This is a genomic window from Nocardia sp. NPDC051900 (assembly GCF_044452545.1).
Lineage (GTDB): Bacteria > Actinomycetota > Actinomycetes > Mycobacteriales > Mycobacteriaceae > Nocardia > Nocardia sichangensis.
In genome coordinates, this window is record NZ_JBITBU010000010.1 from 1 (window position 1) to 115,343 (window position 115,343).

The 115,343-nt window shown below is 67.3% G+C and carries 98 protein-coding genes, 4 tRNA genes and 2 pseudogenes (1 of these 104 running past the window's edge); 53 read left to right on the forward strand and 51 right to left on the reverse strand.

Going from position 1 to position 115,343, the window contains the following annotated elements:
- Positions 1-608 precede the first annotated feature (608 nt).
- Positions 609-2,489, forward strand: a complete 1,881-nt coding sequence (locus ACIA5H_RS18445; RefSeq protein ID WP_397076888.1) for an ABC transporter ATP-binding protein — start codon at positions 609-611, stop codon at positions 2,487-2,489.
- Positions 2,490-2,501: 12 nt separating this feature from the next.
- On the opposite strand, the gene ACIA5H_RS18450 is transcribed toward ACIA5H_RS18445, so the two are convergent.
- From ACIA5H_RS18450 to ACIA5H_RS18460, 3 genes are all read right to left on the reverse strand, one after another.
- Positions 2,502-4,022 (reverse strand): alpha/beta hydrolase, encoded by a 1,521-nt coding sequence (locus tag ACIA5H_RS18450; protein WP_397076889.1) that lies wholly within the window; start codon positions 4,020-4,022, stop codon positions 2,502-2,504.
- 270 nt (positions 4,023-4,292) lie between these two features.
- The gene (locus ACIA5H_RS18455; RefSeq protein ID WP_355078875.1) at positions 4,293-5,288 is read right to left on the reverse strand and encodes an oxidoreductase; all 996 of its coding nucleotides are present in this window, start codon (positions 5,286-5,288) and stop codon (positions 4,293-4,295) included.
- 37 nt (positions 5,289-5,325) lie between these two features.
- Entirely contained in the window at positions 5,326-6,396 is a 1,071-nt protein-coding gene (locus tag ACIA5H_RS18460) for a DNA polymerase IV (protein WP_379249555.1), read from the reverse strand.
- A gap of 188 nt (positions 6,397-6,584) precedes the next feature.
- Here ACIA5H_RS18460 and ACIA5H_RS18465 point away from each other — a divergent pair, with 188 nt between their 5' ends.
- Together ACIA5H_RS18465 and ACIA5H_RS18470 are read left to right on the forward strand one after the other, a co-directional pair.
- Positions 6,585-7,169, forward strand: coding sequence for a TetR/AcrR family transcriptional regulator (locus ACIA5H_RS18465; protein WP_397076890.1), 585 nt, complete (start codon positions 6,585-6,587; stop codon positions 7,167-7,169).
- Positions 7,166-7,618 carry a PaaI family thioesterase gene (locus tag ACIA5H_RS18470; protein WP_397076891.1) on the forward strand — a complete coding sequence of 151 codons (453 nt, stop codon included), beginning with the start codon at positions 7,166-7,168 and terminating at the stop codon, positions 7,616-7,618. Before ACIA5H_RS18465 ends, ACIA5H_RS18470 begins: the two co-directional genes overlap by 4 nt.
- A 226-nt stretch (positions 7,619-7,844) precedes the next feature.
- On the opposite strand, the gene lon is transcribed toward ACIA5H_RS18470, so the two are convergent.
- Positions 7,845-10,172, reverse strand: a complete 2,328-nt coding sequence (lon, locus tag ACIA5H_RS18475; RefSeq protein WP_355078977.1) for an endopeptidase La — start codon at positions 10,170-10,172, stop codon at positions 7,845-7,847.
- Between the two features lie 269 nt (positions 10,173-10,441).
- On the opposite strand from lon, the gene ACIA5H_RS18480 reads away from it, so the two are divergent.
- The 6 genes from ACIA5H_RS18480 to ACIA5H_RS18505 all read left to right on the forward strand — a co-directional run bounded on the left by ACIA5H_RS18480 (position 10,442) and on the right by ACIA5H_RS18505 (position 16,098).
- Entirely contained in the window at positions 10,442-11,797 is a 1,356-nt protein-coding gene (locus tag ACIA5H_RS18480; RefSeq protein WP_397076892.1) for a hypothetical protein, read from the forward strand.
- A gap of 112 nt (positions 11,798-11,909) precedes the next feature.
- Complete coding sequence (locus ACIA5H_RS18485) at positions 11,910-12,701, forward strand: TIGR03084 family metal-binding protein (protein WP_397076893.1); 792 nt, start codon at positions 11,910-11,912, stop codon at positions 12,699-12,701.
- A gap of 347 nt (positions 12,702-13,048) precedes the next feature.
- A complete protein-coding gene (locus ACIA5H_RS18490; protein ID WP_355078869.1) occupies positions 13,049-13,699 on the forward strand; it encodes a hypothetical protein in 651 nt (216 codons plus the stop codon).
- Between the two features lie 22 nt (positions 13,700-13,721).
- Positions 13,722-14,906: an L-2-hydroxyglutarate oxidase gene (gene lhgO, locus ACIA5H_RS18495; protein WP_397076894.1), complete on the forward strand. Its 1,185-nt coding sequence runs from the start codon at positions 13,722-13,724 to the stop codon at positions 14,904-14,906.
- A 138-nt stretch (positions 14,907-15,044) separates the two neighbouring features.
- The gene (locus ACIA5H_RS18500) at positions 15,045-15,515 is read left to right on the forward strand and encodes an SRPBCC family protein (RefSeq protein WP_355078867.1); all 471 of its coding nucleotides are present in this window, start codon (positions 15,045-15,047) and stop codon (positions 15,513-15,515) included.
- Between the two features lie 10 nt (positions 15,516-15,525).
- A complete protein-coding gene (locus tag ACIA5H_RS18505) occupies positions 15,526-16,098 on the forward strand; it encodes a ribonuclease H (RefSeq protein WP_355078866.1) in 573 nt (190 codons plus the stop codon).
- A gap of 77 nt (positions 16,099-16,175) precedes the next feature.
- On the opposite strand, the gene ACIA5H_RS18510 is transcribed toward ACIA5H_RS18505, so the two are convergent.
- The 9 genes from ACIA5H_RS18510 to ACIA5H_RS18550 form a co-directional block, all read right to left on the reverse strand.
- A complete protein-coding gene (locus tag ACIA5H_RS18510; protein ID WP_355078865.1) occupies positions 16,176-16,931 on the reverse strand; it encodes a hypothetical protein in 756 nt (251 codons plus the stop codon).
- Between the two features lie 132 nt (positions 16,932-17,063).
- Complete coding sequence (locus ACIA5H_RS18515) at positions 17,064-18,242, reverse strand: MlaD family protein (RefSeq protein ID WP_379249567.1); 1,179 nt, start codon at positions 18,240-18,242, stop codon at positions 17,064-17,066.
- Positions 18,239-19,330 (reverse strand): MCE family protein, encoded by a 1,092-nt coding sequence (locus ACIA5H_RS18520; RefSeq protein WP_379249569.1) that lies wholly within the window; start codon positions 19,328-19,330, stop codon positions 18,239-18,241. Before ACIA5H_RS18520 ends, ACIA5H_RS18515 begins: the two co-directional genes overlap by 4 nt.
- 8 nt (positions 19,331-19,338) lie before the next feature.
- Positions 19,339-20,448 carry an MCE family protein gene (locus ACIA5H_RS18525; protein ID WP_397076895.1) on the reverse strand — a complete coding sequence of 370 codons (1,110 nt, stop codon included), beginning with the start codon at positions 20,446-20,448 and terminating at the stop codon, positions 19,339-19,341.
- On the reverse strand, positions 20,445-21,446 hold the full coding sequence (locus ACIA5H_RS18530) for an MCE family protein (RefSeq protein WP_397076896.1): 1,002 nt from the start codon (positions 21,444-21,446) through the stop codon (positions 20,445-20,447). The genes ACIA5H_RS18525 and ACIA5H_RS18530 overlap by 4 nt, the downstream gene beginning before the upstream one ends.
- The gene (locus tag ACIA5H_RS18535; RefSeq protein ID WP_379249575.1) at positions 21,443-22,486 is read right to left on the reverse strand and encodes an MCE family protein; all 1,044 of its coding nucleotides are present in this window, start codon (positions 22,484-22,486) and stop codon (positions 21,443-21,445) included. The genes ACIA5H_RS18530 and ACIA5H_RS18535 overlap by 4 nt, the downstream gene beginning before the upstream one ends.
- Entirely contained in the window at positions 22,483-23,979 is a 1,497-nt protein-coding gene (locus ACIA5H_RS18540; protein WP_397076897.1) for an MlaD family protein, read from the reverse strand. The genes ACIA5H_RS18535 and ACIA5H_RS18540 overlap by 4 nt, the downstream gene beginning before the upstream one ends.
- Positions 23,980-23,986: 7 nt before the next feature.
- Complete coding sequence (locus ACIA5H_RS18545) at positions 23,987-24,850, reverse strand: ABC transporter permease (protein WP_355078859.1); 864 nt, start codon at positions 24,848-24,850, stop codon at positions 23,987-23,989.
- A gap of 4 nt (positions 24,851-24,854) precedes the next feature.
- Positions 24,855-25,709, reverse strand: coding sequence for an ABC transporter permease (locus ACIA5H_RS18550; RefSeq protein WP_355078858.1), 855 nt, complete (start codon positions 25,707-25,709; stop codon positions 24,855-24,857).
- Positions 25,710-26,234: 525 nt separating this feature from the next.
- Between ACIA5H_RS18550 and ACIA5H_RS18555 the strand changes: the two genes are divergently transcribed.
- Positions 26,235-26,909 (forward strand): S1 family peptidase, encoded by a 675-nt coding sequence (locus tag ACIA5H_RS18555; protein ID WP_397076898.1) that lies wholly within the window; start codon positions 26,235-26,237, stop codon positions 26,907-26,909.
- A 53-nt stretch (positions 26,910-26,962) separates the two neighbouring features.
- On the opposite strand, the gene ACIA5H_RS18560 is transcribed toward ACIA5H_RS18555, so the two are convergent.
- Together ACIA5H_RS18560 and ACIA5H_RS18565 are read right to left on the reverse strand one after the other, a co-directional pair.
- Positions 26,963-28,408 (reverse strand): MFS transporter, encoded by a 1,446-nt coding sequence (locus tag ACIA5H_RS18560; protein ID WP_355078856.1) that lies wholly within the window; start codon positions 28,406-28,408, stop codon positions 26,963-26,965.
- 41 nt (positions 28,409-28,449) lie between these two features.
- Positions 28,450-29,073, reverse strand: coding sequence for a hypothetical protein (locus ACIA5H_RS18565; protein ID WP_379249582.1), 624 nt, complete (start codon positions 29,071-29,073; stop codon positions 28,450-28,452).
- A 185-nt stretch (positions 29,074-29,258) separates the two neighbouring features.
- Between ACIA5H_RS18565 and ACIA5H_RS18570 the strand changes: the two genes are divergently transcribed.
- The 8 genes from ACIA5H_RS18570 to ACIA5H_RS18605 all read left to right on the forward strand — a co-directional run bounded on the left by ACIA5H_RS18570 (position 29,259) and on the right by ACIA5H_RS18605 (position 38,149).
- Positions 29,259-29,783: a DUF6764 family protein gene (locus tag ACIA5H_RS18570; RefSeq protein WP_379249584.1), complete on the forward strand. Its 525-nt coding sequence runs from the start codon at positions 29,259-29,261 to the stop codon at positions 29,781-29,783.
- A 109-nt stretch (positions 29,784-29,892) separates the two neighbouring features.
- Positions 29,893-31,107 carry a serine hydrolase domain-containing protein gene (locus ACIA5H_RS18575; RefSeq protein ID WP_355078973.1) on the forward strand — a complete coding sequence of 405 codons (1,215 nt, stop codon included), beginning with the start codon at positions 29,893-29,895 and terminating at the stop codon, positions 31,105-31,107.
- Positions 31,108-31,151: 44 nt separating this feature from the next.
- Positions 31,152-32,525 (forward strand): cytochrome P450, encoded by a 1,374-nt coding sequence (locus tag ACIA5H_RS18580; RefSeq protein WP_397076899.1) that lies wholly within the window; start codon positions 31,152-31,154, stop codon positions 32,523-32,525.
- 305 nt (positions 32,526-32,830) lie between these two features.
- On the forward strand, positions 32,831-33,733 hold the full coding sequence (locus tag ACIA5H_RS18585) for a L,D-transpeptidase (protein ID WP_379249588.1): 903 nt from the start codon (positions 32,831-32,833) through the stop codon (positions 33,731-33,733).
- 166 nt (positions 33,734-33,899) lie between these two features.
- Positions 33,900-34,829, forward strand: a complete 930-nt coding sequence (locus ACIA5H_RS18590; protein ID WP_356963207.1) for a sugar ABC transporter permease — start codon at positions 33,900-33,902, stop codon at positions 34,827-34,829.
- A 71-nt stretch (positions 34,830-34,900) separates the two neighbouring features.
- Positions 34,901-35,692, forward strand: a complete 792-nt coding sequence (locus tag ACIA5H_RS18595) for a carbohydrate ABC transporter permease (RefSeq protein ID WP_355078969.1) — start codon at positions 34,901-34,903, stop codon at positions 35,690-35,692.
- 19 nt (positions 35,693-35,711) lie between these two features.
- Positions 35,712-37,040 (forward strand): ABC transporter substrate-binding protein, encoded by a 1,329-nt coding sequence (locus ACIA5H_RS18600; RefSeq protein ID WP_397076900.1) that lies wholly within the window; start codon positions 35,712-35,714, stop codon positions 37,038-37,040.
- A gap of 26 nt (positions 37,041-37,066) precedes the next feature.
- On the forward strand, positions 37,067-38,149 hold the full coding sequence (locus ACIA5H_RS18605; protein ID WP_397076901.1) for an ABC transporter ATP-binding protein: 1,083 nt from the start codon (positions 37,067-37,069) through the stop codon (positions 38,147-38,149).
- Positions 38,150-38,198: 49 nt separating this feature from the next.
- Here the strand turns inward: ACIA5H_RS18605 and ACIA5H_RS18610 are convergent, their stop codons facing one another.
- The 3 genes from ACIA5H_RS18610 to ACIA5H_RS18620 form a co-directional block, all read right to left on the reverse strand.
- Positions 38,199-40,217: a M13 family metallopeptidase gene (locus ACIA5H_RS18610; RefSeq protein WP_397076902.1), complete on the reverse strand. Its 2,019-nt coding sequence runs from the start codon at positions 40,215-40,217 to the stop codon at positions 38,199-38,201.
- A 122-nt stretch (positions 40,218-40,339) separates the two neighbouring features.
- On the reverse strand, positions 40,340-40,714 hold the full coding sequence (locus ACIA5H_RS18615; RefSeq protein WP_397076903.1) for a DUF397 domain-containing protein: 375 nt from the start codon (positions 40,712-40,714) through the stop codon (positions 40,340-40,342).
- A gap of 10 nt (positions 40,715-40,724) precedes the next feature.
- Positions 40,725-41,576, reverse strand: a complete 852-nt coding sequence (locus ACIA5H_RS18620; protein WP_355078847.1) for a Scr1 family TA system antitoxin-like transcriptional regulator — start codon at positions 41,574-41,576, stop codon at positions 40,725-40,727.
- A gap of 134 nt (positions 41,577-41,710) precedes the next feature.
- Between ACIA5H_RS18620 and ACIA5H_RS18625 the strand changes: the two genes are divergently transcribed.
- Positions 41,711-42,235, forward strand: a complete 525-nt coding sequence (locus ACIA5H_RS18625) for a hypothetical protein (protein WP_397076904.1) — start codon at positions 41,711-41,713, stop codon at positions 42,233-42,235.
- Here ACIA5H_RS18625 and ACIA5H_RS18630 read toward each other — a convergent pair.
- Both ACIA5H_RS18630 and ACIA5H_RS18635 read right to left on the reverse strand, forming a co-directional pair.
- On the reverse strand, positions 42,204-42,707 hold the full coding sequence (locus ACIA5H_RS18630) for a DUF4190 domain-containing protein (RefSeq protein ID WP_356963215.1): 504 nt from the start codon (positions 42,705-42,707) through the stop codon (positions 42,204-42,206). The genes ACIA5H_RS18625 and ACIA5H_RS18630 overlap by 32 nt on opposite strands.
- Positions 42,708-42,820: 113 nt before the next feature.
- Positions 42,821-43,609, reverse strand: coding sequence for a pirin family protein (locus ACIA5H_RS18635; RefSeq protein ID WP_355078967.1), 789 nt, complete (start codon positions 43,607-43,609; stop codon positions 42,821-42,823).
- A 235-nt stretch (positions 43,610-43,844) separates the two neighbouring features.
- Between ACIA5H_RS18635 and ACIA5H_RS18640 the strand changes: the two genes are divergently transcribed.
- Together ACIA5H_RS18640 and ACIA5H_RS18645 are read left to right on the forward strand one after the other, a co-directional pair.
- Positions 43,845-44,309 carry an NUDIX domain-containing protein gene (locus ACIA5H_RS18640; protein WP_397076905.1) on the forward strand — a complete coding sequence of 155 codons (465 nt, stop codon included), beginning with the start codon at positions 43,845-43,847 and terminating at the stop codon, positions 44,307-44,309.
- 62 nt (positions 44,310-44,371) lie between these two features.
- Positions 44,372-45,721 (forward strand): MFS transporter, encoded by a 1,350-nt coding sequence (locus ACIA5H_RS18645; RefSeq protein ID WP_397076906.1) that lies wholly within the window; start codon positions 44,372-44,374, stop codon positions 45,719-45,721.
- On the opposite strand, the gene ACIA5H_RS18650 is transcribed toward ACIA5H_RS18645, so the two are convergent.
- Positions 45,714-46,184, reverse strand: coding sequence for a hypothetical protein (locus tag ACIA5H_RS18650; protein ID WP_397076907.1), 471 nt, complete (start codon positions 46,182-46,184; stop codon positions 45,714-45,716). The genes ACIA5H_RS18645 and ACIA5H_RS18650 overlap by 8 nt on opposite strands.
- A 243-nt stretch (positions 46,185-46,427) precedes the next feature.
- Here ACIA5H_RS18650 and ACIA5H_RS18655 point away from each other — a divergent pair, with 243 nt between their 5' ends.
- Complete coding sequence (locus ACIA5H_RS18655) at positions 46,428-48,113, forward strand: DUF4185 domain-containing protein (RefSeq protein ID WP_397076908.1); 1,686 nt, start codon at positions 46,428-46,430, stop codon at positions 48,111-48,113.
- Here ACIA5H_RS18655 and ACIA5H_RS18660 read toward each other — a convergent pair.
- From ACIA5H_RS18660 to ACIA5H_RS18670, 3 genes are read right to left on the reverse strand one after another with little or no spacing between them, the layout of a single operon-like run.
- Positions 48,083-48,940, reverse strand: coding sequence for a biotin-dependent carboxyltransferase family protein (locus ACIA5H_RS18660; protein ID WP_355078841.1), 858 nt, complete (start codon positions 48,938-48,940; stop codon positions 48,083-48,085). The genes ACIA5H_RS18655 and ACIA5H_RS18660 overlap by 31 nt on opposite strands.
- Positions 48,937-49,644: an allophanate hydrolase subunit 1 gene (locus ACIA5H_RS18665; protein ID WP_397076909.1), complete on the reverse strand. Its 708-nt coding sequence runs from the start codon at positions 49,642-49,644 to the stop codon at positions 48,937-48,939. Before ACIA5H_RS18665 ends, ACIA5H_RS18660 begins: the two co-directional genes overlap by 4 nt.
- A 9-nt stretch (positions 49,645-49,653) precedes the next feature.
- Positions 49,654-50,409, reverse strand: a complete 756-nt coding sequence (locus ACIA5H_RS18670; RefSeq protein ID WP_356963219.1) for a 5-oxoprolinase subunit PxpA — start codon at positions 50,407-50,409, stop codon at positions 49,654-49,656.
- 139 nt (positions 50,410-50,548) lie between these two features.
- On the opposite strand from ACIA5H_RS18670, the gene ACIA5H_RS18675 reads away from it, so the two are divergent.
- Positions 50,549-51,364: a hypothetical protein gene (locus tag ACIA5H_RS18675; RefSeq protein ID WP_379249613.1), complete on the forward strand. Its 816-nt coding sequence runs from the start codon at positions 50,549-50,551 to the stop codon at positions 51,362-51,364.
- Between the two features lie 5 nt (positions 51,365-51,369).
- On the opposite strand, the gene ACIA5H_RS18680 is transcribed toward ACIA5H_RS18675, so the two are convergent.
- Positions 51,370-52,830, reverse strand: a complete 1,461-nt coding sequence (locus ACIA5H_RS18680; RefSeq protein WP_397076910.1) for a CCA tRNA nucleotidyltransferase — start codon at positions 52,828-52,830, stop codon at positions 51,370-51,372.
- A 728-nt stretch (positions 52,831-53,558) separates the two neighbouring features.
- Between ACIA5H_RS18680 and ACIA5H_RS18685 the strand changes: the two genes are divergently transcribed.
- From ACIA5H_RS18685 to ACIA5H_RS18720, 8 genes are all read left to right on the forward strand, one after another.
- Positions 53,559-54,095 (forward strand): NUDIX hydrolase, encoded by a 537-nt coding sequence (locus ACIA5H_RS18685; protein ID WP_397076911.1) that lies wholly within the window; start codon positions 53,559-53,561, stop codon positions 54,093-54,095.
- Complete coding sequence (locus ACIA5H_RS18690) at positions 54,092-56,668, forward strand: DUF6049 family protein (RefSeq protein ID WP_397076912.1); 2,577 nt, start codon at positions 54,092-54,094, stop codon at positions 56,666-56,668. The genes ACIA5H_RS18685 and ACIA5H_RS18690 overlap by 4 nt, the downstream gene beginning before the upstream one ends.
- Positions 56,669-57,493: 825 nt before the next feature.
- The gene (locus ACIA5H_RS18695; RefSeq protein ID WP_379250113.1) at positions 57,494-61,360 is read left to right on the forward strand and encodes a murein biosynthesis integral membrane protein MurJ; all 3,867 of its coding nucleotides are present in this window, start codon (positions 57,494-57,496) and stop codon (positions 61,358-61,360) included.
- 291 nt (positions 61,361-61,651) lie between these two features.
- Positions 61,652-62,233 carry an RNA polymerase sigma factor SigM gene (gene sigM, locus ACIA5H_RS18700; protein WP_397077018.1) on the forward strand — a complete coding sequence of 194 codons (582 nt, stop codon included), beginning with the start codon at positions 61,652-61,654 and terminating at the stop codon, positions 62,231-62,233.
- Between the two features lie 102 nt (positions 62,234-62,335).
- A complete protein-coding gene (locus ACIA5H_RS18705) occupies positions 62,336-63,109 on the forward strand; it encodes a hypothetical protein (protein WP_379249619.1) in 774 nt (257 codons plus the stop codon).
- A 109-nt stretch (positions 63,110-63,218) separates the two neighbouring features.
- A complete protein-coding gene (gene trxB, locus ACIA5H_RS18710; RefSeq protein ID WP_397076913.1) occupies positions 63,219-64,229 on the forward strand; it encodes a thioredoxin-disulfide reductase in 1,011 nt (336 codons plus the stop codon).
- Between the two features lie 56 nt (positions 64,230-64,285).
- The gene (trxA, locus tag ACIA5H_RS18715; protein ID WP_039803419.1) at positions 64,286-64,618 is read left to right on the forward strand and encodes a thioredoxin; all 333 of its coding nucleotides are present in this window, start codon (positions 64,286-64,288) and stop codon (positions 64,616-64,618) included.
- Between the two features lie 147 nt (positions 64,619-64,765).
- A complete protein-coding gene (locus tag ACIA5H_RS18720) occupies positions 64,766-65,959 on the forward strand; it encodes a peptidoglycan-binding protein (RefSeq protein WP_379249624.1) in 1,194 nt (397 codons plus the stop codon).
- A 71-nt stretch (positions 65,960-66,030) separates the two neighbouring features.
- Here ACIA5H_RS18720 and ACIA5H_RS18725 read toward each other — a convergent pair whose 3' ends face one another.
- The 9 genes from ACIA5H_RS18725 to rpmH all read right to left on the reverse strand — a co-directional run bounded on the left by ACIA5H_RS18725 (position 66,031) and on the right by rpmH (position 74,003).
- The gene (locus tag ACIA5H_RS18725) at positions 66,031-66,759 is read right to left on the reverse strand and encodes a GNAT family N-acetyltransferase (RefSeq protein ID WP_397077019.1); all 729 of its coding nucleotides are present in this window, start codon (positions 66,757-66,759) and stop codon (positions 66,031-66,033) included.
- A 251-nt stretch (positions 66,760-67,010) separates the two neighbouring features.
- Positions 67,011-68,024, reverse strand: coding sequence for a ParB/RepB/Spo0J family partition protein (locus ACIA5H_RS18730; protein WP_356963227.1), 1,014 nt, complete (start codon positions 68,022-68,024; stop codon positions 67,011-67,013).
- A 70-nt stretch (positions 68,025-68,094) separates the two neighbouring features.
- A complete protein-coding gene (locus ACIA5H_RS18735) occupies positions 68,095-69,051 on the reverse strand; it encodes a ParA family protein (RefSeq protein WP_379250117.1) in 957 nt (318 codons plus the stop codon).
- Positions 69,052-70,320: 1,269 nt separating this feature from the next.
- The gene (gene rsmG, locus ACIA5H_RS18740; RefSeq protein WP_379249628.1) at positions 70,321-71,112 is read right to left on the reverse strand and encodes a 16S rRNA (guanine(527)-N(7))-methyltransferase RsmG; all 792 of its coding nucleotides are present in this window, start codon (positions 71,110-71,112) and stop codon (positions 70,321-70,323) included.
- 142 nt (positions 71,113-71,254) lie between these two features.
- Positions 71,255-71,806, reverse strand: a complete 552-nt coding sequence (locus ACIA5H_RS18745) for a protein jag (protein ID WP_355073440.1) — start codon at positions 71,804-71,806, stop codon at positions 71,255-71,257.
- Positions 71,807-71,921: 115 nt separating this feature from the next.
- Entirely contained in the window at positions 71,922-73,007 is a 1,086-nt protein-coding gene (gene yidC / locus ACIA5H_RS18750) for a membrane protein insertase YidC (protein WP_379249630.1), read from the reverse strand.
- Positions 73,008-73,011: 4 nt separating this feature from the next.
- Complete coding sequence (yidD, locus tag ACIA5H_RS18755; RefSeq protein ID WP_379249632.1) at positions 73,012-73,410, reverse strand: membrane protein insertion efficiency factor YidD; 399 nt, start codon at positions 73,408-73,410, stop codon at positions 73,012-73,014.
- A complete protein-coding gene (rnpA, locus tag ACIA5H_RS18760) occupies positions 73,407-73,838 on the reverse strand; it encodes a ribonuclease P protein component (RefSeq protein ID WP_379249634.1) in 432 nt (143 codons plus the stop codon). The genes yidD and rnpA overlap by 4 nt, the downstream gene beginning before the upstream one ends.
- A gap of 21 nt (positions 73,839-73,859) precedes the next feature.
- Positions 73,860-74,003, reverse strand: coding sequence for a 50S ribosomal protein L34 (rpmH, locus tag ACIA5H_RS18765; protein WP_006550910.1), 144 nt, complete (start codon positions 74,001-74,003; stop codon positions 73,860-73,862).
- Positions 74,004-74,637: 634 nt separating this feature from the next.
- On the opposite strand from rpmH, the gene dnaA reads away from it, so the two are divergent.
- The 9 genes and pseudogenes from dnaA (at position 74,638) to ACIA5H_RS18810 (ending at position 88,570) form a co-directional block, all read left to right on the forward strand.
- Positions 74,638-76,566, forward strand: coding sequence for a chromosomal replication initiator protein DnaA (dnaA, locus tag ACIA5H_RS18770; RefSeq protein WP_379249636.1), 1,929 nt, complete (start codon positions 74,638-74,640; stop codon positions 76,564-76,566).
- A gap of 886 nt (positions 76,567-77,452) precedes the next feature.
- Positions 77,453-78,628, forward strand: a complete 1,176-nt coding sequence (dnaN, locus tag ACIA5H_RS18775) for a DNA polymerase III subunit beta (protein ID WP_355073428.1) — start codon at positions 77,453-77,455, stop codon at positions 78,626-78,628.
- A 243-nt stretch (positions 78,629-78,871) separates the two neighbouring features.
- Positions 78,872-80,056: pseudogene (gene recF / locus ACIA5H_RS18780) on the forward strand (DNA replication/repair protein RecF); the annotation flags it as partial.
- Between the two features lie 448 nt (positions 80,057-80,504).
- A complete protein-coding gene (locus ACIA5H_RS18785; RefSeq protein ID WP_397076914.1) occupies positions 80,505-81,074 on the forward strand; it encodes a DUF721 family protein in 570 nt (189 codons plus the stop codon).
- 124 nt (positions 81,075-81,198) lie between these two features.
- Positions 81,199-82,110, forward strand: coding sequence for an alpha/beta fold hydrolase (locus ACIA5H_RS18790; RefSeq protein WP_397076915.1), 912 nt, complete (start codon positions 81,199-81,201; stop codon positions 82,108-82,110).
- Between the two features lie 311 nt (positions 82,111-82,421).
- Positions 82,422-84,467 carry a DNA topoisomerase (ATP-hydrolyzing) subunit B gene (gene gyrB, locus ACIA5H_RS18795; protein WP_379249645.1) on the forward strand — a complete coding sequence of 682 codons (2,046 nt, stop codon included), beginning with the start codon at positions 82,422-82,424 and terminating at the stop codon, positions 84,465-84,467.
- Between the two features lie 70 nt (positions 84,468-84,537).
- Positions 84,538-87,054: a DNA gyrase subunit A gene (gene gyrA / locus ACIA5H_RS18800; protein WP_379249647.1), complete on the forward strand. Its 2,517-nt coding sequence runs from the start codon at positions 84,538-84,540 to the stop codon at positions 87,052-87,054.
- A 39-nt stretch (positions 87,055-87,093) separates the two neighbouring features.
- Positions 87,094-88,275, forward strand: coding sequence for a DUF3566 domain-containing protein (locus ACIA5H_RS18805; protein WP_397076916.1), 1,182 nt, complete (start codon positions 87,094-87,096; stop codon positions 88,273-88,275).
- Positions 88,276-88,496: 221 nt separating this feature from the next.
- Positions 88,497-88,570: transfer RNA gene (locus ACIA5H_RS18810), tRNA-Ile, on the forward strand.
- Positions 88,571-88,979: 409 nt separating this feature from the next.
- Here ACIA5H_RS18810 and ACIA5H_RS18815 read toward each other — a convergent pair.
- The gene (locus tag ACIA5H_RS18815; protein ID WP_355073416.1) at positions 88,980-89,195 is read right to left on the reverse strand and encodes a hypothetical protein; all 216 of its coding nucleotides are present in this window, start codon (positions 89,193-89,195) and stop codon (positions 88,980-88,982) included.
- A gap of 899 nt (positions 89,196-90,094) precedes the next feature.
- Here ACIA5H_RS18815 and ACIA5H_RS18820 point away from each other — a divergent pair.
- Entirely contained in the window at positions 90,095-90,355 is a 261-nt protein-coding gene (locus tag ACIA5H_RS18820) for an LppP/LprE family lipoprotein (protein ID WP_355073414.1), read from the forward strand.
- 62 nt (positions 90,356-90,417) lie between these two features.
- Here the strand turns inward: ACIA5H_RS18820 and ACIA5H_RS18825 are convergent.
- Both ACIA5H_RS18825 and ACIA5H_RS18830 read right to left on the reverse strand, forming a co-directional pair.
- A tRNA-Ala gene (locus ACIA5H_RS18825) sits at positions 90,418-90,490 on the reverse strand.
- A 68-nt stretch (positions 90,491-90,558) separates the two neighbouring features.
- Positions 90,559-90,954 (reverse strand): annotated as a pseudogene (locus ACIA5H_RS18830) (hypothetical protein); the annotation flags it as partial.
- A 208-nt stretch (positions 90,955-91,162) separates the two neighbouring features.
- Between ACIA5H_RS18830 and ACIA5H_RS18835 the strand changes: the two are divergent.
- From ACIA5H_RS18835 to ACIA5H_RS18850, 4 genes are all read left to right on the forward strand, one after another.
- Positions 91,163-91,235, forward strand: a tRNA-Ala gene (locus ACIA5H_RS18835).
- 198 nt (positions 91,236-91,433) lie between these two features.
- Positions 91,434-92,279: a ParA family protein gene (locus ACIA5H_RS18840; RefSeq protein WP_355073412.1), complete on the forward strand. Its 846-nt coding sequence runs from the start codon at positions 91,434-91,436 to the stop codon at positions 92,277-92,279.
- Positions 92,279-93,070 (forward strand): hypothetical protein, encoded by a 792-nt coding sequence (locus tag ACIA5H_RS18845; protein ID WP_355073410.1) that lies wholly within the window; start codon positions 92,279-92,281, stop codon positions 93,068-93,070. Before ACIA5H_RS18840 ends, ACIA5H_RS18845 begins: the two co-directional genes overlap by 1 nt.
- Positions 93,071-93,692: 622 nt before the next feature.
- Entirely contained in the window at positions 93,693-94,214 is a 522-nt protein-coding gene (locus tag ACIA5H_RS18850) for a C40 family peptidase (protein WP_397077020.1), read from the forward strand.
- Between the two features lie 34 nt (positions 94,215-94,248).
- On the opposite strand, the gene ACIA5H_RS18855 is transcribed toward ACIA5H_RS18850, so the two are convergent.
- Positions 94,249-95,433: a hypothetical protein gene (locus ACIA5H_RS18855; RefSeq protein ID WP_397076917.1), complete on the reverse strand. Its 1,185-nt coding sequence runs from the start codon at positions 95,431-95,433 to the stop codon at positions 94,249-94,251.
- 44 nt (positions 95,434-95,477) lie between these two features.
- Positions 95,478-96,182, reverse strand: coding sequence for a YoaK family protein (locus tag ACIA5H_RS18860; protein WP_397076918.1), 705 nt, complete (start codon positions 96,180-96,182; stop codon positions 95,478-95,480).
- Between the two features lie 224 nt (positions 96,183-96,406).
- Between ACIA5H_RS18860 and ACIA5H_RS18865 the strand changes: the two genes are divergently transcribed.
- The 3 genes from ACIA5H_RS18865 to ACIA5H_RS18875 all read left to right on the forward strand — a co-directional run bounded on the left by ACIA5H_RS18865 (position 96,407) and on the right by ACIA5H_RS18875 (position 100,022).
- Positions 96,407-97,345: an acyl-CoA dehydrogenase family protein gene (locus ACIA5H_RS18865; RefSeq protein ID WP_397076919.1), complete on the forward strand. Its 939-nt coding sequence runs from the start codon at positions 96,407-96,409 to the stop codon at positions 97,343-97,345.
- Positions 97,346-98,175: 830 nt separating this feature from the next.
- Entirely contained in the window at positions 98,176-99,177 is a 1,002-nt protein-coding gene (locus ACIA5H_RS18870) for an ATP-binding cassette domain-containing protein (RefSeq protein WP_397076920.1), read from the forward strand.
- Positions 99,174-100,022, forward strand: a complete 849-nt coding sequence (locus ACIA5H_RS18875; RefSeq protein WP_355073401.1) for an ABC transporter permease — start codon at positions 99,174-99,176, stop codon at positions 100,020-100,022. The genes ACIA5H_RS18870 and ACIA5H_RS18875 overlap by 4 nt, the downstream gene beginning before the upstream one ends.
- Before the next feature lie 15 nt (positions 100,023-100,037).
- On the opposite strand, the gene ACIA5H_RS18880 is transcribed toward ACIA5H_RS18875, so the two are convergent.
- The gene (locus ACIA5H_RS18880; protein WP_355073399.1) at positions 100,038-100,250 is read right to left on the reverse strand and encodes a hypothetical protein; all 213 of its coding nucleotides are present in this window, start codon (positions 100,248-100,250) and stop codon (positions 100,038-100,040) included.
- A 106-nt stretch (positions 100,251-100,356) separates the two neighbouring features.
- Here ACIA5H_RS18880 and ACIA5H_RS18885 point away from each other — a divergent pair, with 106 nt between their 5' ends.
- Positions 100,357-100,884, forward strand: a complete 528-nt coding sequence (locus tag ACIA5H_RS18885) for a peptidylprolyl isomerase (protein ID WP_356963240.1) — start codon at positions 100,357-100,359, stop codon at positions 100,882-100,884.
- Positions 100,885-100,888: 4 nt separating this feature from the next.
- Positions 100,889-101,761 (forward strand): rhomboid family intramembrane serine protease, encoded by an 873-nt coding sequence (locus ACIA5H_RS18890; protein WP_397076921.1) that lies wholly within the window; start codon positions 100,889-100,891, stop codon positions 101,759-101,761.
- Positions 101,762-101,827: 66 nt separating this feature from the next.
- Here the strand turns inward: ACIA5H_RS18890 and ACIA5H_RS18895 are convergent, their stop codons facing one another.
- Both ACIA5H_RS18895 and crgA read right to left on the reverse strand, forming a co-directional pair.
- Positions 101,828-102,313 carry a PH domain-containing protein gene (locus tag ACIA5H_RS18895; RefSeq protein WP_379249668.1) on the reverse strand — a complete coding sequence of 162 codons (486 nt, stop codon included), beginning with the start codon at positions 102,311-102,313 and terminating at the stop codon, positions 101,828-101,830.
- A gap of 89 nt (positions 102,314-102,402) precedes the next feature.
- On the reverse strand, positions 102,403-102,666 hold the full coding sequence (gene crgA / locus ACIA5H_RS18900; RefSeq protein ID WP_039803465.1) for a cell division protein CrgA: 264 nt from the start codon (positions 102,664-102,666) through the stop codon (positions 102,403-102,405).
- 97 nt (positions 102,667-102,763) lie between these two features.
- On the opposite strand from crgA, the gene ACIA5H_RS18905 reads away from it, so the two are divergent.
- Both ACIA5H_RS18905 and ACIA5H_RS18910 read left to right on the forward strand, forming a co-directional pair.
- Complete coding sequence (locus ACIA5H_RS18905) at positions 102,764-103,408, forward strand: aminodeoxychorismate/anthranilate synthase component II (RefSeq protein ID WP_355073392.1); 645 nt, start codon at positions 102,764-102,766, stop codon at positions 103,406-103,408.
- Positions 103,405-104,085: a RibD family protein gene (locus tag ACIA5H_RS18910; protein ID WP_397076922.1), complete on the forward strand. Its 681-nt coding sequence runs from the start codon at positions 103,405-103,407 to the stop codon at positions 104,083-104,085. The genes ACIA5H_RS18905 and ACIA5H_RS18910 overlap by 4 nt, the downstream gene beginning before the upstream one ends.
- Before the next feature lie 210 nt (positions 104,086-104,295).
- On the opposite strand, the gene ACIA5H_RS18915 is transcribed toward ACIA5H_RS18910, so the two are convergent.
- From ACIA5H_RS18915 to ACIA5H_RS18950, 8 genes are all read right to left on the reverse strand, one after another.
- Positions 104,296-104,715, reverse strand: coding sequence for a CBS domain-containing protein (locus ACIA5H_RS18915; protein WP_355073389.1), 420 nt, complete (start codon positions 104,713-104,715; stop codon positions 104,296-104,298).
- 107 nt (positions 104,716-104,822) lie between these two features.
- On the reverse strand, positions 104,823-106,724 hold the full coding sequence (gene pknB, locus ACIA5H_RS18920; protein ID WP_355073387.1) for a Stk1 family PASTA domain-containing Ser/Thr kinase: 1,902 nt from the start codon (positions 106,722-106,724) through the stop codon (positions 104,823-104,825).
- Positions 106,721-108,241, reverse strand: a complete 1,521-nt coding sequence (locus ACIA5H_RS18925; protein WP_397076923.1) for a protein kinase — start codon at positions 108,239-108,241, stop codon at positions 106,721-106,723. Before ACIA5H_RS18925 ends, pknB begins: the two co-directional genes overlap by 4 nt.
- A gap of 37 nt (positions 108,242-108,278) precedes the next feature.
- The gene (locus ACIA5H_RS18930; RefSeq protein ID WP_355073384.1) at positions 108,279-109,745 is read right to left on the reverse strand and encodes a penicillin-binding protein 2; all 1,467 of its coding nucleotides are present in this window, start codon (positions 109,743-109,745) and stop codon (positions 108,279-108,281) included.
- Positions 109,742-111,226 (reverse strand): FtsW/RodA/SpoVE family cell cycle protein, encoded by a 1,485-nt coding sequence (locus ACIA5H_RS18935; RefSeq protein WP_379249675.1) that lies wholly within the window; start codon positions 111,224-111,226, stop codon positions 109,742-109,744. The genes ACIA5H_RS18930 and ACIA5H_RS18935 overlap by 4 nt, the downstream gene beginning before the upstream one ends.
- Complete coding sequence (locus ACIA5H_RS18940; RefSeq protein ID WP_397076924.1) at positions 111,226-112,752, reverse strand: PP2C family protein-serine/threonine phosphatase; 1,527 nt, start codon at positions 112,750-112,752, stop codon at positions 111,226-111,228. Before ACIA5H_RS18940 ends, ACIA5H_RS18935 begins: the two co-directional genes overlap by 1 nt.
- Complete coding sequence (locus tag ACIA5H_RS18945; RefSeq protein WP_014980860.1) at positions 112,749-113,216, reverse strand: FHA domain-containing protein; 468 nt, start codon at positions 113,214-113,216, stop codon at positions 112,749-112,751. Before ACIA5H_RS18945 ends, ACIA5H_RS18940 begins: the two co-directional genes overlap by 4 nt.
- 205 nt (positions 113,217-113,421) lie before the next feature.
- Complete coding sequence (locus tag ACIA5H_RS18950; protein ID WP_397076925.1) at positions 113,422-114,822, reverse strand: FhaA domain-containing protein; 1,401 nt, start codon at positions 114,820-114,822, stop codon at positions 113,422-113,424.
- A 225-nt stretch (positions 114,823-115,047) separates the two neighbouring features.
- Here ACIA5H_RS18950 and ACIA5H_RS18955 point away from each other — a divergent pair.
- A tRNA-Leu gene (locus ACIA5H_RS18955) sits at positions 115,048-115,130 on the forward strand.
- 95 nt (positions 115,131-115,225) lie between these two features.
- Here ACIA5H_RS18955 and ACIA5H_RS18960 read toward each other — a convergent pair.
- A protein-coding gene (locus ACIA5H_RS18960) for an ester cyclase (RefSeq protein ID WP_397076926.1) crosses the window boundary here: on the reverse strand, positions 115,226-115,343 show its end. The gene runs 311 nt beyond the window's last position; the window shows 118 of its 429 coding nt (coding positions 312-429); the start codon falls outside the window, past its right edge — the gene reads right to left on this strand; it ends in the stop codon at positions 115,226-115,228.

The window sequence follows — 115,343 nt, forward strand, 5'->3', positions numbered from 1 at the left end:
CCGCTGGCGACTTCGTCGCGGACGCGGCGGCCGCTCGGACGCGAGCCGGGCCGCGAACGGCGGATGCTCGGTCTCGCTTCGCTCGAAAGACGTGGCTGCGGTGCGCTGAGCGCGTTTGTATGTAAGCCCCGGATCCAGCGCGCGCGGGGTCGGGGCGGCCATTGGCAGGTTGTCGGCAGGCGTGGCTCGCCGGGGACGGGGTAGTCCTCTGGACCGACCGCTCGCAATAACGGCGATGTGGTCGCCACGAGATCACTTGTGGGCCCGACAAGAATCCTTCTCGAGTTCGACTTCAGCAGCTCGAAGTCCGTGCGGTCGTAGTCGCTGTTTCGCCGTATCGAGATCCGGACGGCGCACTCGAGGAACCGGTGCCTCCGTGTTCCGGCTGGGCCTATCCGCCCGTGCGGAACTGCTGCGTTTGTGTGCCCGATGCGTCAGTTGCGCGAACCTCAGCCCAGCCAGGGGTCGGTCAGAGGCTCGGGCGGCGGTCGGTTTCGCCGTGGGCGGAAACACCGCCTGCCCGGAATCGACTTGAACTCAACCATTGTTGAGGTCTTAGTGTCGGTGGCCAGGTCTTGGATGGGGCGGGGAGCGAGAGGGAGAACAACGTGAGCATCGAATCCGTGGCGTGGAGCCAGATGTACCGGCGGGCGAACGCGCCACAGGAACAGCGCCCGTTCCGCCGCGCCACCGCAGGGCGCATCGTCCGGTTCGCCGCGCCGCACCGGCGGCGGATCGGCGCGTTCCTGCTGTTCAGCGTGATATCGGCGGTACTCGCCGTGGCCACGCCGGTGCTGGCCGGCCGGGTCGTCGACCACATAGTCGGCGGCGCTGCGCCGCGGGTGGTGGTCGTCCTCGCGGTGGTGATCGGCGTGCTCGCGGTGTTCGACGCCGGACTCGGGGTGGCGACCCGGTGGATGTCGGCGCGAATCGGGGAAGGGCTCATCCTCGACCTGCGCACCGCCGTGTTCGACCACGTGCAGAAGATGCCCGTCGCCTTCTTCACCCGAACCAGGACCGGCGCGCTGGTCAGCCGGTTGAACAACGACGTCATCGGCGCCCAGCGCGCGTTCAGCGACACCCTGTCCGGCGTGGTGGCCAATCTGGTGACCCTCGCGTTGACCCTCGGGGTGATGATCAGCATCTCGTGGCAGATCACGTTGCTGGCGCTGGTGTTGCTTCCGGTATTCGTGCTGCCTGCGCGCCGGATGGGCAACCGCCTAGCCGATTTGCAGCGGGAAGCGGCCCGGCTGAACGCGGCGATGAGCACCCAGATGACCGAGCGGTTCTCCGCGCCGGGCGCGACGCTGGTCAAGCTGTTCGGCCGTCCGGAACAGGAGTCCGACGAGTTCGCGCTGCGGGCCCGCCGGGTGCGGAACATCGGCGTGCGCACCGCGATGCTGCAAACGGTCTTCGTCACCTCGCTCACGCTGGTGTCCGCGCTGGCGATCGCCTTGGTGTACGGGCTCGGCGGCTGGTACGCGCTGCGCGGGCAATTGGACGCGGGCGCGGTGGTGTCGCTGTCGCTGCTGCTGACCAGGCTCTACACGCCGCTCACCGCGCTGGCCAGCGCGCGGATGGAGATCATGGCCGCGCTGGTGAGCTTCGAGCGCGTCTTCGAAGTACTCGACCTGAAGCCGCTGATCGAGGACGCGCCGGATGCGAAAACGGTGCCAGCGGGCCCGGTCGCGGTGGAGCTGGACGCGGTGCGCTTCGGCTACCCGTCGGCCGACAAGGTGTCGCTGGCCTCGCTGGAGGACGTGGCGAATCTGGACACCCGCGGCGGGGTGGAGGTGCTGCACGACGTGTCGCTGCGCGCCGAGCCCGGTCAGCTGATCGCGCTGGTCGGCTCGTCGGGCGCGGGCAAGTCGACCATCGCGCAGCTGGTCTCCCGCCTCTACGACGTAGACGCGGGCGCGGTGCGGTTGAACGGCGTGGACGTGCGCGAGCTGACCACCGGATCGATCCGCGACACGGTCGGGCTCGTCACCCAGGACGGACACCTGTTCCACGACACCATTCGCGCCAATCTGCTGCTCGCGCGGCCGGAAGCCACCGAGGACGAACTCTGGGACGCACTCCAGCGCGCCCGGCTGCGCGACTTGGTCGCGTCGCTACCGGACGGGCTGGAGACCGTGGTCGGCGAGCGCGGCTACCGGCTCTCCGGCGGTGAACGCCAGCGCCTGACCATCGCGCGCCTGCTGCTCAAGCAGCCGCGCGTGGTGATCCTGGACGAGGCGACCGCTTCGCTGGACTCGACCTCGGAAGCCGCCGTGCAGGAGGCGCTGTCCGAAGCGCTGGAGGGCCGGACCGCGCTGGTGATCGCACACCGGCTGTCCACCATCCGCGCCGCCGACCAGATCCTGGTTCTGGAAGACGGCCGGATCGTGGAACGCGGCACGCACCCCGAGCTGCTGAACGCCGATGGCCGCTACGCGGAGCTGTACCGCACGCAGTTCGCCGAGGAACCCGTCACGGCCGCGGCGTGATCCGTCGTCCGGTCAGCTCGCCGTCTGGTCCGCGGTACAGGTCGTGTCGGCGTCCGGCAGGGTTCCCGCGCCGAAATAGGTGTTGATCGCGTTGTTCACGCAACTGCTCAGCTCCGGCCGGAACGTCATGTGGATACGGACGTCTTGCAAGGTGACCATCCGCGACTGCGACAGATACTGGTGCAGCCGGACGCCGTGCGCATAGGGAGTGCGCGGATCTCCCGTCGCCTGCACGATGAGCGCGGGCACCGCGTTCCGCACCACGGTCGCGGGTTCGACCGGTCGAGGCCAGAAGGCGCACGGCTGGATGTTGCCCGCCAGCGCGCCGAACACCGGTTGCGTGGCCCGGCTCTCCTCGATGTTGCGCCAGTACCAGAGGGGATCGATGGGCGCGCTGACATCGCCGCAGGCGACCTCCGCCAGGACGGAGTTCTCGTTGTCCCGCAGCGCCGCCACGATGGCGCGCAACCGCGGCGTCTGCGAGGTCGTGGGCGGACCGCCCGCGGCGTCGGCGAGTTCGCGCACCGTCGCGGCCAGCGGTTCGTTCAGCCGGAAGTTCCACAGCAAGGCGTGCAGGATGAACGGCAACCAATGGTCGTCGATCGCGAATCCGTCGATGACGATCGGCTGGCGGTGGACGATGCGGACCAGCTCCTCGATCTTCGCGCGCACTTGCTGCGGTGTCGCGCCGAGCCGGAACTCTTCGTCGTGGGCGGCGGCCCACACCGCCCAATCGTCCAGCGCGATCTCGTCGGCGGGTCCCCAATCCTGTACCAAGCCCGTCCAATACCGATCCGGGTCGATCGCGCTGTCGAGCACGACCCGATCGCTGCGCTCGGGGAACATCTGGGTGAACACCGCCCCGAGATACGTGCCGTAGGACAAGCCGTAGAAATTGATCTTCTCCTCGCCCAGGGCCGCCCGGACGACGTCCATGTCCCGCGCCGTATTGCGAGTGGTGAACTGCCGCACCAACTCCGGATCACGAACGACGCAGCTCGCGGCCATGCCTGCGGACTGAACGGTGTCGTGCGCGAAACCCAGCGGATCCAGGCCCGCCGACCGGACCATCTCGCCGACCGGCCACCCGCACCGCGGACTCGAGGTCGATTCGCCGACTCCGCGCGGGTCCATCCCGATCAGGTCGTAACTCGCCAGCACGTCGGTCGACAGCACGTCACCGAGCAGATCCACACTGTCCAGGCCCGGGCCGCCGGGACCGCCCGGATTCGACACCAGGATGCCCCGCCGCCGCGCCGGATCGCTCGCCTTCACCCGGGATATCGCCAAGGTGATCGTGCGACCGTCGGGACGCTCGTAGTCGAGCGGCACGAGGACATTCGCGCACTCGCCACCGGCTTTGTCCAAGTTCTCGACGCCGCACGGCTTCCACTCGAGCGTCTGGCGGTAGAAGCGGTCCGCGCCGCTCGGGTGCGAGTCGGCCACCGGCTCGGCCCGGCCGTACGCGGGCGCGGCCAGCAGTGCGGACACCGCCACTATCGACATCGAACGCCAGAACGGATTCGTGGACAACGAAATTCGCCTCTCGACCGGAGCGAGCACGTAGGTGGATGCGGAAGAACCGTATCGGATCGGTGCTCGCGACGGTGGCAACGGCTTCCCCCGCGCGGCGAGCTCCGATCGAGGCCGTCCGCGGAAGGGGAGCACGCTCGGGCGAACCGGCGAAGCCCGGCTCGAACGAATCGAGCCGGGCTTCGCTGATCGGTCTCATGCCCTGCGGTCTCGGTAGGTCCGGAACGCATCCGGCGTGGATGTCGTCCGAGTGCTACCGAGTACTTGCGGTCAGAATTCGCCCTTGACGCCGAGAACGGTGCGCCCCCGGTGGCTGCCGTTGCGGATGGAGTGCAGCACCCGCTCCACATCGGTGATCGGAGCGTAGTTCTCCAGGGTCGAAAGATGCTGCGGTCGTAGTTCTTTGCCGAGCTGGGCCCACACCTCCCTGCGGCGCTCGATCGGAAGGTTGACCGAATCGATGCCTTCCAGGGTGACGCCGCGCAGAATGAACGGCATCACCGTGGTGGGCAGTTCCGCTCCGCCGGTGAGCCCGCTGGCCGCGACCGCGCCGCCGTAGCCGATGGCGCTCAGCACGTAGGCCAGCGACGCGCCGCCGACGCTGTCCACGGCCGCGGCCCACCGCGCTTTGGTCAATGGCCGCGGCTTGGCGTTCGGGTCCTCCGGCAGCCTGCCGATCACCTCGTTCGCACCGATCTCGCTGAGCAGATCGTTCGCGTCGGTCTTGCCGGTGGAAGCGATGACTTCGAAGCCGAGCCCGGAGAGAATGTCGATGCTCACGCTGCCGACCCCGCCGGTCGCGCCGGTGACCAGCACCGGGCCCGCGTCCGGCATGAGGCCGCGATCGAGCAGGGCCTGCACGCTCAGGGCCGCGGTGAACCCGGCGGTGCCGAGCGCGGCCGCGTCGCGCAGGCTCAGGCCCTCCAGCTTGACCACCCATTCGGCGGGCACCCTGGCGTATTCGGCGAAGCCGCCGTTGTGCGCGACACCGATGTCGTATCCGTGCGCGATCACCTGGTCACCCGGGGCGAAATCGTCGTCGGCGGACTCGACCACCTCGCCGACGATGTCGATCCCGGGGACGATCGGGTAGTTGCGCACCACACCGCCGCCCTTGGTGATCGCCAGCCCGTCCTTGTAGTTCGCGCTCGAGTAGTGCACTTTGATCGTCACGTCACCCGGCCCGAGGAAATCCTCGCCGGCCTGCTGCCGGGTCAGGACGATCCCGCTATCCGATTCGTGTGCCACCATCGCCCAGAACTCCATGCGGACGAGCATACGAGCGTCCGGACGGGTCCGGGAGTTACCGCGGCAGGAGTTCCAGCCGCACGCCGAGCAGACGAACCGGGCGGTCGAGGTCGAACCGTTCGATGATGCGCAGCGCCGTCTCGGCGATTCGCGCGACGTCGATGGTCGGTTCGGGCAGTTTTTCCTGTTTGCTGCGTGTGTAGAAGGTGTTCGTGCGCACCGTCACCGAAACGCGGGTGCCGATCCGGCCCGCCGCGGCCATCTCCTCGGCGACCTCGGTGGCCAGCCGCGCGACCTGGGCGCGGATTTCGCCGGGATCGGTCAGATCGTGCGGGAAGGTCTCGGATTTGCTGCGGCCGATCGGGATTCGCGGTTCGGTGGTGACGTCCGTATCGCCCTTGCCGTGGCCGAGCACCCAGAGATACGGACCGGTGTTCGGCCCGAATTCGGCGGCGAGTCGATGCCGGTCCGCCGTCATCAGCTCGCCTACGGTCCCGATACCGAGCTCGGCGAGCCGGGCGGCGATGCGGTTGCCGATGCCCCAGAGCGCGTTGGTCGGGCGATGGGCCATCACCTCGGTCCAGTTCGCGGCGGTGAGCCGGAAGACGCCCGCGGCGGCGCCCGCATCGGCGGCGGGCTCGGCCGACGACTTGCCCGCCGACTTGGCGAAGCCGGTCGCGAGCTTGGCGGTGAGCTTGTTGTCCCCGATGCCGATCGAGCAGGTCAGTTCTAGTCCGGCGATCGCGTCGCGCACCTGCTGCGCGAGGGCTTCCGGGTCGTCGGTGTCGGCGGCGAGGAACGCCTCGTCCCAGCCCCACACCTCGACCCGCCCCGGAAACGTCCGCAACAGGGCCATGACCTCGTCGGAGGCGTCCTCGTAGGCGGCCATGTCCAAAGGAAGGAACACTCCGTCGGGGCACTTGCGCTGAGCGCTGCGCAGCGGCATTCCGGCCCGCACACCGAACCCGCGCGCCGGATAGGACGCGCAGGTCACCACCTTGCGCGGTTCGGCGGGATCGCCGTGGCCGCCAACGATGACCGGCAGCCCCCGCAGTTCCGGATGGCGGCGGAACTCCACCGCCGCCTGGAACTGATCGAGATCGACATGCAACAGCCATCTGGCCACATGCCGTTCTTACCGCAGGGGTGCGACACCCGGCCGCAATTCCGGCGCGAGCGCCCGCCGACCGGCATCGCCGCACCCGCCGCCGGTCGTGCCATCGTCCGCAGCACCGCGATGAGTCCCACTGCCTGATCCCCTCACACGGATGCCCTGACATTGCGCGGCCCGCAGAACAGAACTAAATTCTGGATATGAAGATTCGAGATCGGTTGCTACTGGCAGCCGAGCGCCAGTTCGCCGAGCACGGGGCGCTCGACGCGACGCTGACCCAGATCCGGGGCGCGGCGGGCGCCAGCGTCGGTGCGCTCTACCACCACTTCCCGGACAAGGCCGACCTGTACCGGCAGGTGTGGGCCAACGCGCTGGCGGACTATCAGAAGCATTTCTGGGCGGTGGTCGGCGACAGCGCCGACGCGCGGGAAGGCGTCACCGCCGGTGTGCGCGAACACTTGCGGTGGGTGAGCGAAAATCAATATCGCGCAACGGTACTCACCTCCGCGCGGCCGCCGGGAGTGCGCGAGAGCGAGAGCAATCGCCGCTTCATGTCCGACGTGACGCGGTGGTGGCGCACCCACGCGGGGTACGGGGTGGTGCGCGATGTGCCCATCGATCTGGTCTACGCGCTGTGGCTGGGTCCGGCGCAGGAATACACCCGGCAGTGGCTGGGCGGTGACATGCGCGTCGCCCCTGCCGAAGTCGCGGGCGAGCTGGCCGACGCCGCCTGGCTGGCGCTCGCCGCCGATCGCACCGCGGCCGCAGGGCAGCTGTCCGAGTGACCGCCACCAGCACCCTCGACCTGGACAGCGCCAAGAAGGTACTCGCCGCCCAGCCCTTCGCCACGCTGATCGGCACCGAGATCACCGCCTTCGGCGACGGCGCCGCGACCCTGATCATCCCGCTGCGCCGCGAACTGACCCAGCAATTCGGCTACGTGCACGGCGGCGTGCTCGCCTATGCCGCCGACAACGCCCTCACCTTCGCCGCGGGAACGGTTCTCGGCGCGAACGTACTCACGGGAGGTGTCACCATCACCTACCTGCGGCCCGCCGCCGGCGACCGGTTGCGCATCGAGGCATCCGTCACCGGGGCGACGCGCCGCCAGGCGGTTGCCCACTGCGCGATCTACGCGGAAAGCTCCGGGCGCGAAGCGGTCCTGTGCGCGGTGGGCCAAGGCACCACCCGGCTCGCGGAAACGGATCTGGCCGGCACGAACACCAGCCCCTGACGAGGTGAGGTGCATCGAGGGTCGCCCGGACCTGGCGAGCGATTCGCCGCTCCGGTGCTTCCCCACCGCCGCGCAACGTCCCTCCGGCGCTCCGCCGGTCGGCGGCATGCGAAAGGCCGGGCCCGGATAGCTCCGTGCCCGGCCCGTTCCGCCCAAGGTCAGGCGTGCCTCCGCCTTCGCTCCGGCCATGCGTGGGCTGAGGACGGACTACGTCCGCTCGCACCCATCAGGCGGTCGCCGCGAAGGCAGGCCCCAAGGCAGGCTCGGCGACCGGCTCGATCGCGTAGGCCAGGATGTCGGCCACGTCGGCGACCGGCCGGACGTCGAGCGCGGCCAGCACTTCCGCCGGAACATCGTCCAGATCCGGCTCGTTGCGCGCCGGGATGAACACCGTCTTCAATCCGGCCCGCTGGGCGGCGAGCAGCTTCTGCTTCACGCCGCCGATCGGCAGCACCCGGCCGTTCAGCGTGACCTCACCGGTCATGCCGACGTCCGATCGCACCTGACGACCCAGCGCCAGCGACACCAGGGCGGTGACCATCGTGACGCCCGCGGACGGCCCGTCCTTCGGCACCGCACCCGCCGGGAAGTGGATGTGGATATTGCGATCCAGCACCGACGGCTCGATGCCGATCTCCTCCAAGTGCGAGCGCACGTAGGTCAGCGCGATCTGTGCCGACTCCTTCATGACGTCGCCGAGCTGGCCGGTGAGGGTCAGCGAGCGCTCGCCCTCGGCGGCGTTCGCCTCGATGTAGAGGACGTCGCCGCCCGCGCCGGTCACGGCGAGGCCGGTGGCCACACCTGGGACGGCCGTGCGTTCCACCGAGTCGGGAGTGAAGCGCGGACGACCCAAGTAGTCCTTCAGGTCGTCCAGACCGATCGTCAGGGCTCCGGCGTCACGCTCGACGTCGTAACCCAGTTCGGGGTCGTAACCCGATCCGGTTTCGCGCTCCGACAGCCGCGTGGCCGCTTTGCGCAGCGCCTTGGCGATCAGCCGCTCCATCTGCCTGACCCCGGCCTCCCTGGTGTAGTCGGCGGCGATCTCGCGCAGCGCTTCCTCGCTGATCGACACCTCCTCGGCGGTCAGCGCGTTGCGCTCCAGCTGCCGCGGCACCAGGAAGTCGCGCGCGATGGCCACCTTGTCGTCCTCGGTGTAGCCGTCGACGGTGATCAGTTCCATCCGGTCCAGCAGCGGGCCGGGGATGGTCTCCATGACGTTCGCGGTCGCGATGAACAGCACGTCGGACAGGTCCAGGTCCAGATCCAGGTAGTGATCGCGGAACGTGTGGTTCTGCGCCGGGTCCAGCACCTCGAGCAACGCGGCCGCCGGGTCGCCGCGGAAGTCCGAGCCGACCTTGTCGATCTCGTCCAGCAGGACGACCGGGTTCATCGAACCGGCTTCCTTCATGGCCCGCACGATCCGGCCGGGCAGCGCGCCGACGTAGGTGCGGCGGTGACCGCGGATCTCGGCCTCGTCACGCACGCCGCCCAGGGCCACGCGGACGAACTTGCGGCCGAGGGCTCGCGCCACGGACTCTCCCAGCGAGGTCTTGCCCACGCCGGGCGGACCGACCAGCACCAGCACCGCGCCGGACCCGCGTCCGCCGACCACCTCCAGGCCGCGGGCGGCCCGGCGAGCGCGGACGGCCAGGTACTCGACCATGCGGTCCTTGACCTCGTCCAAGCCGTGGTGGTCGGCGTCCAGCACCGCGCGGGCGGCCGAGACGTCGGCGCTGTCGGTGGTCTTCACCGTCCACGGCAGCTCGAGCACGGTGTCCAGCCAGGTCCGGATCCAGCCGGATTCCGGGCTCTGATCGCTGGCACGCTCCAGCCTGCCGACTTCGCGCAGCGCCGCCTCACGCACGGTGTCGGGCAGGTCGGCCTGCTCGACGCGGGTGCGGTAGTCGTCGGCGCCGTCGGGCTCGTCCTCGCCGAGTTCCTTGCGGATCGCGTTGAGCTGCTGGCGCAGCAGGAATTCGCGCTGGCTCTTCTCCATGCCCTCGCGCACGTCTTCGCTGATCTTCTCGCTGATCTCGGCCTCGGCGATGTGCGCCTTGGTCCACTCGATCAGCGTGGTCAGCCGCTCGGCCGCGTCGGGGGTCTCGAGCAGTTCACGCTTCTGCTCGGAAGTCAGGTACGGGGCGTAACCCGCGGTGTCGGCGATGGCCGACGGGTCGGTCAGCTGATTGACCGCGTCGATGATCTGCCAGGCCTCGCGGCGTTGCAGCACCGAGACGACCAGCTTCTTGTATTCGGCGGCCAGTTCCTTCGTGCGACCGTCCGGAGCAGGCGTCTCGACCGGCTCGGCCTCGACCCACAGCGCGGCCCCCGGCCCGGTGACACCGTGTCCGATCTTGGCGCGCCGTTCGGCCTTGAGGACGGCCGCCGGGGCTCCGCCGCGCATCCGGCCGACCTGTTCGATGGTGGCGACCACGCCGTAGGTGGCGTAGCCCTCGTTCAGCCGCGGCGCGAGCAGCACGGCGTCGGTCTTTGCGGCGCGCGCGGCATCGATCGCGGCCTGCGCCGATTCGTCCAGTTCGATGGGCACGACCATGCCCGGCAGCACGATCGGATCGGTCAGGAACAGCACCGGCAGGTTCTGAGGTGTAGTCACGTCTTCGACCTTCCAAAAGTTGAGCGATGCCTACTCAACCCCGGGGTGTGTGGGTTTGTTCCGCCCCGACCGGTCCGTTCGCTGACGGCGAAGTGCAGACCGGTACGGCCCCCGCTTCGCGTTGACACCCCGTCCAAGGCAATGAGAACGTTGGGGCCTTGATATCTCATACCGGCGGTACCGCCGGATCGGCCTAGGGAGTCCCATCGATGTCGTCGCTCGCCGCTGGCGTGTTCATCGACTGGGAGAGCGTGACCGGGCAGCCGAAATTCGTAGTCGACCTGATCACGTTCCCGATCTTCAGCGCGCTGGCGGGGTGGCTGACGAACTGGACCGGCGTGCTGATGCTGTTCTGGCCGATCGTCTTTCGCGGCATCCGCATCCCGGGCCTGCACGTGCTCTATCCGTACTTCCCCCGCCGGGTGCAAGTGCTGCCGACCTTCTCCAGCGACGGCCGGCGCCTCGGATTCCAGGGCTTCATCCCGGCGCGGGCGGAGAAGATGGCCAGCATCTGCGTGGACAAGGCCCTGATGCGGATCGGCAGCCCCAAGGATTTCATCCACGAACTCGATCTCGACGGCATCGCCGACTACATCGCGGTGCTGGCGCGGCAGCAGGTGCGCCCGCTGGTGGACGAGCTGATGTACCGGGAGAACCCGGACCTGTGGCGTACGGTGCCGCGCGCCGCCAAGCAGCTGATCTACCAGCGAGTGGATCGGGAACTGCCCGCACTGTCGCGCCGCGCGTTCGCGTCGCTGGGCGACAACGTCGACCAATTGATCGGCATCAAGGGTTTCGTGATCCGCTACCTGCAGGACAACCCGGCCATTCTGAAGGACTTGACCACCACCATCGCGGCGCCGGAACTGCGCTTCATGGTGCGCATCGGCTTGCTCGGCGCGCCCTTCGGCGTGCTGCTGGCTCTGTACCTGCACGTGCACCAGCAGATTCCGGTGCTGGGCTTGGTCCCCGGCTGGGTGATCGTGCTGCTCGCCTCGGCGGCGATCGGCGTGATCGTGAACGTCATCGCGGTGAAGATGGTGTTCGAGCCGGGTGATCCGCAACCGAGGTACAAGTACCTGTGGAAGCAAGCACTGCTGGCCAAACGGCAGCCGCAAGCGGCGACCGATCTGGCGCACATCCTGGCCTACCAGGTGCTGACGCTGCCGAATCTGTCCAAGGAGCTGCTGGAAGGCCCGAACGGGGACAAGACCAGGCAGTTGCTGGAGCGCTTGATCGCCGACGAGATCCATCGTCAGCTCGGGCCGACCACCACACTCGTGCGGGCGGCGCTGGGGCGTCGCCAGTTCGACAACCTCACGGTGGGCGCGGCGGGCGCCGCGGTCGGCTTGGCGCCGACCCTGGTCGAGGACGAGGAATTCACCCGGGAGCAGGCCAAGACCATCGACGAGTTCGCCGCGCGTAAGCTGCGGCGGCTCACGCCAGGGGAGTTCATGGAGATGTTCTACGCCTCCGTCGAGCAGGACGCCTGGCTGCTGTATCTACACGGTGCGGTCCTCGGACTCGTCGTCGGAGCCGCCCACTTGATCCTTTTCGGCTGGTAGCAGGGCCGGAACCGGCAAATAAAACAAGCATGCTTGCCTTTTTTTGGGCTCGCTGCGATGCTGGACGACGGTGGCGCACGAGGCGGTGGGCCCGGAACCGGCAGGGGCACAGATGGCTGATCTAGAGGCGTTGCTCGGCGACTTCGCCGACGAATGCGCGGACCTGGAACGACTCGTCGCCCCGCTGGCGCCCGCGGAATGGGCGCGCGCCACACCCGCGCCCGGGTGGACCATCGCACACCAGATCGGGCATCTGGCCTGGACCGATGAGATCGCGGCGATCGCCACCGCGGACGCCGCCCGCTTCCAGCAGTTGCTGACCGAAGCCGGACCTCGCGCGCTCACGTTCGTCGACGAGGCCGCCGAGAAGGCCGCGACCGAACCGCCCGCCGAGTTGCTCGACCGCTGGCGGCGTGGGCGCGCGTCGCTCACCGCCGCACTGCGCGCCGTGCCCGCGGGCGCCAAACTGCCGTGGTTCGGCCCGCCCATGAGCGCCGCGTCGATGATCACCGCCCGCATCATGGAGACCTGGGCGCACGGGCAGGACGTGGCCGATGCCATCGGCGTACACCGCTCGCCCACGGCGCGGTTGCGCACCGTGGCCCATATCGGCGTGCGCACCAGGAATTTCGCCTACACCGTGCACGGAATGACCCCGCCCGCAGCGGAATTCCGGGTCGAACTCACCGCGCCGGATCGCACCGTCTGGTCGTGGGGCCCCGAGGACGCCGAACAGCGGGTGACCGGACCCGCACTCGACTTCTGTCTGCTGGTGACACAGCGCCGCCATCCGAACGATCTGGAAATCTTGGCGCACGGCGACGACGCTGCGGAATGGCTCACTATCGCACAAGCTTTCGCGGGACCGACGGGCGAAGGAAGGACAGCGGGCCAGTTCGCCTGACCCGCCCACACCCGGCCCGATCCATGCGGAATCGGGAGCGGGCGAGCGCCACACTTGGGTGCGCCGTGTTCATGTCGACGGCCGGACGCCGTTGGCCGGGTGTCTCGAGATGGCAGTCGAGAATGGCGCTCGCCAGCTACCCGGATATTTACCCGCCCGTGCGTTCACGGAAACATCGACGCCATGCACGCCAGGGCGCACCGGCTCGCACCGTGCCGCGCCTGTTGTGATTCCGCTCTCTTCGATGAGGTATGCCCCTCCACCGCACAGGTAATCTGGTCGGGCGTACAGCTTTCCATGGTGCTGATCGCCTGTGGGGAGCAGCGTCGCAGGGAAAGGAGCGCATCGTGACAGCACACCGACCTGCCCAGGTCGCACGGCATGCCGCCGTCGTGCTCGCCGGTGCGGCCAGTCTCAGCCTGACCGTCGCGGCCGGCGCCTATATCGTCCACCAGATCGCCGATACGCAGCGCCCCGATACTCCGATCGCCGCGCCGGTCACCCCAGCCGCCCCGGACGAGCCCGATCGCGGACGAGGCACGGGCTTCTATCCCGTGCTGACCGGCAACAGCTTCGTCTTGCCCGCAGCGGTTTCCGCTCCGCGTGCCCGCCAGCCGGAAATCGCCGAGCCGCAGGTCGATTCGCCTGCCACACCGCCTGGGCGCACGCCGCTGGGCGGGAAAGTTCGATTCGGTGACGCCTACGTCGGCGCGCAAGTCGCGGAGAGCGCGGCCGACACGGTCTCGGTCACCGTGGACACGAATGCCTTGACGGCGCTCACGGGTCTGTTCCGCTCCGGCTCCATGCCGGAGCAACCGGGCGCCGTGACCACCATGCGCACCGACCTCGATACCCAGCGCGGCGAGGTGCGAGTGGCATTCTCCGACCCGAGTCTGGGCGAGCACGACCTGCGCCTGGATCGGCACCCCGCTCCCGCGGCGAAAGGAACCGACGAACGCGCGTCCACGCACGGCGCAGCGGATTCCACCGTGGTGTGACACACCGTTTACCCTGCTCGGCATGAGCGCCTACGACTTCTGCGTCATCGGCGGCGGCATCGTCGGCGTGGCGACCGCGCACCGGATCCTGGTGCGCCATCCCGGTGCGAGCCTGGTGCTGCTGGAGAAGGCAGAGCGTCTGGCAGTCCATCAGACCGGGCACAACAGCGGCGTCATCCACTCCGGCATCTACTATCCACCGGACAGCCTGAAGGCCGAGCTGTGCCGCCGGGGTGCGCGATGGACCAAGGATTTCGCGGCGGCACACGACATTCCGTACCGGGTCTGCGGCAAATTGCTGGTCGCCACCGACGATGCCGAGTACGGACGCATGCTCGCACTGCACGAACGTTCCGTCGTCAACGGCGTGGCCGTCGAGCTGATCGACGCCGCGGAGCTCGCGCGGCGAGAACCGCGCGTCACCGGTGTCGGCGCTCTCCTCGTCCCGGACACCGGCATCATCGACTTCACTCGGGTGACCGAGGCGCTGGCCGAGGAAGTCCGCTGCGCCGGTGGCGAATTCGTGCTGGGCGCCGAGGTCGCGACGCTCACCGAGACCTCGGACGCGGTGACCGCCGCCGGCCCGACCGGGTCGTGGACAGCTCGCCGCCTGGTGGTCTGCGCGGGGCTGCAAGCCGACCGGATGGCACGAGCCGCCGGGCTGCACACCGACTTTCGCATCGTTCCCTTCCGCGGTGAGTACTACCAGCTGCCGCGGGAGCGCAACGGCCTGGTCAGCACGCTGATCTATCCGATCCCCGATCCGGAATTGCCTTTCCTAGGCGTGCATCTGAGCCCGACGATCGACGGAGCGCTCACGGTGGGTCCGAACGCGGTGCTCGGTCTCGCGCGGGAGGGCTACCGCAAAGGCAGTCTGGACCTGCGGGACGCGCGAGAAGTGCTCGGGTTCCCAGGTTTTCACCGCGTCGCCAAGGCGAACGTGCGCACCGGCCTGCGAGAGCTGCGCAATTCGCTGTTCAAGCGGGGATACCTGGCACAGTGCCGCCGCTACTGCCCGGAGCTGACGCTCGCCGATCTGCTCCCCCGGGAAGCGGGAATTCGCGCGCAAGCGGTATTGCGAGAAGGAACCTTGGTGCACGACTTCATGATCGAGCGCACCGAGCGCTCGGTTCATCTGCTCAACGCCCCTTCACCTGCGGCGACCTCGGCCATGCCGATCGCGGAATACATCGTCGACCAACTCTGAGCGCGCTCCGGAGGAGCCTTTTCCCAAGCAACTACTCGGTCGCAATCTTGCGATTCATCGCATCGAATCGCGCCGAGCCCTCGAATAAAGAGGAGAGCTGTAGTACTTTTAACGCCAGTCGTGGAACAGGGAGGGCCTATGGGCCACATCAAGTACGCGAGTGACGTCGGAGCGCCCGTCGAGGTCGCTTTCAACTACACGGACAACCATCTATTCGTACCGGATTGGATGTTCGGGATCGCGGACTTCGTACCGACCGGCGACCAGGACCGCGGACTCGGCGCGGTCTTCGCCACCACCAGCCGCCTCGCGCTCTGGCAGCCGACCGCCACCTGCGAGATCACCGAATACCGTCGCAACGCGGTGATCGGGTACGCACTGCGCGGACATTTCTCCGGCACACTGCGGCTGCGCTTCGACCCGCTCGGTTACGGGCGCTCGGTGCTGACCTCCGAGGCGGAGTACAGTCCACCTCGCGGAGTGCTCGGACGCCTGAGCGCCGGCCTGCTCGACGCCGCGGTGAGAACGGCGTTGCGCCGCACGGAGTCGCGGTTACGGAGGGAGATAGAGGAATTCCACGGTACCGATCTTGTCGGTCGGATTGCGTAGGGTGCCAGCCATGATCATCGTGAGCACCGACGGATCCTGCCTCCGCAATCCCGGCGGCGCCATCGGCTGGGCTTGGGTCAATCATCAGGGCTCCTCGGCGAGTGGGGGAGCCGCTTCCGGAACCAACCAGGTCGCGGAGTTGCGCGCGGTGCTGGAGGCGATCGTCGCCCACCCCGGGTCCGAACCCCTGCTCATCGAGAGCGATTCGCTCTACGCCATCAAATGCGCCTCGGAGTGGGTGTCGGGATGGCGGCTCAACGGCTGGCGCACGTCGACCGGTGGGGCGGTGAAGAACGTCGAACTCGTCCGGCAGATCGATCGGGCCATCGCGAGCAGGCCGGGACCGGTCCGGTTCCGTTGGGTCCGCGGACACGTCGGCAACTATTTCAACGAGCAGGCAGACGCACTGGCCGGAGAAGCGGCTCGGCAGGCCGCGGTCACCGCGGCTGTCGCCGAGGCGAACACCGTGGAAATGCTCGCGGTGACTGTGGAGGAAACGCCGACGGCGCCGGAAGCGCCGAAAGACGAGGCCGCGGGGAAGGCGGCCGCGCCGTCGGCGCCACAGGCTCTGACGCTGTTCTGATGCGCCCGCCGAAGGGCCGCGAGCTGCCCGAATGACCTCCGGCGGTGGTGGCTCGGCCCACCGCCGGAGGCGCTCGGCTAGTTGCCCGGCTGCGGTACGGGCTGACCAGATGGTGCGGGCTGCCCCGGGGCGCCCGGCGCGGGAGCACCGCCCGGCGCGGGAGCGCCCGGCAGGCCGGTGCCCGCGCCCTTCAACATCGGCGAATCGAGCTTCTCGACCAGCCACTTGTCGCCCGACTTGTGCAGCTGGGCGATCACCACGACGAACTGCCGCTCGGGGTTGGCCTGGGTGAAGTTGGTCCGGTACTGCGTGAGGGTCACCAGCACCTTGGCCGAGGTCTGGTCACCGGACTGGTAGCCGCACTGCACGTCATCGACCCAGGACTTGACCTTGGCCTGCACCATGGCGTCCTTCAACGCCTTGGTCGCGTCGTCGAACTCCTTGAGGAACTCGCCCGACGAGCCCGCCTTCACCGTGGTGAAGTAGTCGTCGAGGTTCTTCGAGTAGTCGTAGACCGAGACGTCCTTGCCGAACGCGCACGCGGCGTTGGTCGAGTCGCGGATCGCGTCGAGCTTGTCGCCGCGGTCCTTACCCTGCAAGAAGAACACGACCACCGCGGTGATCGCGGCGACCGCGAGCACGCCGGCCACGAACGCGGCCACCAGCGGAAGCGAGGTGGATTTCCCGGCCTTGTCTGCCTTCTCCGCCTTGGACAGGTCGGGCTTCGCCGCGCCGGCGGCATCCTGCGACTTCTCGGTCACCGCGTCGGTGTCGTGGTCGGAGGCGGGCGTGGTCTCGGCGTCCTTGCCGGTCTCGGCGTCGTCGGTAGACATCGATAAAACCTGCACTTTCCCGGCGCGCGTCGGTGCGCACCGATTGGCTTCAGCGGCCCGCGACAGCGAACCTTACGGGTTCCACCGGCGAGTATGCCCGCCCGGCGGGACGACCGCCGGGCCGGGTACGACTCACCGCACCGGAGGCAGCGTCCGCTCGTTGGGATCCACGCCCGGCGGCATGTGCGCGCCGTTGTCGGGCACGTCGGGCCGCGGCGCGTTGGCGGCGCCGCGGATCTGCTGACCCGGCGGCGGGTTCTCACAGTAGTTCCACTTCGGGATCGTGCCGTCCTGCACGACCTCGTTGCGGATCTTGGGAGTGTTGTAGGTGCAGAACGGCCGCGGCCAGATGTCGATCATCGCGTGGAACTCGCCGTCGTGCGCCGGAATGCCGAGCGCTTCGCCACCGAGCGCGAGCGAGGGGAACAGCGCGCGCAGCGCGGGCAGTCGCAGCTGCGCCGCCTTCGTGATCGCCTGGAAGTTGGTCGCCAGGCTGGTGATCGGATCGGCCGTCTTGTCCACCACCGCGCCCAGGCTGGTGAGCTGGCCCGGCGCCGTCTCCAGCACCCGTTGCAGTTCCGCGTTCGCCTTGTTGAACTGCTCGAACAGCACGCCGGAGTTGCTGGTCAGCGTGGCCAGATCGGGCTGCGCCATGGACGTGGTGTTCGCGATCGTGCGCAGGTTGGTGATCAGATTCGTGGTCTGCGGCAGCAGCGAATCCAGGCCCGCCATCGCCAAGCTGATGCCGTTGACCAGCCCGCGCAGCTGATCCGGGCCTCCGCTCAGCGCGATGTCCAGCTCGTTCAGGATGACCTGGAAGTGATCCGGGTCGATCTGCGCGATCAGGGCGCTGGAGTTGTCCAGCACCGACCACACCGGCGTGGGCGTGTGGATCTTGTCCGGATCGAACTTGATCACCGCGCCGTTGGCCAGATACGGCCCCTGCTCGGCGTTCGGCCGGAAGTCGATGTACTGCTCACCCGCACCGGACAGCGCTTGCACCGCGATCTGGGTGTCCACCGGGATCTTGTACTTCGACTCGATCTGCGCGGTGGCGGCGATGGCCTGGCCGCGATCGGTCAGCTGGATCGAGGTCACCTTGCCGATGCGCCAGCCGCGCAACGTCACGTCGTTGCCCGGCTGCAGACCACCGGAACGGTCCAGATTCACCGTGACCGTGTAGTCGGACCGCAGCGGGTTCACCCGCATCACGTTCACCATCAGGTAGGCGGCGCCGACCAGCAGCACGAGCACCAGACCCAGGTTCGACAGGAAGATCTTGCTTCCGAACACTTTGCGCACGGAGGTCATCGCTGGCCTCCCGCCACTCGACCCTGAACGAGTTGGAGCACCTGGATCAGGCTGCCCGCGAAGTCCTGCAAGTCGTTGAGATCCTGGAGCTTGCCGTGCTGCGGATCGGTGAGCGCGCTGATGTCCAGGTTGGTCGCGGTCGCGTACACCGCGAAACTGCTGCCGCGGAAGGTCGCGTCCACCTTCGGCCGAATTACCCGCAGCCGATCCAGCAGGACGCCGAAGCCGTCACCGGTCTTCGCGATGGCATCCATCAGCTGGCGGGTGTTGTCCAGCAGCCCGTTCAGGTTCTCGGTCGAGGTGTTCGCGTAGTCGCCCAGCGCGGCGCTGGTGGTGGACAACTTGGTGAGCAGATCGCCGAGGGCCCGGTTGTTCTCGGCGATCGCGCCGATCATCTGCGGCAACGTGTCGGCCACCTCGCCGAGCTCCGAGCGCCGCCCCTCGATGGTGTTGGCGAGGGTGCTGAACTCGCCGAGCACGCTGTCCACCCGGGCGGAGTTGGCGTTCAAACTGCCGACCACTCCGGTCATCTCGGTGATCAGATGGGCGAGCTGCTCGCCACGCCCGCCGACGATGGAGTCCAGCTCCGAGCCGAGCTTGGAGAGGCTGGCGATGCCGCCGCCGTTGAACAGCATGGAGACCGAGATGAGCAACTGCTCGACGGTCGCGCCCGCCGAGGTGCTGTCGATGGTGAGCGTGTCGCCGTCGTGCAGCATTGCCGCGCCGGGCTCGGTCTTGGGCTTGGACACCGCGACGAACACGTCACCGAGCGGGGTGGCCTGACGCAGTTCCGCCGTGCTGCCCTTGGGCAACTCGATGTCCTTGCGGATGGTCAGGTCCACGATGGCCTGGAAGTTCTTGGTCTTGATGTCGGTGACCACGCCGACGTCCGAACCGCCGATCTTCACCTTCGCTTGGTCGGGCAGGTTCAGCGCGTTCTCGAAGACCGCGTGGATGGTGTAGGTCTCCCCGCCCTGGCCCGGTTTCGGCAGCGGCAGCTTCTCCACGGTGAGCCCGCAGCCGGAGGTGACCGCCACACCGGCCACCGCGGCGACGGCGACCAGTGCCCTGCGTGCCTTGATCGTCATTCGGTACGTCATTTCGTCAGTCCGAGCAGTGCGGCGGTGAGCCCGTAGTCGGGGCCGAAGTCCTGCATGTTTCCGGTGCGGCAGCCATCGGCCTTCATCTGGATGCGTTCGCAGAACAGGCTGACGATCTCACCCGACAGCGCGGTGCCGATCACCGCGTGCAACCGGACGTACTGATGCTCGCGGTTGATGATGTTGTCGACGTTCTGCATGACCATCGGCGCCAGGTCGGCGACCTCGGTGAGGCCGCGAGCGTTGTCGCGCAGCTGCTGGGTCACGTTGGTCAGACCGGTCATCGTGCCCTGCAACTGGTCCTGGTACTGCGTCAGCGTGGTGCTCGTGTTCTGCAGGAAGGCGAGCAACTGGTCGAGTGTGGCCTGCAAGCCGGGAGCCTGTTCGGCGAGCAGGCCGGTCATCTGGGTCACCCGGTTGCTGAAATCGCGCACCGACTGATCGTTGTCGGCCAGCATGGTGGTGAGGTCGTTCAGCTTGATGATGATGCTGGAGATCGCGTCCTTGTTGTCCACACCGACCTTCAGCGCGCTGGACAGCGCGTTGAGGGTGTCGCGGATCTTCTCGCCGTTGCCGTTGAGCATCGGATACAGCACTCGACCCGACAACGGGCCGAGGCCCTCCTGTCCCGGCTCCGGCTTCAACGCAGCGGCGAACTGATCGATGGTCTTGATCATCGTGTCCAGCTCGACCGGGGTCTTGGTGCGGGCCTTGGGCAGGTGCGAACCGTCGGACAAGGTCGCACCGCCGGTGTACACGGGGGTGAGTTCGATGTGCCGGTCGGTCACGATGGACGGCGAGATGATCGCCGCCATCGCGTCCTGCGGGATCTTCACGTCCTTGGCGAGGGACATGTGCACCTCGATCAGCGTGCCCTTGGGCACGATCTTGTCGACCTTGCCCACGTCGAGCCCGAGCACCGTGATCGGGTTGCCTTCGTAGATGCCCGCGATGTTGTCGAAGTCGGCGGTGATCCGCAGGGTGTTGCCCAACGCGTCGTTCACCGAACTCGGCAGCAGCGAGCAACTGCCGACCGTCAGCGCGGCGGCGCTGATCAGGAGCGTCTTCGCGACGGTCCTCAGCGGAAAGCCCGTGCGGAATTTCATCCCTGGCACCCCTCGATAACTTGGGCGAAGCACAACCAGTTGTCCGGGAAAAGCCACGGCAGGCCGACATCGCCGTACGGACCGCTGCCACCCCAGGAGTTGGCCAGGTAGCGCAGGGTCGGCGGCATGAGCGACAGCATCCGATCCAGGTTGTCCTTGTTCTTCTGCAGGCCCTCGGCCATGGTGTTCAGCTGCTGGATGGTCGGGCCGAGCTGATCGTTGTTCTCCGCGCCGATCGCCTCCAGCTGCTTGGTCAGCGCCGCGACGTTGTCCAGCAGTTGGCGCAGCAGCGCCTGGCGCTCCATCACCCGGTTGGCGATGGCCTCGCCCTGGGTGATCACCAGCAGGATGCTGTTGCGGTTGTCGGCGAGGATCCTGGTGACCCGATCCAGATCCTTGAGCAGGGCGTCCACTTCGGTCTTGCGGCTGTCGATGACCTTGGCCAGCGCGCCGACGCTGTCCAGCGCCTGGGCGGTGAGCTGGGGCGAGCCGTTCATCTGCTCGTTGATCAGGTTCAGCGAATCGGCCAGCTTCTTGGTGTCGAGCGCCTCGAACTTCGGAGTGCCCACCTGCACCACGTCGGCCAGGTTGTACGGAACCGAGGTGTTGGACACCGGGATCCGCTTGCCCTTCAGCCCCGAACCGTCGCCGGGCTCGAGGTCGACGTATCTGGCGCCGAGCAGCGTGGCCATCTTGATGGAGGCACGCGCGTCCGGGCCGAGTTTCACGTCGTCGCTGACGCTCAGCGTGAGCAGCACGTGACTGCCCTCTAGTTCGGCGCCGACCACCCGGCCCGAGGACACCCCGGCGATGTTCACCTTGTCGCCGACCCTGATGCCCGCGGCCTGCACGAACTCGGCCTTGATCGACTGCTCGCCGACGCCGATCAGCTTGTAGACGCTGGAAACCAACAGCAGCACCACGATGAGGGCGCCGCCGATGATGCCCAACCAGAAGTACCGGTTGCTCTCGAACCTGGACCTGAGCTTCGTCATCATGGGCGGCACACCGCCGAGTGCGAGGTGCCACCGATCTGGGAGAACAGGCCGCGGGGGAACAGGACACCGTAGAGCGACACGTCCAGGCCGCACAGGTAGGCGTTGGCGTAGCCGCCCTCCGAGGTGTGCCTGCCCGCCGCCGACAGGACGTTCGGCAGGTCGATCGCGGCTTGGTCGAGCTTGGCGCCGTTGTCCAGCAGTAGCGTCAGCGCCGCGCTGGTGGAGTTCTGCGCCGTGCGCAGACTCGGCTGGACCCGGTCGAGCATGCCGACCACCGATGTGGTCGCGCTCGCGATCTGCTCGGTCGAGGCGAGCAACGACTGTCCCTGTTCGTACAGCCCGCCGATCAAGGCCCGGGTCTGGGTCACCAGGGTCTCCAATTCATCACCTCGTTTCGCCAACCCGGACATCACGCCCGACAGGTTGGTGATCACATCGGACAGGATCGCGTCCCTACGCTGGAAGTCGGTGGCCAGCTGGGCGGCCTGGACGATGAACGCGCTCAGCGAGACGCCGTCACCTTGCAATGCCTGGATGAAGGTTTCCGACAGCCGGTTGACCTGTTCGGGCTGCAACACCTGGAACAGCGGCTGGAACCCGTTCAGCAGACCCGACACGTCGAACGACGGCTCGGTGCGGTCGATCGGGATGGAACCATTGTTCTTCAGCGGCGCGGGGTTCGACCCCTTGCCGGGGGCAAGCGCCACGTACCGCTGACCGATCAGATTCTGGTAGCGGACCAGCGCTTTGGTGTCGTTGTAGATCGTCTGGTCGCGCTGCACCACGAAGGTGACCTTGGCGACCGACTTCTTCAACTTCCCGTCGCGGCCGAGCTCGATCTTCTCGACCTTGCCGACCCGAACGCCCGCCATGCGGACGTCGTCGCCCTCGTGCAGGCCGAGCACATCGGAGAACGTGGCGGAGTAGGTGTAGGTGTCGCCGCTGACGATGCGCGCCAGCGTGTTCCACACCACCACCGTCACCAGGATCGACACGATGGCGAAGATGCTGAATCCGATCAGCGGTTTGCGAATGCTCATCGTGCGGCACCGTTGTCGGCCACCTGCATGGTTCCGCCCTTCAGAATCGTGCTCAGCAGCAGGTATTCGGCGGTGGTCGGCGTGCGGCCGAGCAGCGCGGTGATCGCCGAGTCACCCCGGTAGGAGATCGGCGCCGCCGACGGCGTGCCCCCCGGCGCGGCGGCCGGAGCCGTGGGCGCGGGCGCTGGAGCCGCGGCGGGCGGGAGCAGTCCCGGGGGCAGCATCGGGAACAGACCCTCGAGCGGGGTGCCCGCGAACGGAGCGGGAGCGCCGCCGGTCGGGGCGGCCGCGGTGGCGCGGTTCGGATCCGGGGTGGTGACGCCGGGAATCAGCGGCAGACCGGGCATCGGCACCACCGGAGGAAGCCCGGCGGCCGAGGCGAGCGCGCGCGGCTTCAGCTGCTCCGGCAGCTCGCCGACATCGGCGACGGCGGGGGCGGTGTAGCAGCTCGGTCCGACCATCTCGCCGTAGCGCGGGCAGTCGGCCACGGTGTAGGGCCGGTATGGGGTGAGCGTGATGCCCGCGTCCCAGACCTGCTGCTTCTGCGGACCCCAAGTGAACGTGGTGTCCATCCGGCGCATGGTCTCGCTGAGGTTCAGCAAGCTCCTGGTGATCGCGTCGGGGTCCGCGGCGAGGGCGCCGAACATGTCGTTCGTGCCCGCGGTGACCTCGATGCCCACGTTCGGGTTACGCGCGAACAGGTCGTTCACCGTGTCGATGGTTCCGCTGCTGCCGGTGATCAGCGAGACCAGCTCGCTGCGCCGGTCGGCGATGGTGCGTGCGGTCTGCACCGAGCTGCCGAGCACGTCGACCAGCTCGGGCGCGGACTGGTTGAGCGCGTGGAACGACGCGGAGAAGTCGCCGAGCAGCACACCGAGATCGGGAATCGACTCGTCGACGGCCAGCAGCCAGCGGTCCAGCCGCTCGACGGTGGAGCCGGGCATCCGGCCGCTGCCGTCGAGAGCCTGCGACAGGGTGCCCAGCACCCGGCCGAACTGCACCGGATCGATCTTGTCGAGGATGTTGCGGACCGTGGTGAGCGTGTCCTGCAGCGCGATGGTGCCCTTGCTGCGGTCTTCCTCGATGACCGAGCCCTCGTGCAGGTACTGGTCGGCCGGACCGTTGAAGACGAGTTCGACGGAGGTGACGGCGAACAGGTTGCTCGGCACCACGCGAGCGGTCACGTTGGACGGGATGTCGCCGGCGAACTCCGGCTTCATCTCGATCCGCACCTGCTGCAGCTCGCCCTTGGCCGCCACGTCGACCGTCTTCACCGCGCCGACGAGCACGCCGCGGAACTTGACGTCGGCCTGCTCGGGCAGACCGTCACCCGTGGTGGTCAGGTTGGCGGTGACGTTGACCTTCTCCTGGAAGTAGCCCTTGTAGCGCAGCATCAGGAAGCCGAGCACCAGCGCGAACACGACCAGACCGCACACGCCTGCGATGAGCAGCTGCCGCATCGTGGGCCCGCGCCCACTGGGATCGATGATCATCTGGTGTCTACCCCGAGATCCGGATGCCGGGGTTGACGCCCCAGATCGCCAATGTCATGAACAGGTTCGCGAAAACGACCGCGATGATGCACATCTTGATCGCGCGGCCCGCGGCCACGCCGACGCCCTCGGGGCCACCGGAGGCGAAGAAGCCGTAGTAGCACTGGATGAACGTGGTGATCGCGACGAACAGGATCGCCTTGATCAGCGAATAGATGACGTCGGTCGGGACGAGGAACTGGTAGAAGTAGTGCTGGTAGGTGCCGGTGGCGGTGCCGCCGATCAGCTGCACCGTCAGCGAGCAGGAGACGTAGGCCATCGTGAGGCCGAGGCAGTAGAGCGGGATGATGGCCACCATCGACGCGAACATCCTGGTGCTGATCAGATACGGCAGCGGCCGGATGGCGATGGACTCCAGCGCGTCGATCTCCTCGGAGATGCGCATGGCGCCGAGCTGCGCGGTGAACCGGCAGCCCGCCTGAGCGGCGAAGGCCAACGTGGCCAGCAGCGGGCCGAGTTCGCGAGTCGTCGCGAACGCAGAGATCGCACCCGTGATCGGACTCAGGCCGAGCAGGTTCAGCGAGTTGTAACCCTGGATGCCGACGGTCATGCCGCCGAACGCACTCAGAATGACGACGACGCCGATGGTGCCGCCGCCGACGACGAGGTTGCCGTTGCCCCAGGTGACGTCCGAAAGCAGGCGCCACACTTCCTTGGGGTAGTGCCGCAGCGCCAGCGGGATCGAGCCGATCGAACGCAACAGGAAGAACACCTGGTGGCCGAGCCTGGCGAGCAGATCGACCGGAGCCTGCGCGGATTTCCGGAACGCCTGGAGAGGCCGCAGCAGCGGCGGTACATAGGTTGATGACACCGGCTCAGACCACCTGTGACGGGAATAGTGCGTTGTAAACCTGGGTGATGATGAGGTTCACCCCGAACAGCATGATGGCGGAGCTCACCACGGCGGAATTCACCGAGTTCGCGACACCGCCGGGACCGCCCCGGGTGTTCAATCCGGTGTCGCAGGCGATGATTGCCGCCAGCAGACCGAAAATCAGCGATTTCGCCAGAGCGACAAGCAGATCGGTGGTAACCGCGAACGAAGAGAAGGTGCCGACGTAGGAACCCGGCGTACCGTTCTGCGCGAAGATATTGAAGATGTAGCCGGTCAAGAAGCCGACGAAGACGACGAAGCCGCACAGCAGCACGCTCACCAGCATCGCCGCGCCCAGACGCGGAGCGACCAGCCTGCGCATCGGATCGACGCCCATCACCTTCATGGCGTCGATCTCCTCGCGGATGGTGCGCGAGCCGAGATCGGCGCAGACCGCGGAGCCGACGGCGCCCGCGATCATCAGCGAGGTGACCAGCGGAGCGCCCTGCTGGATGATGCCGAGGCCGTTGGCCGCGCCGATGAACGAGGTGGCGCCGACCTGCCCGGCGACCGAGCCGACCTGAATCGAGACGATGACGCCGATCGGGATGGCGACCAGCAGCGTGGGCGCCGCGGAGACGCTGGCCATGAACGCGCACTGCCGGACGAACTCAGCGAAAGGGAAGCGCCTGCGGAAAATCGAGACGAACAGTTCGGCGACAGCGGCGAAGCCCATCGTGATCTGTCTGCCGAAGGTCTCCAGCGAACGCTTGGGATGATCTTGCCAGTAAGACCTCGTCCAATCGACCGCACCACTGAACCGTGACCCTGATGGTGGACTCTCGGTCGACTGCACTGGCTAATCCTCCTCGACGCCGGTTGGTAGCCCCGGCGACTCGTTTGCTTGACGCACCTTACTACGGAGTAGTGCAGAACACACCATCCACTTGTGATCGCAGTCATAGATGTTCCTCACCGTCGCCGGAAAGCAATGGTTAGGACGCGGAACATTGGGAACGACACCAAAGTTGACCAGCCGAGATCTGGCACAAGCTACAGCCGAACTGCGGGAATGCCCGATCGCTTCCGGTCATTCGGCGAATTACTTTGGATAATTCTCATCGAAAATCGGATTTGTTTCCGGACACCAACGCGACGCCTCCTTACTATCACCGAGGCACGAACGGCCACGCGATTTTCACAATTGCGATAGCGAATCGCTATTGGGCTCGTAAGATACATCTGGTCACAGTTGTATGAAATAGGATTGAAGCCCCGAGCAGTGGGGACAACCCCGTTGTGGTGACGCGCCCGAGACCGATTACTGACACGATGGGTGCGACAGATTGATATCGTGCGGGCTTCCGACGTCTGGAGGGACATGTTCAGCAAACTCGCCAAGGTGGCCAACGCCGCCTTCGCCGTCGCCCTGGGCGCGGCGCTGCTCGGCACGGGCGCAGGGGCCGCTAACGCCGACCCGGGCCCGCCGGTGTTGGGCGGTGGATCCGGCATCATCATCGACAACCAGTTCGAGTGCACGGTCACGACGGTCGGCCACGACAACGCGGGCCGTCTGGTCGGCCTGACCGCAGGTCACTGCGGCGACCCTGGCGCACAGGTCTACGCCGAATCCGATCGGGGCTCTGGCGTGATCGGCCGGTTCGCCTACTCCAACCACGATCTCGACTACGCCGTCATCCAGTTCGATCCGGGCAAGGTCACCCCGGTGAACCGGGTCGGCAACGTCACCATCACCGGAATCGGCGCGCCCGCCAGCTTCCCGCAGATCGTCTGCAAGGAAGGGCGCACGACCGGCAACACCTGTGGTCTCGCCTGGGGTGACGTCTTCCGGACGAACGTCGAGACCTGGAGCCAGATGTGCGTGGTCGAAGGCGACTCCGGTGCGCCGGTCGTCGTCGGTACGACGCTGGTCGGCATGGTGAACGCTTACCTGGCCATCGCCTGCTTCGGTCCTGAGGTCGGGACCAACATGAGCGCGATCATGGCCGACATCAACGGGCGCGGCGGTGTCGGGGCGGGTTACATCCCGATCTGATCGCCGACGAATCCCGATGAGCGGCCCGAACGCGAGCGACGCGTTCGGGCCGCTCATTTTTCGCTGGGCGCCACCGCCGGACCCGCGACCGCGCACTGCGGCATGCAGTCGACGCTGTCCAGCGTGGGTGCGTGCCGCTCGGGACGCAGCAATACGGCGGCGAGCACCGCGCCGGTCACCAACAGCCCGGCGCTCAGCCACATCGCGGTGGCGAAGCCCTGGTCGAAGGCGGCCGGGTCACCCAGCGCGCCCGAAATGCCCGCGAGTCCGGGCAGCGCCGCCACCGCGAGCAGTTGCGCGGTGCGCGCCACGGCGTTGTTCACGCCCGAGGCGATGCCCGCCTCGCTCGCGGGCACCGCGCCGAGCACCGCACCGGTGAGCGGCGCGACCAGCGCGGCGAGCCCCAGCCCGAAGACGAGAACACCGGGCAGTACATCGGTGAGATAGGTGGTGTCGGGCCCGATGCGCTGCAACAGCACCAGGCCCGCCGCCGCCAGCAGCGGTCCCGTGGTCATCGGGATGCGCGGTCCGTGCCGCTGCGCCCAGCGCCCGGCGGGAGCCGACAGCGCCAGCATGATCAACGTGATCGGCACGGTCGCGACGCCGGACATCAGCGGCGAGTACCCCGCCACCAGTTGCAGTTCCAGCACCAACAGGAAGAACACGCCACCGAGGGCGGCGTAGACCGCGAGCGTCACGAGGTTCGCCGCGGTGAACACCCGCGAGCGGAACAGCGAGGGCGGCACCAGCGGGTGGTCGCTACGCAGTTCGATCACGACGAACGCCAGCAGCAGCGCGACGCCTGCCACGACGAGGACGGGCATCTTGTCGATCAGTCCGAGGGTCAGCGCACCGAGCGCCAGCGCCACCACCAATGCGCCGGGCACGTCGAGTTCGGGGGCGGCGTCGGGATCGTGGCTCTCGGGCACATGCCGCAACGCGACCAGCACGACCACGAGGGTCAGCGGAACGTTGAGGAAGAAGATGGAGCGCCAGCCCGCGATGTCGATGAGCCAGCCGCCGAGGAACGGGCCGAGCGCGCCCGCCACACCGCCGAAGCCGGACCACAGGCCGATCGCCGCGCCTTGATCTCGGCGATCGATGGACGAGGAGATCAGAGCCAGACTGCCCGGTGTGAGCATCGCGCCCGCGACGCCCTGCAGGATCCGGGCGGCGACCAGCAACTCTATGGTCGTCGCGACGCCGCACAGCACCGAGGCGACCGCGAAAGCCACGGTGCCCCAGACGAACACCCGGCGACGGCCGAGCTTGTCGCCGAGCGACCCGCCGAGCAGGATGAACGACGCGAGGGTCAGGGTGTAGCCGTTCAACGTCCATTGCAGCCCGGCGACGTCCGTGTCCAGCGATTCCCCGATCCGCGGCAGCGCGATGTTGACGACCGTCGCGTCGAGCGAGGCGACCGACGATCCGAGGATGGTGGCCAGCAGGATCCAACGACCGGTGCCCGACCGCAGCCGCGGTAGCTCGGTGGTGCTCACCTACCCCAACCTAGTGGCAGGCAAGCGTTGGGAAGTCCGGGTCAGAGTTCCTGGACGCAGATGACGAAACGGCGCTTGTCGTAGACGTATCCGGTGCCGCTGCCGCAGACGTTCACGTCATCGGCGCTGTCCACGCGCTTGACCACCTTGACGCCCTTCGCCGGGGAGGAACCGGTGCAGTCGATGCGCTTGGGGTCGTCACCGCCGACGTCCATGCAGCCGCCGACCACCCAGTCGATGTCCAGGCACAGCGCGCCCTGCTCGATGCCGTTGACGGTCTCGGCGTAGTAGTTGTCGGCGTCGCTGCTGCACTGCGAGCTCTTCGCCGCCTTCGCGATCACCTTGTAGTTCGACTCGCGGCTGCCGCACGACGCCTTCTCGATGGTGGCGTTGGTGGTGGTGCCGCCGAGCTTCACGCAGTCGCCGATGCTCGCGTCGAAATCGGTGTTTCCGCTCGGCTTGCTCGGCGTCGGCTTGCTGGTGCTCGGCGTCGGCCTGCCCGAGGACGGCTTCGGCGTGTTGGTCACCGACACCGCGTCGATCGTCCCGTCCACGGCAGGCTGGGCGGTACCGCTGACCGTGGAAGTGCAGCCGACCAGCGACAATCCGGCCGCGACGGCCAATCCGGCGAAAGCGAGACGACCCCAGGTCAGTTGACGAGACACGTACAGTCCTCCCGAGCTGTAACGCCGGCGAACTCACGCCCCCGTGATCCGAAGTTGCCATGCTGCGCTTGAAATACCACGCCATGAATACACCATCGACCGAGCGCACGTCGAGCCGGAGCCGGAAACGAACCGCCGCCAACGGCTCTGGGTATGGTGGGTTTCTGGTGCGAGAGGAGTCCCCGGTGAAGCTGATCAGCGCAATCGTGTGTTCGACCGCCGCGATCGGAGGCTCCCTCTTCGTTCCGGGTATGGCTGCCGCCACCGATGTGCACTGCCGATCCGAGCACGGAACCGATGTCACCCTCATCGACGGGGAGACGGCCTGCCGCGCGGCGACCGATAGCTACGGCCAGGCCCGTGCCACCGGGATCGACGGTGTGGGCTACGCCAACGCGACCTCGGGCGCGACGGCCATCGGGATCGGCGCGGCGGGAGGCGTCGGTGCGAGCGAGGGCGCGGGCGGGGTCCCCGTCGCGCTCGGTCTCGGCCCGGACGCCGTCGCCATGACCTCGACCACGGAACCGGGCATGCGGACTTTCGCGATCTCGATCGCGCTGGAAGGGTCGCGAGCGGGGGTGGAGACCGCCGAACAGACGGTCGTCTGTCTGGGCGCGGCGGCCTTCGCGTGGAATGCCGACAGCGGCGACGCGTGCCTCGCCACGCCTTTTGGGCTCTGGCGCACCCATGGAACGGGTTACCCTGGTTGACCAGCCCGGCTAACGGCGGTCAGGAGGTGACCCCATGGTTTCGGCAATGGCGGCGGACGACTTCGAACCCGCCGATTCGGCGAGCGGAAAGCTGACGGCACCGCATGAAATGCTGGTCGATCCGCGTTTCATCCGGCTGGCAGATCAGTTCTTCGGCCTGTTCGCTCAGCCTGCGCGCGGTGGCGGGGCGCTCGCGGTCTACCTCGACGGCAAGCCGGTGGTCGATATCTGGGCGGGCTGGGCGGACAAGGAGCGGCGCTGGAACGGCGATACCGTCGCGCTGACCTTCTCCACGGGCAAGGGCGTGGCCTCGACGGTCGTCCACCGCCTGGCCGAACGGGGTCTGATCGACTACGACATTCCGATGGCCGAGTACTGGCCGGAGTTCGCCGCGCACGGAAAAGACGACATCACCGTCCGTGACGTGCTCTGCCACCGCGCCGGCTTGCACCGGGTGCGCGGCCTGGTTCCCGGCCGCGAAGGCATCCTGCACTACGACGCCGTGGTCCGCGCCCTGGCCGAGAGTCCGGCGGACCCCCGGCGCATCCGCACCTCCGGCTATCACGCGATCACCTTCGGCTGGCTGGTCGCCGAACTCGTGCAACGGGCGACGGGCACACCGTTCACCGAGGTGTTGCGCACCGAGATCGCCGAGCCGCTCGGCATGGACGAGTACTGGTTCCGCGTCCCGGAATCCGAACGGCACCGGATCGCCAAGATCTACCGCCACCTCGGGCCGCCGGGAATCCGCTGGAACACCGCCTCCTCCGTACTGTCCTGGGTGCGGCCGGTGCGCGGCCTGGCCGAGGCGGGCATGCCGGAAAGCTTCGACGAACTGGTCCACGACCCCCGTGTGCACGACGCGGTGATGCCGGGCTGGAATGGCGTGTTCTCCGCGCGCGCACTGGCGCGTATGTACGGCGCGTTGGCCAACGGCGGCGTGGTCTACGCAGCCAATGCGGACCGGAAGCCGCCCGGGGTCGGCGCCGAGCAGACCGTGCGGTTCCTGGATCCGCGGACGATCGAGACGATCGGGCAGGTGCAGCCCACCCAGAGCCGGGACTACGTGCTCGGTGTGCCGATTCATTTCACACTCGGTTACCACCGCCCGGTACTGATGTCCAAGCAGCAGCCGAGGCACGCGTTCGGCCATTACGGCGTCGGCGGGTCCGGCGCGTACGCCGATCCGGATCTCCGCATGTCGATCGCGTTCGTCACCAACGGGCTCGGCAGCATGGTGACAGCGCTCGGCGACGCCAGGCTGGCGCGGCTGGCGGCGACGGCGCAGGGCACGGTGCGCAAGCACAAGCAGGCCGCGGGCTAGCTTCGAACCGCTCCGGTCGCGGCCTCGTGTTTCTCGGTATGGACGTGAGCACACCACGAACCGAGGCGGGTGCCTGCCGGGCGGGACCGCGTGTGCCGCGCGCGACCGTACTGCACGCCCTGGCCGCGGGCAGCGATTTCGATCGGTACTTCCGCTGGCGCAGGGCGCGGGAAGGCGACCCGTTCTACGTTCGATTTCCCGGCTTCGGCGCGGTGCTGTTCACCGGGACGGCCGCCGGCGCCCGCGAGTTGTTCCGCTCGCCGGCGAGGTTCTCCGAGCCGCCGCGTCCGAATCCGATCGAACCGATGGTCGGCGCCGCGTCGCTGATCCTGGCTTCGGGCGAGCGCCATCGCCGCGACCGCGCCCTGCTCACCCCCGCCTTTCACAGTGCCCGGATACGGGAGTACGGCGCCTTGATCCAGGAAGCCACCGTACGGGAGCTGGCCGGAGAGAGCGGTCAGAAGTGGGCGGCGGGTGCGCGTATCGATGCGCGGGCGGCGGCGCGAGCCCTCACGCTCCGCGTGATCACGACGGTGGTGTTCGGTGCACGCGACCCGCGGCGGCAAGCGGAGTACACCGCCGCGGTGACGGACTTCATCACCGCGTTCTCCGGGCCGTTGCTGCTATTGCCCACGCTGCGCCGCGGACTGCACGGGCACGGGCCGTGGGACCGGTTCCGCGCCGCACGCGAGCGGCTGGATCGGTTGATCCGAGCCGACATCGCACACCGGCGTCAGCATCCCGAGACACCATCCGCCGACGTGCTCGACATGTTGCTGTCCGCTTATCCCGACGATGCCGACGACGAGTTGTGCGAGCAGATACGGACCATGCTGGTTGCCGGGCACGAGACCACCGCAACCTCCCTGGTCTGGGCACTGTTCCGGCTGCACCGCGCACCCGAGACACTGGCCCGCCTGCGGCGCGAGCTCGACGACGCCGGCCGGGAGGCCGGTCCGGCGGAGCTGGCCGCACTGCCCTACCTCGACGCCGTCTGCCAGGAGACCCTGCGGCTGCACCCGCCGGTACCGATCGTCCTGCGTCGGCTGACCGAGCCGTTCGCGCTGCGCGGCGTCACGCTCGCACCGGGCCAGACGATGGGGATAGCGGTGCCATTGCTGCACTCCGATCCCGAGGTGTGGACCGACCCGGGGCGCTTCGACCCGTCCCGCTTCGCCGACCGCCGCTACCGGCCGTTCGAGTTCGCGCCGTTCGGCGGCGGCCATCGGCGCTGCATCGGCGCGACCCTCGCGGACTACGAGTTGCGGATCGCGCTGGCCACCATCCTGGCGCGGGTAAGCCTGTGGCTCGCCCCGCGGTATGCGCGCGGAAGCGTCCCGCTCTCGGTGCCGCACAATATCGCGACCGGTCCGCGTCGCCCGATTTTGTTCGACGTGGTCAGTGAGCTTCGTCACTAATCGGTTTGCCGTGAACCGTCTTTCGCGAATCGATCGACTGCGCTCCGAGGTTGTCCGGTCCGTCGTGACCGGCACATTTGCCCGCTTCGATACCCAATCAGAGCGTTTGTGACTCATGCCACAACAAGCACTGGTGCTGCATCAATCTGAAACGCGGGTGGATACGACGCGCGTCCGGACGGTAGGAATGGACGACGGGTCGGGCCGTCGATACCAGTGGGGCGCTCTTCTGGCTCCGCGCTGAAATGAAGAAATCTCGCGCGCGCGTTCGCGTGCGCGCGAGAGATGGAATGGACGAGAAACCTATGCATGCCGCTTTGCACACCGGGTCGTCGCCTGCTCCCCGCAAGGGAGCGCGGCTAGCCCGCCGGATGCGCGAGGGCGTCCTGCTGTCGGCCGCGATCGCGGCAGCCGGTGTTCTGCTCGTCGCGCCTGCTCAGGCCGAACCGCTTCCTCCGGGGATCGGCACCGGCTCGGCCGCCGCCGCTACCGAGCCCGAGCCGCAGGCGAACTTCGCTCCGCCCTCGATCAACATCGCCGACGGCGAGGTCGTCGGCGTCGCGCAGCCGATCATCATCACCTTCAAGGAACCGGTGGCCGATCACGCCGCCGCCGAGAAGGCCATCAAGATCACCGCCTCGAAGTCCGCGCCGGGACACTTCTACTGGCGCGGCGACAAGCAGGTGCGCTGGCGGCCGGACGAGTTCTGGCCGGACAACACCGACGTGCAGGTGCAGGCGGGCGGCACCACCAGCTCGTTCCGCATCGGCGACGCCTTCGTGACCACCGCCGACGACGAGACGCACACCATCACCATCACCCGCAACGGCGAGGTGGTGAAGGAGATGCCCACCTCGATGGGCAAGCCCAAGCACGAGACGCCGAACGGCACCTACATCGTCGGCGAGCAGCTGCGCAAGATGACCATGGACTCGTCGACCTACGGCGTTCCGGTCACCGACCCCGAGGGCTACAAGCTCGAGGTCGAGTACGCGACCCGCATCTCCAACAGCGGCATCTTCGTGCACGCCGCGCCGTGGTCGGTCGCCCAGCAGGGCGTCTCCAACGCCAGCCACGGCTGCCTGAACGTCAGCACCGAGGACGCCAAGTGGTTCTTCGAGAACGCGCGCCGCGGCGACCCGGTGATCGTGCAGAACACCCAGGGCGGCACGCTCAGCGCGAGTGACGGCCTGGGGGACTGGAACTAAGTTGCGGTAACCCCGCAGCGGCGCGAAGCCGAACATTACGATCAATTGCTCGAAGTAGCCGATCGTAGTGTTCGGCTTTTGCTCTACTTGGCCCGTGCGCGAGAAGTTCAGCGCGACGGCGGGCGATCGTAACCGGCTGTTTGCTCCGGTCCGTAGAGTCACCGCCGTGCGTACCAGGCCGGAGCGAGTACTGCCGCAGCCACCGGGACGCGGTCTGCGCCACCGTCCTTGGCGGGACTACGCCCTGTTCCTGGTCTTGGTGCTGCCGAATCTCGCGCTCCTGGCGCTATTCGTCTACCGGCCGCTGATCGACAACATCCGGCTGTCGCTGTTCGACTGGAACATCTCCGATCCGGTCGCCACATTCGTCGGTTTCGACAACTACCGCGAATGGTGGAGCAGGCCGGATTCCTGGGACATCGTCACCAACACCGTGGTGTTCACCCTCGCGGCGGTGGCGGGCAGCATGGTGCTGGGACTGGCGCTGGCGCTGCTGCTGGATCGGAAGCTGTTCGGCCGCAACGTGGTCCGCTCGGCGATCTTCGCGCCGTTCGTCATCTCCGGCGCCGCCATCGGCGTAGCTTTCCAGTTCATCTTCGATCCGAGCTTCGGCCTGATCCAGGACGCACTGCACCGGCTCGGCGTGCACGACGTGCCGGACTTCTACCAGAATCCGCGGTGGGCGCTGTTCATGGTGACGGTGACCTACATCTGGAAGAACCTCGGCTATACCTTCGTCATCTATCTGGCGGCGCTGCAAGGCATCCGGACCGATCTGATGGAAGCCGCGCAGATCGACGGCGCGAGCTCCTGGACGACGTTCACCAAGGTCTTGCTGCCGCAGTTGCGGCCGACCACCTTCTTCCTGTCCATCACGGTGCTGCTGAATTCGTTGCAGGTCTTCGACATCATCAACGTGATGACCCGCGGCGGCCCGCTCGGCACCGGCACGACGACCATGGTCTACCAGGTCTACCAGGAGTCCTTTCGCAATTTCCGGGCCGGCTACGGCGCGACCGTGGCCACCGTCATGTTCCTGGTGCTGCTCGTGGTGACGCTGGTGCAGGTGCGGGTCATGGATCGGGGACAGCAGTGAAAGACGTGGGCGTGCAGACGCTTTCCTATCGGCGCAGGCAGCGGGCGGTGACTCTACTCGGCTACGCGGCGATGGCATGCGTGCTGATCATCGTCGGGGTCCCGCTGTTCTGGATCTTCATCACCTCGTTCAAGGCGAGGCCCGACATCTACGTGCAGCCCGCCGTGTACTGGCCGCACAGCTGGCACCCGGAGAACTACCGGGAGGCCACCACGACGCTGCCGTTCTGGACCTTCCTGCGCAATTCGCTGATCGTCACCGGCGTCGTCTCCGCGGTGAAGTTCGTGCTCGGCGTATTCAGCGCGTACGGCTTGGTGTTCCTGCGCTTTCCGGGCAAGACGGTGGTATTCCTGGTGATCATCGCGGCGCTGATGGTGCCCAACCAGATCACGGTGATCTCCAACTACGCGCTGATCGCTCAGCTCGGCTGGCGGAACACGTTCCAGGGCATCATCGTTCCGCTCTGCGGCGTCGCCTTCGGCACCTTCCTCATGCGCAATCACTTCCTCTCGCTGCCCTCGGAAGTGATCGAGGCGGCGCGGATGGACGGCGCGAACTGGTGGCGGTTGCTCACCAGGGTGGTGCTGCCGATGTCCGGGCCGACCATGGTCGCCTTCGCGGTGGTGACGCTGGTCAACGAATGGAATGAATACCTCTGGCCCTTCCTGATGGCCGACGACACGACGGTCGCCACCTTGCCGGTCGGCCTGACCTTGTTGCAGAACACCGAGAACCCGAGCGTCACCAATTGGGGACCGGTCATGGCGGGAACCCTGCTGACCATGCTGCCGATCCTCGTGGTCTTCCTGGTGCTGCAACGCCACATGATCAAAGGCCTCACCTCCGGTGCGGTCAAGGGTTAACCGATCAAGGAGAAACCACGTGTCCACTGCACAGTTCCCGGCGCTGACCCGGCGCGGATTCCTCGGACTGACCGGCGCGCTCACGGCGGGAGCGGCGCTGACCGCGTGCGCGGGCACCGGAGGCGGCGGCAAACAGTCCGGCGACGCCAAGACGCTCACCTTCTGGTCCAACCACCCGGGCACTTCGAAGGAGCTAGAGACCGAACTCATCCGTCGCTTCCACGAGAAGTACCCCGACCTGACGGTTAACCTGGTCGACGCGGGCAAGAACTACGAAGAGGTGTCGCAGAAGTTCAACGCGGCGCTGTCGGGCGGGGATCTGCCGGACATCGTGGTGCTCTCCGACGTCTGGTGGTTCAACTACGCGCTGAACGGCACCATCGAACCGCTCGACGGCCACTTCGCCGACGCGGGCGTACGGCTGGACGATTACGTCGACTCCCTGGTCGCCGACTACCAGTTCAACGGCAAGCACTACGCACTGCCCTACGCCCGCTCGACCCCGCTGTTCTACTACAACAAGGACGTATGGAACCGGGCCGGCCTGCCCGACCGCGGCCCGCAGAGCTGGCAGGAGTTCGACGAGTGGGGCCCGAAGCTGCAGGAGGTCGTCGGCGAGGGCAAGCTCGCGCACGGCTGGGGTGACGCCAAGAACTATCTCGCCTGGACCTTCCAGGGCCCGAACTGGACCTTCGGCGGCGCGTACTCGGACAAGTGGACGCTGAAGTTCAACGACCCCGGCACCATCGCGGCGGGCACGTTCCTGCGCAACATGATCAACACCAAGAGGTACGCGGGCATCAAGCCGCAGATCGCGGTGGACTTCGGCACCGGCGTGATCGCCTCCACCATCGCCTCGACCGGCGACCTGCGCGGCATCCAGAAGAACGCCGAGGGCAAGCTGACTTTCGGCACCGCCTTCCTCCCGCATCCGAACGGACCCGGCGTCACCACCGGCGGTGCGGGCCTGGCGATTCCGGCGCGCATCTCCGACGAGCGAAAGGTGAACGCGCTGAAGTTCATCGAGTTCGTCACCAACGCGCAGAACACCGCGTACTTCTCGCAGGGCACGGGCTACATGCCGGTGCGCAAGTCGGCCGTGAACGACCAGAGCGAGCAGGACTTCCTCGCGAAGAACCCCAACTCGAAAGTCGCGATCGATCAGCTGCCGTTGACCAAGTCGCAGGACTACGCCCGGGTGTTCGTACCGGGCGGCGACCAGATCATCGGCACCGGCTTGGAGCAGATCGGTCTGCAGAACGCCGACGTGACCGCCGTGTTCGCGAACGTCACCAGTCAGCTGCAAGCGATCATCGATCGGCAGATCACGCCGAAGCTGCCGAAGTAGCGCTCGTCCCGAGGAGACCGACAAGCATGGCCACCGTGCAGTTCGAAGGCGTCACGCACCGGTATCCCGGCGCGCAGGCGCCTGCCGTCGACCAGCTCGAACTCGACATCGCCGACGGTGAATTCGTCGTGCTCGTCGGTCCGTCGGGATGCGGCAAGTCGACCAGTCTGCGCATGCTCGCGGGCCTGGAATCCGTTGCCCAAGGACGCATCCTGATCGGCGGCAAGGACGTCACCGGATTGCCGCCGCGCGCACGGGACGTGGCGATGGTGTTCCAGAGCTACGCGCTGTATCCCAACATGACCGTCGCGCAGAACATGGGCTTCGCCCTGCGCAACGCCGGCATGAACAAGGCCGACACGCTGGTGCGCGTCCGCGAGGCGGCGAAGATGCTCGAGCTCGAGCACCTGCTCGACCGCAAGCCCGCCCGGCTGTCCGGCGGGCAGCGGCAGCGCGTCGCCATGGGGCGGGCCATCGTTCGGCGTCCCCAGGTGTTCTGCATGGACGAGCCGCTGTCGAACCTGGACGCGAAACTGCGGGTGAGCACGCGCTCGCAGATCGCGGCCTTGCAGAAACGACTCGGCACCACCACGGTGTACGTCACCCACGACCAAGTAGAGGCGATGACCATGGGTGATCGGGTGGCGATGCTGCGCGAAGGCAAGTTGCAGCAGATCGCCGCGCCGCGCGTGCTCTACGACGATCCGGTGAATACCTTCGTGGCGGGATTCATCGGCTCACCGGGCATGAACCTGCTGGAAGCGCCGGTGCGCGACGGCGCGGCGGTGCTCGGCGACCTACGAATACCGCTGCCGCCCGCCGCGAGATCGCGCGCCCGGGTGGTAGTCGGGGTACGGCCCGAGTCCTGGGAGGTCACCGCGGAGCCCGCCGACGGCCTGGCGGTGGACGCCGAACTGCTGGAAGAACTCGGCGCGGAGTCGTTCGTCTACAGCCACGGCATCGCCGAGGACTGGAACAGCCGCTCCGGGAAGGTGGTCGCGCGCGTCGACCGCCGCTTCCAGGTGCGGCTCGGTGACCGGTTGTATCTTCGGCCCAGACCGGAGGACGTCTTCTTCTTCGACGCAGGGACGGAGGACCGTCTGCGCTGACCACTCGCGCGGCCGAGACGGTCCAGTCGGACCGCCTCGGCTCGAGGAACTACCAGATTTTCACGCGCTCAGCGGGTTCCAGGTACAGCGCGTCGCCGGGTTTGACATCGAACGCCTCATGGAAGCTGTCGATATTGCGCACCACCGCATTGCAGCGGAACTCCGCCGGCGAGTGCGGGTCGGTGGCGAGGCGGCGGATCGCCTCCTCCGTCCGTGCTTTCGTGCGCCACACCTGCGCCCACCCGTAGAACACCCGTTGCAGGCCGGTGAGCCCGTCGATCTCCGGCGCCGCGGCATCGCCCAGCGAGATCTTGTACGCCTGCAGCGCGATGGACAGACCGCCGAGGTCGCCGATGTTCTCGCCGATGGTGAACTGCCCGTTCACCGTGTGCTCGTCCGGCAGGTCCTTGGGGGAGAGCACGTCGTACTGCTCGATCAGCGCTCGCGTCCGCTCACCGAATTCGGCCCGGTCCTCGTCGGTCCACCAATCCACCATGTTGCCGTCGCCGTCGTACTTCGCGCCTTGGTCGTCGAAGCCGTGCCCGATCTCGTGACCGATCACCGCGCCGATGCCGCCGTAGTTGGCCGCGTCGTCGGCATTCATGTCGAAGAACGGCGGCTGGAGGATGGCGGCCGGGAAGACGATCTCGTTCATGCCCGGGTTGTAGTAGGCGTTCACCGTCTGCGGGGTCATGAACCATTCGTCGCGGTCGACCGGACCGCCGAGCTTGTTCAGATCCCGATCGTGTTCGGCCGCGTAGCCCCTGCGGTAGTTGCCGACCAGATCGGCCGGATCGATCACCACGCCCGAGTAGTCCCGCCACTTGTCCGGATAGCCGATCTTCGGGGTGAACTTCTCCAGCTTCGCCAGCGCGGCGATCCGGGTGCCCTGACCCATCCACTCCAGCTCGGCGATATTGCGGCGGTAGGCCTCCCGCAGATTGGCCACCAGCTCGACCATGCGGGCCTTGGCCTGCGGCGGAAAATGTTCGGCCACATAGATCTTGCCGACCGCCTCGCCGAGCAGGTCTTGCACCAGCCCGACGCCGCGCTTCCAGCGCTCCCGGTTCTCCTCCGCGCCCGTGAGCGTGCGGCCGTAGAAGTCGAAGTTCTCCTCGACCACCGCGTCGGTCAAATACGGCGCCCGCGCACGGAGCACCCGCCAAGCCGCCCACGCCTGCCAGTCGGCGAGCGGCTCGTCGGCCCACAGCCGCGCGAACGCGCGCAGGTAGTCCGGCTGGCGGACCACCACCTCGGCGAACAGCTCGGCTCCTGCCGCGTCGACGCCCTCGGCCAGCGCGGCCGTCCACGCGGACCAGTCGAACTCGGGGTTGTCCGCGGCCAGCGCGTCGAAGGTGGTCAGGTTGTACCTGAGTTCGGCGTCTCTGCGGCGCACCACATCCCAGTGCCCGGCGGCCAGTTTCCGCTCCAGCTCGAAGACCCGTGCGCCGACGGTGTCGAGTTCGTCCGGGAGCAGTCCGGCGACCTGCGGGTCGGCGGCGGCCAGGGCGAACATGCGGTCGATGTGCGCGATGTACTTCGCGCGGATCTCGGCGAACTCGTCCTGCCGGTAGTACGACTCGTCGGGCAGGCCGATGCCGGACTGGGTGGCGTGGGCCAGATAGCGGTTGGAGTCCTTGTCGTCGGTGTCGACGAAAACGGCGACGGCGCCCCCGACGCCGGTGCGCTGCAACCGGCCGAGCAGCGAAGCGAAAGTACCCTTGTCGCCGACCTCCGCGATCGCGGCGAGTTCGGCGGCGATCGGCGCGAGCCCGGCGGCGGCCACCGCGTCGGTGTCCATGAAGCTGGAGTAGAGGTCACCGATCTTGCGGGTCTCGCTGCCCGGTTCGGCGTCGGTCGCCGCGGCATTCTGGATGATTGCCTGGACGTCCAGCTCCGCCTGGTCGTACAGCGCGCGGAAGGCGCCGTCCACGGCCCGGTCGGCGGGGATCTGGTGGTCTGCCAGCCATTTGCCGTTGACGTGCGCGAACAAGTCGTCCTGCACCCGCACGTCCTCGTCGAGGTAGGACAGATCGATACCGGAAGGACGGGTCAGTTCGGAAGTCACGGTGTCCAGTATGCCGACAAGCGCGCGCGTCGGCCGTGCGCGACGACCTCGAACCGTCTTTCCTGGTCTGTTCGCCCACGTCGATGCGGGGAACGCGCGGAGCGTGCGGGTCCTATGTGAAGTCAGGCGGGCAAGACGACACAATCGAATTCGCCGTCGTGCGCGCCCAGCAGGAAGGCGTCCCACTCCTCCGGTGTGTAGGTGAGGGTGACTTCGCCGTGGCGCAGTGTGGTGTGGCCGTCGGCGGCGGGGTGCGCGCTCAATTCGCCATCCGATCGCCCGCGGATGCGTACCGCGTCGAGGAACGCGGTCCATTCGGCTGCGGTGACGGTGATGACGGGCTCTTCGGCATGGCGGTTTGCCGGGTCGCGGCGATATTTGCTGTCACGGATGAGCACCGCATCACCATCGAACCGGACCTCGACGCATTGATTGCCATTGTTCGATCTGGTCGATGTGAACCAGCCGGTGCGTACCGGCCGTGCGGTGATGGCCATGGGCAGGATTTTACACGCGGGAATAGCGCCTGATCAGGGCCAATGACTCCACTCTCGACAGGGATTGGTCCACCGCGCGCAGGTAGGCGAAGCGTAGATCGCGGACCAGATCCGGGTCCTCGACGGCCCCGCCGAACACCGCGCTCTCCACCCAGCCGAAGGTCGGCAGCTGCTCGCCCGCGAAGTCGATGAGGTGGAAACTGGATCCGCCGAGCACCGCGCCCGCGGTGGCCGCGAACGGGATCACGCGCACCTCGACGGTGTCGAGTTCCTCGATCAAGTCGGCCAGATAGTCCAACTGTCCGCGCAGCACGTCCGGACCTCCGGTCTGCTGTAGCAGCGTGCCCTCGCCGAAGACCGCGGTGAGTTCCACCGGGTCCGCGCCGCGCAGCCGCTCCTGGCGCCGCATCCGGATCGCCACCAGCTGCTCGACCTGGACCGGCCGGATCATCACGTCGGCGCTGATCAGCGCGCGAGCGTAGTCCTCGGTCTGCAACAGACCCGGCACGACGAGGCTGTCGTAGCTGCGGATGCTCTGCGCGCCGGATTCCATGCCGTACAGCCGTTGCAGCTCGGGTCCGATCAATGCCGAGGACTTCGCCCACCAGCCACGCTGCTTGCTGGCCTCCAGCAGGGCCAGCAATTCCACGCGCTCCTCGGCTTCCACGTCGAGCAGTTCGAGCACCGGACCGATGGTCTTGGTGGTCAGTACCCGCCTGCCCTTCTCCACGTGCGACCAGTTGGCCGGGGTGAAGCCCACCTGTCTGGCGAAACCCGCCGAGTCGAACCCGCGCTGTTCCCGCAGTTCACGCAGCCGCAGCACCAGCTCCCAGCGGGCAACGGTAGGCGAGACGGGTGCCATGTGTCGGGATGCTACGCCGACTCGGACGCGCGGGGCGGTGACTATTGTCAAGCATCTTGCCCGCGACTAGGGTCGAGACAGCGATCGATTCTTCCGAGCACGCGTCCCACCACTGCGAGGCGAGGTTGTTCGTCATGGGTATATCGCGCATCGAATCGGGCAGGCATCTCGCGTCCACGGATTTCCCGTCGATCCAGGACGCGTTCGCTCGCTGCCGTCGCTATCGCGGCGACCACGGACTGTACGGACTCGTGGACCCGATCCTTGGTCGCATCATGCTGGAAGTCGGCTCGGTCGGAGCGGTCGTGATGCCCGCGGAGTTCGGCCGCCGGGTGCTCGAGCGGCTCGCCGCCGGTCCCGAACCTCGGCCCGGCCCGGTCATCGCGCATCCACGCGCGTGCCGCTGGACCTTCCTGACCGGCCCCACCGACAACTCGTATCTGGACACCGGGCTGTTCGCCGACCTCTTCCGGATCTGCGCGTCGATCGCACTGCCGGGCAGCCACATCGTGCTGCCTTCGCCCGCCGACGAGCACGGCGGCTACCGAACCTGGGTCGTGGCGCCGGACGGCGACTTTCGCCGCGACTTCGCCGAGGTGATCGCCGCGACCCGGGCGTGCGCCTCGGCTACCGGGGCGTCGGCGCGGGTGGCGGAGTGAGGGTGACGCTGTACTTGTCCTGCAGCTTCTGATTCCACTCGCGCTCGCACTGCTCGATCTTGGACTGATCGTTGTTCGCTTTGTTCACGCAGTCCACGAAGTCCTTGCCGCCCGAGTTGATGAAGAAGTTGTAACCCACGACGGTGAGCAGCACGGCGCCGACGATGCCGAGCGCGCCGAGGACGATGCCGGTGATCGCCATGCCCATACCCCCCGCGGTGCCCGCGCGGGCCTTGAACACCGCCACGATGCCCAGGATGACCGCGAAGATGCCGCAGAGATAGCCGCCGATGATCGTCCAGAAGAACAGCAATGCGAGGATGCCGAGCACCAGCGCGGTGATCGCCAGGCCACGGCCCTTCGGCGATTCCTGCCAGTAGTCGGGCCGGCCCGGATACTGGCCGCCCGGCGGCTGCGGGTATTGCCCCGGCGGCGGGTACTGACCGGGCGGCGGGGGCGGATATTGCGACATGGACTTCCTCTCCGTCGGTGCCTCGCGATGCTCGGTCCGGACGAGGTGGTCCGGGGTGCGCGGCGGTCGCCTACTGATCGCGCTTCCCGAGGACGGATGTTAATGCGAACCGGCTACTGGGCGCCGAGCCGCGCGTGCATCTCCCAGATCAGAACTTCCGACGGCTGCCGCGCCACCACGCGTTGGCCGCCTGACCTGGTCAAACGCACCGCGTCCCCCTTATACAACGGGCCGACCCCCTCCATGTCCACCTCGCCGCGCGCTACGAACAAGTGCAGGTACGGCGCATCGGGTAGGTCGATCACTTGCTCGGCGCCCGGCTCCGCGCTCGTCATGCGCGCCACGTGCAGCGCCGAATGGCTGCTGTTGATGGCGATCGCGGTGCGATCGCGGTAGCGGGGCAGACCCGAGGCGACCGTGACCAGACCGCCTCCCGCGAGCTCGTCGTCGATTTCGAGCTGCTCGTAGCCCGGGGTCAGCCCGGGCTCGTCGGGCACCACCCACATCTGCACGAAATGCACCGGCTGCTCGTGTTCGGGAATGCGGCCGTCCAGACGCCACGAGTCGTTCTTCTCCGAATGCAGGATGCCGGTGCCCGCGCTCATGCGCTGGGCCAGGCCCGGGTAGATGACACCGCTGTGGCCGAGGGAATCCTGATGCACCAGGCTGCCACCGAGCACCCAGGTGACGATCTCCATGTCCCGATGCGGGTGGGTGTCGAATCCCTGCCCGGGGGACACGATGTCCTCGTTGTTGACCAGCAGCAAGCCGTGGTGGGTGTTGTCGGGATCGTAATGTTCCCCGAAGGAGAACGAATGCTTCGAATCCAGCCAGGAGACCCGCGTCTTCATGCGGTCGCCGCCACGGTGGACATCGATGTGTGGTGTCGTGAGTGTGGACATCATGGTCCTCCTCTCGGGACCGTGCACCGATCGCCATTCAGGGTAGGAGCACATCCGCCGCGGTACTCCGCATTCCTAGTAAATTGTGCCGCACTCGGCATTTTACGCGAGCGACCGGAAGGTGAACGGCAGGCGAGCAGAACCAACCGGTACGTCGAAACGTCGGGCCACCTCGTCGGATATCCCGGCCCGGCCCCGATTGCCAAGCGTCACAACGACAACCGGAGGTAGCGACGTGCTGGACCCCGATGACCTCGCCCTGATCGAACAGCAACTCCGCAGCGAAGCACACCGGGATGGCATCGCGCATTTCGTGGTCGGCGTCGCGGTGTTCCGCGAAGGCAGGCTTCTGGTGGTGCGCCGCGTCGCCGACGACTATCACGGCGGTATGTACGAACTGCCCGGCGGTGGCGTCGAAACCGGCGAGACATTCGCCGAGTGCGTCGAACGAGAATTGCTGGAGGAAACAGGGCTGCGGGTGCGCGCGGTCCTCGACTTCCTCGGTGGATTCGATTACGCCACCCGTACCAAGTCGAAAGTGCGGAAATACAGCTTCGTCGTGGAGGCGGAACCCGGCGATGTCGCCCTCGCGCCGGGCGAGCACGACGCGTTCGCCTGGATCGACGCGGGCACGCTCGACGAGCTGCCGATGGCGCCGGACATGCGCGCGACGGTGAGCACGCTGGTCGACCGGGTCTGAGACGCTGTCGGCGCCGACGCGCGTGGTGCGGCGTGGTCGGCGAACACAGTACGCTCGCGAACGTGTCGACTGGTCACGCCGAAGGCCTCACTCCCGCAGAGCAACGGCCGGGTGGACTGCGCGCAACACTCCGGCAGAGCCCGGGCGTGTCGCGGCTGGCCGTGGTGCGTTTCGCAGGGCAATTCGGCGACGGGATGTTCCAGGCGGCCCTGTCCGGCGCGATTCTGTTCAACCCCGAACGGCAGACCGATCCGCTGGCCATCGCGGCGGGCTTCGCGGTGCTGCTGCTGCCGTATTCGCTGATCGGGCCGTACGCGGGCGCACTGCTGGATCGCTGGGACCGGCGCACCGTGCTGCTGGTCGCCAACGTGCTGCGCGCGGTGCTGATCGCGCTGGTCGGCGCAGGGCTGCTGGCCGGGGCCGGCGAGACGCCGCTGCTGTTGCTGGCTTTGGCGGTGGTGGGCGTCAGCCGATTCGTGCTCGCGGGCGTCTCGGCCGCGCTGCCGCGCGTGCTGCCGCAGGCGTGGCTGGTGCCGATGAACTCGGTGCTGGCCACAGTGGCCTCCGGGTGCGCTGGTGCGGGTGCGGCCGTCGCAGTGGGTGTGATCGGACTGATCGGGGCGGGAGACTTCGCCTCGGCGGTCGCGGTGGCGATCAGCGGTATCGGGTCGCTGCTGGGCGCGGCGCTGGCGGCGGGGTTCCGGCCGCGCGTGCTCGGCCCGGCGCCCGGCGCGGCGAAGGGCGACAACACCGTGCACGCGATCGCTACCGGTCTGCGTACCGGGGCCACGGCGGTGTGGGAATCGAAAGCGGTCACGACGGCGATGCTGGGCATCGGCACCCACCGGATCGTCTTCGGCATGAATACGCTGATCATGGTGCTGGTGCTGCGCCAGACCCCGGTGGACGGCTCCGGGCTCAGTGGTGGCCTGGTCGGTTTCGGCGTCACGATCGCCGCCACCGCTGCGGGCATGCTGGTGGCCGCCGTCGTCGCGCCGCTGCTCATTCCGCGGCTGGGCCGCGCGCGCACTGTGGTGGCCGGTCTGATCACCGCGATGCTGGTGCAACTCACGCTGGTCACGCCGATCGCGTTCGCCGACTCGGGCGCCGCGGTGGAGCGTGCGCACGAACTCCTCTTGATCGGTGCGTTCCTGCTGGGACTCGCCGGGCAGACGATCAAGCTGACCGGTGACGCGACCATGCAGATAGACATCGACGACGCCCGCCGCGGCCAGGTGTTCGCGTTGCAGGACACGGTGTTCAATGTCGCGTTCGTGCTGGCGATCGTGATCGCGGCCCTGATCATTCCGAACGACGGCCGATCGGCGATCGTGGTGCTGGCCGGCGCCGCCATCTACGCCGCGGGGATCGTGGCCATCGCGCTGAACACGCGCCGCCGCGCGGTCAGCTGAGCAGCGGATCGTCGCCCGGGTCGCGCCGGTCGCGGTTCAGGTGTGCGAGGTGCTCGGGCAACGCGTCGGCCTCCGAACGATCGGCCTCCCGCCGCGAATCCGATAGTCGTGCTTCGCCGAGCAGACGATCCGGCGCCTCCGTGTCCGTGCGCACGCTCCAGTCCAGCGGCTCGCTCGCCGTATCGCCGGGTAGGCCGGTGATCTGATGGTTCCACGTGCCGAAGCCGGTGGGATCGGTGAAGAAATGGTCGAGCACGCCGTCGTCGTCCAGATCCAGCGCGGCGATATCGGCGCGGCCCGAACCAGCCGAATCCCACAGCGCGTCATCGGCGATGCCGTCTCCGTCGAAGTCCAGCCGCACCGCGTCGGCCGCGCCCGTGTCGCCGAGTTCCAGGTCGGCCTCGCTCGTCCAGACGTGCACGACTCCGTCACCGGTGCCGAACACGTACTCGATCTCGTTCATATGTCCTTGGACGCACGCGGCCCGGCGCCGGTTCCATTGCGCGGGTCTTTTTCGATTCGCCGTCCCCGTTTCCAGCGGTTGTTCCGGTAAGTTGGCTCGTCAGCAGCCGACCGACAGGAGACAACACGACATGGGTTCTCCGGTGCAAGACCCCGATGCGGTACGAGAACTGCTGAGCGCGTGGGAGGCTCGGTCCGCCACCGGACATCCGATCGCCTGACGAGCGCGGCCGGGCCGACCCTGATGCGCGCATCCGGAAGCAAATCGCCTTGTGTACCCGCCTTGTTCGGCGCACTGCTCGCCGGCGTCCTCACCGTACCGACGCCCACCGCGCAGGCCGCACCGTTTCCGTGGGCGCCGCCGCCGGTCAACAGTTGCGGTGAAGTCGGTTTCGACCCGCTCAACCGCGAACCCGATCCCGCGCAGCCTCCGCCGCCACCGCTGCCGCCGCAGATCGACATTCCCGTCCCGATCCCGGAACTCACTCCGGTCCCCGTGCCCGACCCACCGCACGACAACACACGGATCTTCCCGGACCCGCTGCCGGAGAATCCGTGTGAAAACCCGTGCCCGGACATCAGGGATTACCCCGCACATCCCGAGCCCGATCCCGATCCCAGCCCGACGCCCGAGACGGGCACCGACGAGAAACCCGGCTCCTCCGGCTCGTCATCCGGATCCGGTTCGGGCAGCGGTTCCGGCTCCGGTTCGAACGATGACTCCGGTTCTTCCTCCGGTTCCGGATCGCCGGTCAAACTGCCGCGCATCGAATTCAAGCCGGAGACCGAGCCTATTCCGGTCCCGGTTCCCGGCGGGCCCGGTGAGGAGCCACAGCCGGCCCCGCCACAGGTGGTACATCCGGCCGAACCCGGCCCGCTCGCGGCTCCGGTGGCCGCGCCGACGGTCGAGTCGGTCCAGCTGGTCGGCCAGGTGACCGGACACGGCTCGGAGAACCGCACCGACATGCGCTGGCAGGTCGACGGCACCGATCTCGGCCTCATGTGGGAGACGACGCCCGGCGAGATCGCCGTCGTTTTCGGCGACACCTTCGGCAAGGGCTGGGGTGTCGGCGGCGCGGGCAACGACGACCAGGACTGGCGCAGCAACGTCATCGGTTTCAGCACCGACCGCGATCTGTCCGACGGCCTGACGCTGGACACCTTCGCGCAGGACAGCCGCTGCCACGCCGCTGAGATCCTGGGCAGCCGCAAGATCAAGAACTGGGAGACCACCACCATCCCGACCTCCGGGTTCGCCATCGGGAATCGGCAGTACCTCAGCTACATGTCGGTGAACAGATGGAGCCGCATACCGGGTCTGTGGTGGACCAACTACGGCGGCCTCGCCTATTCCGACGACCGCGGGCGCACCTGGAAGAAAGACCAGCACGCCAAGTGGGAGAACCTGTTCGGGCTCGGCAAGTTCCAGGTCGCGGCGATGGTGCCGCAGGGCGATTACGTCTACATGTTCGGCACACCCAACGGACGCATCGGCACGATCGCGCTGGCGCGTGTGCCGAAGCACCAGGTGCTGAACAAGTCCGCGTATCAGTATTGGGTGGGCGGCACCTGGGCGCCCGCCGCCGAGAACGAGGCCACCCCGTTGGTGCTCGGCATCGCCAGCGAGCTCTCGGTGCGCTACGACCGGAAGACCGAGCAGTGGCAGATGGTGTACCTGGATTCGGCCCGGGGCGCGATCGTGCTGCGTACCGCGGCGAGCCCGCAGGGTGCGTGGACGGACGCGATCCCGCTGGTGTCCACCGCCGACTACCCGAAGTCCTACGGCGGGTTCATCCATCCGTGGTCGACCGGCGAGGACCTGTACTTCATGCTCTCGGCGTGGGACAGCTACAACGTGTACCTGATGCACGCCCGGCTCCAGCCGGGAGCGAACCGGGGTCAGCCCGCCCGCACGAACCGCACGGGTTGACCGGGCCGCGTCTGCGCGATGGCGTCGACATCGGCGTCGACGACCACCGCGACCACCGGATACCCGCCGGTGACCGGGTGATCGGCCAGGAAGACGACCGGTTGTCCGCTCGGCGGCACCTGGATCGAGCCGAGCGCCATGCCTTCGGTCGGCAGTTCGCGAGTGACCTTCCTGGTCAGCGCCGGGCCGGTGCGACGTTCCAATCGGGCGCCGATCCGGTCGGTGTCGGGGGAGATCTCCCACTCGCCCGCGAACAAGGCCGTGGCGTCGGCGAACCAGTCGTCGCGCGGACCGAGCACAGCGCGCACGGTGACGACGTCCGCGGGTAACTCGGCGACAGGGGCGAAGTCCACGACCGGGATCGTGTGCGGAGAAGATCCGACCGGGAGGCGATCACCTTTCCGCAGCGGTTCCGGCCCCAAACCAGACATGGTGTCGCGGCTACGAGAACCGAGCGTCTCCGGCACGTCGATGCCGCCGCGCACCGCGACATAGCTGCGGAGCCCGACCGACGCGTAGCCCAGCCGCAGCGCCTGTCCCGGTTCGAGTTCCAACACGCTCGCGTGACCAACGGGCCTGCCGTCGACGGTAGCGGGGGCCGGAGCACCCGTCACCGCCAGCATGACGTGCTCTTCGGCGTGCAGCGCGAGGCCACCGAGCAGCACTTCGATCGCCGCATGCCCCTCCGGGTTGCCGACCAATCGATTGGCCAGTCGCAGCGACCCGCGATCCGCCGCCCCCGCGGGCCCGACACCGGAATCGAACCAGCCCGGCCGCCCGAGATCCTGGATGGTCGCCAGCGGACCGACCGCTTCGACGACGATCATCCGCCGTCCCTCGCGTCGAGGAATCGAACCGTGGCGCCCGCGCGGATCAACGCGGGCGGGTCGCGCTCGACATCCCACATCCTGAGGTCGGTGGTCCCGATCAGCTGCCACCCACCGGGCGTGCTCCGCGGGTACACCGCACTGTATCCACCGGCAAGGGCGACGGCGCCCGCCGGAATCGATGTACGCGCCTGCGCTCTGCGCGCGACGGACAACCGTCCGTCAGGCGATTCCAGGTAGCCGAAGCCCGGCGCGAATCCGACGAAAGCACACCGCCACACCGTCCCGGTGTGCGCGGCGATCACTTCCGCGGTCGTGACGTCCAGCATCCTGGCCACGTCGTCGAGGTCGGCGCCGTCGTAGCGCACCGGAATCGACACCGGTTCGACGCGGAGAGCTTTATCGGCCGATGTTCCACGGGAAACAGCGGCCGACCGCTCGGCGTTCAAGGTGACCAAGAGCGTGGTCAGCGACCGGTGGACCGCTTCCGCGGCGCGCGGTGAATCGAGCGTCAGAAGTACGGTTTCCGCGGCCGGAAGGAAATCCTGCACGCCGGGTATCGGACGCTCCCGCAGCGCGGTGACGAGCTCCACCACCGTGTCTCGCCGAGGGGGAGTGATCAGCAACGCCCGATCACCCGCCGACCGGATCGCTTCCTCGGTCGCCTTCCGCTGCGCGTGCGTCACCGCGCCCGTGGTCTTCATCTCGCGGCCTCAGCCGAACGACTCCACCGGCACCCCGACTTCGTCCAGCGCGGTGCGGATGTGCCGGGCCATCTCCACCGCCGCGGGCGAATCGCCGTGCACGCAGATACTCGCGGCGCGCACCGCGACCTCGCCGGATCCGTCGGCAGTGCGCGTGGCTCCCGACTTGGCGATCGAGATCGCTTGAGCCACCGCGTCCTGCGGCCCCAATACCGCCCCCGGCGTACCGCGCGGTGCCAGCGAGCCATCGGGGGTGTACGCGCGGTCGGCGAATCCTTCTCCGACGAAGCGCACCCCGGCAGCCTCCGCGGCCGACTCCAACTGCGTTCCGGCGGGGCCGAGCAGGGCCAGCCGCGGGTCGTACTCCGCCATCGCGGCCAGCACCGCATCGGCCAGCTTCCGATCGCGCGCGGCCGAGTGATAGAGGGCCCCATGCGGTTTCACGTAGCGCACCCGGTCTCCTGCGGCCTTCGCGAAAGCGTCGAGGCCGCCGATCTGATACAGCACCTCGTCGCGCAGCTCACCGGGCGCCACGGCGATCTCGCGCCGACCGAAACCGGCCAGATCGCGATAACCCACATGGGCGCCGATCCGCACTCCCTTCTCCACCGCGAGCCCACAGGTCCTGCGCATGATCGCGGGGTCACCCGCGTGGAATCCGCAGGCGATGTTCGCGCTGGTGACGATGTCGAGCATGGCGGCGTCGTCGCCCATCGTCCACGGCCCGAAGCCCTCGCCGAGATCACTGTTCAGATCCAGCGCCATGTGCGTCCTCCCAGCGGTGTGTGACCGGCCTTTCGATTCTCGTGCTCGAGCGTTCCCCCAGGCAAGGACGGCCGATCCGCGCGACCTGGGTCACAGCGCACGAGTCCGGGGCCCTGGGCCAAGTACGCTCGATCCAATCATGGCCACGTATTTCGATCCGAAGTCCTGGTCGCCGCTTCGGGCCGTCGATCTCGGAAAGCGCCTGTTCGATCAGTCCTGGCTGGAGCAGTGGGTCACGCTCAGCACGGCCTGGATGGATCCGGTCGCCGACCTCGGCGCGGGCACGGTCACAGCGCTGCTGCCGGACGTGCTGATGACCATGCTCAGCGAGGGCATACTGAGCCGGTTCGGCGGACAGGAGGTCAGCGCGACCCTGCTCGGTCACGACCTGCACGCCACCTTGCAAGTGCTGAAGGTGCGCCGTCGCGGCGCGCACTTCCAGACCAAGACCGTGCTGTCGCGGCTGCGCTGGGACGATCACCCGATCGAGTCCGTGACGGTGATCGCGCACGGCGTCCGCCTGATTCCGGGCGTGCCGACGAAGGTGCGCACCGCCCGGCTCGACCTCATCGGCACCGTCACCACGGCGGCGCTGGTCGGATGGCTCAACACCCAGCCGCTGGACTGGGACTTGGACGTGCACTCCGGCGGGCTGATCCGAGCAAGGCACCGCAGACGACTGGTCACCGCCCTGGTGGACGCGTCGGTCACGGACAACCGACTGGACATCGCGGTACGGCGAGTGACCTGGCTCGGCTTCCGCGTTCCGCGCCGCATGATCGACGTCCCCGTTCTGCCACTGGAGCACCTGCCCGAGAACGCGCGAATCGTACGCGCCCAACGGGAAGGCGACCTGATCCGCTTCCGCGTCGAACTGCCGGAAATCGCCGGGTCCTTCGACCTCGCCCAAATGCGCTCGGCGATCCTGGCCGGCACCACCCTGATCGTCTTCTGACCTACTCAGGCCTGCGTCTTCCACCATTCGAGCAGCGCCGCCTCGGCTTCGTCCCGGCTGAGCGGGCCGTGGTCCAAGCGCAGTTCCTTCAGATGGCGCCAGGCCCGGCCCACCTCGGGGCCCGGGGGCAGGCCGAGCAACTCCATGATCGCGTTGCCATCCAGGTCCGGGCGTACCTTGGCCAGATCCTCCTGCTCCCGCAACCGCTCGATCCGCGTTTCCAGTTCGTCGTAGGTGGCGCGCAGCGCGGCGGCCCTGCGCTTGTTGCGAGTGGTGCAGTCGGCCCGGACCAGCTTGTGCAGGCGGGGGAGCAGCTCGGCGGCGTCGGTGACGTAGCGACGGACCGCGGAGTCGGTCCACTGGCCCTTGCCGTAACCGTGGAAGCGCAGGTGCAGGAAGACCAGCCGGGCGACGTCCTCGGTGAATTGCTTCGGGTACTTCAGCGCGCGCATCCGTTTGCGCACCATCTTCGCGCCGACCACCTCGTGGTGGTGGAAGCTGACGCCACCGCCCGGCTCGTTGCGCTTGGTGTCGGGCTTGCCGATGTCGTGCAGCAGCGCGGCCCAGCGCAGCACCAGGTCGGGGTCGCCCTCCTCCTGATCGATGGCCTGTTCGAGCACGGTGAGGGAATGCCAGTAGACGTCCTTGTGCTGGTGGTGCTCGTCGATCTCCAGCTTCATCGCGGGCACTTCGGGAAGCACCCGCTGCGCCAGCCCGGTCTCACACATGACGTTGACGCCGTCGATCGGATGCGCCCCGCCGATCAGCTTGTCCAGCTCCACCCGCACCCGCTCGGCGGTGATGCGGTCGATCTGGTCGGCCATCTCGGTGATCGCGGCACGGACGCGGGGATGCGGCTCGAACCCCAGCTGGGAGACGAACCGCGCGGCGCGCAGCATCCGCAACGGATCGTCGTTGAACGAATCCTCCGGCGCGGCAGGCGTGTCCAGCACGCCGTCGAGCAGCGCGGTCATGCCGTCGAGCGGATCGACGAACTCCAGCGCGCCGTCCGCGCCGATCCGCACCGCCATCGCGTTCACCGTGAAGTCGCGGCGGACCAGGTCTTCCTCGAGCGAGTCGCCGAAGGTCACCTCCGGGTTGCGGGACACCCGGTCATAGCTGTCGGCGCGGAACGTGGTGATCTCCAGTTGCTGCCGGTCCTTGGCCGCGCTGACCGTGCCGAACGCCAGGCCGCCGGTGTCCCACAGATGGTCCGCCCATCCGCGCAAGATGTCCTGCACCGCGTCCGGCCGCGCGTCGGTGGTGAAATCCAGGTCGGTCCCCAGCCTGCCGAGCACCGCGTCCCGCACGCTGCCACCCACCAGGTACAACTCGTGCCCCCGCGCCGCGAACATCTCGCCCAGCGGCGTCAGCACATCCGACAGCCCCCCGAGCGTCACCGCCGCGGCGGCCAGCAATCGGGTACGTCTATCCAGCACAGCGTCCTTGGACTTCGGCGCAACCACGAATGAGCAGCTTACCGAGCCGCGCCAACGGTTATCGCAGCCAAGGCCGCCGCGGCGGCCCAGATATATAAGGACACCGACATCAACCCAGCCAGCGGCACCCGCACACCGTCAGCCACTCACCGAATCCACTCCGACCGGCCACCAGCCAACACATCCACGACGCATCACCAGCACCAATCGACATGCGCCCGGCACTACACACACCGAGGTCCGGATACTCGGATATCAGCGCCCCGGCGCACCTCGACCACGACCTTCGAGCGAAGCGAGACCGAGCATCCGTCGTTCGCGGCCCGGCTCCCGCCCCGGTGACCGCCTCGAAGTCGCCAGCGGCCGTCAACCGCACGAAGGCCGCGGACACACGGCTCGAAGTCGCGGCCGAACAAATACCGTCCTGAACCGAGCATCCGCCGATCACCGCCCGTGCCGCACAGAACGACCGTCAAAACCACGTCGAACCACACCTGCCGACCGATCCGACACTCGGCCGCCCCACCCGCCCACACCCGGTCCGCGCTCCGGCACATACGCGCCCAGCGCACCCTGACCACGACTTTCGAGCGAAGCGAGACCGAGCATCCGCCGTTAGCGGCCCGGCTCGCGTTTGCGCGGCCGCCGTGTACGCGACGAAGGAGCAAGCGGCGGCCGCGCAAACGCGAGCCACAAAGGGGCCGCGAACACGCCGCGACGAAGTCGCGGCAAATTCAACACAGTAGGATTGCCAGGTGTCTCCGGCCGATCGCGCGAACAGTCGACGCCGCCAGCCTCGGCGCCGCGGTTCGGCCGCCAATGCCGCGAAGCCGCGGATGCGCACGGTGCGGGAGACTTCCGCAGGTGGACTGGTCGTCGACGGCCTGGACGGTCCCCCGGAAGCGCGAAGCGCGGCCCTCATCGGACGCACCGATCGCCGCGGGCGGTTACTGTGGTCGCTGCCCAAAGGACATATCGAAGAAGGTGAGACCGCCGAGCAGACCGCGATCCGCGAGGTCGCCGAGGAGACCGGCATCAACGGTGTCGTGGTCGCCGAACTCGGCAGCATCGATTACTGGTTCGTGACCGATGGTCGGCGGGTACACAAAACGGTGCATCATTATCTGCTGCGTTCGGTCGGTGGCGAACTGTCCGACGCCGACGTGGAAGTGACCCAGGTCGCCTGGGTTCCGTTGAGTGAACTGGATTCTCGGTTGGCCTACGCCGATGAGCGGCGGCTGGCGGAGATGGCGAACAAGCTGATCGACCGGATGGAGACCGGCAAGCGATGACGCGTGGACTGTTCCGGATCTTCGTGGCGGTCCTGACCATCCTCGGCCCCGTGACGACGCTGCCACTGCTCGATTCCGCGGCGGCGGGAGCGCAACCGACCGGGTCCGGCACCTCGACGAATCCCAAATTCCTGAAGCTGTCCCTCGATTCGGTGACGCCGACCACAGTGACCGCGGGCAGCGATTCGGTGCTCACGGTCGCGGGCACGGTCACCAATATCGGCGACCGTGTGGTGGACGACGTCAGCATCCGTGTCCAGCGGGCGGCGGCGATCACCACGCCGGTCGGGTTGCGCGCCACCTTGCGCCTCGACGAGGTCAACTACGACGTGAACGGCGACTTCGAAGATGTCGCGCAGCGGCTGAACCCGGGGCAGCGCAAACAGTTCACGCTGAGCATCCCGTTGCGTTCCGAGACCGGCGCCACGTCGCTGCGGATCACGGAGCCGGGCGTCTACCCGCTGCTGCTGAACGTCAACGGCGAACCCGCTTACGGCACGCAGGCCAGGCTCGACGACGCGCGATTCCTGCTCCCGGTGCTCGGGGTGCCGCCCGCCGCGAGCGACGGAGCCCCGTCGGTATCGGCGCCCACCGACGCTCCGGTGGCGACCACGCTGCTGTGGCCGCTGGCCGATCGGCCGCGGCAGGTCGGGGGTCGTCCGGGCAGCGTGGACGGCAAGGTCGAGCTCACCGACGACGAATTGGCCGCCTCACTCGGCAAGGGCGGCCGTCTCGATCAACTGCTGGCCGCGCTGGAAGGGACGTTGAACCCGAGCGCGGGCCGCAGCACCGATCTGGCCTCGGCCGTGTGCCTCGCCATCGACCCAGACCTGCTGCTCACGGTGCGCGCGATGACCAAGGGTTACCGCGTGCTGGCCAGTCCGTCCGATCCCGACGGCGCGACCAGAGCGGGTGCGGGCGCTGAACAGGCCCAGACCTGGCTGGACCGGCTGCGCGCCATGGCCGGGTCGATGTGCACCGTGGCACTGCCGTTCGCGCAGGTCGATCTCACCGCGCTGGCCGCGGTCAACGATCCGGCACTGTCCGCGCGCGCGATCAACGAACCGGCCGAGATCATCGACTCGATCCTGTCGACCCGGTCGGTGCGCGGGGTCAGCCTGCCGGATTCCGGCAGCATCGATGACGGCGCGGGGGCCCTGTTGCGCAGTCACGGTTTCGGTACCGCCGTGCTCGCGTCGACGGCGGCCGTCCCCCAGGGAAGCGTGGACTGGGCGCAGTCGAGCAGTGAGAGCGGCCGATCCGCATCCGGTGGAAACGAGGTTCTCTCCACCGCCGACCCGGCGATTCCGGAAGCGGTACGCCTGCCCGATATCACCGCGAGCCAGCCGACAGCACCGGCGCCCGCACCGCAGGTCACGGGCAATACGGTGCCCACGGCGAGTGCACCCGCGCCCGCCGCCGACCCCGCGCTGCACGCGGTGACGTTCGACATCTGGTCCGCGACCGCGCTCGCCGCGGTGGGTTCGAACCCGCCGACCCCGCCGTTCACCCCGTCCCGGGTCCGCTACGACGTGACCAACGACTCACGAGCGGCGCGCTTGCAGGACGCTCTCGGGGCGATTTCGTGGAAGGCGCTGCACCCGGAGGCGAACCCGTCGCGCTCGCTGTTGCTCGTTCCGCCGCAGCAATGGGGTGCGAACCGGGACGAGGCGACCGCACTGCTGCGCCAAGTCGACCAGCTGCTGCGCGGCAACCTCGCCACCGCGCGTCCGTTCCACGATCTGGTGACGCTGCCGCCGGACCCGCGGCCCTACGAGCTGGACTATCTGCCGCAGGCAGCGCAGGACGCGGTGCCGGACCGATTCCTGCCGCCGGTACGCGAACAGAGTCGCCGGATCACCGAGATGATGCGCGCGTTGGTGGACGTGCCGGAGGCCGAGCCGACGCCGCACGACTTCCTGACGCCGCTGCGCGACGACCTGCTGCGCGTACTGAGCCTCTCGGATCGGCGCGCGGGCGATGCCGCACCGCCGGACACCTTCGCCCAGCGGCGGCTGGACCAGAACACCCGGACGATGGACAAGCTCTATCGCTCGGTGACCGTACTGCCGCCGGGCGGCGTGTACACGCTCGCGTCCGAGCAGAGCCCCCTGTTGCTGGTCGCGCGCAACGATCTGCCGGTGGCCATCCGGGTCAGGTTCCGGATCGAGGCGCCTGCCGAGACGAAGATCACCGACCCCGGCGAGCAGCAGCTCCCGGCCAATGGGTCCAGGTCCTTCCAGATCCCGACGGAGGTCAGCGACAGCCGCAATCTCGTCATTCCGATCTCGCTCACCACGCCGGAGGGCGTCGCGCTCGGCAATCCCACGCAGGTCTCGGTGCGTTCGAACGCCTACGGCAAGGCCTTGGCGATAATTACGGGATGCGCCGCACTCCTGCTGCTCCTGCTGGCCGGTCGCCGTTTGTGGCGCCGGTTCCGCGGGCAGCCCGATCCGGCCGACGAGGGATTCGATCCGAGTACCAGGCGCCGGGTCAACCGGTACCGGCGCGCGCGCTCACGTGTGCTGCGGGCGCAGGAAAAAGAGCAGGAGCACCCCCAGGAGACGCGGTGACGGATCCCGCTCCGACGGGGCTACGTAAACCGCTGCTACCTGCGCCGATGTGGGGTACCGCAGTGTCATGTGGCACGGTGGAGGACAATCACAGTGTTGCCGAGCCGGTCCGATCCGGACGGGGACCACGGACAGAATGTTCGCTGAACACGGCGAACCATTGCGGCGAGCCGCGGCTCACCGCACCGATGGGGGTGCGGAATCCCGGCTGGTACAGGAGGCATGATGAGCGACGATGACATATCGGCTCATCGCCCTCGACCAAGCGACCGGCTCGACGGGCAACCGGTGCGCCGAGCCCCGGTCGCCCCGTGGGAGCGGAGCCCCGCTCCGGCCGAAGCCGAGCACCAGGGTGTGAACGGCGGTCCGTACAACGACGGCCAGGCGCCGAGAGTGCCGCAGGTCAGCCGTCCTCCGGCCGCACCGCAGCCGCGGCCTGGTCAGCACATGCCGCCGCCACCGCCCGCCGGACAACCGAGGCCGCCTGTGCCGCCACCGCCGCGACCCGGCCCCGTACCGAACCCACGGCAATATCCGGCTCCGCCACCGGCGGCCGGTCCTGGCCAGCCCCGCCCCGTTCCGCCTGGATCCAATCGCCAGGTGCCTGCGCCTTCCGGCCCGCCTGGCAATGTCCGGCAGACGCCGCCGCCCGCCGGACCACGTGGGCCGCAGTCCGGCGCCATTCCGGCCGCGCCGCGTCCCCCGCAGTCCGGCGGGATCCCGACCACGCCGCGTCCACCTCGTTCCGGCGCCATACCCGCGGTGCCACGGCCTCCGCAGTCCGGTCCGATCCCGGCCGCGCCGCGCCCACCCCGTTCCGGGCCGATGCCTGCGATCACGCCGGAATCCGATCGGGTGCCGCCGCCGCGCTACGCCCCGCCGCAGCCGCAGCAGTTCCCACCGCCGCGTCAGCGGCCAGCCGCCCCGGTTCGGCATGAACCGGCGGAACCGGCTCGCCCACGGACCAGGGAGTGGCCCGCCGCCACCGCCACCGCGGAGCCACCGAAGGCCGACGAGCCGAAGCAGAGTGCGAATTCCCGGCTGCTCAGCGACTCCGGATCGATCGCGTTCGCGACACTGATCAGCAGGATAACGGGGTTCGGCAAGCAACTGCTGCTGCTGACCGTGCTCGGCCCGGCCATCGCAAGCGCGTTCACCGTCGCCAGCCAGATCCCGAACATGATCGCGGAGTTGGTGCTCGGCGCGGTGCTCACCGCGATCGTGGTGCCCACGCTGGTGCGCGCGGAGCAGGAGGATCCCGATCGCGGAGAGGCGTTCGTCCGGCGCCTGGTGACCGCGGCGTTCGTGGTCTTGGCCACTGCCGCGCTGCTGGCGACGGCCGCTGCGCCGGTGCTGACCACACACGTCTTCCTGTCCGACGACGGCAAGGTCAACACCGCGCTGACCACGGCGCTGTCTTTCCTGTTGCTGCCCGCGATCCTGTTCTACGGCATGTCGGCGCTGCTCACGGCGATACTGAACACCCGGCAGATGTTCAAGCCCGGCGCCTGGGCGCCGGTACTGAACAACCTGGTGGTGCTCACCGTCCTCGGGCTGTACGTCCTGATGCCGGGGGAGATCACGCTGGATCCGGTTCGCATGAGCGACCCGAAGCTGTTGGTGCTCGGCGTCGGCGTCACGGTCGGCGTTGTGGTGCAGGCCGTCAGCCTCCTTCCGGCGATCCGTAGGGCGGGCATCGACCTGCGCCCGCTGTGGGGCATCGATGATCGCCTCAAGCAGTTCGGCGGCATGGGCGCGGCGATCATCCTGTACGTGCTCATCAGCCAGGCGGGCTTCGTCTTCGCCACCCGGATCTCATCGCATGCCGACGCGGCAGGTCCGGCGATCTACAACAACGCGTGGCTGCTGCTGCAACTGCCGTACGGCGTCCTCGGTGTCACGGTGCTGACCGCGATCATGCCCCGGCTGAGCCGCAACGCCGCCGCCGACGACACGCCCGCGGTTGTCGACGATCTCTCCGCGGCCACCCGGTTGACCATGATCGCTCTGGTACCCGTGGTCACCTTCCTGACGTTGGCCGGTCCGCAGGTCGGACAAGCCCTCTATGGCTACGGCAACTTCGGATCGGACGCCGAACGTCTCGGTCTCGCGGTCAGCTGGTCGGCGTTCGCACTGATCCCGTACTCGCTGGTGCTGATCCACTTGCGCGTGTTCTACGCCAGGGAGCAGGCGTGGATTCCCACTTGGATCATCCTCGGCATCACCGCCGCCAAGATCGTCTTCTCCGCCCTGGCTCCGGTGGTCACCGACTCCGAGCACGTGGTTATCGCGCTCGGTGTCGCGAACGGCCTCGGCTTCACGGTCGGCGCGGTGGTGGGTGGTTTCCTACTGCACCGCAGTCTGGGCGACCTCCGAATGGCCAATGTGGGCCGAACAGTGACCCGTGTCGTACTTGCGTCACTCGCGGGTGGCGCGGTGATGTGGATCGTGGACCGGGTACTCGGCTTGGATCGGCTGACCGAGTCCTTCGGCGGCCCCGGCTCGCTGATCCGGGTGGCGATCACCGCGATCGTGATGTTCGCGGTGGCCTTCGGCTTGATGCGACTCGCCGGTATTCCGGAGATCGTCGCCATCACCGTGGCCGTCTCGCGGCGCCTCGGCTGGACACCGCCCGCGCCGGAACTCGACCTCGAGAGCCCGGTCGAAGATCCCTACGTCACGCAGGTGCTGCGCAGGCCTGATCCCTACTTGGCATACCCGAGGTTCGATCCGTACATGGACGCCCAGACCATGGTGCTTCCTGTGATCCGACCCGATGCCGTTGACCGCACCGGCAAGGGTGAGTTCCCGTACCCTGTTCGGCAGAGAAGCACAAGTGGCGAATTCGCCGGAACCTCGACATACCAGGGCGAAGGAGGACCGAGGGTGAGCGACGACGCGGTGGGCGGCGTCCCAGCCGCCGATTCTTCTGCGACCACGCCCGGCGGACTGTCCACCGATGTACCGCCGACCGCGGGGGAGCCGTTGGATCCCGCGTACGCGAACAACGGGCCGGGCACGGCCGGACCGGAGCAGGACGCGGCGAGACCGCAGGAGAACCAGCTGCCGCCGCGCGATCCGATGTACGACACCGGGATGATCCCCGTCGGCTCGCCGGAGATGCCGCCGATGGGTGGCGAGAACCTGGGCGCCCGGCGAATCCCGCGCGGCCCCAAGTTGATTCCGGGCGCGTCGGTGGCGGGCGGGCGTTACCGCCTGCTGGCGAGTCACGGCGGCGCCCGCGGCCTGAAGTTCTGGCAGGCGCTGGACATCAAACTCGATCGCGAGGTCGCGCTGACCTTCGTCGACGCCGACCAGAAAGCGACGGAGAACTCCGGGCAGGACGGCCCCCAGGCGATCCTGTCCCGGACGCTGCGTCTCGGCCGGATCAACTCGCCGGGCCTCGCCCGCGTACTCGACGTCGTGCGCGGCAGTTCCGGCGGCATCGTGGTGGCGGAATGGACGCCGGGTCGTTCGCTGCGCGAGATGGCCGAGACGGTGCCGTCACCGATCGGCGCGGCGCGGGCCATCCGCGCCCTCGCCTCGGCGGCCGAGTTGGCGCACCGTGGCGGCGGGTCGCTGTCCATCGACCATCCCGACCGGGTGCGCATCAGCGCGTCCGGTGACGCGGTGCTCGCCTTCCCCGGCACGCTGTCGGACTCCGACGCGCAGTCCGACGTCCGCGGTCTCGGTGCGATGCTCTACTCCCTGATCACCGCCCGCTGGCCGATCCGCTCCGGCGGCGTCACGGGCACCGCCGCGACCGTCGGCGGGCTGCGGCTGGCCGATTTCGGACCGGACGGCACGCCGGTGGAACCGCGCCAGATCCGTCCCGAAGTGCCGTTCGAGATCTCCGCGGTCGCGGTGCGCTCGTTGGAGTCGAACAAGGGCGTGCGTACGGCGGCGACGGTCCAGCACGTGCTGGAGCAGGCGTCGGTGGTCGATCAGAAGACCGACTTCATCCCGGTGCTGCGGCTTGGCCAGCGCGCTCCCGCGAACATGGACGACTCGCTCGCCGATCCGGAACTGCTCGCGGCCGAACGCGAACGCTCGCAACGCATGATGTGGATCATGGTCGGCCTCGGCATCCTCGCCGCGCTGGTGGTCGGCGTGGTGATCTGGTGGATGGTCAGCGTGTTCGCGCCGAGCGCCTCCGACGCGCCGCTGAACGAACAGCGCAATATCGGCCTGACGACGAACAACCAACCGGTGCCGACGCCCGCCGCCGCGGGCCCTGGCCTCACCTCGACCGGTGCGCCGGTTCCGGTGACCGGCGTGTCGGTGTTCTCGCCGGAGGGCACCGCCGACGGCGTCGCCAACGTCCACGCGGTGCTGGACAATGATCCGGGCACCCAGTGGCGCACCGATCAGTACTTCCAGCAGTTCCCGGCGCTCAAGAAGGGGGTCGGTCTGCTCGCCACGCTGCCGGCCCCCGCGAAGCTCACGAACGTCTCGATCAACTCGCCGAGCGCGGGCACATCGGTGGAGATCCGCACGTCGCCCACCGGATCGCCGACGCTGGATCAGACCCAGCTGATCGGTTCCGCCCGGCTGGACGACGGCGTCACCGATATCCCGGTGCGCGCCGACCAAGCCGCCCGCTACGTGCTCGTCTGGATCACCGGACTGGGGAATTCCGGAGGACAGTTCCAGACCGCCATCGCCGACATCCGTTTCGACGCCGCGCCGTAGCCCGCCCTGCCCGCGCATCGGTCGTGCGGGCCATTCGTCACGCGGCGTCGAACGCCGCGCATTCCTCCGTATCCGGCCCGATCACTTGGTTGCTGCCAAAACGTTACGGGCGATATGATCTTCGCGCGCTCTCAGCAGGGGAGCTTCCCAGGTTTCGGCGTTTTCGATCCTGGATGCTGCGAAGTCTCGGTGATGGTCGACCATGCCCGTTGCCGCCGTGAGGGCTCGAGGGGTTGGCATTTGTCGTCCGAAGTGAACGAGGAGCTCGGCAGGGGGGCGTCGCAGCCGGTGATGTGTCGCGAGCGCGCCTTCGAACTCGGTGAACGCACCGATGTGGACTTGTTGCGGGCGCACGTCGCCGGTGAGCGGTACGCGTTCGCGGAGTTACTGCGCAGATACAACGATCATCTGTGGCAGACCGCGCTGCGCACCTCCTACACGCGTGAGGATGCGGCCGATTCACTACAGGACGCGCTGTTGTCGGCGCATCGCACCGCGGGCTCGTTCCGGGCCGAGGCGGAGGTCCGCAGTTGGTTGCACGCGATCGTGGTGAACGCCTGCCTGGACCGGATCCGGCGGAACAAGACCAGGCGGGCATTGTCGCTGGCGCCGGAGTCGATGCCGGAGCCGAGGGACACCCGCGACGAGATGGCCGAGGTGGAGATGTCGTTGGTCATCGATCGAGCGTTGTTCTCGTTGCCGCCGGATCAGCGGACCGCGTTGGTGGCGGTGGATGTGGAGGGGTATAGCGTTGCCGAAGCGGCGGCGTTGCTCGGCGTGCCCGAGGGGACGATCAAGAGCCGGTGCGCTCGTGCGCGGCAGCGGTTGAAAGAGCGATTGGATTTTCTGCGTGATCCGGGGAACCGGGGTTAGTTGGGATGCGTCATTAACAGTGACGAACCACTGAACGAATCAGAGACAGGCCCCGTAGGCGAGGGGGTCCCCGCGATGTCCGATGCGAACGACGGAGGTGCGATGGCTACCGAGTCCGTGCCGCAGCCTCCGTTCGCGTCCGAATTGCTGGCTGACCTACATGCCGACAACGTAACGCCCGCGCAGCGCGAGCAGTTGTGGCCGATCGTCTCGCGCGACCCGGAAGCGGTGCGGTATCTGCGCGCGCTGGACGACGTGAGTGCGGAGCTGCGTGCCTTGGGTGGGTACGAGCGCATAGTCCATCCGATGCCGGAAGACGTGGCGGCCCGGCTCGCGCGGTTCGTCGACGAGCTGGAGCCACCCGAAGACGCCACGGTTCATGAGCTTCCGCCCCCGCAAGTAAGCGAATCCGTCAGCGAAGCAGAAGATTTCGAATCCGCGCCGATGGCTCTGGACGAGCGTCGCCGCGGCAGGTTGCGCTGGTTGGCCGCGGCAGCCGCGGCGATCGTCGCCGTCGTCGGCGCGGGTGTGTGGGCTTCGACGATGCGCGGCGGAGACGACCCAGCGCCCACGGCGCAGCCGACATCGGGAAAAGACGACTGGGGTGACGATCTCACCGCCACCGTGGCCCTCGGCGCGCTGGGCAGGCACAACGTCACCGGAGCCCTGGCCGGCCCGGAAGCGCTCGAGCGTTGCGTACGGGCGAACGGCCTGGACCGCACGATCCTCGGCTCGACCGACATCCGATTCCAGGGCGGCAACGCGGTGCTCATCCTGCTGAACGGCCCGCGCCCGCCGCAGATCACCGCGCTGGTCGTCGGGACCGGTTGCGCTACCGGCGATCCCCAGCGCAAGGCGCTGCAGGACATCGGCTGACCTTGCGATCTGGCCCACCCGCGCGGTGTGACCCTCGCCGACGCGGGAACAACAGCCATTACCCTGTTGTTGACCGACACGTCCGATCGAATCTCCCCGGAAGGGCCCCATGAGCGAGCGTAGCGAGCAAAAAAGCGACACCGGCACGCCAGTTCGCGACCTGATCATCATCGGCTCCGGCCCCGCCGGCTACACGGCCGCCGTCTACGCCGGCCGCGCCGAGCTCCAGCCGTTGCAGTTCGAGGGGACCCAGTTCGGCGGTGCGCTGATGACCACCACCGAGGTCGAGAACTTCCCCGGCTTCCGCGGCGGCATCATGGGCCCGGATCTCATGGAGGAGATGCGCGAGCAGGCCAAGCGGTTCGGCGCGGACATCCGCACCGAGGACGTCGACGCGGTCGACCTGACCGGCCCGATCAAGAAGGTCGTCGTCGGCGGCGAGACCTTCCACGCCTACGCCGTGATTCTCGCCATGGGCTCGGCCGCGCGCTACCTGAACGTTCCGGGCGAGCAGCGGCTGCTCGGCCGCGGTGTCAGCGCCTGCGCCACCTGCGACGGGTTCTTCTTCAAGGGCCAGGACATCGTGGTGGTCGGCGGCGGCGACTCCGCGATGGAAGAGGCGACCTTCCTGACCAAGTTCGCCTCCAGCGTCACCATCGTGCACCGCCGCGAGGAGTTCCGAGCCTCCCGCATCATGCTGGAACGGGCGAAGGCGAACGAGAAGATCAAGTTCGTGCTCAACGCCGAGGTGGCCGAGGTGCACGGGGAGAACAGCGTCACCCATCTGACCCTGCGTGACACCCGGACCGGCGAAACCTCCGAGCTGGCCGCCACCGGCCTGTTCGTCGCGATCGGCCACGATCCGCGCAGCGAACTCGTCAAGGGCCAGGTCGCCTTGGACAACGAAGGATACGTGCTGGTAAACGAGCCGACGACCGCGACCGACATCCCCGGCGTCTTCGCCGCGGGTGATCTCGTCGACCACACCTACCGGCAGGCGATCACCGCCGCGGGCACGGGCTGCCGTGCGGCCATCGACGCCGAGCGCTGGTTGGCCGAGCAGGGCGACATCACCTCGAACACCCTCGCCCACGCGGGTGAGTCGGTGGCCGCCAACTGAGCTCGCGCTGGACGAGCCATACCTTTCCGTCTCGCTGTATCGCAAGGAGAACACCCATGTCCGAGTCCGCCAACACGGTCACCGTCACCGACGCGTCCTTCGCCGACGACGTGCTGCTGAGTGAGAAGCCGGTCCTCGTCGATTTCTGGGCCGACTGGTGCGGCCCGTGCAAGATGGTCGCGCCCGTCTTGGAGGAGATCGCCGGCGCGCACGCGGACAAGCTGACCGTCGCGAAGCTGGATGTGGATGCCAACCCGAGCACCGCCCGCGATTATCAGATCCTCTCGCTGCCCACTATGATGCTGTTCCGCGGCGGTAAGCCGGTCAAGCAGATCGTCGGAGCGAAGGGCAAAGCGGCTCTTCTGCGCGAACTCGAAGACGTCATCTGAGGACGCGCCGTAGGATGCCTGGACCCGGGGATTGTCGAAACCCGGTCCGGGTCTGAGACAATCGACCGACGCTCCGGTCGTGCGAAGGTGTATCCCATCGCATGAGTGGGTACCCGCGGGTTTGACGGAAGGAAAGGGCTCTCACGCATGCACCGACTTCGTCACGGCGATTCCGGTCCAGCCGTAGCAGAGGTTCGGAGCACCCTGGCAAGCCTCGGGTTCCTACACGCGCACATCGCCGCCGACAACGCGGACGCACGCGAATATTGGAAGGACACCGAAGTGTCCTTCGACCATCACCTCGACTCCGCGGTTCGCGCGTTTCAGCAGCATCGCGGTTTACTCGTCGACGGTGTGGTCGGTCCGGCGACCTACCGGGCACTGAAGGAAGCGTCCTACCGACTCGGTGCGCGCACGCTGATCTACCAGCTGTCCGCGCCGCTGTACGGCGACGATGTGGCCACGCTCCAGCGCAGGCTGCAGGACCTCGGCTTCTACGTGCACCGGGTCGACGGCTACTTCGGTCCGCACACCCACGACGCGCTGACCGCCTTCCAGCGGGAGATCGGCCTGTCGGCCGACGGCATCTGCGGTCCCGACACGCTGCGCTCGCTCGACCTGCTCGGCGCCAGGGTCACCGGCGGCAATCCGCACCGGATCGCTGAGGAAGAGGTCGTGCACCGGGCTGGGCCGCAGCTGACCGGCAAGCGGATCGTCATCGATCCGGGTCTCGGCGGTCCGGACAAGGGTTGTGCCGTGCCCACCGAGTACGGCGACGTCTACGAGTCGGAGATCCTGTGGGATCTCGCCAGCCGTCTCGAGGGGCGGATGGCTGCCACGGGCATGGAGACCTTCCTGTCGCGGCCGTGGGGCGCCAACCCCACCGACGCCGAACGCGCGGAAACATCCAACGCCTTCGACGCCGATCTGATGATCTCCCTGCGCTGTGCCGCTAACCCGAGCCCGCTCGCCAACGGCGTCGCCGGGTTCTACTTCGGCAACTCACACGGCTCGGTGTCCATGATCGGGCAGGTGCTGGCCGGGTTCATTCAGCGCGAGGTCGTCGCCCGAACGTCGTTGCAGGACTGCCGCACTCACGCGCGAACCTGGGATCTGCTGCGTCTCACCAAGATGCCCACCGTGCAGGTCGACATCGGTTATCTGACAAACGAATACGATGCCTCGGTGCTCACCAACCCGCGCATGCGCGACGTGATCGCCGAAGCCATTCTGATCTCGGTGAAGCGGCTGTATCTGCTCGGTCAGGACGACCAGCCCACCGGCACATACACTTTCGCGGAACTGCTGGCCGAGGAGCTGGCTGCCGCCGACCGGATGTAGCCATCGGTCTTTCGTAAGTCGGAGCGCCCCCTGCCCTTTCGAGCCCGGCAGGGGGCGCTCCGATGTTCAGCTCAACGCGCTCCGATGCGGGTCGGCTCGGTCATCGACGCCGCCGCGAGCAGCTGATCCAGCGCCCGTTCGACGTCTTCCTTCCAGCCGTGATCGGAGGCGAGCTCCAACCGCAAGCGCGGGAATCGGTGATGCGGGGCCACGACCTCGAAGCCGACATCCTCCAGGAAGTCGGCATCGATCATGCAACTCTCGGGTGAGCATTCGGTCGTCGCGCCCGCCGGGTTCGCATTCTTGATCGGCGCGACGATCCGCTCGAGCAGTGTCATCGAGCCGGACCGCTCCGAGAGTGCCTGCGTCGTCGGGTCGGTGCGGATACCGAAAGCCTCCAAGGCGCGCACGCCGCGACGCACCAGATCGGACACCACGGCCTGAACCAGGCTGTGGGCGACATCGGCATCCTGATAGGGGAATTCGGCCCGCAGCGTGGTCAACAGGATCGCGTCCGGGCTCACGGGGGAGGTGGGGAAGAGCGTAGCGCGCGGCACGGCGCTCGGTGGCGCGTACAAGGCGCAGCCGGCGACGTTGCCGTCGACGTTCGCCACCTGCCCGCACGAACCCCACTCCAGCATGACCGTGGACAGCCAGGCTTCCTTCTCGAACACCGGATCGCTGAAGTTGCGCGAGTCCTCGGCCACGGCGGGGTCCATCTCCCAGAAGACACAGCGCCGCGCATGCGCGGGAAGCTTCTCGAGTCCGCCGAGGGTTAGTGCTGTGACGCTGGTCGACACCGCTCTGCTCAGCCTCCAGCTGTCCGATTCATCCACGCTCACGTCGCATCAATGTTTGCTCGCCAGCAAGAATAAGCGATCAACGGGAACCTGCCTCATTCCATGTCGCTGTGCTGTTGGTCGGAAGAACTTGTGTTGCTCCGCTGGGAGCGATAGAAGCTCGCAGCCGTGCCGTACCCCTGCCGTCACAGTGACGTTTCGGCCGGGTACTCGCACCTATCGAAACCACAAGTTAAATTTCGTCACTTCTGTCACACTGCGGGTGCGTTCTGCTCCATCAGGGCGACGATCCGTTCGAGGTCTTCGACCGACCCGAACTCGACGACGATCTTGCCTTTGCGCTTGCCCATACTCACGAGGACCCGGGTGTCGAAGGAACCGGACAGCCGTTCGGCCACGGCTTGTAGGCCTGGCATCTCGATCGGCTTGCGCCGAGCGACGGGAGAGGGCGCGGCCGCGTCCTGCTCTCGGTTCGCCAGCATGACGGCTTCCTCGGTAGCCCGGACCGAGAGTCCCTCGGCGACGATCCGGGCGGCGAGCACCTCTTGAGCGTCCGCACCCGCTTCGAGACCGAGCAGTGCCCGCGCGTGCCCGGCGGACAGTACGCCCGCCGCGACCCGGCGCTGCACCGGGATCGGCAACTTCAGTAGACGGATCATATTCGTCACGACGGGGCGAGAGCGACCGATTCGCGAAGCCAATTCTTCGTGAGTGACGTCGAATTCCTCCAGCAGCTGCTGGTAGGCCGCCGCCTCTTCGAGCGGGTTCAGTTGCACCCGGTGGATATTCTCCAGCAGGGCGTCGCGCAGCATGGACTCGTCCGCGGTCTCCCGGACGATCGCGGGAATCGCGGCCAGGCCCGCCTCCTGACAGGCCCGCCACCGCCGCTCGCCCATGACCAGCTGATAACGGTCCACACCCGGTTCGGTCCGGCGCACCACGATCGGCTGCATCAACCCGAATTCGCGAATCGAATGCACCAGCTCGGCCAGCGCGTCTTCTTCGAAGACCGTGCGCGGCTGCTTGGGATTCGGCTCGATCTGGTCCGGCGGGATCTCCCGGTAGACGGCGCCGCCTGCTTCCAGTTCAGCGTTGTCGGCGGGATCCGGTACCCGGTGCAGGTAGGCCGAGGGGGGCTGCGGCCCGACCGGATCCAGACCGATGACACTCGCCGCAGCGCTACTGAGGCCCGGTGATGCCGTCGGTGTCGTCGGGATCAGCGCGGCGAGTCCGCGCCCGAGACCACCCTTCTTCGCCTGACTCATCGGTCTACCGACCCCTTCCTCGTTCCACTACCGAACCGCACTGTGCCGAGCGTCGACCCGGCCGGCCGAATCACTCCGCCGACTTCGTCGCGGCGACGCGCGGGGCCACCGCGCGGGCCGCCATTTCGCGTCCGGCGTCCAGGTAGCTCATCGCGCCCCGGGAGCCTGGATCATAATCGAGCACCGTCATGCCGTAACCAGGCGCCTCCGACACCTTCACGCTGCGTGGAATCACCGACCGCAGTACGACATCGCCGAAGTGCCCGCGAACCTCCTCGGCGACCTGGTCGGCCAACTTGGTGCGCCCGTCGTACATCGTGAGGATCACGGTCGAGACGTGCAGTTCCGGGTTCAAGTGCGCCTGCACCAAGCCGATATTGCGAAGTAGCTGACCCACGCCTTCCAGCGCGTAGTACTCGCACTGAATCGGAATCAGCACCTCTTTCGCCGCGACGAGCGCGTTGACCGTCAGCAGGCCCAAGGAAGGCGGGCAGTCGATCATCACGTAGTCGATGTCGTATCCGGCGATATTCGCCTCTTGGATAGCGGCTTTCAGGCGCCCCTCCCGGGCCACCATCGACACGAGTTCGATCTCGGCGCCCGCCAGGTCGATGGTCGCGGGGATGCAGAGGAGGCGCTCGCTGTGCGGACTTGTTTGGATAGCGTCTCTGACCGAGACCTCGCCGATGAGCAGCTCGTAGCTGGAGGGGACACCCGAGTGGTGCTCGATACCCAGGGCGGTGCTGGCGTTGCCCTGCGGATCGAGGTCGATCACAAGCACCGTCATCCCCTGATGCGCCAAGGCGGCCGCCAGATTCACGGCGGTGGTCGTCTTCCCGACGCCGCCTTTCTGATTGGCGATCGTGATGATCCGTTGCTCGTGGGGTTTCGGCACAGTCACCTTTCCTGGATGGAGGACCTGACTCGCACGTTGGGCTTCGGCGGCTATCGGGGTCTCGCTGGGGGAGATGTGCCCGAACGGCGTACTTCCGAATGCCTCCGTGTCGAAATTGCTGGAGTCCAGCATCCCCGGCACGCGCGACGTTGTTTCCCGTGAAACATTCGCCGGACCGCTCGACATAGACAGCTCCTAACCCGAGAAACTTCAGAACACGTGCGCGCGACGGGACGGGTCGGCGTCGTATCTGCAACAGCCTTTGTCGGTTCGAACACGATGCACAACTGGCTCCGCGGCGCCCGATCGACCGAGCGGAGCTGCGCGCCGCTGTGACAACCAGATCCCTCGTGGCACCTACGCTCACGCCCGACGCACACTAGCTTGCCAGCACTGAGCGGTTTAAGAAAGCTGAATCGCGGCGAGGCGCAAAGCGACACGCAAATCCGCACGAATTCGCCTCGACGCGCGCGCTGTTTCACATGAAACATTGACGTCGGACCGGTGCGTGAGACAGAAGGCATGCCGCGTCACCGATCGCGGATCGCGGATGACTACTCGCAGTGGCTGTTCGACCGACCTGGTTCAGATGCTTCGGCTGACGACCTCGGACCGGCACACTGTCCCGCGCTACTTCGAATGGATTGAGCTCAGTCGCGCATCGACAGACTGCCGACGCCGGGGTACGCGCTGCCGCGCTTCGAGAGTGACGGAGCGGCCAGAGCACCACACGTATTGACCCTCAGCTGTGTTCGGAGACTGATCGCGTCTCCAGCGGGGGCAAGACCGATTCACGTGAAACATCGGGCGGCAATTCCAGACGCGCTCAGGATTCCGGCGAACTCGTTCCGAAGGACTTTGATTCACGTGAAACATGGGCCGCGGCCTCCTGATCCGAGAAGCACCCGCTAGGTCCGCAACCCACCTTTGCCTCATGCTCGAGGTGTAGTTCGAGACGCACCCCGATGAAGTCGAGTGTGACTCGGACACGCTCGCATGGAACTTCGGGGTTTTGCTCTAGGCTCGTCGCGGGCCGACTTCCCGCCGATGTTTCACGTGAATCCAGTCCGCGTGGGAGTCTGTGCAACCATCGCACACAACACGACGACTTCTCACCCGACGCACAACGGACTTGATCCAACCGGCGACGCCAGTAGCGATCTCTTCCACAGCCACGGCAGACGGACGCCTCGACTTCAGCCTCCAAGCGGCCACGCCGTTCCAGACGGAGGTACCGCATGGGACCCCTCCGTCCAGTCGACGGATCTAGACAAAGCAAATCAAGTTCGAGTAGATCGCCCGCCGAGTCCATCCGACGCGCGTTCAACCGTGCCATTCCGTCAGAGTGACGAAACGATCCCAGATCCGAGGTCGACGGTCGAGCCTTCGCGATCGAAGCTTCTACTTGGCCTTGCGTGCCGCACGCTTACGCGCACGCTCCGTCGTGGCGGCGCGGACGGCCTTTCCGCCACGCTCGACCGCTCGTTCGGCGCGCCGTCGGGTGGCTCGCTCAGCTCGGGGGAGGCGCTCTGCGCTGATCACCATCGTGGGCGTCGCCACCAGACCGACGCCACATTCCAGGACGACCGCGTTACCTGCGCCGGCCTTCGTCAGCGCGTCGCCATCGCGTTCGAGTTCCTCGGCCGCGCTCGCTCCCTTGAGGGCGAGCATGTGCCCGTGGTCGCGGAGGAGAGGAAGGGACCACTGGGCGAGTTTCCCGAGCGGGGCCACCGCGCGGGACGTGACCACGTCCGCGCCACCGGCCTCCTTCATCACGCCCGACTGCTCCGCCCGCCCTCGCACCACGGTCACGTCCAGTCCGACCGATTCGATGAACTCGCTCAGGAAGATCGTGCGGCGCAGCAATGGTTCGACCAGAGTGATCCGGAGATCTGGACGCGCGATGGCGAGCGGGATGCCCGGCAGGCCCGCACCGCTGCCGATATCGACCACGGACGCGCCCTCGGCGATCAACTCGCCGAGTACCGCACAGTTGAGGATGTGGCGATCCCAGAGGCGGGGCACCTCGCGCGGGCCGATCAGCCCGCGCTCCACGCCCGCGGTCGCGAGCGCCGTGTGATATCGACGCGCGAGATCGAGTCGGTCGCCGAAGACGGTCGCAGCCGACGCGGGTGGCTCCAACTCCGCGGGCTCCGCGGTGGTTCCACCGAGATCTCGTTCCACGTGAAACATCCTTCCGAACTCGGGTCGATCTACGAACGAGCAATCGGGCTCCGGACACGAACAAGGCCCCCGGTCCGAAGACCAGAGGCCCTATCCAACCACTACCCATCCGGGCCGCGAAACACGCCGCCCGCTCCGGGGATGTCGCGACTCAGCCGGGAACGACCACCACGTGCCGGTTCGGTTCCACACCTTCGCTCTCGCTGCTCACGCCCTCCACGGCCGCCACCGCATCGTGCACGATCTTGCGCTCGAACGGAGTCATGGGCGCCAGCGACTCCGGCTCACCGGAGTCCAGTACGCGCTGCGCCGCCGCTGCGCCGAGTTCGCTCAGCTCGGACCGCCGCTTGGCTCGCCAACCCGCCACGTCCAGCATCAGCCGGCTCCGCACTCCGGTCGCTTGCTGGACGGCGAGCCGGGTCAGTTCCTGCAACGCGTCGAGCACCTCGCCGTTACGTCCGACGAGCTTGGTCAGGTCACGTCCGCCGTCGATGCTCACCACGGCGCGATCGCCTTCCACGTCGAGATCGATGTCGCCGTCGAAGTCCAGCACGTCGAGCAACTGTTCGAGATAGTCGCCCGCGATCTCGCCTTCCTCGATGAGCGCTTCCTCGGCATCATTCACGACATCGTCGGTGTCCGCTCCGGCGTTCGCCGTCGTCGTCGCCACGGTGGCGTCCCCTCCGTCGGTCTCAACAGTCATTTGATTTCCTTCATCTGCTCATCGCGCGCGCCGGGCAATCGCCGCCGGGCGGTATTCGCGATCAAGGGGGTTGCTCAGCGATCGAGGTGGGCGGCTCGGCCCACCGATGGTGCGATCAGCGCTTGCGCTTCTGGTTCGCCCTGCCCCGGTTGCCCGGCCGTTTCTGCCCGGCCGGACGCCGTTGGCCCGCCGACTGCTTCGGCGGCTTAGCGGTGCCGTTCGTCGACGCGACAGCAGTGTCCTCGTCCGACGCGGCATCGGCAGCGGGAGCGGCGGCGGTCGGCTTCTTCTTCACGTTGACCGGTTTGGCTCCGGGCTTGGGCGCGTTCTGCGCGCGCTGCTCGAGCTTCGCCTGCTTTTTGGCCTCTTCTTCTTTCGCCATGCGGCCGAACACGAGGTGCTGCTGTCCGTAGGTCCAGATGTTGTTGGAGACCCAGTACAGCAGGATGGCGATCGGCAGGAACGGGCCACCGACGAGCACGCCGAGCGGGAACACCCACAACGCGAGCTTGTTCATCATCGCGGCCTGGGGGTTGGCCGCGGCTTCCGGCGTCTGCCGCGCGACCGAAGCACGCGCGTTGAAGTGCGTGGCGATACCGGCGATGACCATCAGGGGGATCGCGACGAGCGCGATGCTCAACTTGGTCGGCACGCCGCCGTAGTCGGCGAAGGCCTGCAACTGGGGGGGCGGAATGGTGATGAACGCCGAGATCGGCGCACCGAAGATGCGAGCGCTCAGGAAGGACTGGACATCGGCGGCGCTGAAGACGTAGTTCGCGGTGTTCGCGTTCTGCTCCGGCGTCATTCCGAGCTGGCCGATACCGTGCCCGGTCCGGTTGAACGAGCGCAGCACGTGGAAGAGTCCGAGGAACACCGGCACCTGAGCGAGGATCGGCAGGCAGCCCATCAGCGGGTTGAAGCCGTTGTCCTTCTGAAGCTTCTGCATCTCGACCGCCATCTTCTGACGGTCGTTCTTGTACTTCTTCTGCAGCTCTTTGATCTGCGGCTGCAGTTCCTGCATCTGCTTTGTGGTGCGCACCTGCTTGACGAACGGCTTGTAGAGCACCAGGCGCAAGGTGAACACCAGGAACACCACGGCCAGTGCCCAGGTGAGACCGTTGTCCGCGCCGAACGCGAACCCGAAGACCCGATGCCAGAACCAGAGGATCCAGGACACCGGGTAATAGATGAAGTCGAGCACGGCTCTATGCACTCCCGTCGTTCGTGTCGCCGATCACCGCGTGCGGCGATCCTTTACAAGCTTTCGGCTCCGACCGCGGTCCGGTGAGCAGGCTCGTTTCCTGCGACGTCGCGTCGGTCGCTGCCCCGTCCGCCGGCTCGGCGCGATGCGTACTCCGCTTCCGCTCCGGGACGGGGTCCCACCCACCAGGGTGCCAGGGCGCGCATTTGGCCAAGCGCACGACCGTCAGTAAGAGCCCCACGAACAGGCCCCGAGTGCGCAATGCGGTCACCGCGTACTCACTACAGGTCGGGGTGAATCGGCACACCGGCATGCGGGTGGGGGAGACGTAGGTCCGATACAGCTCGATCGAAAAGATCAGCACGTTCGCGGGCAGTCTGGCGATCTTCGCCCAGAGGCTCATGCCAGGCCACCCGTCGACATACCCGCCTGAGCGCTGACGCCGAGCTTGCGCAGTGCGGTGCGCAGCTGGCGCAGCAGGTCGTCCGACGACGCTGTAGCGGCGCCAGGAAGCGCGCGGATGACGACATCGGTCTCGGCGGGCAATTCATCGACCACCTGGGCACACATATGACGCAGGCGGCGGGCGACGCGATGTCGAATCACCGCGTTGCCCACCGCCTTGCTGACGATCAGTCCGAAGCGCGGTCCGCCCACGCGGATCAGCACGTCGTCCGGGACCTGATCGTGTCGTCCATTCGCGCCCACGATTCCGTCATACCCGTGCGCGAGCGCATGTACGACCAGATCACGCCTCCCGATTCGCTGGCCGCGGCGCACCGTCCGGGAGAAGTCGGCACGATGATGCAACCGATACGGCTCAGGCAACACCCGAGCGTCCGAGAGCGAGGATCAGGCAGTGAGGGAGGCGCGGCCCTTACGGCGACGCGCCGACACGATGGCGCGGCCCGCACGGGTGCGCATCCGGAGGCGGAAGCCGTGAACCCGCGCCCGACGACGGTTGTTCGGCTGGAACGTCCGCTTGCCCTTGGCCACGGTCAACACTCCTCGAGTAGGCGGGCACCAGGTAGTGCCCGAAGCTTGTCGGTGATACGTATATTGCGCGAATGAATCGCAGGTCTGGTCATCATCGGCGCGCGTCGGTCCTGGCGCACAGTCGGTCGATCACGACCTAAACGCGGTCAGCACAAGACCGCCACCGCACCAAGGGGTGACTGTACGAGGGTACTGATCGGCTCGGGGCGGGTCAAACTCGCCCCATCGCTTCGCTCGCCCCAGCGACCAGGCGGAATCGGCTCGCCGGAGTCAGGCATTCTGGCAATGACCGTGAGTTCGTCCACACCCCTAGCCATCGCGCACCCCGCACCACTAAGGTACGTAGCCAGGCGATTGCTGCAGAACCCCAGGTCGTAGCGTTGCCCTTCCCGCGCGTACGCGCGTTTCACAGTTCCCGAGGGTTCTCCACATCTGTGGATAATTGTGTGGAAAGACCCCTGGAGTGGCATATTCGTAGGGCCGACGGTGCCACGCCGCTGTCCAGATGGGGGACCCGGACAGCGTCCGAACCGGTTACGGACGTACGCAGGATCACGGGATCCATCCCGAGCATCACATTCCACGCGTGCCCCGGCCGTCTGCTCCTATCGACCTACTCCGGGGAGGAAACTGCATGGACGACGAGCAGAACGTGCTGGCCACGGTGTGGCCCGAGGTTGTCACCGAGCTGACCACCGGGTCGCCCGACGGCGCTATTCCTCCGGTGACCCGAGCACAGCAGGCTTGGCTGAAGCTGGTCAAGCCGCTGACGGTCGCACAGGGGTTCGCGCTGCTCTCCGTGCCCTCGTCGCTGGCCCAGGAGGCCATCGAACGCGATCTGCGCGAGCCCATCCTCCGTTCTCTCGGCCGTCGGCTCGGGCCTCAGGTGGAAGGGCTCGGCGTTCGCATCGCCGCCCCGACCACCCCGACCGTCGACCGGCAGACCAACACGCCGCGGCACGCGCGGATGACGAGCAGGCCGGAGCGCAACCGAGAGGGCCGTGCTCCCGCCGCCTACCCGGGTTCGGAGTTTCCCGGTCGCGATGCCTACCCGGGGCCACGTTATGCACAGCCCACCGACTTTCCTGCGGCGCCCGCGTACCACGACGGCTCCGACTACCCGGGCGCCGAATACGGGCAGGACTTCGCCCCGCCGGAGGAGTACCGCCAGCCGGAGTACGCGCACGCCGACTATCCACCGCGCGGTGAGTACGCCACGACGGCCGAGCTGCCCATGATGTCCGGGCCCGACGCCGCGCCGCGCCGGGAACCCGGGCTTCCGCCGCGGCGAGAGCCCGCCATCCCTCCGGGGCAAGAGTCACTGTTCAATCCGGAGCCGTCGCCGAGCGGTGTGCGCGGCCCGCTGCGCGCGCCGCTGCGCGAGACCACCGACGACGACACGGGCTTGGCGCACGATCCGGTGCGCGAGCCGGTGGGTGACCGCGACCAGGACGACGAGCCCGTGGTGAATGTCCGCAACTCCTGGCCCACTTACTTCGCCAAGTCGCAGGAAGCACCCGCTCCGTCGACGTCCTCGGCAAGTCTGAACGCGAAGTACACCTTCGAGACCTTCGTCATCGGCGCGTCCAACCGCTTCGCGCATGCCGCGGCCGTCGCCATCGCCGAAGCCCCGGCTCGGGCCTACAACCCGTTGTTCGTCTGGGGCGCATCGGGATTGGGCAAGACCCATCTGTTGCACGCGGCCGGCCATTACGCACAGCGTCTCTTCCCCGGCATGCGGGTCAAGTACGTCTCGACCGAAGAGTTCACCAACGACTTCATCAACAGCCTGCGTGACGACCGCAAGGTCGCGTTCAAGCGCCGCTACCGCGAGACCGACATCCTGTTGGTCGACGACATCCAGTTCATCGAGGGCAAGGAAGGCATCCAAGAGGAGTTCTTCCACACCTTCAACACCCTGCACAACGCCAACAAGCAGATCGTCGTCTCCTCGGATCGTCCGCCCAAGCAACTGGCCACACTCGAAGAGCGGCTGCGGACCCGGTTCGAATGGGGACTGATCACCGACGTACAGCCGCCGGAGCTGGAGACACGCATCGCCATCCTGCGGAAGAAGGCGCGGATGGACCGGCTCGACGTACCGCACGATGTGCTGGAACTGATCGCAAGCCGGGTGGAGCGCAACATCCGCGAGCTGGAGGGCGCGCTGATCCGGGTGACCGCGTTCGCCTCGTTGAACGGCCAGCCGCTGGACCTTCCGCTGGCGGAAGTGGTGCTGCGCGATCTGATGCCGGACACCGCGGCCCTGGAGATCAACGCGGCCACGATCATGGCCGTCACTGCGGAGTACTTCAACACCACACTCGAAGAACTCACCGGTCCAGGTAAGGCGCGGCCGCTGGCCCAAGCCAGGCAGATCGCCATGTACCTCTGCCGCGAGCTGACCGACCTGTCCCTGCCGAAGATCGGCCAGGCATTCGGCCGCGACCACACCACGGTGATGTACGCGGAGAAGAAGGTACGCAAGGAGATGACCGAGCGGCGCCGCGTCTACGACCAGGTGCAAGAACTCACAGCCCGGATCAAGCAGCGCTCCCGCTGAGCGCTATCCACATCTGAGCACCGCCCCTGACCTGGGGCGGTGCTTTTTTGTGGGTTGTGGATTCCTCGAGGAATCCTTGTGGAGTCCTCGAGGAATCCACCGGTTTGTCCACGGATCCGTGCACAGGTCGGGGCAACCGCTCCCTCGAGTTCACTCACAGGGCGAATTCAACAGTTTCCCCAGGCAGAGTTGCGCACAGCCGCTGACCAGGGGAGTGTCCGGATCGGGCCTTGTGGATTCCTCGAGGAGTCCGTGTGGAGTCCTCGAGGATTCCTCGAGCTGTCCACGATCTCGTGCACATGTGTGAACAACCGGGTGAATCCGGTGGAACAACTCGAGGAGCGCTCGAGGATGAATCTGGGACAACCACGGAACCTCCACAGACGCCTCGTGTTCATCCTCGAGACACTCCATGGCCATCCCCACGGCACCACGCCCCCTGAACAGCGGTTTCGGTCGCAGTCCACAGAATCCACAGCGCCTACTACTACTTCAGTTCTTTTCATTAGAGATCTCTCTTCAAAACAGGGTGTGTGGAAAGTCGATCGAGCGACGCACTTCGCCGTCCGCTCCCGGTTTCCGGCAAGGGAAGAGGAACCGACCCGGAGCGGGATCACCCATCCCCACGACCGATCGCCATGCGGCGTCCGCCTGCCCACCGCACGCCCGGCCCGATCTCCCTCGCCGCCCCGCTCGCGTCCGCTCGTGGCTCGGCCATCGGCGGCACCGGAGGGTCGGGCTAGGTGCATGTCCCTCGCGCGGGTACGGTTTGATGTCGGTCGCCTGTGCCAGACTTCGAAGGCGGCCGATTCGGCAGGACCCTTTCGAGCACCGACACTGACGAGCCGACAACAGATCACGGAACCGGGAGAGGACAGATCGGGCGATGGAGCTTGCAAGCATGAAGTTTCGGGTCGCCCGCGAGGATTTCGCCGAGTCCGTCGCCTGGGTGGCGCGCAGTCTTCCGTCCCGGCCGCCGGTTCCGGTACTCGGCGGTGTGCTGCTGGTCGCCGACGAGGACGGCTTGACCGTCTCCGGCTTCGACTACGAGGTCTCCGCACAGGTACGGGTCGCGGCCGAGGTCGCGGGTCCCGGGCAGGTGCTGGTCTCCGGTCGTCTGCTCGCCGACATCACCAAGGCGCTGTCCAACAAGCCCGTCGACGTCTCCGTCGACGGCACGCGCGTGCTGATCACCTGTGGCAGCGCGAAGTTCTCCCTGCCGACCATGCCGGTGGAGGATTATCCCCAACTGCCCGAGGTGCCTCAGCAGACCGGTGCACTGAGCGTGGATGTCTTCGCCGAGGCGGTCGGTCAGGTCGCCGTCGCCGCCGGCCGCGACGACACCTTGCCCATGCTGACCGGTATCCGGGTGGAGATCGAGGGATCGCAGGTCGTGCTCGCGGCCACCGACCGGTTCCGCCTCGCCGTCCGGCACATCGAATGGCAGCCCGCGCGCGCCGATATCGAGACTTCGGTACTCATTCCGGCCAGGACGCTGTCGGAGGCCGCCAAGACGCTCGGACCCTCCGACGCGCCCGTCCAGCTGTCCCTCGGCACCGGTGCGGGGTCGGACGGCTTGCTCGGCATCGTGAACGCGGGCCGCCGGACCACCACTCGCCTGCTGGACGCGGAATTCCCCAAGTTCCGCCAATTGCTCCCCAAGGAGCACACCTCGATCGCCACCCTGGCCGTCGCCGCGCTCACCGACGCCATCAAGCGCGTCGCGTTGGTCGCCGAACGCGGCGCGCAGGTGCGGCTGGAGTTCTCCGCCGACGGCCTGCTGCTGTCGGCGGGCGGCGACGATGCGGGCCGGGCCGAGGAGTGGCTGGAGGCGGATTTCCGCGGCGAATCCCTGACCATCGCGTTCAATCCCGGTTATCTCATCGACGGCCTGTCCGCGCTGCACGCCGACCGGGTCACCTTCGGCTTCACCACGCCGAGCAGGCCCGCCGTGCTGCTGCCCGCGTCGGAGGAAGAGCCCGAGGTACTCGACTCGGGGACGTTCGCGGCGCTGTCGAGCCCGTACATCTACCTGCTGATGCCGGTCCGGCTCCCGGGCTGATCGCCTGTGCAGGATCTGGTTCCCGGCGGATCCGCTCCGCGTGATCCAGCGCGGGTGAGCGGTGGCGTCGCTGGAGAATCCCCAGCGACGGCAGAGAAATCGGTCTCCGCAAATCGGAGGGTCCACTTTATCCACAGGTGTTCCACAGGGGTGTGGCTCGCCGAGTGGCATGCGCACGCCGCGCCAGCAATGCTTCCACCGGCGGAAATGTCCGCTTCGACGCAGGCAGGGGCGCGATAGCGGATGTTCGTCCGAGCTCTGTCGCTGCGTGACTTCCGCTCGTGGGAGCATGCCGAACTGGAATTATCCCCAGGTCGAACCGTTTTCTTGGGATCGAACGGCAACGGCAAGACGAACCTGCTGGAAGCGATCGGCTACCTGGCCACGCTCGGGTCGCATCGCGTCGCCACGGAAGCTCCGTTGATCCGGACCGGGACCGAGCGCGCCCGGATCGGCGCCACAGTGGTCAACGCCGGCCGCGAGCTGCGCATCGATGTCGAGCTGAATCAGGGCAGTGCGAACCGCGCGCAGATCAACCGCTCGCCGGTCCGCCGGACGCGGGAGATCCTGGGGATCCTGCAGACGGTGTTGTTCGCCCCGGAGGATCTCACTCTGGTCCGCGGCGATCCCGGGGAACGCCGTCGATTCATGGACGAGTTGTGCACAACTCGCCTCCCTCGGCTGGCCGCGGTCCGCAGCGACTACGACCGGGTGCTGCGCCAGCGCTCGGCGCTGTTGAAAACCGCTGGGCGGCAGGCCAGGTCGAAGGCCGACCTGAGCACTCTGGACGTGTGGGACGGGCACCTCGCCGAGCATGCGTCCGTCCTGCTCGTCCAACGGCTGCGTTTGGTGCACGATCTCGCGCCCTATCTCGCCCAGTCGTATGCGTCGATCGCCCCCGAATCCCGGCCCGCGTCGATCGCGTATCGCAGCGCCGCGCTTCCCCCCGAGTTCCTGGATCCGGCCAGGCCACCACGCCCGGAGGACACCGAGGAGCTCGCGGCGATCATGCTGCGTGAACTCGCGGCCGCGCGTCCGAGGGAACTCGAACGTGGTGTCTGCCTGATCGGTCCGCACCGCGACGACCTGGACCTGATGTTGGGCGATTCGCCCGCGAAGGGGTTCGCCAGCCACGGCGAGTCCTGGTCGTTCGCACTGGCATTGCGCTTGGGCGCGTTCGAGCTGCTGCGCGCTACCGGCGCCGAACCGGTCCTGCTGCTCGACGACGTGTTCGCCGAGCTCGACCGGCGTCGCCGCGCCGCGCTGGCGGCCGTCGCCGCGAGCGCGGAACAAGTGCTGATCACAGCGGCCGTGCCGGAGGACGTGCCCGGCGAACTCGCCGCGGTGCCGCTGCACGTCGAGACGGCGGGGGGCCCCGACGGCCGCGTTTCGCGGCTCCTCGCCGAGGATCGGTCCGGCAGCGGAGGTTTCGACGGCAAACAACGGCAGGACCACGCCACGCCTCCGGCAGCCGAGGACGAACGTGATCCGGTCACCGGATCGACGGAATCGCGGGCGCCCTAGCCCCATCCACAGGCGAAGTGGACAGAATCGCCATACACCGCCCCGGTCCACTACAGTGACCTCTCGTCGGGATCGTCGATCGAGTTCTCAACAGTTGAGACCGATTCCCCAACACCTGTGGAAAACTCGTCCGGTCACGCTTGCCCGCTTCCCCGAAACCTCACCCAGCAACAGCTGAGCAAGTCATTGAACTTTGCCGAAAAAAGCCAGTTTGGGCGGGGAATAGAGCGTCCAAACCGCTGCCTGCGGCAGGCAGTAGGCAGGATTCTCGATGCAGGCAACCTCGTGCGACGGCTGGGGACAACTCGATCGAGGCTGGGGACAAATCATCGGACGCGGAGAAAGAGGGGCGATGAACGATCAGCCTCCGGAGCCCGGATCCGCCGAATCCACCGGACCGGAACCCGAACTGCGCGGAATCGACCTGGCCCGGCGTGCCCTGGAGGAAGCGCGTGCGGCGGCACGGGCGAGCGGAAAATCCGTCGGTCAGGGGCGTTCCTCGCCTCAGCGCAGGCTGCGAACGGGTGGCCGCAGACGAACCGGATGGTCGGGCGCGGGTCCGGACGATCGCGATCCACAGTTGTTGTCCAAGCTGGCCGGCTCCATCGCCAGGAGCCGCGGCTGGTCGGGCCGAGTCGCCGAGGGCATGGTCTTCGGTCGCTGGGCGGGCGTGGTCGGCGAGGACATCGCCGCGCACGCCACACCGGTCACCTTGAAGGACGGCGTATTGAGTATCTCCGCCGAGTCGACCGCCTGGGCGACGCAGCTGCGGATGCTGCAAAGCCAGATCCTCGCGAAGATCAATGCCGCGGTCGGGCAGGGGGTGGTGACCTCGCTGAAGATCTCGGGGCCCGCTGCGCCGAGCTGGCGCAAGGGCGAGCGTCATATCAAAGGTCGCGGACCGCGCGACACCTACGGATGACCACGGTGGCCAGTATCTGATACCGAGTGTTACGTTTATTCGAGGCGTTTCACGTGGAACGCCCCGGTTCGACCCATCGGAAGCCCACGGCGTCGGATCGAGCGTCCGCGCAGAAGGAATCTCGATGACGATCACCACCTCGGTCGGCCCGTTCCCCGCGACTGCGACCCGGACGGTTCACCGAGGCGACGTCGAGCTCGCGGTCTACGAGTGCGGCAATCCCGAGGGCGTTCCGGTACTGCTGATCCATGGTTGGCCCGATACTCATCTGCTGTGGAGCCGGGTGGCGGGCCTGCTCGGCGGCCGTCATCGCGTGATCGCCTTTGACAACCGGGGCGCGGGGAGCAGTTCGGCGCCGGAAGCGGTCGAGGCCTACCGGATCGAAGAGCTCGCGGCGGATGTCCGCGCGGTCATCGCCGCGGTCGCGCCCGGTGAACGGGTGCACGTCCTCGGGCACGACTGGGGATCGGTGATCGGGTGGGAGTTGGTGGCCGCTACGGACGCCGCATCCGTCATCGCGTCCTTCACTTCGGTGTCCGGTCCGAATCTGGATTTCCTCGGCGCCTATCTGCGTGGACCGCTCACCTCGGCGCGGCTGCGCGGCGCGCTGACCCAAGCCGTGGCCTCGGCCTACACCGTCGCCTTCCAGATCCCCAAGCTGCCGGATCCGGCACTGCGCGTGTTGTCCAGCCGCTGGCCGCGATTCCTCGCGTTCTTCGACGGCCTGGACCCCGCGCTGGTCGAGACGGCGCCGACGCTGCGCACAGATATGGTCAACAACCTGAAGCTCTATCGAGCGAACATCCGGACCCACCTGCGTCATCCCCGGCCGCGTCCGATCGAGGTGCCCGTCCAGTTGATCGTCGCCACCGGCGACCGCGCCGTGCGGCCCGTGGTGAACGCCGAGGCGGACCGGTGGGTGCCACGTCTGAGCCGGGTCGAGATCCCGGCGCGGCACTGGTCGCCGATCTCACATCCAGCGGAGCTGGCGCGCCACACCGCCGCGTTCATCGCTCGGGTCGACGCCGCTCGCTGATCCGGGGGGGGCGAAAGGGCGACCTGCCAACACAACTCTCAGCCCACTTCTGCTGGATCGAAACCGGCGGGAGGCGGAACCGAGTCGCCGAATTCCGATTTCTCGCATCCACGCCGCCGTGAGGGGTGTCGGAGGTGGGTTGTAAGTTGGCTGTACCAGTAGGATGGTGACGTAACTAGCGGCGATACCTTCGGCGCGTTCCGCACAGTCCGCGCGTGGACCCTAATTCTCCAGCAGGCGTCACCAGGGCCCCGCGTGTGCTGTCCGATCGCTCTATGCCGGGATCAGCAAGTAAGGAGAGCTACCGACCAGTGGCTGCCAAAGACTCCACCGCATCGGGTTCGACCAGAGCGACCGGGAAGCAGGACTACGGTGCCTCCTCCATCACGGTTCTCGAGGGACTCGAGGCGGTTCGCAAGCGTCCGGGCATGTACATCGGCTCCACCGGTGAGCGCGGTCTGCACCACCTGATCTGGGAGGTCGTCGACAACTCCGTCGACGAGGCGATGGCCGGATACGCGACGAAGGTCGAGGTCACTCTGCTGGCCGACGGCGGCGTCGAAGTGATCGACGACGGCCGGGGCATCCCGGTGGAGATGCACGCGCAGGGTATCCCGACCATCGAGGTCGTCATGACCCAGCTGCACGCGGGCGGCAAGTTCGACTCCGAGTCCTACGCGGTGTCCGGTGGTCTGCACGGCGTCGGCATCTCCGTGGTCAACGCGCTGTCGACGCGGCTGGAGGCCGAGATCGACACCGGTGGCTATCACTGGACCCAGGAATACAAGGACGCGAAGCCCGGCAAGCTCATCCAGGGCGAGCCGACGAAGCGGACCGGTACCACCATCCGGTTCTGGCCGGATCCGGACATCTTCGAGACCACCACCTTCAACTTCGAGACCGTCGCGCGCCGGTTGCAGGAGATGGCGTTCCTGAACAAGGGCCTCACCATCGTTCTCACCGACCAGCGGGTCAGCGACGCCGAGATCACCGACGAGGTGGTCAGCGAAACCGCCGAGGCGCCCAAGCACGCCGAAGAGGGCGCAGCGCCCGCCGAGCACAAGGTGAAGTCCCGGACCTACCACTACCCGGGCGGTCTGGAGGACTTCGTCCGCCACATCAACCGGACCAAGCAGCCGATCCACAACTCGGTCGTCGGGTTCACCGGCAAGGGCACCGGCCACGAACTCGAGGTCGCGATGCAGTGGAACTCCGGTTACTCGGAGTCGGTGCACACCTTCGCCAACACCATCAACACCCATGAGGGCGGTACGCACGAAGAGGGCTTCCGCGCGGCGCTGACCACGGTGGTCAACAAGTACGCCAAGGACAAGAAGCTCATCAAGGAGAAGGACGGCAACCTCACCGGTGACGACATCCGGGAGGGCCTGGCCGCCATCGTGAGCGTCAAGGTCGGCGAGCCGCAGTTCGAGGGCCAGACCAAGACCAAGCTGGGCAACACCGAGGTGAAGTCGTTCGTGCAGCGCACCTGCAACGAGCACCTCACCCACTGGTTCGAGGCCAACCCGGCCGACGCGAAGACCATCGTCAACAAGGCGGTGTCCTCGGCGCAGGCCCGCGTCGCGGCGCGCAAGGCCCGCGAGCTGGTGCGGCGCAAGTCCGCCACCGACCTGGGCGGACTGCCCGGCAAGCTGGCCGACTGCCGGTCGAAGGACCCGAGCAAGTCCGAGATCTACATCGTGGAGGGCGACTCCGCCGGCGGCTCGGCCAAGTCCGGGCGCGACTCGATGTACCAGGCGATCCTGCCGCTGCGCGGCAAGATCATCAACGTCGAGAAGGCGCGCATCGACAAGGTCCTCAAGAACAACGAGGTCCAGTCGATCATCACCGCGTTCGGCACCGGCATCCACGACGAGTTCGACATCAGCAAGCTGCGGTATCACAAGATCGTGCTGATGGCCGACGCCGACGTCGACGGCCAGCACATCTCGACGCTGCTGTTGACCCTGCTCTTCCGCTTCATGCGCCCGCTGGTCGAGCACGGGCACGTCTACCTGGCGCAGCCGCCGTTGTACAAGCTGAAGTGGCAGCGCAGCGAGCCAGAGTTCGCCTACTCCGACCGGGAACGCGACGGCCTGCTGGAACGCGGTCTCGCCGCGGGCAAGAAGATCAACAAGGACGACGGCATCCAGCGCTACAAGGGTCTGGGCGAGATGAATCCGAAGGAACTCTGGGAGACCACCATGGATCCCAGTGTCCGGGTGCTTCGTCAAGTGACGTTGGACGACGCGGCCGCGGCCGACGAGTTGTTCAGCGTGCTGATGGGCGAGGACGTGGAGGCCCGCCGCAGCTTCATCACCCGTAACGCCAAGGACGTCCGCTTCCTCGACGTGTGACCTGCCCGAGGCGCCGCCGATGGCGGTGGCGCCCGGCAGTTTTCGCACGTCAGCCCGTTAAGGAGACTTCATGACCGACATCACCCTGCCGCCGGACGGTGCGGGCGACCGCGTCGAACCGGTCGATATCCAGCTGGAGATGCAGAACAGCTACATCGATTACGCGATGAGCGTGATCGTCGGCCGCGCGCTACCCGAGGTGCGCGACGGCCTCAAGCCGGTGCATCGCCGCATTCTCTACGCCATGTACGACAACGGGTACCGGCCCGATCGCGGATACGTGAAGTCCGCGCGCCCGGTGTCGGACACGATGGGTAACTACCACCCGCACGGCGACTCGGCGATCTACGACACCTTGGTGCGTATGGCGCAGCCGTGGGCGATGCGCTACCCGCTGGTGGACGGCCAGGGCAATTTCGGCAGCCGCGGTAATGACGGCGCGGCGGCCATGCGTTACACCGAGTGCCGCCTCACGCCGCTGGCGATGGAGATGCTGCGCGAGATCGACCACGAGACGGTCGATTTCATCCCCAACTACGACGGCAAGACGCAGGAACCGGTGGTCCTGCCGAGCCGCGTGCCGAACATGCTGATGAACGGCAGCAACGGCATCGCGGTCGGCATGGCGACCAACATCCCGCCGCACAACCTGACCGAGCTCGCCGCCGCCATCTACTGGGCGCTGGACAACCACGACGCCGACGAGGAGGCCACCCTCGCCGCGTGCATGGAGCGGATCAAGGGCCCGGACTTCCCGACCGCGGGCCTGATCGTCGGCACCCAAGGCATCCACGACGCGTACACCACCGGCCGCGGTTCGATCAAGATGCGCGGTGTCGTGGAGATCGAGGAGGACAATCGCGGCCGCACCACGATCGTCATCACCGAGCTGCCCTATCAGGTCAACACCGACAACTTCATCAACGCGATCGCCGAGCAGGTCAAGGACGGCAGGATCGCCGGGATCGCCGACATCCACGACGAGTCCTCCGACCGCGTCGGCCTGCGCATCGTGGTGACGGTCAAGCGTGACGCCGTCGCCAAGGTCGTGCTGAACAACCTGTACAAGCACACCCAGCTGCAGACCAGCTTCGGCGCCAACATGCTGTCCATCGTCGACGGCGTGCCGCGCACGCTGCGCCTGGACCAGATGATCCGGTTCTACGTCAACCACCAGTTGGACGTCATCGTCCGGCGCACCAGGTACTTGCTGCGCAAGGCGGAGGAGCGGGCGCACATCCTGCGCGGCCTGGTCAAGGCGCTCGATGCGCTCGACGAGGTCATCGCGCTGATCCGCCGCTCGGCCAACACCGACACCGCGCGCACCGGCCTGATGCAGCTGCTCGACATCGACGAAATCCAGGCGACCGCGATCCTGGACATGCAGCTGCGGCGGCTCTCGGCGCTGGAGCGGCAGAAGATCGTCGACGATCTGGCCAAGATCGAAGCCGAGATCGCCGATTACAAGGACATTCTCGACAAGCCGGAGCGGCAGCGCGCGATCGTGCGCGACGAGCTGGCCGAGATCGTGGAGAAGTACGGCGACGATCGGCGCACTCAGATCGTCTCGGCGGACGGTGACGTGGCCGACGAGGATCTGATCGCTCGCGAAGACGTGGTCGTCACGATTACCGAGACCGGTTATGCCAAGCGCACCAAGACGGATCTCTACCGCAGCCAGAAGCGCGGCGGCAAGGGCGTGCAGGGCGCGGGCCTCAAGCAGGACGACATCGTCAAGCACTTCTTCATCACCTCGACGCACGACTGGCTGCTGTTCTTCACGAACAAGGGCCGGGTCTACCGCGCCAAGGCCTACGAACTGCCCGAGGCCAACCGCACCGCGCGCGGCCAGCACGTGGCCAACTTGCTGGCCTTCCAGCCGGACGAGAAGATCGCCCAGATCATCCAGATCAAGTCCTACGACGACGCGCCGTACCTGGTGCTCGCCACCAAGAACGGCCTGGTGAAGAAGTCGAAGCTGACCGACTTCGATTCCAACCGCAGCGGCGGCATCGTCGCGGTGAATCTACGCGACGAGGACGAATTGGTCGGCGCCGTGCTCTGCTCGGCCGACGACGATCTGCTCCTGGTCTCCGCGCTCGGCCAGTCGATCCGGTTCTCCGCCACCGACGAGGCGTTGCGTCCGATGGGGCGCGCCACCTCCGGCGTGCAGGGCATGCGGTTCAACGACAGCGATGAGCTGTTGTCGCTCAACGTGGTCCGCGCCGGCACATATCTGCTGGTCGCCACGTCCGGCGGTTACGCGAAGCGGACCGCGATCGAGGAGTACACCGCGCAGGGACGCGGTGGTAAAGGCGTATTGACCATCCAGTTCGACGCGAAACGTGGCACCCTGGTCGGGGCGCTCATCGTCGACGACGAAGATGAGTTGTACGCGATCACCTCCGGGGGCGGCGTCATCCGGACGGCGGCTAAGCAGGTTCGTAAGGCTGGACGACAGACCAAGGGCGTGCGATTGATGAACCTCGCCGAGGGCGATACCTTGCTTGCGATCGCGCGCAATGCCGATGAGCCCGATCCCGATCAGGTCTCCGGTGGCGGCGACACCGGCTCCTCCGAGAAGTAACCCAACAGCGGCGGCAACGAACGGATCTAAGGATTCCCATTGACCACTCCGAATCAGCCGAATGACGAGCGGCACCAGACGAACGGTGTGACCGAGCGGATCGCACCGTCACCGATTCCGCCGCGGCCGATCCCACGGCCGGTCGCCTCGGCCGAGAACGGTCAAGGCCAGCAGAGCGGCGGCCAGCCGGGCGGTCACCCTGGTGGCGGCCATCCCGGTGGGCCGCAGCCGGGTGGTCCGCAGGGCCAGTCGAACGGGCCGCAGTCCGGCGGTCATCCGGGTGGCCAGCCGGGCAACCAGCCCGGCGGCAACCAGCCGCGCGAGATCCGCGATCCGCAGGTCGCGCAGCAGCAGGGCGCGCCCGACCAGACGCCCGGAGGCGACGGCCAGGATCGCTTCGACCAGAAGACGACCCGGATCCCCAATCAGGCCCCGCAGTCCGCGCCCGAGAGCGAGGACAAGCAGCCGGTGGGCGCCACCAATGGCGGACAGCAGTCGCCGTATCAGGACGGGTGGGCGCAGCTGCCGCAGCGGGAGCCGCAGTCCAACCTGTACCGCCCGGGGCAGGCCCCGGTCACCGGCCGCCCGACCTCGGGCGGCGCGGGCGGCGGCCTCGGCGGCACGTCCAACGCGCGTACCACCGCCGACTTGGCCGCCAAGGCGGCGCGCAAGGAAGCGGCGATGGTGAAATCCGTCGGCATCGACGGCCCCACCCGCAGCATCGCGCGGCCGGAACTGATCAAGGACATGCCGGACCTGTCCGAGATCCGGCATCCGCTGCCGCAGCCCGAAGCCGCGGGCCAGCAGTCCGGGCCGGTTTCGCCCGCGGTTCCGGTCGCGGTCGCGGCGGTCGCCTCCGGCGAGCCGCTGCGGGCCACCGTGCAGATCCGTCGCATCGACCCTTGGTCGACGCTGAAGATCTCGCTGGTCATCAGCGTGGCGATGTTCTTCGTGTGGATGCTGGCGGTCGGCCTGCTGTACATCGTGCTCGAGGGCATGGGCGTGTGGGAGCGGCTGAACAACACGTTCACCGACATGGTGTCCCAGGACAGCGGTTCGGTGGGACTGATCGACGCGGGCACCGTGTTCGGGTACGCGGGCGTGATCGGCTTGATCAACGTCGTGCTGTTCACCGCGCTCGGCACCGTCGGCAGCTTCATCTACAACCAGTGCTGCGACCTCGTCGGCGGCATCCAGGTCACCCTGGCCGACCCCGACTAGTCCCGGAACGTCCAGACGGCCGGTACTCGCCCAATGGGCAGAGTGCCGGCCGTTTTCGTGGATACTGTCACTTGACGGACTGTCATACCGGCGGCGCTGACAGCGGCTGTCGCTGCCGCCGTAAGTGCGCCGCGCTAAGGCTTCTACCAGCCGTTTTGGTTCAGTGGATAGGTGTTGTGTAGTCTCTACACGTCGTTGTTCATGCAAACAACACAAACTACGGGCCTATAGCTCAGGCGGTTAGAGCGCTTCGCTGATAACGAAGAGGTCGGAGGTTCAAGTCCTCCTAGGCCCACCTCCCTCAGTGCCAGATCAGGCGCCATTCCGGTCTTCTCGAGCCGATCTACCGTTGCGTCATCAACCGGCCGTCCGCCGTTCAGCGGACTTCGCCGCATTCCCTGTAGACCCGGCGCGTCCGCTGCTTCACCCCGCGCTCCAGCGGCCCGGTACCGCACCGTCTACTCGGCGCTGATGCGTGAAGGACTTCTACGCCGATTGGCTGATGAAGCACCACAAGGCGAGGGCGGGGTGTGCGTCACAAAGCCCGCCAGCGACGGAGTCGGTCGGTGCCGGGGTGAAGGCCTCGAGCGGAAGGGGTTCGGCCGTGCCGGCGCCGACCGCCGGGGGCACCGTCGTCCGGCAATCGCCGGTGCCCTGCGCACACGCCGGTCGGTCGTCGAAATCCCGGCCGCGCTCTCGGGGTTCTACTGGCAGAACTGGGGGCCCTGGTTCATGAGCATCAGCTTGATGATGGTGCAAAGGATTCCCGACGACGAACCGCTCGCCGAGCCGCTGTCGCCGGCGGCGATCGAGGACACAGACGGAGTGGGCTGCGAAGTCTCCGCCTGCGCGGTTGCGGCAGGTGCCAGCACAGCCACGGTCAAAAGCGCGCCGATGGTGAGCCGAGTGATTCGAGTCATGTCGAATCTTCCTTTCTCTCTTGGGTTTTCGGTCCGCCGAGGCGTACCGCCAAGTCCATCGGCGGCTCCACTTCCGCCGTTACAGCGGTGTTATCCAACGACCGTTCGCCCCCCGGACACTGCCCCCGGCCCAGAATGACCACCTGCGGGACGGTGTTCTGGGCCTAGGCGACTTCCTGGCGGGCTCGCGCGTGCCCGAGATGTCTCCGCGTATCGGCACTTGCTGTTCAGACCGGAGACTCCCGCTGGGACGCACCCTTGTAACACCAAGGGCGGTCGGTGCGACATCGCTGACAATAGTTGAGGGACAAGAACATTCGTAGCGCTGCGATGCCGCAATGCGTCGCTTCGGCGCGCCGGTGATCGCGGGCACGAACGAATATCGAAACCGAGGCTCGGTCAGCAATTTCGAGGGGTGCGCAATGAACGTCAGACTATCGGCTGTGCTGTCGATCGCGGCCACCGTTGTGGTCGCAACCGCCGCGTGTGGGACCGATTCGAGCACATCGGCCGGGTCCGCGACGTCGGCGGGAAGTACGACCACCGCGTCATCGGCGGGTCCGGCGGCGACGCGGACAACAGCGATCGGCGAACAACCGGGGGCGGCGCCACAACCAGGAGGGGTACCGCAAGCGGGAGGGGCACCACAGCCGGCGACGGCGCAACAACCGGCTCCCGGGGCCACCGCGGTCCCGGAACCATCCGTTGCGGCGACCTCGTCTCCCGCTACGCAGTCGGCGCCGGAAGGTAGCGGCCACGGCCTGTGCTTCGACGTCAACTCGGCGCTCGCGGCGTCCTCGGTCGCCACGTTGGCCGCGCCGCCCGGTGGCGGGTCGTGGACGATCCAAGGGGCGAGCGAGGATCCCATCGCGGCAGGATGTTCCGGGGTGCTGTCGTGGATGACTGTGGAATGGCCGGGAATTCATCCCGGCACACACGTTCTCTTCTTCACCGGCGGGAAGTATCTCGGGACCGCGAGCGCGCGGCCGTATGGGTACACGACAGTTCTGGGCAAGACCCGCGACACCGTGTCCGTGCAGTACCGCTGGCCGTTGAAGGACGACGCGCTGTGCTGCCCGCAAGGAGGACCGAGCGTCGTGACATTCACCCTGAACGGCACCACCGTGCAGGCGAACGGGCAGTTCCCGCCGGAGAACTGAACGGTCCACACCGGAACCACACGAAAAAGGCTCACGCTCCGTGAGCATGAGCCTTCGACGAGTGGAGCCTAGGGGAATCGAACCCCTAACCCCTGCCTTGCAAAGGCAGTGCTCTGCCAATTGAGCTAAGGCCCCGCGCGTACATACGCCTGCAAAACGTTACCTTCTCGCCGCTGAGATGGTCAAAACGGCAGGTTGTCGCGTCAAGCCGAGCGCCGTCGGCCGCGCCCGGGTGACGCCCGGTCAGGCGCCGCGCTCGAGCACCTCGGCGAGGGAAGGCAGGGGCGCAAGCAGATCTCGTCCGCCTCGTCGGCCGGAACGCCGAACATCCGAAGCAGGTCTTCGGTGACCTGATCGGTGGCGGCCGCGTCGTCACGGTCGGGGTGATCGTGCAATAACCGGCCGAGACACAGAGCGGCTCCGGCCACGATCGTCATGGCCAGTTCGGCGTCCGGTGTGCGGAAACGGCCGATGCGAGCGGCGGCCTCGACGTCGGGGCGAGCGCGCGGTGCGAGTCTCTTCTCCGAGGCGGTGAGCGTCAGGCCGTTGTTGAGCAACACCTTGCTCAGAGTCGGGATTCTCCGGTGCAGCCTCGATGATGATAACTCATTGTTCAGTCTTGACGAATCCATCAGAGATCCGGCTCGAGTCCTTCTGGGCGGGCTTCGGGCACCGCAGTAGGGTGGAAACCATGAAACTTCTTCTCACCGCCTGTGTCGTGGTCCTGGTTCTCTTCGGCATCTCCAAGCTGCGCCAGCGCAGCGACGCGGACATGTGGCACGAGGTGACCACCCGCTGATCCCGGGAGGGGCCTTAGCTCAATTGGCAGAGCACTGCCTTTGCAAGGCAGAGGTTAGGGGTTCGATTCCCCTAGGCTCCACTGATTACCTGAAACGCTTCGTTCCGGTGCGGCGGCCTACCGGCTGGTGCGTTGGTGTGCGCACCCGAGCTTCGAGGCCGATACGGATAACGGGTGTCCCCCCGACGAATTTCGAGTCGACAGCAGCGGGAACACGGGCTCGCCGTCCCGGCGGGGTGGTGAAATTTCCGGCCGGATAGCCGGAACCTTTGTGTCCAATTGGACACAGAGCGGCAGCGGCACAGCCGCGACAAGGCGCCGCAATCAGACGATATTCGTCGATACTGTGCCAGACTGGCCCGGCACAGTAATACACTCCTCACCCTCGGAGGAACGTCAATGACGAATTCTGTTGCGCCACTCGAATTGCCCGAACCTCTGGTCATCACGCTGGGGAATCTCAAGGGCGGTGTCGGCAAAACGACATCAGCGTTCTTCTTGGCGAGCTACTTCGCTTCTGTTCACGAACTGCGGGTGCTGGTGATCGACGCCGACCCGCTCAGCCAGACCGGCTACTCCTGGTACCGGCGGCTGGTCAAGGGGGGCATCGAAGTGCCGTTCCATCTGGTCGCGTTCCCGTCGCGGCATGTCGGCGACTGCATCACCGACAATGCCGCCGATTTCGACGTCATCATCGTGGACGCCGGGGGTGAGTCGGCCGATATCTTCAAGGCCGCTGTTCCGGAGAGCGACGAGCTGTTGCTGTTGACGAGTGTGAGCCCGTCGGAAGTCAAACGCGTGCCGAGTACGTTCAAAGCCGCCGAGGAGGCGGCGGCCGACACCGACCGGGAAATCCGGGTGCGGGTGCTGATGACCAAAGTCCCGGTGATCATGAAGAAAGGCGTCAATGTCTCGACCGAATACCGTGCGCAGCGGGGCCATTTGGAAAGCGCGGGCTACGACGTATTCGATTCCTATTTGAGCGCCTGGAAATGGTATCGGGAGGCGGCCGACGGGGAGGTGGGGGAGGGCGCCGAGAATCCGATCGAGGATTTGGGCGAGTACCGCAAGGTGGGCGACGAGCTGCTGAGCGCGTATCGCGCCCTGCTGGAGGTGCCTGCCTGATGCCTCCACAACGCAGGAAGGGTTCGATCGGCGGGGCGAATCCGCTATCCGACGGGGCCGAGCACACGCCACCGGTGTCCCCGCTGCGCGACGCCGAATGGCGGCGGTCGAAGCCGGCCGTGAGCCCGAATGTATTGACCATGCCGGTGCCGGACGCGGGTGACGGACCCCTGAGCGACCGAGAACGGGCGCAGTTGACGGCGTGCGAGTCGTCGATCGACACGCTGCGGATCGCATTCTGGGCCGCCGGGCGTGCGCTGCAGATCGTGCGGGACGGCAGGCTCTACCGCGACAGTCACGAGACGTTCGACGACTACGTGGAACAGCGGTGGGATATGCAGCGGTCATACGCGCACAAGCTGATTCGCGCTTGGCCGCTCGCCGCGCGGCTGCAGCCGGTCGCGCCCGCGATCAACGAGGGCCAGGTCCGCGAACTGCTGCCGGTGGCGGCCGAATACGGGGAAGACGCGGCGGTCACCATCTACACCACCGTGGCGGCGGGTGCCGACGTGAAGGTCACCGCGGGAAAGCTCCGGCAGGCGGTGGCCCTGCTGCCCGAACGCTATGACGAAGAAGTGGTGGTCGAGCGTCTCCAAGCGTGGCTGCGCGGCGAACTGCCGGGCGACCCGACCGATCGCTCCGCCGACATCTTCACCGCCATGGAATCCCGGCTCGCGGCGCTGACGAAGCGCGTGGTCAAAGGGTCCAGCGACGACCCACGCGCGGCGCGCGAATTCGCGGCCAAGCTCCGTACGATCGCCGAGCAGATCGAGGAACAGATCACCGCGTGAAATCGCAGTCGGCGACGGCCCCGCAGCGGAATGTTTTCCCTGCGGGGTCATTGCGTATAGGGGGAACGAATTGCGAGACGCGGAATTATCGTTGCGAGTGTCGGAACGAGTTATTATTTCGTTATGGAAATAAAGGTGTGTTGTGCTTTACGTGATGCAAACTATGCCGAAAGGTGAATACTCGGATCGGATCCGCTGGACTGACGAAGCACCGTGATGGTTTTCGAATCAATTCGAGGTCTTTGGTGAAGTCCGTCGCGCCACGCATGGCGGCGTCGTATGGCTCCGCCGGAGGCCGGCGATATGAGCATCGGAGGACCGCATCATGGCATCATCGACCGACGACCGATATATCCGCTACCTGCGACGTGCTGTGCTCTGGGCACTCGCCACCGGAGCGGCCGCATTCATCGGCGTGTTGTGCAACGCGGGGGAGGCATCGGCCCAGCCGGTGACCATTCCGGGCGTGGGAACGTTCGAGATTTCCGACTACATTCCCCTGAACAACGCCATACTCCCCGTCACCGAATCTCCGGTGACCGCCGGGTTCTCGGATATCGAGAACATCGCGAGTACCCCGGTTCCGCAGATCGAGATCGCGCCTGCCACGCTCGGCCCGGCGATCGAGTCCCCGGTTTCGGTGAAGATTCCCGTAATCGAGCTGCCGTTACCGACGACGGTGCCCGCGATCGAGATCCCACTGATCGGCGTGCTTCCGGAGATCGAAATCCCTTTCCTCGGCGACCTCCCGCAGATCATGCCTCGGGCGCCCACTCCGCCCGCCGCGGTGATTCCGCAGAGGACCGCCGGTGAGATGGCCGTCGACGCGGCACGAACCAAACTCGGTTCCGATTACAGCTATGGCGCCGTCGGCCCGGACTCCTTCGATTGCTCCGGGCTGGTGCAGTGGTCCTACGAGCAGGCCGGCGTGGAGCTGCCACGCACCAGCTACGACCAGCTCGCCGCCGGAACGCCGGTACCGCTCGACGAACTGCGCCCCGGCGACATGGTCTCGTTCTACGGCGGAAGCCACTCCGCCCTCTACGCAGGCGACGGCAAAGTCATCCACGCATCGACATACGGCACGGGCGTGACCACTTCCCCCCTCTCCTCGATGCCGGTGACAGGCGCCCGCCGATTCTGATTCCCTCTGGTGCAGCCGCACCGCGGTTCGCAGGTCAGGGAGAGACCGCCGCCGCTTCCAGTGCGGCCAGCGTCTCGGCATCCGGCCAGTGGCGGATTTCGTAGCGGCGAGGTGAGAGATCCGGGACCGGAGTGAGGCCGGTCAGTCCCACGACAGCATCGAACGGGACCTCGAAAAGACGCTCCAGTTCACCTCGGTCGTCACGGCAGAAGGCGACGTAGTCGGCCTCCGGGAGCAAATAGTCGACACCCTCCCCCCAGACGGTGATCGTGAAGGGACCGTTGTCGCCATGGCCGTACATGACCGAACCGACATAAGCGGACTCGAGGTCATAGGGCGTGAATTCCAGATCGCGCTCGACGATCTCGTTGAGAATCTGAGCCTGCGCGTCGTATTCGGTGACCGCCAAACCGCATCGGGCCCGCTGCACGGCGGGCAGGTGGCGGTGCGCGGGCGAACGATCGAGCGGAATGACCGCGCCACTGTCGTCCACGGTGTACCCCTGTGGCGAGACCGGCCGGGCCGCGTCACGGTACTGCTCTTCCACCACCTCGAAGATCGGCTCGAGATCGTCCGCGCCGGTCGCGATGATGAGCGTGTCGACATCGGGCATGAAGGCGACAGGTGGTCGGGTTCCGAAGCCGGAACCGGCGAGCCAGCCGGGGAACAGCGGCCATGATGTGCAGTAGCCGTCGCCGTCGTCGACGAATTGCAGGATGCCGTCTTCCTCTATGTCGGTGAAACTCACTATCGCGCCGAGGTTCTCGCGCGCCGCCGCGAAAACCTCCTCGGGACTCACATCCCATTCGCGCAACGACGCGTAGGTGACGATCGATCGGGTGTGGGGCAAATCGATGGCCACCATCTCGTCCACGAATGGAAACGCGGAGCGAGCGATCGGCCGCGACTCCGGTTCGACGCCTGCGCCGAAGCTGTTGGGACGCAATACCGGCCGCAGCATGGACCGCACCGAAGGCCAACCCGGCGCGGGGGCGCGTACCTCACGCACGGCGTCGCAGTGCTGTGCGACCCGGGCATCGCGCTCCGTGGCATCGAGCTCACGCGTTTCCCGAAAGATGTTGTGCAGGTCGAGAAACAGATCGCCGACGCGTATCGCGAACTCGTCCGGGTCGTATTCGACATCGGTTTCGCCCAGCGCCGCCAGATGCTGCATGACGAGCGCGGCGAAGGCGGCGGCTTCGTCTTCGATATTCTGCACGCGGCCACGGTAGTCGCGAAGTCCCGCGGTCACTCGGCGGTGGCTTACCGCGGGAGGGGACCGTGCCGATCCAGGTGCAGATAGGTGAAGCCGGTGACGAGCAGGCACACGACTGTCGCGGTGATCAGCATGGCCCAGCCGGCGACCAGCAGGCTCAGCAGTCCGCCGAGCAGCGCGCCGAGCGAGAAACCGGCATAGAGCAGGAAGTACCCGAGCCAGTCCGCGTAGTCGCCACCGCTGAGGTGGCGTTCGACACCTTGACCAAGCTTGACGAGCGTCCCGGTGACGTAGCTGAGTGGTATGGAGACCTCACCGTTGCGGACGAACGATGTGTTGAGCGCGCCGACGCCGAAGGCGACGAACAAGATCGGCAGCAGACCGATCGGCTTGCTGGACGTCTGGTATTCGAGCAGGTCGACGGCCGAGGCCAGCGCCAGGCAGACAGTGGTGAGCAGAGTGGGCCCGTGCGGGTGCCCGGACCAGTAGCGTCTGCGGCACCATGAGGCCACCACGACACCGGACAGGAAGGACATCAGCAATCCGGCGGCCGCCAAACCCATGTCCGATTCGTCGTGGAAGTACCCGAGGACGGCCCGTTCGGTATTGCCCGTCATGAAAGTGACGAAATAGCCGGCGGTATGCATGAACGCCGCCGCACCGATCAACCCGGCGAGTGCCGCCAGCACCCAGGACAGTCTGGCTTCGGAGTCGAAAAGTGCCTTCTTGCGATCTTCTTCGAGTTCCGGCACAGGTCGAACTCCTTCCGGTACGGCGCGGCAGTTCAGTCAAGCAGGCTCGTCGACGGAATCGGCTCACGCAGGGCCGACCGTTGCTCATAGATCGCCGGCATTCCGGGCACGTTCCGTCGACGCATGCTCGCACGCGATATCGAAGCGCCGTTTCACCCTGGTCGGCGGGCCGTCGTCCGCACCGAGCCCTCTCGAGCGAGTCGCTGCTCGGTTACCGTGCTGAGGTGGATACTCTGCTCGACTTCCTGCTGACCGAGCCGGTGGCGGCCGCGCCGCTCGATGACGTCGCCGCGGCGTGGACGCGACATCGTGTGGCGGCGAATCGTTTCGAGCAGCCGGTGGAGGTGTCGATCGCGGGCGGCTTCGGAGCCGACCGGCTCGGGTTCGCCTTCCTGTCCGGTTATCAGGAAGCGCTGCGGACGCTGATTCCCGACCTGCCGGACGACGAACTGGTCGCGATGTGCGCCACCGAGGAAGGCGGCGGTCACCCCGCCGCGATCCGCACCACGCTCACCGAGCGGGACGGGGTCTGGCTGCTCGACGGCGCCAAGTCGTTCGCGACCATGGGCTCTTACGCGCGACAGCTGGTGGTGATCGCCAGTGTCGGCACGGCGCCGGACGGGCGGAACCGGTTGCGCGCCTGCACGGTCGAGACGGGGGAACCAGGCGTGCGCCTGACCGATCATCCCGCGCTGTCGTTCGCGCCCGAGGTCCCGCACGCGTCGGTCGTGCTGACCAGCGTGCCGGCGCTGCCGCTTCCCGGTGACGGATATCTGGACTACCTCAAGCCGTTCCGGACGATCGAGGACATCCACGTGCTGGCCGCCACGCTGGGCTGGCTGGTGCGGGTGGCTCGGGTGTCGCAGTGGCCGCGCGCGAGTCGGCAACGACTGTTGACACTGGTGGCCGCCGTGCGCGGCCTGGACATCGATGCGCCGGGTGCTGCCGGGGTGCACATCGCCCTCGGCGGGGTCTTCGATTCGTTCGGTGACGTGCTGGCCGAACTCGAGCCTTTGTGGCAGTCCGCCGACCCCGTGACACGGCAGCGGTGGGAGCGTGACCGGCCACTGCTCGCCACCGCCGGGCGCGTGCGCGCGCAACGCCTCACCGCCGCGTGGCGGGCGGTGGAACCGGGCGACGACCAAGCGGGAACAGGGGTCTGACCTGGTCTGAAAATGGGGAGCGGGCCTCGGCGAAGGGGGGGAGTTAGCCGAGGCCCGCGTAGGGTCGGCCCGGGGGGGAGGGGCCGACGAGAACGATGCTACTCGATGATGTGCGTTTGTGTGTGCGGGGGGACGGCCGCGCTCCAAGTTTTTTTGGGTGGGCTTACTTTCTGGATGCCGCATGGCAGTTGTCACTGGCCCCTCGGTCGCCAACGCCATTCCCGCCTGTTGGCTTAGTGTTTGCCAAAAGTGTTGTGAAGCAAGCGTTTCCATGGCTGTACGGCAGCATGACCTGCTGCGGATATGCGTTGGGCACAACATGCCGACCGGTCGCCGAAGAAAGGAATCCACCAGAACGTTCGGGCGTGTCTGCCATTCCGGGCGTGGTGCCGCCCGCGCGCATGGATCGAATGTGTCGTACCCCGATGCGAACATGTGTTCGTGATCACCGACTGGACCGTTCGCACGGAGCGCCCCCGCTCGCCGCGACAACGCGCATGCGAATTTCCGTCATCCGAGTACGGGTCCTCGGCGATTCGGGTAGTCCGCTACGCGCGCTCCGGTACCCGTGCGCGCGGGATCATCGAACCGGTCGCATTCCGATCCGGTACCCCCGAGCACCGACCGGATCGGAATGCGGCCTTCTCGCGTTGCACGAGTCGTCCTTCCGGGGCAGACAGGTCTCCGGAAACAAATCGGATGAAATTGTCGGCGAGCGGGACGATACTGTGCCGGGTATCGGCCGGTGATCCGATCCAGCGAATTGATCGGCGCCCGGGGCTCCTGGGGTCGCGCTCATTCGCATCGAACTCGTCAACTTCAGGAGAATCATGCCCGACGCAATAGTCGCCGAGGGTCTGGTCAAACGATACGGCCAGCTGGTTGCCCTCGACGGACTCGATCTGCGAGTCCCGGAAGGCACCGTCACCGCACTGCTCGGACCCAATGGCGCAGGCAAGACCACCACCGTCCGCGTGTTCACCACTCTGCTGGTGCCGGATGCCGGACGCGCGACGGTCGCCGGAATCGATGTGCTGCGCGATCCGCAGACGTTGCGTTCCCGCATCGGGGCGTCGGGACAGTATGCCGCGGTCGACGAATACCTCACCGGTTTCGAGAATTTGGAAATGGTGGGACGTCTTTATCACATGGGGGTGCAGCGAAGTAAGGAACGCGCGCGCGAATTGCTCGAACGATTCCGGCTCACCGACGCCGCGGACCGTCCGGTCAAGGGTTACTCCGGCGGCATGCGCCGTCGCCTCGATCTGGCGGGCGCGTTGGTCGCGAACCCTCCCGTGCTGTTCCTCGACGAGCCCACCACCGGACTGGACCCTCGTGCGCGCTTGGATCTTTGGGACGTGATCGAGGAATTGGTCGCGGGTGGGACAACGTTGCTGCTCACCACCCAGTACATGGAGGAGGCGGATCGGCTCGCCGATTCGATCGCGGTGATCGACCACGGCAAGGTGATCGCCAAGGGCACCGCGGACGAACTCAAGACCATGGTCGGCGGCGACCGCATCGAGTTGACCGTCGATCGCGTGGACAATCTCGCGACGGCCGAGGCCGCGCTGAAGAGTTTGGCGGACGGGGAGATTCATCTGGAACCGGGGTTGCGCCGGATCATCGTCCCGGTCTCCGACGGGTCGCAGGCACTGGTGGAGGCAGTGGGGCGGCTGGCCGAGCACGGCGTGCAGATCCACGACGTAGGTCTGCGCCGCCCGTCGCTGGACGACGTCTTCCTCACCCTCACCGGTCATGAGGCGGAAGCGATCGCCGCCGGTGACGCGGCGAACGACGAGCTGGGAGCTACGGAAGGAACGATCCGATGACCGCCACCGCCCCGGTCCTGGGCAGGCCCTCGCTGGGCGCGCGACTGTCCATAGTGGTCAGCGACAGTGTGACCATCGCGAAACGCAACGTCATCAAGATCAAGCGGGTACCCGACGTCCTGATCTTCTCCACGCTCTCGCCGATCATGTTCGTGCTGCTGTTCGCCTATGTCTTCGGCGCGGCCATCGACGTGCCAGGCCTCTCCGGCGGATATCGCGAGTTCCTCATCGCGGGCATCTTCGCGCAGACCGTGGTGTTCGGTGCGACCTTCACCGGCGCGGGGCTGGCCGAGGACATGCAGAAGGGCATCATCGACCGATTCCGCTCGCTGCCGATGGCCTCGTCGGCGGTGCTGGTCGGCCGCACGATCAGCGATGTGGTGATCAACGTGGTCAGCCTGACCGTCATGTCGCTGACCGGCCTGCTCGTGGGTTGGCGCATCCGCGGTTCGTTCCTGGACGCCGTGCTGGCCTACATCCTGTTGCTGCTGTTCGCCTACGCGGTGTCCTGGATCATGGCTGTGGTGGGGCTGCTGGTGCGTGCGCCGGAGGTGTTCAACAACGCCAGCTTCATGGTGATCTTCCCGCTCACGTTCATCGCCAACACGTTCGTCCCCAGCGAGAAACTGCCCACCGTCCTTCGGGTGATCGCGGAATGGAACCCGGTGTCCGCGTTGACCCAGGCCACGCGTGAGCTGTTCGGGAACACGAGCCCGCTCGCGCCGACGCCGGATGCCTGGTCGTTGCAGCACCCCGTGATCACCTCGCTGGCCTGGGTGGTGGTGATCCTGGTGGTGTTCGTGCCGCTGGCCCTGCGTCAGTACAAGAAGACGGTCAGTCGCTGATCCGCCGCTGTCTCGTCAGTGCTCGGTTTCCACGCCGGTCTCCGCCAATGGAGTCGGCGTGGAGCCGTTGCGGGAGTATCCGATGCGCGGCGGAGCGGGCGCGGGTTCCGGCGGCTGAGGCCGCCGGGTGCGGGCCAGATAGGCCACGCCACCCGCCAACGCGACGGCGGCGGCGAGAAGGAGCCGATTACGTGAACGCGACGAGACATGCAGGCGCCCAGAGGTCATTGGACCACTCTATGCACAGCCCGGTGATTCGCGCAGGAGGCCCAGCTCACAGCACGGTCCGGCCCAGTTCCGCGGCCGCGTCGCCGACCGTGGCACGATGGGCGGCGTGACCTCACCGAATCAGACATCCGTGGCAACGCTGCACACGAATCACGGCGATATCAAGCTCGCGCTTTTCGGTAACCACGCGCCCAAGACGGTCCGCAACTTCCTAGGTCTCGCCGACGGTTCGGCTCCCTACACCACCGCGAACGCCAGCGGAGGCAACAGCGGCCCGTTCTATGACGGCGCCCTGTTCCATCGCGTGATGGCCGGTTTCATGATTCAGGGTGGCGATCCCACCGGGACCGGTCGCGGCGGCCCCGGCTACGAATTCGGCGACGAGTTCCACCCCGAGCTGCGGTTCGACCGTGGCTACCTGCTGGCGATGGCCAACGCGGGGCCGGGCACCAACGGCTCCCAGTTCTTCATCACCGTTCGTCCGCAGCCGCACCTCAACCGCAAGCACACCATCTTCGGTGAAGTCGTGGACCCGGAATCTCGGAAGGTCGTCGACGCCATCGCGACCACCAGGACCGATCGCAACGACCGGCCCGTGGAGCCCGTCGTCATCACCAAGATCACGATCGAATGAGACTATGAATCCCCAGCCGCCCGCACCCACCTGCGTCCGCCATCCGAATCGCCCGACCGGCCTGGCCTGCACGCGGTGCGGGCGGCCGTCCTGTGCGGAGTGCCTGCGACCCGCGGCCGTCGGTCAGCACTGTGTCGACTGTCTGCGCGCGGATCAGCGCGACGTCGCGCCGGTGCGGACGGTCTCGGGCGCGGCAGCGCCCCGGATGTCCGCACCCTATGTGACCTATGCGCTGATCGCGATCAACGTGGTGATCTACGCGATTACCGCGGCGCAGGCCAAGAGCCTGATGGACAACCAGCGTGGCTCCGCGCTGTTCTTCGATTGGGTGCTGTTCGCGCCGGCGGTCGCGGACGGCGAATGGTGGCGGGTGCTCGGTTCCGGGTTCCTGCACTACGGCCCCATTCACCTGCTGCTGAACATGTTCGCGCTGTATGTGGTGGGCCGGGATGCCGAATTGGTGCTGGGCCGGCTGCGCTACCTGGCGGTGTACCTGGTCTCGTTGCTCGGCGGATCCGCCGGGGTCATGCTTTTGGCGCAGAACAGTCTCACGGCGGGTGCGTCGGGCGCGGTGTACGGCCTGTTCGGTGCGATCACGATCATTCTGCTCCGGTTGCGGCAGAACCCGAATCAGATGCTGATCATCATCGGCATCAACGTGTTCATCAGCCTGTCACTGCCCGGCATCTCGCTCTGGGGTCATCTCGGCGGTCTGGCCGCGGGTACCGTCGCCACGCTCGGCATTCTGTTCCTGCCGGGTTGGCTGCGAGTGCGCACTCCGCAAGCGGCACGGACGGTCGGCTGGATCGCGGTGGCGCTCGTGGCGTTCGCGGCGCTGGGGCTGGTGGCTGTGGGCGCGATCACTTCGACTGCCTGACAGGGGGATTCGCTTCACGTGAAACATTCGCGGCCGGGTTTGCCGAATGTCCCGGCCGCGGCGTCGTCAGCGGGTCTTGTCCTGGGTGAGCCGCAGGGCTTCGACCAGGTCTTGATATACGAACTCGGGATTGGCGCCCAGATCCCAGCGGCCGAAGATCAGCAGCCGGTCCACCCCGTCGTGCTGGACGTCGAGTTCCAGCATCGGCATCTTCCGCCCGAGACGGCGGTAGCTCACCACACGGGCGCGCACGATTTGCTCGGGGGTGTATTCGTCGGGCCCCGTCAGGGTGCGGACGACCATGCGTGGTTGCGCGCCGGGCACCACGGACAGTCGCGGGCGTTGCCGGAACCCGAGCGCGGCGAGGGCGAGCAATCCGGCCGCTGCCAGTCCTACGAGCAGGCGGCTCGCCGCCTCGTTGGTGATCACCGCCGCGACGGCCAACGCGACGCCGCCCGCGGCGACCGCGACGAGCGCGGAGGTCGGCGTGGTCCAGGCCAGGCTCGGCTCGTCATGGTCCGGCGAGCCGGGGACCGCGGACTCCGAACTCACGGCACTCCCCAATCGCTCCTCGAGTTGTCCACAGGCTCATCCACAGGTGTGCATGAATGACACGTCTGTAATCCGCGCGATGTCGCCGCTCAGCGCCAGCGCATCGTCATGATCAGGCCCACCACCATCAGACCGAAGCCGATCAGGAAGTTCCAGGCGTTGAGATCGTTCATCCAGCTGATCTGCTCGGCCGCCAAGTAGTAGACGAGCAGCCAGGCCAGCCCGGCGAGCATGAATCCGAGCATGATGGCGACATACCAGACCGGCGACGGCCCGGCCTTCACCTTCACCGGCGTCCGGCTGGCGGGGTTGATCGTATAGTCGGTCTTCTTACGGACCTTCGACTTGGGCATGACGTCCTCGTATTCGGCGTGCAGGTCGTGGTCTCTAGGCTATCCCAACAGGTAATGGATGCGACGCGGTGCCGTGCGGGCACGTAATCTCGATGCCATGCGTGTTCTGGTCGTCGACAATTACGACAGCTTCGTCTTCAACCTGGTGCAGTACCTCGGTCAACTGGGTGTCGACGCGGTCGTCTGGCGTAACGACGATCCGAATCTGGCCGACGTCGCCGCGGTGGTCCGTGACTTCGACGGCATTCTGATCAGTCCAGGCCCCGGCACTCCGGACCGTGCGGGCGCCAGTATCCCGTTGGTGCGCGCCTGCGCGGAAGAAAATGTCCCGCTGCTGGGCGTGTGCCTCGGCCATCAGGCGATCGGGGAGGCCTTCGGCGCCACCGTCACCAGGGCTCCCGAGTTGCTGCACGGGAAGACGAGCGAGGTCTTCCACATCGGCGCCGGCGTGCTGGCCGGCCTTTCCGACCCGTTCACCGCCACGCGGTACCACTCCCTCACCGTGCTCGAGGACACCCTGCCGGAGGAGATCGAGGTGCTCGGGCGCACCGAGAGCGGGATCGTGATGGCGATGCGGCATCGCACCTTGCCCATCCACGGTGTGCAGTTCCACCCGGAATCGGTGCTCACCCAGGGCGGGCACCGAATGCTGGCGAACTGGTTGGGCGTGTGCGGTGAGCGTCCCGCCGAAGGGTTGGTGCAGACGCTGGAGGCGGAGGTCGCCGCGCTGGTGCTGCAGTGACCCGTCCGCATGTGCTCCTGTCGGTCGCGACGAGTATCGACGGGTACATCGACGACGCGAGCCCCGAGCGGTTGCACTTGTCCGACGCGGCGGACTTCGATCGTGTCGACCAAGTCCGCGCGGACTCCGACGCCATTCTCATCGGAGCGCAGACCCTGCGCAGCGACAATCCGCGACTGCTCGTCGGCAGCGCCGAGCGCAGGGCGGCCCGCCTCGCCGCGGGCAAGCCGGAGTATCCGTTGAAGGTGACGGTCTCCGCGAGCGGCGAGCTCGATCCCGAATTGCGGTTCTGGCACCACGGCGGCGGCAAGCTCGTCTACACCACCGCGGCGGGTGCGGCGAAGCTCACCACCAGGCTGAGCGGACTGGCCGATGTGGTGGATCTCGGCACCGAACTCGACTTCGGTGCGATGTTGGACGATCTGGGCCGCCGGGGTGTCGACCGGCTCATGGTGGAGGGCGGCACCCGCATCCATACCGCGTTCCTCGCCGCCGATCTGGCCGACGAACTGCACCTTGCTGTGGCCCCGATCCTGGTGGGTGACGTCGCGGCTCCGCGCTTCCTCGACCCGGCCGATTTCCCGGGGGCGCCCCACCGCAGGATGCGGCTGGCGGGCGTGACGCAAGTCGGCGATGTCGCCGTGCTGCGGTATCTGCCGAAGGCCGACCGGATCTGACGCCGGGTCGTGCCACGACGAAGGCGCGACGCACCGCGGACGACGGTCCGCCGTCCGCGGCCGGGCGTCGGCTCACACCACACCTCGACCGGATTGTGCTGCCCGCCCTAACTCCCTCGAGTTCGCATCGCCGGACGGCAGACCGTTGTCGAAGTGCACAGGTCGATCCGAGGGGGCGGTGGGATACCGCCCTCCGCGCCGGTTCGAAATCTACGGACGCCCGTAGACGGCGGTCACGAACTCGCCGAGCTGGTTATCGTCCAGATGCCTGGCCAGGTCCGCTTCGCTGATCATGCCGACCAGCCGCTTGTCCTCGATGACGGGCATGCGCTTGACCCGGTTGCTCTCCATTTCATCGAGGACTTCCTCGATGTCGGCGTTGGCATCGACCCACCGCGGCGTCGCTTCGCACAGTTCCTCGACCCGGCAGTTCGCGGGGATCTTGCCCTGAGCGATGCACTTCACCACGATGTCGCGGTCGGTGACGATGCCGCACATCCGTTCGTTGTCGTCCGAGACGATCAGCGACCCGACGTTGAGTTCGGCCATGGTGCGCGCGGCCTGCTCGATAGTCGTGTCCTTGGAGATCCACTGAACGCCGGGTTTCATGATGTCCCTGGCAGTGGTCATGAGCTACCTCCTCGTGCTCAGCTGCGCTGATTGGGATGGAGCAGCATCATTCTCCCGCAATTCACACCGGTTGGTCTCGTTTTCTGGATACCGGTGACCACGCCCGATCACGGCGGACCGAGTACCCCCACACCGACCAGGATGGCGCTGTTCTTCTGGATCGAACTGCCCGCGGACGGCTGCTGACTGAGTATGCGTCCGACATTGCCCGCGTCGAAGGTTCCCTGCGGCGACTGGCTGATCTGGCTGGTGCTGCCGGTCCAACCTTCCGCGCGCAGCTTCTCCACCGCCTGCGAGACGGTGAGACCGACCAGCGACGGCATCTTCAGATCGCCCGCGGACACCTGGACGGTAACCGTGGAGCCCTTCTCCGCGTTGCTGCCGCCGGCCGGGCTGGAGGCGACCACCTCACCCTTCGGCTTCGAGGACTGCACCTCTTGCACAACGACCTTGAAACCGTTGCCCTCGATATTCGGCTGAGCCACGTCGATCGTCTGGCCGACGACGTAGGGGACGCGAACCGCTTCCGGTCCGGTGCCGATCGTGACGACGACTTCCCAGTCCACGTCGACCTTCGAACCCGGCGACGGATTCTGCTCGATCACCTGATCCTTCTCGGCGGTGCTCGACGGTTTGCGCTCGATGTTCGAGTTGATCCGCAGGCCTTTGGAATTCAACACCTGCTCGGCCTGCTCCTGGGTCAGCCCCGTGAGCTTCGGCACCTGCACTTGGGCGGGCCCGGAGGACACCTGAACCGTGACGGTGCTTCCCTCGTCGATCCGCGAGCCGCCCAAGGGTTGGGTCGCGATGACGTTGCCCGTGGCGACCTTGCCGTCGGGCTTCTGCTGGATCGCCACCGTGAAGCCGAGCTTCTGCAGCGCGTCCTGCGCCTGTTGCGAGGACTTGTTGGACAGATCGGGAACGGCTACCTGGTCCGGCCTGCTGCCCGGCCCGAGCAGCACCCAGAACAAAGCGAAAGCCACGGCGACGGCCGCGACGGCGCCGAGCGCGATGTAGGCGGTTCGGCGCTGGCCGTTCGGTTCGGCCGGGTCCTGCTCTGCGGTGTCGTCGTGACGTTCGACGGTGCGGTAGTTCCGCGGCGGAGGCTCGTCCGCGCTCATGAAGGTGGTGCGGTCCTCGTCGGTCATCACCATGGGGGCGCTGGGCTTCTGGCCGCCGAGTACCCGGATCAGGTCGGCGCGCATCTCGGCGGCGGACTGGTACCGGTTGGCCGGGTTCTTGCTCATCGCCTTGAGCACGACCGAGTCCAGCTCGCGGGGCACCCCCGCGTGCACGTGCGAGGGCAGCCGCGGATCTTCCCGGACGTGCTGGTAGGCGACGGCGACCGGGGAGTCACCCGTGAAAGGCGGCTCCCCGGTGAGGATTTCGAACAGCACACAACCCACGGAGTAGACGTCCGAGCGGGCGTCCACCGTCTCTCCGCGCGCCTGTTCCGGCGACAGGTACTGCGCGGTGCCGATCACCGCCGCGGTCTGCGTCATCGGGTTGGAGCTGTCGGCGATCGCGCGCGCGATGCCGAAGTCCATCACCTTCACCGCGCCGGACCGATTGATCATGATGTTGGCGGGCTTCATGTCGCGGTGCACGATCCCGGCCTTGTGGCTGAAATCCAAGGCGGCGCAGACATCAGCGACGACTTCCATCGCTCGGCGCGGCGGCAGCGGCCCCTTGCCGCGCACGATGTCACGCAGTGTGTCGCCGTCGACGTACTCCATCACGATGTACGGCAGCGGGCCGCCGTCCACCTCGGCCTCACCGGTGTCGTAGACCGCGACGATGGCCGGATGATTGAGTGCGGCGGCATTCTGCGCTTCGCGCTTGAACCGCAGGTAGAACGTGGGATCGCGGGCGAGGTCCGCCCGCAGCACCTTGATCGCCACGTCGCGGCTCAGCCGGATGTCGCGGGCCTTGTGCACCTCGGACATACCGCCGAACCCGATGATCTCGCCCAGCTCGTAGCGAGACGAGAGATTCTTCGGGGTCGTCATGGCAGTCCTTGCGAAGAAGTGGCGGATCCGCTGCGAGTGGCCGAGGGCCCCCGGGCACCGGGAATCTCCGGGAATGGTAGGTCGAGAGTCGGGATGCGCGGGCGCGTTGCGGTGGCAGTGGGCGCGGTGGTCGTCGGCTTCGTCGTGCTCGGTGCCGTGGTGGTGGGCGGCGCGGTGGTCGTCGTCGGCTCCGGTGTCGTGGTCTTCGGCTCGGTGGTGGTCGGTTCGTAGGTCTCGGTTTCCACCGGCGCTGGCGCGGGCTTGGGGGTAGTCGTGGTGGCCACCGGCGGGACCGGCTTCGGGTTCGGTGCGACCGTCGCGGTCGGCGACGGCGTGGAATCCGGATTGGTGTCGCCACCGAAGAGCAGGTAGGCCGTGAGCGCGGCGAGCAGGACGGCGCCGATGCCGAGTCCGGTCAGCCATTTCTGGGCAGTGGTGAACCTCTTGTCGCCACCGGGCGGTCGATCGCCCGCCGTGCCACGGCTCAGCACGGTGGCCGGAGCCGCGATCGTGCCCGCGCGATTCGCCGCGCCCACCGCACCGGCCGCGGGCGTCGAGTAGCGCACCGTCGCCCCGTCGAAGTCGGGTGGCGTGGAGGGGATCACGGCGGTCGGGCCCGGCGGGAGCACCCGCGTGGCGCCGGTCAAGGGCGCGCCGGAATGGGTACCACTCGGCGGCGGCGGACGCCGGCCCGCGCGCACCGCGGCGACCGCGTCGGCGAACTCGCCGCCACTGGCGTAGCGGCGCGCCGGGTCCTTCTCCATCGTGATCTCGACCAGTTCGCGCACGTTGCCGGGCAGATCGGCCGGCATCGGGGGCGGCGTCTCACGCACGTGCTTCATGGCGACGGTGAGCGCGCCGTCGCCGGTGAACGGCCGCTGGCCTGCCAGCACCTCGTAGCCGACCACGGCGAGGGAGTAGACGTCGCTGGCCGCGGTGGCGTCCTCGCCGACCGCCTGTTCCGGTGCGATGTACTGCGCGGTGCCCATCACCATGCCGGTCTTGGTCACCGGGGAGGCGTCCACCGCCTTGGCGATACCGAAGTCGGTGATCTTCGCCTGACCGGTCGGGGTGACCAGGATGTTGCCCGGCTTCACGTCGCGGTGCACCACGCCCGCGCGGTGCGCCACCTCCAGGGCACGGCCGGTCTGCTCGAGCAGGTCGAGGCCCTGGGCGACCGATAGCCTGCCCAGGCGGTTGAGCACCGTGTTCAGCGGCTCACCCTGGACGAATTCCATGACCAGGTAGGCGATCTCGCTGCCCTGCGGGTCGATCGTCTCGCCGTAGTCGTAGATGCCCGCGATGCCGGGGTGATTCAGCTGGGCGGTGGTCTTCGCCTCGGTGCGGAATCGATGCCGGAACGTCGGGTCGGCCGAGAACTCCGACTTCAGCACCTTGACCGCGACCCTGCGGTCCAACCTGGTGTCCAGCGCTTCCCAGACCTGGCCCATGCCGCCGGTCGCGATCAGTCGCTGCAGCCGGTACCGGTCGGCGATCATCGCACCGTTGTTCAGCATCGAGGTCCCCGTACCTTCACTCGCACATCCATATCGTTCAGCCCCCTCGAAGACCGGCGTCGAGAACCGCGCGAGCCACCGGCGCGGCGACCGAGCCACCGGTCGCGGCAAGCGCCCGGTCCCCACCGTTCTCCACGATCACCGCGATGGCGATCTTCGGGTTCTGCGCGGGGGCGAACGCGATGTACCAAGCATGCGGCGGCGTGTTGCGCGGGTTGCTCCCGTGCTCCGCGGTGCCGGTCTTGGACGCGATCTGATAACGGGTCTGGTTACCTCCAGAGGTGTTGCCCTCCGACGCGATCATCAGGTTGGTCACGGTCGACGCTACATCGGCGCTGACGGCTTGGCCGACCGAGACCGGCTTGGTCTTCGACAGCTCGCTCAGATCCGGGCCCTGCAACTGATCGACCAGGTAGGGCTCCATCCGGACGCCGCCGTTGGCGATGGTCGCCGCGACGACCGCGTTCTGCAGCGGGGTCAACGCCACGTCGCGCTGCCCGATGCTGCTCTGGGCCAGGGCGGCGTCGTCGGAGATGGTGCCGACGGTGCTCTCCGCCACCGGCATCGGGATCCCTCGGTGCGGGCCGATGCCGAACGCGGCCGCCTCGTCCTTGAGATTCGCGGCACCCACCTTGACGCCGAGTTCGGCGAACGCGGTGTTGCACGAGCGACGGAACGCTTCGAACAGCGAAGCTGTCGGGTTGGGACCGCACGTGGAGCCGTTGTAGTTCTCCAGCGTGGTGCTGGTGCCGGGCAGCGTGATGTTCGGCGCGGCGGTGAACTGGTCGTCGGGAGTCGCGGCGCCGTTGGACAGCGCGGCGGCGGTGACCACGACTTTGAACGTGGATCCGGGCGGATAGGTCTGCGAGATGGCGCGATTCAGCATGGGGTGGCGCGGATCCGCGCTCAGCGTTTCCCACGCCTGGGTGCCGCGCGCACCGTCGTGCCCGGACAGCAGGTTCGGGTCGTAGCTGGGCGTGGAGACCATGGTCAGGATCTTGCCGGTGCTCGGCTCGATCGCCACCACCGAACCGGTGTAGCCCTTGCTGGTCATCTGGTCGTAGGCCACTTGCTGCATCAGCGGGTTGAGCGTGGTGACCACGTTGCCGCCGCGCGGGTCGCGGCCGGAGATGAGGTCGACGAGGCGGCTGCCGAACAGTTGACTGTCGGAGCCGTTGAGCACCGAGTCCTCAGCACGCTCCAGTCCGGTGCTGCCGTACTGCATCGAGTAGAAACCGGTGGCGGGTGCGTACGCCTCCGGCTCGCTCGGGTACGTGCGCAAGTACTTGTAGCGGTCATCGGTCGCGACCGAGCCGGCCAGCACGGTGCCGCCTGCCGAGATCTGCCCGCGCTGGCGGGCGTACTCGTCCAGCAGAACCCGGGAGTTGCGTGGATCGGAGCGCAGGTCGTCGGCCTTGATCACTTGGACGTAGGTTGCGTTCGCCAGCAGTGCGACGACCATCACCATCACCGCGATCGCGACTCGGCGTAGTGGAGTGTTCATGTCAGCGGCCCCGCCTCCGGTCGCCCGCCATCGCGCCGCAGCAGTTCGGTCTGCGCGTCGGCGATCGGCGCCGGTTCCTTCTTGCGCACCGGGGCGGGTGCGCGGGCGGCGTCGGAGATCTTGATCAGCAACGCCAGCAACGCGTAGTTGGCCAGCAGCGAAGACCCGCCGTAGGACATGAACGGGGTGGTGAGACCGGTCAGCGGAATCAGCTTGGTCACACCCCCGACCACGACGAACAGCTGGATCGCGATGGTGAACGACAGGCCGGCCGCGAGCAATTTGCCGAAGCTGTCGCGCACCGCGAGGGCGGTGCGCAGCCCGCGCACGACGAATACCAGGAACAGCGCCAGCACCGCGGCGAGCCCGATCAGGCCGAGTTCCTCGCCGATGGTGGTGACGATGAAGTCGGTCTTGGCGAACGGCACCTGGTTCGGCCTGCCGCTGCCGAGGCCGGTCCCGGCGAGACCGCCGGTGGCCAGGCCGAACAGCGACTGCGAGATCTGATAGCCGGTGTTGTTGTAGTCGTCGAACGGGTGCAGCCAGGTCTCCACCCGGACCCGCACGTGGCCGAACAATTGATAGGCGAAGACGAAACCGAGCGCGAGCAGTCCGCCGCCGATGACCAGCCAGCCGACCCGTTCGGTGGCGATGTAGAGCATCACGAGCACCGTGCTGAAGATCAGCAGCGAGGTGCCGAGATCCTTCTCGAACACGAGCACGCCGATGCAGACGACCCAGACGGCCAGGATCGGTCCGAGGTCGCGGCCGCGCGGGAACTCCATGCCGAGCACATGGCGACCGGCGGCGGTGAAGATCTCGCGCTTGGCCACCAGGACCGAGGCGAAGAAGATGATCAGCAGGATCTTCGCGAACTCACCCGGCTGGACACTGAACCCGGGCAGCCGGATCCAGATCTTCGCGCCGTTGGTCTCGGAGAACGCGCTCGGCAGCAGAGCCGGAATGGCCAGCGCGACAAGGCCGATGAGGCCGAGGGTGTAGCTGTAGCGGGCCAGGGTGCGGTAGTCGCGCAGCGCGATCAGCAGCGTGATGAACACGAGCGTGCCCAGCGCGGTCCACAGGATCTGCTGATTGGCGTCGGGGGAGGGGGTCGCCCACGAGTTGTAGGCGGCGGTCTGCTGGTCGGCCAGGTCGAGCCGGTGGATCAGCACGAGACCGAGTCCGTTGAGCAACGCCACGATCGGCAACAGCAGGGGGTCGGCGAACGGGGCGAACCGCCGCACGGCCAGGTGCGCCACCGCGAACAACGCCAGGTAGGCCAAGCCGTATTTGGCGATATCCAAGGTGATCGACTGTTCCTGACTGGCCTCGACCAGGAACAGGGACGCCGTGGTGATCACCGCCGCCGCCCCGAGCAGCAGAAGTTCGACGTTGCGTCTGGTGCTCGGCGGTGGCGCGGGAGCGAAGCCGCCAGGGGGACTGGGAAAAGCCCCAGCCGACGGCGGTGCCGGCGCGGACATCAGTCCGTCACCCGGCAGTTCTCCCCCGCGGTCTGGGGGGCGGGCGACGTGCTCGACGGCGGGACAGGAGCCTCCGACTTCGTCGGTGTCTTGATTTCGGTGCCCCTGGCGTCACCCTGTTCCGGCGCCGGTGCCGGTGCCGGTGCCGGTGCCGGTGCCGGCGCGGGCGCGGCGGTGGCCGGTGCGGGCTGAGCGCCGTTGGGCGCGGGGGCTGGGGTCTCGGCAGGCGACGGGACGACACCCGGCTGCGGCGCCGATTCCTTGACCGGGCACGGCGGCAGCAGTTCTCGCTGGGCGAGGTAGGTCATCGAGTCCCTGGCCTTGTCCAGCGAGCCCGGCGGCAAGCCCTTGTCCACCTGCTCGCGGCCGGTCTGCTTCAGATCGGTGACCTTCAGCGGCTTGCACGCCGACGGCAGACTCTCGCCGGGCTCGGTCAGGGTGAGTTCCCCGTTGCGGGTCACACATCCGACGAGATTCACGTCGTGGATCGAGTAACCGAGGATGGAACCGGGCAGCCCGCGCAGGATCACCACCGAACCGTCGTCGGCGCCGACGTAGTAGTTGCTGCGGATCATCTTGTAGCCGACCACGAGCCCCACGCAGACCGCGACGATGAGCGCGAGCGCGAGCACGATCCAGCGCAACCGGTGCGACTTCTTCGCGGGCGGCTCGGGCGCGGCGGCGGCCCGGCGCGGCGCGGCGCGCGGCGGGCGCAACGCGGAGGCCCGGCCTGCGGCGGTGTTCGGCGGCGGCGTGTCCTCGTCGACGCCGGAGGCGGCGCCCGCGACGATCGGGTGGCTCTGGCCGTAGTCCAGGTCGATGACATCGGCAACGACGACGGTCACGTTGTCCGGACCGCCGCTGCGCAACGCCAGCTCGATGAGCCGGTCGGCGCACTCGTCGGTGCTGCCCTCGCGCATCGTGTTCGCGATGGTCTCGTCGCTGACCACGTCGGAGAGACCGTCGGAACACAGCAGGTAGCGGTCACCGGCGCGCGCTTCGCGCATGATCAGCGTCGGCTCGATCTCGTTGCCGGTGAGCGCGCGCATGATCAGCGAGCGCTGCGGGTGCGTGTGCGCCTGCTCCGGTGTGATCCTGCCCTCGTCGACCAGCGATTGGACGAAGGTGTCGTCCCGGGTGATCTGGCCGAGCTCGCCGCCACGCAGCAGGTAGGCGCGCGAGTCGCCGATGTGCACGAGGCCGAGTTTCTTGCCCGCGAACAGGATCGCGGTGAGCGTGGTGCCCATGCCGTCGAGCTCGGGCTCCTCCTCGACCTGATCGGCGATGGCGGCGTTGCCTTCTCGGGTGGCCGCGTCGAGCTTGCCGAGCAGATCGTCGCCGGGCTCGTCGTCGTCGAGGTGGGCGAGCGCGGCGATCATCAACTGGGACGCGACTTCTCCCGCGGCATGGCCGCCCATGCCGTCGGCGAGTGCGAGCAGCCGGGCGCCCGCGTACACGGAATCTTCGTTGTTGCCTCGGACGAGACCGCGGTCGCTGCGCGCTGCGTAGCGGAGAACAAGTGTCACGATCGCAGCTCGATCACTGTTTTGCCGACACGGACAGGCGTGCCGAGTGGAACGCGGACGGCGGTGGTGACTTTCGCGCGATCGAGGTAGGTGCCGTTCGTCGAGCCGAGGTCCTCGACGTACCAGTCGTCACCACGCGGAGACAGTCGCGCATGCCTGGTCGAGGCGTAGTCATCGGTGAGTACCAGCGTGGAGTCGTCCGCACGCCCGATCAGCACCGGTTGGGTGCCGAGCGAGATGCGAGTGCCGGCGAGTGAACCCTGAGTCACCACAAGAAATTTGGCGCCCTTCTGGCCCCGGCTGAAGGAAGGCAGCACCGCGGAACCGCGTGCGGCCCTGGGCTGGATCCGAATGCCGGATGCCGCGTAGATGTCGCTGCGCAACGTGCGCAGCACAGCCCACACGAACAACCACAACAGCAGAAGGAACCCCGCACGGGTCAGTTGCAGGATCAGTCCCTGCACGGCGCTCCACCTCCTGTTCGACCGTGTACGTCGGTGCCGTAGGTGCGGTTCGACCACCCCCACCAGCCTGCTGGTCTTGCCGGCCCCGGTGTCGGCGCCGCGCGTGTGTTGGCAGCATCATAGGGCCGTCGGTCGATTTCGATCACGATACGACCGACGATTCCCTCGAGAGCCATGTCGTGACCTGCACCGCGAGCTTACGGGATCAGACGATACGGATCAGGATCTCGGAGTGCCCGGCACGGATGACGTCACCGTCGGCGAGCTGCCAATCCTGCACGGGGGAGCCGTTCACCAGGGTGCCGTTGGTGGAGCCGAGGTCGGACAACATCGCGGTCTGCCCGTCCCAGCGCACCTCGATGTGCCTGCGAGAGACGCCTGTGTCGGGCAGCCGGAAGTGCGCGTCCTGGCCGCGGCCGATGATGTTGCTGCCTTCCCGCAGCTGGTAAGTGCGGCCGCTGCCGTCGTCCAGCTGGAGCGTCGCCGAATAGCCCGAACCGGCCTGCGGGGCGGCGCCGTAGCCTTGCCCGCCCGCGTAGCCCTGCTGCGCGCCGTACCCCGGTTGCTGCGAGTATGCCTGACCGTAGCCGCCCTGGTCGTCCTGAGCGTAGCCGCCTTGGTCGGCGTAGTTCTGATCGCCGTAGCTCGGATCGGTGTACCCCGACTGCCCGTAGCCGGGCTGACCGTACCCTTGCTGGCCGTAGCCTTGGTCGGCGTAGCCCTGCTGGCCGTAGCCCTGGTCGCTGTAGCCCTGCTGGCCGTAGGCCTGGTCGCTGTAGCCCTGCTGGCCGTAGGCCTGGTCGCCGTAGCCTTGCTGGCCGTACCCGCGCTCGCCGTAGCCGCTCTGCTGGCCGTAGCCGGACTCGCCGTAGCCGCCCTGCTGGCCGCCGTAGCCGGACTCGCCGTAACCACCCTGCTGCCCGTAGCCCTGGCCACCCTGCGGGTAGTCGTAGCCGTTCTGATAGTCGCCGTAACCCTGCTGCGCGTCCGGAGCCTGGTAATCCGCCCCGTATGCGCCGCCACGGCCGTAGTCGTCGCGGTACGCGCCGTTCTGCGGGCCGCCGCGTCCGGCAGGCGGTGGAGCGTACCCGCGGTTGCGTGGATCGGACTCCGCGGGCTCACGGCTCGGGTCGTAGCCTGAGTTCTGCGTCATGGGGCCAGCTCCTGGTTGCGGGTGTGCAGGTCGTTGTGGCGGTGATTCGGGGCCGCGAGCCGCGCTGGCTCTGTGTCCGGCGTCGGGATCGACGCGGCCACTCGCCCTGAACTGTCCGGTGTGCAGCGTAGGTGATGCCTCGAACGCCACGTGTACTTCGCCGTAGGTCTGCCAGCCTTGCTCGCGGATGTAGTCCTGTAGATGTTTGGCGAATGCGCGGGTGGTGAGGTCGTGGTCGGCATCCAACTGCTGGTGATCGGAGGCGTTGATCGTGATCACATAGCTGTTGGGTGCCAGCAGGTGCCCGCCGCCCAGGTCCTGGACATGATCGGCGGCCTCGCGTTGCAGCGCCGCCTCCACCTCCTGGGGTACGACACTGCCGCCGAAGACTCTGGCGAACACGTCACCGACGGCGCCTTGCAGGCGACGCTCGAATCGCGAAACGATGCCCATCTCGGCCTCCCTTCGGTGCGCGTCTCTTCCTGATTCGTAACAACGACACGCGTGTATGGCGTGTCGTTAATCGACCACGTTCATTGCATGATATCCACGATCGTCCACACCTGTAACTCTTGGCGACGGCCCCAGGTTCCCGGACCCGTTCAGCCCCCCGGTCAGGCCTCTGAAATGGCGATTTCGTATCCAGCGCGCCGCCGTGATACTGTCTCCCAGTCGCTCGGGCGAGTGGCGGAATGGCAGACGCGCTGGCTTCAGGTGCCAGTGTCCTTCGGGACGTGGGGGTTCAAGTCCCCCTTCGCCCACAGACGGAAGCCGCGCATCAAGTGCTGATGCGCGGCTTTCTCTTTGTAGTCGGAAGGCCGCGTCGATCGTGTGACGGATGTCCCGACCCGGCCGGTCAGTGTCTTCCCACCGCGGGTAGCACTCCCAACTGTTGCAAGAACCCGAGCACGTCCTTGTCGGACCACTTCTCGGCGAGCTTGCCGTCGGCGATCCGGTGCATCGCGGTACCCGTC

Coding starts and splice junctions, on each gene's coding strand:
- ACIA5H_RS18595 (WP_355078969.1), top strand. CDS start 34,901: ATGGCATGCGTGCTGATCATCGTCGGGGTCCCGCTGTTCTGGATCTTC.
- ACIA5H_RS18500 (WP_355078867.1), top strand. CDS start 15,045: ATGGGCCACATCAAGTACGCGAGTGACGTCGGAGCGCCCGTCGAGGTC.
- ACIA5H_RS18555 (WP_397076898.1), top strand. CDS start 26,235: ATGTTCAGCAAACTCGCCAAGGTGGCCAACGCCGCCTTCGCCGTCGCC.
- ACIA5H_RS18845 (WP_355073410.1), top strand. CDS start 92,279: ATGCCTCCACAACGCAGGAAGGGTTCGATCGGCGGGGCGAATCCGCTA.
- ACIA5H_RS18925 (WP_397076923.1), bottom strand. CDS start 108,241: ATGCTGAACAACGGTGCGATGATCGCCGACCGGTACCGGCTGCAGCGA.
- ACIA5H_RS18625 (WP_397076904.1), top strand. CDS start 41,711: ATGGGTATATCGCGCATCGAATCGGGCAGGCATCTCGCGTCCACGGAT.
- ACIA5H_RS18820 (WP_355073414.1), top strand. CDS start 90,095: ATGACTGTGGAATGGCCGGGAATTCATCCCGGCACACACGTTCTCTTC.
- ACIA5H_RS18655 (WP_397076908.1), top strand. CDS start 46,428: ATGCGCGCATCCGGAAGCAAATCGCCTTGTGTACCCGCCTTGTTCGGC.
- ACIA5H_RS18540 (WP_397076897.1), bottom strand. CDS start 23,979: ATGATCATCGATCCCAGTGGGCGCGGGCCCACGATGCGGCAGCTGCTC.
- ACIA5H_RS18520 (WP_379249569.1), bottom strand. CDS start 19,330: ATGACGATCAAGGCACGCAGGGCACTGGTCGCCGTCGCCGCGGTGGCC.
- ACIA5H_RS18695 (WP_379250113.1), top strand. CDS start 57,494: ATGCCTGCGATCACGCCGGAATCCGATCGGGTGCCGCCGCCGCGCTAC.
- ACIA5H_RS18510 (WP_355078865.1), bottom strand. CDS start 16,931: ATGTCTACCGACGACGCCGAGACCGGCAAGGACGCCGAGACCACGCCC.
- ACIA5H_RS18620 (WP_355078847.1), bottom strand. CDS start 41,576: ATGGCACCCGTCTCGCCTACCGTTGCCCGCTGGGAGCTGGTGCTGCGG.
- ACIA5H_RS18455 (WP_355078875.1), bottom strand. CDS start 5,288: ATGGAGTTCTGGGCGATGGTGGCACACGAATCGGATAGCGGGATCGTC.
- ACIA5H_RS18735 (WP_379250117.1), bottom strand. CDS start 69,051: ATGCTGGACTCCAGCAATTTCGACACGGAGGCATTCGGAAGTACGCCG.
- trxB (WP_397076913.1), top strand. CDS start 63,219: ATGAGCGAGCGTAGCGAGCAAAAAAGCGACACCGGCACGCCAGTTCGC.
- ACIA5H_RS18585 (WP_379249588.1), top strand. CDS start 32,831: ATGCATGCCGCTTTGCACACCGGGTCGTCGCCTGCTCCCCGCAAGGGA.
- ACIA5H_RS18485 (WP_397076893.1), top strand. CDS start 11,910: ATGGCTGATCTAGAGGCGTTGCTCGGCGACTTCGCCGACGAATGCGCG.
- ACIA5H_RS18575 (WP_355078973.1), top strand. CDS start 29,893: ATGCTGGTCGATCCGCGTTTCATCCGGCTGGCAGATCAGTTCTTCGGC.
- ACIA5H_RS18630 (WP_356963215.1), bottom strand. CDS start 42,707: ATGTCGCAATATCCGCCCCCGCCGCCCGGTCAGTACCCGCCGCCGGGG.
- dnaA (WP_379249636.1), top strand. CDS start 74,638: ATGGACGACGAGCAGAACGTGCTGGCCACGGTGTGGCCCGAGGTTGTC.
- ACIA5H_RS18880 (WP_355073399.1), bottom strand. CDS start 100,250: ATGACCTCTGGGCGCCTGCATGTCTCGTCGCGTTCACGTAATCGGCTC.
- ACIA5H_RS18815 (WP_355073416.1), bottom strand. CDS start 89,195: ATGACTCGAATCACTCGGCTCACCATCGGCGCGCTTTTGACCGTGGCT.
- ACIA5H_RS18465 (WP_397076890.1), top strand. CDS start 6,585: ATGAAGATTCGAGATCGGTTGCTACTGGCAGCCGAGCGCCAGTTCGCC.
- ACIA5H_RS18790 (WP_397076915.1), top strand. CDS start 81,199: ATGACGATCACCACCTCGGTCGGCCCGTTCCCCGCGACTGCGACCCGG.
- ACIA5H_RS18905 (WP_355073392.1), top strand. CDS start 102,764: ATGCGTGTTCTGGTCGTCGACAATTACGACAGCTTCGTCTTCAACCTG.
- dnaN (WP_355073428.1), top strand. CDS start 77,453: ATGGAGCTTGCAAGCATGAAGTTTCGGGTCGCCCGCGAGGATTTCGCC.
- ACIA5H_RS18705 (WP_379249619.1), top strand. CDS start 62,336: ATGGCTACCGAGTCCGTGCCGCAGCCTCCGTTCGCGTCCGAATTGCTG.
- ACIA5H_RS18665 (WP_397076909.1), bottom strand. CDS start 49,644: ATGAAGACCACGGGCGCGGTGACGCACGCGCAGCGGAAGGCGACCGAG.
- ACIA5H_RS18950 (WP_397076925.1), bottom strand. CDS start 114,822: ATGGGCATCGTTTCGCGATTCGAGCGTCGCCTGCAAGGCGCCGTCGGT.
- ACIA5H_RS18730 (WP_356963227.1), bottom strand. CDS start 68,024: ATGAGTCAGGCGAAGAAGGGTGGTCTCGGGCGCGGACTCGCCGCGCTG.
- yidD (WP_379249632.1), bottom strand. CDS start 73,410: ATGAGCCTCTGGGCGAAGATCGCCAGACTGCCCGCGAACGTGCTGATC.
- ACIA5H_RS18785 (WP_397076914.1), top strand. CDS start 80,505: ATGAACGATCAGCCTCCGGAGCCCGGATCCGCCGAATCCACCGGACCG.
- ACIA5H_RS18480 (WP_397076892.1), top strand. CDS start 10,442: ATGTCGTCGCTCGCCGCTGGCGTGTTCATCGACTGGGAGAGCGTGACC.
- ACIA5H_RS18650 (WP_397076907.1), bottom strand. CDS start 46,184: ATGAACGAGATCGAGTACGTGTTCGGCACCGGTGACGGAGTCGTGCAC.
- ACIA5H_RS18690 (WP_397076912.1), top strand. CDS start 54,092: ATGACGCGTGGACTGTTCCGGATCTTCGTGGCGGTCCTGACCATCCTC.
- ACIA5H_RS18930 (WP_355073384.1), bottom strand. CDS start 109,745: ATGAACACTCCACTACGCCGAGTCGCGATCGCGGTGATGGTGATGGTC.
- crgA (WP_039803465.1), bottom strand. CDS start 102,666: ATGCCCAAGTCGAAGGTCCGTAAGAAGACCGACTATACGATCAACCCC.
- ACIA5H_RS18505 (WP_355078866.1), top strand. CDS start 15,526: ATGATCATCGTGAGCACCGACGGATCCTGCCTCCGCAATCCCGGCGGC.
- lon (WP_355078977.1), bottom strand. CDS start 10,172: ATGGTCGTGCCCATCGAACTGGACGAATCGGCGCAGGCCGCGATCGAT.
- lhgO (WP_397076894.1), top strand. CDS start 13,722: ATGAGCGCCTACGACTTCTGCGTCATCGGCGGCGGCATCGTCGGCGTG.
- ACIA5H_RS18935 (WP_379249675.1), bottom strand. CDS start 111,226: ATGTCCGCGCCGGCACCGCCGTCGGCTGGGGCTTTTCCCAGTCCCCCT.
- rsmG (WP_379249628.1), bottom strand. CDS start 71,112: ATGTTTCACGTGGAACGAGATCTCGGTGGAACCACCGCGGAGCCCGCG.
- ACIA5H_RS18870 (WP_397076920.1), top strand. CDS start 98,176: ATGCCCGACGCAATAGTCGCCGAGGGTCTGGTCAAACGATACGGCCAG.
- trxA (WP_039803419.1), top strand. CDS start 64,286: ATGTCCGAGTCCGCCAACACGGTCACCGTCACCGACGCGTCCTTCGCC.
- ACIA5H_RS18890 (WP_397076921.1), top strand. CDS start 100,889: ATGAATCCCCAGCCGCCCGCACCCACCTGCGTCCGCCATCCGAATCGC.
- ACIA5H_RS18515 (WP_379249567.1), bottom strand. CDS start 18,242: ATGACCTCCGTGCGCAAAGTGTTCGGAAGCAAGATCTTCCTGTCGAAC.
- ACIA5H_RS18720 (WP_379249624.1), top strand. CDS start 64,766: ATGCACCGACTTCGTCACGGCGATTCCGGTCCAGCCGTAGCAGAGGTT.
- ACIA5H_RS18530 (WP_397076896.1), bottom strand. CDS start 21,446: ATGATGACGAAGCTCAGGTCCAGGTTCGAGAGCAACCGGTACTTCTGG.
- ACIA5H_RS18875 (WP_355073401.1), top strand. CDS start 99,174: ATGACCGCCACCGCCCCGGTCCTGGGCAGGCCCTCGCTGGGCGCGCGA.
- ACIA5H_RS18915 (WP_355073389.1), bottom strand. CDS start 104,715: ATGACCACTGCCAGGGACATCATGAAACCCGGCGTTCAGTGGATCTCC.
- sigM (WP_397077018.1), top strand. CDS start 61,652: ATGTGTCGCGAGCGCGCCTTCGAACTCGGTGAACGCACCGATGTGGAC.
- ACIA5H_RS18675 (WP_379249613.1), top strand. CDS start 50,549: ATGGCCACGTATTTCGATCCGAAGTCCTGGTCGCCGCTTCGGGCCGTC.
- ACIA5H_RS18635 (WP_355078967.1), bottom strand. CDS start 43,609: ATGTCCACACTCACGACACCACACATCGATGTCCACCGTGGCGGCGAC.
- ACIA5H_RS18670 (WP_356963219.1), bottom strand. CDS start 50,409: ATGGCGCTGGATCTGAACAGTGATCTCGGCGAGGGCTTCGGGCCGTGG.
- ACIA5H_RS18605 (WP_397076901.1), top strand. CDS start 37,067: ATGGCCACCGTGCAGTTCGAAGGCGTCACGCACCGGTATCCCGGCGCG.
- pknB (WP_355073387.1), bottom strand. CDS start 106,724: ATGACGACCCCGAAGAATCTCTCGTCTCGCTACGAGCTGGGCGAGATC.
- ACIA5H_RS18615 (WP_397076903.1), bottom strand. CDS start 40,714: ATGGCCATCACCGCACGGCCGGTACGCACCGGCTGGTTCACATCGACC.
- ACIA5H_RS18535 (WP_379249575.1), bottom strand. CDS start 22,486: ATGAGCATTCGCAAACCGCTGATCGGATTCAGCATCTTCGCCATCGTG.
- ACIA5H_RS18525 (WP_397076895.1), bottom strand. CDS start 20,448: ATGAAATTCCGCACGGGCTTTCCGCTGAGGACCGTCGCGAAGACGCTC.
- ACIA5H_RS18660 (WP_355078841.1), bottom strand. CDS start 48,940: ATGATCGTCGTCGAAGCGGTCGGTCCGCTGGCGACCATCCAGGATCTC.
- gyrA (WP_379249647.1), top strand. CDS start 84,538: ATGACCGACATCACCCTGCCGCCGGACGGTGCGGGCGACCGCGTCGAA.
- ACIA5H_RS18745 (WP_355073440.1), bottom strand. CDS start 71,806: ATGACTGTTGAGACCGACGGAGGGGACGCCACCGTGGCGACGACGACG.